The organism is Collinsella sp. An7, assembly GCF_002159335.1.
Taxonomy (GTDB): domain Bacteria; phylum Actinomycetota; class Coriobacteriia; order Coriobacteriales; family Coriobacteriaceae; genus Coprousia.
The window spans coordinates 172,176-283,673 of the sequence record NZ_NFHP01000001.1 but is presented as its reverse complement, the minus strand read 5'-3'; the positions used below and the strand labels follow the sequence as shown (position 1 = coordinate 283,673).

Annotated in this window: 108 protein-coding genes, 5 tRNA genes and 1 pseudogene (2 of these 114 running past the window's edge); 37 read left to right on the top strand and 77 right to left on the bottom strand. The window is 67.5% G+C overall.

The window, feature by feature from the left end; genetic code table 11:
• Nucleotides 1–1,078, top strand: partial view of an MBOAT family O-acyltransferase gene (locus B5G20_RS01280; RefSeq protein ID WP_239286815.1) — the 3' portion only. The gene continues 533 nt to the left of window position 1, outside the view; the window shows 1,078 of its 1,611 coding nt (coding positions 534–1,611); the start codon falls outside the window, past its left edge; the stop codon is at nt 1,076–1,078.
• 64 nt (nt 1,079–1,142) lie between these two features.
• Entirely contained in the window at nt 1,143–2,096 is a 954-nt protein-coding gene (locus B5G20_RS01275; protein WP_087354230.1) for a hypothetical protein, read from the top strand.
• Between the two features lie 339 nt (nt 2,097–2,435).
• Here B5G20_RS01275 and rplA read toward each other — a convergent pair whose 3' ends face one another.
• The 11 genes from rplA to B5G20_RS01220 all read right to left on the bottom strand — a co-directional run bounded on the left by rplA (nt 2,436) and on the right by B5G20_RS01220 (nt 7,636).
• Nucleotides 2,436–3,143 carry a 50S ribosomal protein L1 gene (gene rplA / locus B5G20_RS01270; RefSeq protein ID WP_087354227.1) on the bottom strand — a complete coding sequence of 236 codons (708 nt, stop codon included), beginning with the start codon at nt 3,141–3,143 and terminating at the stop codon, nt 2,436–2,438.
• A gap of 102 nt (nt 3,144–3,245) precedes the next feature.
• The gene (gene rplK / locus B5G20_RS01265) at nt 3,246–3,674 is read right to left on the bottom strand and encodes a 50S ribosomal protein L11 (RefSeq protein ID WP_087354224.1); all 429 of its coding nucleotides are present in this window, start codon (nt 3,672–3,674) and stop codon (nt 3,246–3,248) included.
• A 117-nt stretch (nt 3,675–3,791) separates the two neighbouring features.
• On the bottom strand, nt 3,792–4,328 hold the full coding sequence (gene nusG / locus B5G20_RS01260; RefSeq protein WP_087354221.1) for a transcription termination/antitermination protein NusG: 537 nt from the start codon (nt 4,326–4,328) through the stop codon (nt 3,792–3,794).
• 3 nt (nt 4,329–4,331) lie between these two features.
• Complete coding sequence (gene secE, locus B5G20_RS01255; protein ID WP_087354218.1) at nt 4,332–4,715, bottom strand: preprotein translocase subunit SecE; 384 nt, start codon at nt 4,713–4,715, stop codon at nt 4,332–4,334.
• A gap of 78 nt (nt 4,716–4,793) precedes the next feature.
• Nucleotides 4,794–4,869: transfer RNA gene (locus B5G20_RS01250), tRNA-Trp, on the bottom strand.
• A gap of 12 nt (nt 4,870–4,881) precedes the next feature.
• Complete coding sequence (rpmG, locus tag B5G20_RS01245; protein WP_019127809.1) at nt 4,882–5,031, bottom strand: 50S ribosomal protein L33; 150 nt, start codon at nt 5,029–5,031, stop codon at nt 4,882–4,884.
• A 203-nt stretch (nt 5,032–5,234) separates the two neighbouring features.
• The gene (gene tuf / locus B5G20_RS01240) at nt 5,235–6,425 is read right to left on the bottom strand and encodes an elongation factor Tu (RefSeq protein WP_087354215.1); all 1,191 of its coding nucleotides are present in this window, start codon (nt 6,423–6,425) and stop codon (nt 5,235–5,237) included.
• 93 nt (nt 6,426–6,518) lie between these two features.
• Nucleotides 6,519–6,595, bottom strand: a tRNA-Met gene (locus tag B5G20_RS01235).
• Nucleotides 6,596–6,599: 4 nt separating this feature from the next.
• A tRNA-Thr gene (locus tag B5G20_RS01230) sits at nt 6,600–6,675 on the bottom strand.
• Between the two features lie 6 nt (nt 6,676–6,681).
• Nucleotides 6,682–6,766 (bottom strand) — tRNA-Tyr (locus B5G20_RS01225).
• A gap of 327 nt (nt 6,767–7,093) precedes the next feature.
• Nucleotides 7,094–7,636, bottom strand: a complete 543-nt coding sequence (locus B5G20_RS01220; RefSeq protein ID WP_087354211.1) for a hypothetical protein — start codon at nt 7,634–7,636, stop codon at nt 7,094–7,096.
• 351 nt (nt 7,637–7,987) lie between these two features.
• On the opposite strand from B5G20_RS01220, the gene B5G20_RS01215 reads away from it, so the two are divergent.
• Entirely contained in the window at nt 7,988–10,936 is a 2,949-nt protein-coding gene (locus B5G20_RS01215; protein WP_087354207.1) for a glycoside hydrolase family 2 TIM barrel-domain containing protein, read from the top strand.
• Nucleotides 10,937–11,025: 89 nt separating this feature from the next.
• Here the strand turns inward: B5G20_RS01215 and B5G20_RS01210 are convergent.
• From B5G20_RS01210 to B5G20_RS01195, 4 genes are all read right to left on the bottom strand, one after another.
• A tRNA-Thr gene (locus tag B5G20_RS01210) sits at nt 11,026–11,100 on the bottom strand.
• Between the two features lie 69 nt (nt 11,101–11,169).
• Complete coding sequence (locus B5G20_RS01205; RefSeq protein ID WP_087354205.1) at nt 11,170–11,856, bottom strand: NYN domain-containing protein; 687 nt, start codon at nt 11,854–11,856, stop codon at nt 11,170–11,172.
• A 104-nt stretch (nt 11,857–11,960) separates the two neighbouring features.
• Complete coding sequence (rlmB, locus tag B5G20_RS01200) at nt 11,961–12,830, bottom strand: 23S rRNA (guanosine(2251)-2'-O)-methyltransferase RlmB (protein WP_087354202.1); 870 nt, start codon at nt 12,828–12,830, stop codon at nt 11,961–11,963.
• Between the two features lie 134 nt (nt 12,831–12,964).
• Nucleotides 12,965–13,306: an arsenate reductase family protein gene (locus B5G20_RS01195; protein ID WP_087354201.1), complete on the bottom strand. Its 342-nt coding sequence runs from the start codon at nt 13,304–13,306 to the stop codon at nt 12,965–12,967.
• A 523-nt stretch (nt 13,307–13,829) separates the two neighbouring features.
• Here B5G20_RS01195 and B5G20_RS10655 point away from each other — a divergent pair.
• Both B5G20_RS10655 and B5G20_RS01185 read left to right on the top strand, forming a co-directional pair.
• On the top strand, nt 13,830–14,606 hold the full coding sequence (locus B5G20_RS10655) for a rubredoxin-like domain-containing protein (protein ID WP_087354198.1): 777 nt from the start codon (nt 13,830–13,832) through the stop codon (nt 14,604–14,606).
• Complete coding sequence (locus B5G20_RS01185) at nt 14,603–15,265, top strand: 4Fe-4S binding protein (RefSeq protein ID WP_087354194.1); 663 nt, start codon at nt 14,603–14,605, stop codon at nt 15,263–15,265. The genes B5G20_RS10655 and B5G20_RS01185 overlap by 4 nt, the downstream gene beginning before the upstream one ends.
• A 77-nt stretch (nt 15,266–15,342) precedes the next feature.
• Here the strand turns inward: B5G20_RS01185 and B5G20_RS01180 are convergent, their stop codons facing one another.
• The 5 genes from B5G20_RS01180 to B5G20_RS01160 form a co-directional block, all read right to left on the bottom strand.
• Nucleotides 15,343–17,037, bottom strand: a complete 1,695-nt coding sequence (locus tag B5G20_RS01180) for an MFS transporter (RefSeq protein WP_087354191.1) — start codon at nt 17,035–17,037, stop codon at nt 15,343–15,345.
• A 49-nt stretch (nt 17,038–17,086) separates the two neighbouring features.
• Nucleotides 17,087–18,091: a linear amide C-N hydrolase gene (locus tag B5G20_RS01175; protein ID WP_087354188.1), complete on the bottom strand. Its 1,005-nt coding sequence runs from the start codon at nt 18,089–18,091 to the stop codon at nt 17,087–17,089.
• Nucleotides 18,092–18,310: 219 nt separating this feature from the next.
• On the bottom strand, nt 18,311–20,476 hold the full coding sequence (locus tag B5G20_RS01170) for a Tex family protein (protein ID WP_087354186.1): 2,166 nt from the start codon (nt 20,474–20,476) through the stop codon (nt 18,311–18,313).
• A 161-nt stretch (nt 20,477–20,637) separates the two neighbouring features.
• Nucleotides 20,638–21,816: an MFS transporter gene (locus B5G20_RS01165; RefSeq protein WP_239286814.1), complete on the bottom strand. Its 1,179-nt coding sequence runs from the start codon at nt 21,814–21,816 to the stop codon at nt 20,638–20,640.
• Nucleotides 21,817–21,986: 170 nt separating this feature from the next.
• Nucleotides 21,987–22,211, bottom strand: a complete 225-nt coding sequence (locus B5G20_RS01160; RefSeq protein ID WP_087354183.1) for a helix-turn-helix transcriptional regulator — start codon at nt 22,209–22,211, stop codon at nt 21,987–21,989.
• Between the two features lie 336 nt (nt 22,212–22,547).
• Between B5G20_RS01160 and B5G20_RS01155 the strand changes: the two genes are divergently transcribed.
• Nucleotides 22,548–23,930, top strand: coding sequence for a hypothetical protein (locus B5G20_RS01155; protein ID WP_239286813.1), 1,383 nt, complete (start codon nt 22,548–22,550; stop codon nt 23,928–23,930).
• A gap of 88 nt (nt 23,931–24,018) precedes the next feature.
• Here the strand turns inward: B5G20_RS01155 and B5G20_RS01150 are convergent, their stop codons facing one another.
• The 4 genes and pseudogenes from B5G20_RS01150 to B5G20_RS01135 form a co-directional block, all read right to left on the bottom strand.
• The gene (locus B5G20_RS01150; protein ID WP_239286812.1) at nt 24,019–24,261 is read right to left on the bottom strand and encodes a hypothetical protein; all 243 of its coding nucleotides are present in this window, start codon (nt 24,259–24,261) and stop codon (nt 24,019–24,021) included.
• A gap of 119 nt (nt 24,262–24,380) precedes the next feature.
• Complete coding sequence (locus B5G20_RS01145; protein ID WP_087354177.1) at nt 24,381–24,986, bottom strand: helix-turn-helix domain-containing protein; 606 nt, start codon at nt 24,984–24,986, stop codon at nt 24,381–24,383.
• Between the two features lie 112 nt (nt 24,987–25,098).
• Nucleotides 25,099–25,230, bottom strand: a complete 132-nt coding sequence (locus B5G20_RS01140) for an ArsC/Spx/MgsR family protein (RefSeq protein ID WP_087354176.1) — start codon at nt 25,228–25,230, stop codon at nt 25,099–25,101.
• A gap of 47 nt (nt 25,231–25,277) precedes the next feature.
• Nucleotides 25,278–26,048 (bottom strand): annotated as a pseudogene (locus tag B5G20_RS01135) (IS3 family transposase); the annotation flags it as partial.
• A gap of 480 nt (nt 26,049–26,528) precedes the next feature.
• Here B5G20_RS01135 and B5G20_RS01125 point away from each other — a divergent pair.
• On the top strand, nt 26,529–26,807 hold the full coding sequence (locus tag B5G20_RS01125; protein WP_087354171.1) for a helix-turn-helix domain-containing protein: 279 nt from the start codon (nt 26,529–26,531) through the stop codon (nt 26,805–26,807).
• Nucleotides 26,808–27,073: 266 nt separating this feature from the next.
• Nucleotides 27,074–27,820: a 2,3-diphosphoglycerate-dependent phosphoglycerate mutase gene (gpmA, locus tag B5G20_RS01120; RefSeq protein ID WP_087354168.1), complete on the top strand. Its 747-nt coding sequence runs from the start codon at nt 27,074–27,076 to the stop codon at nt 27,818–27,820.
• Nucleotides 27,821–27,972: 152 nt separating this feature from the next.
• Here the strand turns inward: gpmA and B5G20_RS01115 are convergent, their stop codons facing one another.
• Nucleotides 27,973–28,260: a transposase gene (locus tag B5G20_RS01115; protein WP_087354165.1), complete on the bottom strand. Its 288-nt coding sequence runs from the start codon at nt 28,258–28,260 to the stop codon at nt 27,973–27,975.
• 553 nt (nt 28,261–28,813) lie between these two features.
• On the opposite strand from B5G20_RS01115, the gene B5G20_RS01105 reads away from it, so the two are divergent.
• The 5 genes from B5G20_RS01105 to B5G20_RS01085 all read left to right on the top strand — a co-directional run bounded on the left by B5G20_RS01105 (nt 28,814) and on the right by B5G20_RS01085 (nt 33,411).
• Complete coding sequence (locus tag B5G20_RS01105; protein WP_087354159.1) at nt 28,814–29,188, top strand: heavy metal-associated domain-containing protein; 375 nt, start codon at nt 28,814–28,816, stop codon at nt 29,186–29,188.
• A 12-nt stretch (nt 29,189–29,200) separates the two neighbouring features.
• Nucleotides 29,201–29,833 (top strand): DUF6796 family protein, encoded by a 633-nt coding sequence (locus B5G20_RS01100; protein WP_087354156.1) that lies wholly within the window; start codon nt 29,201–29,203, stop codon nt 29,831–29,833.
• A gap of 264 nt (nt 29,834–30,097) precedes the next feature.
• Nucleotides 30,098–30,397, top strand: a complete 300-nt coding sequence (locus B5G20_RS01095; protein ID WP_204207611.1) for a DUF6110 family protein — start codon at nt 30,098–30,100, stop codon at nt 30,395–30,397.
• Between the two features lie 8 nt (nt 30,398–30,405).
• Nucleotides 30,406–32,481, top strand: a complete 2,076-nt coding sequence (locus B5G20_RS01090; protein ID WP_087354152.1) for a heavy metal translocating P-type ATPase — start codon at nt 30,406–30,408, stop codon at nt 32,479–32,481.
• Nucleotides 32,482–32,529: 48 nt separating this feature from the next.
• Complete coding sequence (locus B5G20_RS01085) at nt 32,530–33,411, top strand: acyl-CoA thioester hydrolase/BAAT C-terminal domain-containing protein (RefSeq protein ID WP_087354149.1); 882 nt, start codon at nt 32,530–32,532, stop codon at nt 33,409–33,411.
• 78 nt (nt 33,412–33,489) lie between these two features.
• On the opposite strand, the gene B5G20_RS01080 is transcribed toward B5G20_RS01085, so the two are convergent.
• From B5G20_RS01080 to B5G20_RS01050, 7 genes are all read right to left on the bottom strand, one after another.
• Entirely contained in the window at nt 33,490–35,397 is a 1,908-nt protein-coding gene (locus tag B5G20_RS01080) for a cation-translocating P-type ATPase (protein ID WP_087354147.1), read from the bottom strand.
• 106 nt (nt 35,398–35,503) lie between these two features.
• Nucleotides 35,504–35,779 (bottom strand): metal-sensing transcriptional repressor, encoded by a 276-nt coding sequence (locus B5G20_RS01075; protein ID WP_087216948.1) that lies wholly within the window; start codon nt 35,777–35,779, stop codon nt 35,504–35,506.
• Between the two features lie 377 nt (nt 35,780–36,156).
• On the bottom strand, nt 36,157–36,444 hold the full coding sequence (locus B5G20_RS01070) for a TipAS antibiotic-recognition domain-containing protein (protein ID WP_158094355.1): 288 nt from the start codon (nt 36,442–36,444) through the stop codon (nt 36,157–36,159).
• Between the two features lie 9 nt (nt 36,445–36,453).
• On the bottom strand, nt 36,454–36,759 hold the full coding sequence (locus B5G20_RS01065) for a zinc ribbon domain-containing protein (protein ID WP_087354141.1): 306 nt from the start codon (nt 36,757–36,759) through the stop codon (nt 36,454–36,456).
• Nucleotides 36,760–36,795: 36 nt separating this feature from the next.
• Nucleotides 36,796–37,203 (bottom strand): ParB/RepB/Spo0J family partition protein, encoded by a 408-nt coding sequence (locus tag B5G20_RS01060; RefSeq protein WP_087354137.1) that lies wholly within the window; start codon nt 37,201–37,203, stop codon nt 36,796–36,798.
• Nucleotides 37,157–37,981, bottom strand: coding sequence for a ParA family protein (locus B5G20_RS01055; RefSeq protein WP_087354134.1), 825 nt, complete (start codon nt 37,979–37,981; stop codon nt 37,157–37,159). The genes B5G20_RS01060 and B5G20_RS01055 overlap by 47 nt, the downstream gene beginning before the upstream one ends.
• A 742-nt stretch (nt 37,982–38,723) precedes the next feature.
• The gene (locus tag B5G20_RS01050) at nt 38,724–39,152 is read right to left on the bottom strand and encodes a helix-turn-helix transcriptional regulator (RefSeq protein WP_087354131.1); all 429 of its coding nucleotides are present in this window, start codon (nt 39,150–39,152) and stop codon (nt 38,724–38,726) included.
• 152 nt (nt 39,153–39,304) lie between these two features.
• Between B5G20_RS01050 and B5G20_RS01045 the strand changes: the two genes are divergently transcribed.
• From B5G20_RS01045 to B5G20_RS01030, 4 genes are all read left to right on the top strand, one after another.
• A complete protein-coding gene (locus B5G20_RS01045; protein ID WP_006720085.1) occupies nt 39,305–39,508 on the top strand; it encodes a hypothetical protein in 204 nt (67 codons plus the stop codon).
• Nucleotides 39,489–40,562: a site-specific integrase gene (locus B5G20_RS01040; protein WP_087354129.1), complete on the top strand. Its 1,074-nt coding sequence runs from the start codon at nt 39,489–39,491 to the stop codon at nt 40,560–40,562. The genes B5G20_RS01045 and B5G20_RS01040 overlap by 20 nt, the downstream gene beginning before the upstream one ends.
• 1 nt (nt 40,563) lies before the next feature.
• Nucleotides 40,564–40,932 carry a hypothetical protein gene (locus B5G20_RS01035; protein ID WP_087354126.1) on the top strand — a complete coding sequence of 123 codons (369 nt, stop codon included), beginning with the start codon at nt 40,564–40,566 and terminating at the stop codon, nt 40,930–40,932.
• Nucleotides 40,933–41,153: 221 nt separating this feature from the next.
• Nucleotides 41,154–42,299: an Abi family protein gene (locus tag B5G20_RS01030; RefSeq protein ID WP_087354123.1), complete on the top strand. Its 1,146-nt coding sequence runs from the start codon at nt 41,154–41,156 to the stop codon at nt 42,297–42,299.
• Nucleotides 42,300–42,324: 25 nt separating this feature from the next.
• On the opposite strand, the gene B5G20_RS01025 is transcribed toward B5G20_RS01030, so the two are convergent.
• The 3 genes from B5G20_RS01025 to B5G20_RS01015 all read right to left on the bottom strand — a co-directional run bounded on the left by B5G20_RS01025 (nt 42,325) and on the right by B5G20_RS01015 (nt 46,431).
• A complete protein-coding gene (locus B5G20_RS01025; protein ID WP_087354119.1) occupies nt 42,325–44,142 on the bottom strand; it encodes an ATP-dependent helicase in 1,818 nt (605 codons plus the stop codon).
• Entirely contained in the window at nt 44,142–45,866 is a 1,725-nt protein-coding gene (locus B5G20_RS01020) for an AAA family ATPase (RefSeq protein ID WP_087354116.1), read from the bottom strand. The genes B5G20_RS01025 and B5G20_RS01020 overlap by 1 nt, the downstream gene beginning before the upstream one ends.
• Before the next feature lie 373 nt (nt 45,867–46,239).
• The gene (locus tag B5G20_RS01015; RefSeq protein WP_143750185.1) at nt 46,240–46,431 is read right to left on the bottom strand and encodes a hypothetical protein; all 192 of its coding nucleotides are present in this window, start codon (nt 46,429–46,431) and stop codon (nt 46,240–46,242) included.
• A gap of 241 nt (nt 46,432–46,672) precedes the next feature.
• Between B5G20_RS01015 and B5G20_RS01010 the strand changes: the two genes are divergently transcribed.
• Nucleotides 46,673–47,956, top strand: a complete 1,284-nt coding sequence (locus B5G20_RS01010; RefSeq protein ID WP_087354109.1) for a hypothetical protein — start codon at nt 46,673–46,675, stop codon at nt 47,954–47,956.
• A 1-nt stretch (nt 47,957) separates the two neighbouring features.
• Nucleotides 47,958–48,728: a hypothetical protein gene (locus B5G20_RS01005; RefSeq protein ID WP_087354107.1), complete on the top strand. Its 771-nt coding sequence runs from the start codon at nt 47,958–47,960 to the stop codon at nt 48,726–48,728.
• A 131-nt stretch (nt 48,729–48,859) separates the two neighbouring features.
• Here B5G20_RS01005 and B5G20_RS01000 read toward each other — a convergent pair whose 3' ends face one another.
• Nucleotides 48,860–50,236, bottom strand: coding sequence for an MFS transporter (locus tag B5G20_RS01000; protein WP_239286811.1), 1,377 nt, complete (start codon nt 50,234–50,236; stop codon nt 48,860–48,862).
• Nucleotides 50,237–50,314: 78 nt separating this feature from the next.
• Nucleotides 50,315–51,172 (bottom strand): helix-turn-helix domain-containing protein, encoded by an 858-nt coding sequence (locus tag B5G20_RS00995; protein ID WP_239286810.1) that lies wholly within the window; start codon nt 51,170–51,172, stop codon nt 50,315–50,317.
• A 535-nt stretch (nt 51,173–51,707) separates the two neighbouring features.
• On the opposite strand from B5G20_RS00995, the gene B5G20_RS00990 reads away from it, so the two are divergent.
• From B5G20_RS00990 to B5G20_RS00980, 3 genes are read left to right on the top strand one after another with little or no spacing between them, the layout of a single operon-like run.
• Nucleotides 51,708–52,139 carry a hypothetical protein gene (locus B5G20_RS00990; protein ID WP_087354101.1) on the top strand — a complete coding sequence of 144 codons (432 nt, stop codon included), beginning with the start codon at nt 51,708–51,710 and terminating at the stop codon, nt 52,137–52,139.
• A gap of 58 nt (nt 52,140–52,197) precedes the next feature.
• Complete coding sequence (locus B5G20_RS00985) at nt 52,198–53,331, top strand: relaxase/mobilization nuclease domain-containing protein (RefSeq protein WP_158094352.1); 1,134 nt, start codon at nt 52,198–52,200, stop codon at nt 53,329–53,331.
• A complete protein-coding gene (locus B5G20_RS00980; RefSeq protein WP_087354095.1) occupies nt 53,328–53,843 on the top strand; it encodes a hypothetical protein in 516 nt (171 codons plus the stop codon). The genes B5G20_RS00985 and B5G20_RS00980 overlap by 4 nt, the downstream gene beginning before the upstream one ends.
• A gap of 168 nt (nt 53,844–54,011) precedes the next feature.
• Here B5G20_RS00980 and B5G20_RS00975 read toward each other — a convergent pair whose 3' ends face one another.
• The 4 genes from B5G20_RS00975 to B5G20_RS00960 all read right to left on the bottom strand — a co-directional run bounded on the left by B5G20_RS00975 (nt 54,012) and on the right by B5G20_RS00960 (nt 58,304).
• Nucleotides 54,012–54,683, bottom strand: a complete 672-nt coding sequence (locus tag B5G20_RS00975) for an ATP-binding cassette domain-containing protein (protein WP_087354092.1) — start codon at nt 54,681–54,683, stop codon at nt 54,012–54,014.
• Nucleotides 54,684–54,694: 11 nt separating this feature from the next.
• Nucleotides 54,695–56,164 carry an FtsX-like permease family protein gene (locus tag B5G20_RS00970; protein WP_087354091.1) on the bottom strand — a complete coding sequence of 490 codons (1,470 nt, stop codon included), beginning with the start codon at nt 56,162–56,164 and terminating at the stop codon, nt 54,695–54,697.
• Between the two features lie 90 nt (nt 56,165–56,254).
• Complete coding sequence (locus B5G20_RS00965; protein ID WP_087354088.1) at nt 56,255–57,628, bottom strand: HAMP domain-containing sensor histidine kinase; 1,374 nt, start codon at nt 57,626–57,628, stop codon at nt 56,255–56,257.
• Nucleotides 57,606–58,304, bottom strand: a complete 699-nt coding sequence (locus tag B5G20_RS00960; RefSeq protein WP_158094351.1) for a response regulator transcription factor — start codon at nt 58,302–58,304, stop codon at nt 57,606–57,608. Before B5G20_RS00960 ends, B5G20_RS00965 begins: the two co-directional genes overlap by 23 nt.
• A 289-nt stretch (nt 58,305–58,593) precedes the next feature.
• Here B5G20_RS00960 and B5G20_RS00955 point away from each other — a divergent pair, with 289 nt between their 5' ends.
• The 4 genes from B5G20_RS00955 (at nt 58,594) to B5G20_RS10415 (ending at nt 61,059) form a co-directional block, all read left to right on the top strand.
• Nucleotides 58,594–58,962 (top strand): GntR family transcriptional regulator, encoded by a 369-nt coding sequence (locus B5G20_RS00955; protein WP_087354082.1) that lies wholly within the window; start codon nt 58,594–58,596, stop codon nt 58,960–58,962.
• A 37-nt stretch (nt 58,963–58,999) separates the two neighbouring features.
• Nucleotides 59,000–59,902 carry an ABC transporter ATP-binding protein gene (locus tag B5G20_RS00950; RefSeq protein ID WP_087354079.1) on the top strand — a complete coding sequence of 301 codons (903 nt, stop codon included), beginning with the start codon at nt 59,000–59,002 and terminating at the stop codon, nt 59,900–59,902.
• Nucleotides 59,902–60,627, top strand: coding sequence for an ABC-2 transporter permease (locus B5G20_RS00945; protein WP_087354076.1), 726 nt, complete (start codon nt 59,902–59,904; stop codon nt 60,625–60,627). The genes B5G20_RS00950 and B5G20_RS00945 overlap by 1 nt, the downstream gene beginning before the upstream one ends.
• 231 nt (nt 60,628–60,858) lie before the next feature.
• Entirely contained in the window at nt 60,859–61,059 is a 201-nt protein-coding gene (locus tag B5G20_RS10415) for a response regulator transcription factor (RefSeq protein WP_162607364.1), read from the top strand.
• Between the two features lie 91 nt (nt 61,060–61,150).
• Here the strand turns inward: B5G20_RS10415 and B5G20_RS00935 are convergent, their stop codons facing one another.
• Nucleotides 61,151–61,861 (bottom strand): GyrI-like domain-containing protein, encoded by a 711-nt coding sequence (locus tag B5G20_RS00935; protein WP_087354071.1) that lies wholly within the window; start codon nt 61,859–61,861, stop codon nt 61,151–61,153.
• 71 nt (nt 61,862–61,932) lie between these two features.
• On the opposite strand from B5G20_RS00935, the gene B5G20_RS00930 reads away from it, so the two are divergent.
• Together B5G20_RS00930 and B5G20_RS00925 are read left to right on the top strand one after the other, a co-directional pair.
• Nucleotides 61,933–62,319 carry a DUF3795 domain-containing protein gene (locus B5G20_RS00930; protein ID WP_087354068.1) on the top strand — a complete coding sequence of 129 codons (387 nt, stop codon included), beginning with the start codon at nt 61,933–61,935 and terminating at the stop codon, nt 62,317–62,319.
• Nucleotides 62,320–62,455: 136 nt separating this feature from the next.
• Nucleotides 62,456–62,842: a helix-turn-helix transcriptional regulator gene (locus tag B5G20_RS00925; protein WP_087354064.1), complete on the top strand. Its 387-nt coding sequence runs from the start codon at nt 62,456–62,458 to the stop codon at nt 62,840–62,842.
• 70 nt (nt 62,843–62,912) lie between these two features.
• On the opposite strand, the gene B5G20_RS00920 is transcribed toward B5G20_RS00925, so the two are convergent.
• Genes B5G20_RS00920 through B5G20_RS00910 form a run of 3 tightly spaced genes read right to left on the bottom strand, consistent with a single transcriptional unit; the run spans nt 62,913 to nt 65,671 of the window.
• Nucleotides 62,913–64,580, bottom strand: a complete 1,668-nt coding sequence (locus tag B5G20_RS00920; protein WP_143750184.1) for a hypothetical protein — start codon at nt 64,578–64,580, stop codon at nt 62,913–62,915.
• A 5-nt stretch (nt 64,581–64,585) separates the two neighbouring features.
• Nucleotides 64,586–64,894, bottom strand: a complete 309-nt coding sequence (locus B5G20_RS00915) for a DUF1648 domain-containing protein (RefSeq protein WP_087354057.1) — start codon at nt 64,892–64,894, stop codon at nt 64,586–64,588.
• Nucleotides 64,895–64,924: 30 nt separating this feature from the next.
• Nucleotides 64,925–65,671 carry an ABC transporter ATP-binding protein gene (locus tag B5G20_RS00910; protein WP_087354054.1) on the bottom strand — a complete coding sequence of 249 codons (747 nt, stop codon included), beginning with the start codon at nt 65,669–65,671 and terminating at the stop codon, nt 64,925–64,927.
• 126 nt (nt 65,672–65,797) lie between these two features.
• On the opposite strand from B5G20_RS00910, the gene B5G20_RS00905 reads away from it, so the two are divergent.
• From B5G20_RS00905 to B5G20_RS00895, 3 genes are all read left to right on the top strand, one after another.
• Nucleotides 65,798–66,175 carry a GntR family transcriptional regulator gene (locus B5G20_RS00905; RefSeq protein ID WP_087354051.1) on the top strand — a complete coding sequence of 126 codons (378 nt, stop codon included), beginning with the start codon at nt 65,798–65,800 and terminating at the stop codon, nt 66,173–66,175.
• A 9-nt stretch (nt 66,176–66,184) separates the two neighbouring features.
• Entirely contained in the window at nt 66,185–67,297 is a 1,113-nt protein-coding gene (locus B5G20_RS00900; RefSeq protein WP_087354048.1) for a DUF1648 domain-containing protein, read from the top strand.
• Nucleotides 67,298–67,666: 369 nt separating this feature from the next.
• The gene (locus B5G20_RS00895) at nt 67,667–68,098 is read left to right on the top strand and encodes a DUF4313 domain-containing protein (protein WP_087354045.1); all 432 of its coding nucleotides are present in this window, start codon (nt 67,667–67,669) and stop codon (nt 68,096–68,098) included.
• 93 nt (nt 68,099–68,191) lie between these two features.
• Here B5G20_RS00895 and B5G20_RS00890 read toward each other — a convergent pair whose 3' ends face one another.
• Complete coding sequence (locus B5G20_RS00890; protein WP_087354042.1) at nt 68,192–68,824, bottom strand: DUF998 domain-containing protein; 633 nt, start codon at nt 68,822–68,824, stop codon at nt 68,192–68,194.
• Nucleotides 68,824–69,453, bottom strand: a complete 630-nt coding sequence (locus tag B5G20_RS00885; RefSeq protein ID WP_087354039.1) for a PadR family transcriptional regulator — start codon at nt 69,451–69,453, stop codon at nt 68,824–68,826. Before B5G20_RS00885 ends, B5G20_RS00890 begins: the two co-directional genes overlap by 1 nt.
• 127 nt (nt 69,454–69,580) lie before the next feature.
• On the opposite strand from B5G20_RS00885, the gene B5G20_RS00880 reads away from it, so the two are divergent.
• Entirely contained in the window at nt 69,581–70,051 is a 471-nt protein-coding gene (locus tag B5G20_RS00880; RefSeq protein ID WP_087354035.1) for a hypothetical protein, read from the top strand.
• Nucleotides 70,052–70,218: 167 nt separating this feature from the next.
• Here B5G20_RS00880 and B5G20_RS00875 read toward each other — a convergent pair whose 3' ends face one another.
• Together B5G20_RS00875 and B5G20_RS00870 are read right to left on the bottom strand one after the other, a co-directional pair.
• The gene (locus B5G20_RS00875) at nt 70,219–70,509 is read right to left on the bottom strand and encodes a CD3324 family protein (protein ID WP_087354032.1); all 291 of its coding nucleotides are present in this window, start codon (nt 70,507–70,509) and stop codon (nt 70,219–70,221) included.
• Nucleotides 70,506–71,849, bottom strand: a complete 1,344-nt coding sequence (locus tag B5G20_RS00870) for an MATE family efflux transporter (protein WP_087354030.1) — start codon at nt 71,847–71,849, stop codon at nt 70,506–70,508. Before B5G20_RS00870 ends, B5G20_RS00875 begins: the two co-directional genes overlap by 4 nt.
• A gap of 535 nt (nt 71,850–72,384) precedes the next feature.
• On the opposite strand from B5G20_RS00870, the gene B5G20_RS00865 reads away from it, so the two are divergent.
• Nucleotides 72,385–72,681 (top strand): hypothetical protein, encoded by a 297-nt coding sequence (locus tag B5G20_RS00865; RefSeq protein ID WP_204207610.1) that lies wholly within the window; start codon nt 72,385–72,387, stop codon nt 72,679–72,681.
• A gap of 474 nt (nt 72,682–73,155) precedes the next feature.
• On the opposite strand, the gene B5G20_RS00860 is transcribed toward B5G20_RS00865, so the two are convergent.
• The 23 genes from B5G20_RS00860 to guaA all read right to left on the bottom strand — a co-directional run bounded on the left by B5G20_RS00860 (nt 73,156) and on the right by guaA (nt 98,696).
• Entirely contained in the window at nt 73,156–73,518 is a 363-nt protein-coding gene (locus B5G20_RS00860) for a metal-dependent transcriptional regulator (RefSeq protein ID WP_087354025.1), read from the bottom strand.
• Complete coding sequence (locus B5G20_RS00855; protein WP_087354023.1) at nt 73,508–75,310, bottom strand: ABC transporter ATP-binding protein; 1,803 nt, start codon at nt 75,308–75,310, stop codon at nt 73,508–73,510. Before B5G20_RS00855 ends, B5G20_RS00860 begins: the two co-directional genes overlap by 11 nt.
• Nucleotides 75,307–77,103 carry an ABC transporter ATP-binding protein gene (locus B5G20_RS00850; RefSeq protein WP_204207609.1) on the bottom strand — a complete coding sequence of 599 codons (1,797 nt, stop codon included), beginning with the start codon at nt 77,101–77,103 and terminating at the stop codon, nt 75,307–75,309. Before B5G20_RS00850 ends, B5G20_RS00855 begins: the two co-directional genes overlap by 4 nt.
• Nucleotides 77,104–77,233: 130 nt before the next feature.
• Complete coding sequence (locus tag B5G20_RS00845; protein ID WP_087354017.1) at nt 77,234–78,235, bottom strand: AraC family transcriptional regulator; 1,002 nt, start codon at nt 78,233–78,235, stop codon at nt 77,234–77,236.
• Between the two features lie 21 nt (nt 78,236–78,256).
• A complete protein-coding gene (locus B5G20_RS00840; RefSeq protein ID WP_087354014.1) occupies nt 78,257–79,717 on the bottom strand; it encodes an ABC transporter ATP-binding protein in 1,461 nt (486 codons plus the stop codon).
• The gene (locus B5G20_RS00835; protein ID WP_239286809.1) at nt 79,717–80,358 is read right to left on the bottom strand and encodes an energy-coupling factor transporter transmembrane component T; all 642 of its coding nucleotides are present in this window, start codon (nt 80,356–80,358) and stop codon (nt 79,717–79,719) included. The genes B5G20_RS00840 and B5G20_RS00835 overlap by 1 nt, the downstream gene beginning before the upstream one ends.
• Before the next feature lie 83 nt (nt 80,359–80,441).
• A complete protein-coding gene (locus B5G20_RS00830; RefSeq protein ID WP_087354007.1) occupies nt 80,442–81,050 on the bottom strand; it encodes an MptD family putative ECF transporter S component in 609 nt (202 codons plus the stop codon).
• Nucleotides 81,051–81,518: 468 nt separating this feature from the next.
• A complete protein-coding gene (locus tag B5G20_RS10255; RefSeq protein WP_087354004.1) occupies nt 81,519–84,305 on the bottom strand; it encodes a SpaA isopeptide-forming pilin-related protein in 2,787 nt (928 codons plus the stop codon).
• A gap of 8 nt (nt 84,306–84,313) precedes the next feature.
• Nucleotides 84,314–84,814, bottom strand: a complete 501-nt coding sequence (locus tag B5G20_RS00820; RefSeq protein ID WP_087354002.1) for a DNA gyrase — start codon at nt 84,812–84,814, stop codon at nt 84,314–84,316.
• Between the two features lie 82 nt (nt 84,815–84,896).
• Nucleotides 84,897–85,901, bottom strand: a complete 1,005-nt coding sequence (locus B5G20_RS00815) for a conjugal transfer protein TrbL (RefSeq protein ID WP_239286808.1) — start codon at nt 85,899–85,901, stop codon at nt 84,897–84,899.
• Complete coding sequence (locus tag B5G20_RS00810; protein ID WP_087353999.1) at nt 85,886–86,587, bottom strand: hypothetical protein; 702 nt, start codon at nt 86,585–86,587, stop codon at nt 85,886–85,888. The genes B5G20_RS00815 and B5G20_RS00810 overlap by 16 nt, the downstream gene beginning before the upstream one ends.
• Before the next feature lie 14 nt (nt 86,588–86,601).
• Complete coding sequence (locus tag B5G20_RS00805; RefSeq protein WP_204207608.1) at nt 86,602–87,969, bottom strand: glucosaminidase domain-containing protein; 1,368 nt, start codon at nt 87,967–87,969, stop codon at nt 86,602–86,604.
• A 206-nt stretch (nt 87,970–88,175) separates the two neighbouring features.
• Nucleotides 88,176–90,572 carry a DUF87 domain-containing protein gene (locus B5G20_RS00800; RefSeq protein WP_204207607.1) on the bottom strand — a complete coding sequence of 799 codons (2,397 nt, stop codon included), beginning with the start codon at nt 90,570–90,572 and terminating at the stop codon, nt 88,176–88,178.
• 19 nt (nt 90,573–90,591) lie between these two features.
• Nucleotides 90,592–91,020 (bottom strand): PrgI family protein, encoded by a 429-nt coding sequence (locus tag B5G20_RS00795; RefSeq protein WP_087353992.1) that lies wholly within the window; start codon nt 91,018–91,020, stop codon nt 90,592–90,594.
• Nucleotides 91,021–91,029: 9 nt separating this feature from the next.
• A complete protein-coding gene (locus B5G20_RS00790) occupies nt 91,030–91,245 on the bottom strand; it encodes a hypothetical protein (RefSeq protein WP_087353989.1) in 216 nt (71 codons plus the stop codon).
• Between the two features lie 149 nt (nt 91,246–91,394).
• Complete coding sequence (locus B5G20_RS00785; protein ID WP_204207606.1) at nt 91,395–92,798, bottom strand: type IV secretory system conjugative DNA transfer family protein; 1,404 nt, start codon at nt 92,796–92,798, stop codon at nt 91,395–91,397.
• Nucleotides 92,799–93,181: 383 nt separating this feature from the next.
• Nucleotides 93,182–93,706 carry a hypothetical protein gene (locus tag B5G20_RS10250; RefSeq protein WP_087353986.1) on the bottom strand — a complete coding sequence of 175 codons (525 nt, stop codon included), beginning with the start codon at nt 93,704–93,706 and terminating at the stop codon, nt 93,182–93,184.
• A 6-nt stretch (nt 93,707–93,712) separates the two neighbouring features.
• Entirely contained in the window at nt 93,713–94,507 is a 795-nt protein-coding gene (locus B5G20_RS00775; RefSeq protein WP_087353983.1) for a hypothetical protein, read from the bottom strand.
• Between the two features lie 177 nt (nt 94,508–94,684).
• Nucleotides 94,685–95,431, bottom strand: a complete 747-nt coding sequence (locus B5G20_RS00770) for an ATP-binding protein (RefSeq protein ID WP_158094350.1) — start codon at nt 95,429–95,431, stop codon at nt 94,685–94,687.
• Nucleotides 95,432–95,465: 34 nt separating this feature from the next.
• Nucleotides 95,466–95,873: a helix-turn-helix domain-containing protein gene (locus B5G20_RS00765; protein ID WP_087353977.1), complete on the bottom strand. Its 408-nt coding sequence runs from the start codon at nt 95,871–95,873 to the stop codon at nt 95,466–95,468.
• Nucleotides 95,874–95,891: 18 nt separating this feature from the next.
• Nucleotides 95,892–96,146, bottom strand: coding sequence for a helix-turn-helix domain-containing protein (locus B5G20_RS00760; RefSeq protein WP_087353975.1), 255 nt, complete (start codon nt 96,144–96,146; stop codon nt 95,892–95,894).
• A 62-nt stretch (nt 96,147–96,208) separates the two neighbouring features.
• A complete protein-coding gene (locus B5G20_RS00755; RefSeq protein ID WP_087353972.1) occupies nt 96,209–96,472 on the bottom strand; it encodes a helix-turn-helix domain-containing protein in 264 nt (87 codons plus the stop codon).
• A gap of 628 nt (nt 96,473–97,100) precedes the next feature.
• A complete protein-coding gene (guaA, locus tag B5G20_RS00750; protein ID WP_087354592.1) occupies nt 97,101–98,696 on the bottom strand; it encodes a glutamine-hydrolyzing GMP synthase in 1,596 nt (531 codons plus the stop codon).
• A gap of 253 nt (nt 98,697–98,949) precedes the next feature.
• On the opposite strand from guaA, the gene B5G20_RS00745 reads away from it, so the two are divergent.
• Nucleotides 98,950–100,065, top strand: a complete 1,116-nt coding sequence (locus B5G20_RS00745; RefSeq protein ID WP_087353969.1) for an asparaginase — start codon at nt 98,950–98,952, stop codon at nt 100,063–100,065.
• Between the two features lie 92 nt (nt 100,066–100,157).
• Here the strand turns inward: B5G20_RS00745 and B5G20_RS00740 are convergent, their stop codons facing one another.
• The 3 genes from B5G20_RS00740 to B5G20_RS00730 form a co-directional block, all read right to left on the bottom strand.
• Entirely contained in the window at nt 100,158–100,505 is a 348-nt protein-coding gene (locus tag B5G20_RS00740; protein ID WP_143750183.1) for a hypothetical protein, read from the bottom strand.
• 107 nt (nt 100,506–100,612) lie between these two features.
• On the bottom strand, nt 100,613–101,689 hold the full coding sequence (gene ychF / locus B5G20_RS00735) for a redox-regulated ATPase YchF (protein ID WP_087353963.1): 1,077 nt from the start codon (nt 101,687–101,689) through the stop codon (nt 100,613–100,615).
• A 319-nt stretch (nt 101,690–102,008) separates the two neighbouring features.
• Nucleotides 102,009–103,373, bottom strand: coding sequence for a PFL family protein (locus B5G20_RS00730; RefSeq protein ID WP_087353961.1), 1,365 nt, complete (start codon nt 103,371–103,373; stop codon nt 102,009–102,011).
• Between the two features lie 584 nt (nt 103,374–103,957).
• Here B5G20_RS00730 and B5G20_RS00725 point away from each other — a divergent pair.
• From B5G20_RS00725 to B5G20_RS10245, 3 genes are all read left to right on the top strand, one after another.
• The gene (locus B5G20_RS00725; protein WP_087353958.1) at nt 103,958–104,938 is read left to right on the top strand and encodes a methyltransferase domain-containing protein; all 981 of its coding nucleotides are present in this window, start codon (nt 103,958–103,960) and stop codon (nt 104,936–104,938) included.
• A gap of 199 nt (nt 104,939–105,137) precedes the next feature.
• On the top strand, nt 105,138–105,950 hold the full coding sequence (locus B5G20_RS00720; protein ID WP_087353955.1) for a hypothetical protein: 813 nt from the start codon (nt 105,138–105,140) through the stop codon (nt 105,948–105,950).
• Between the two features lie 149 nt (nt 105,951–106,099).
• Complete coding sequence (locus B5G20_RS10245) at nt 106,100–106,255, top strand: hypothetical protein (RefSeq protein ID WP_158094349.1); 156 nt, start codon at nt 106,100–106,102, stop codon at nt 106,253–106,255.
• A 661-nt stretch (nt 106,256–106,916) separates the two neighbouring features.
• Here B5G20_RS10245 and B5G20_RS00715 read toward each other — a convergent pair.
• Both B5G20_RS00715 and B5G20_RS00710 read right to left on the bottom strand, forming a co-directional pair.
• Entirely contained in the window at nt 106,917–110,078 is a 3,162-nt protein-coding gene (locus B5G20_RS00715; protein WP_087353952.1) for a vitamin B12-dependent ribonucleotide reductase, read from the bottom strand.
• Nucleotides 110,079–110,537: 459 nt separating this feature from the next.
• On the bottom strand, nt 110,538–111,498 hold the 3' portion of the coding sequence (locus B5G20_RS00710) for a hypothetical protein (protein WP_087353950.1). Its footprint extends 458 nt past the window's final position; only the last 961 of its 1,419 coding nucleotides appear in the window; its start codon lies beyond the right edge, outside the window; it ends in the stop codon at nt 110,538–110,540.

Sequence of the window (111,498 nt, the reverse complement as noted above, 5' to 3'; positions counted from 1 at the left end):
CCCCATGCGCCTCGCCCTGTTCATGGGGTTCTTCCCCCAGCTCATGGAAGGCCCCATCTGCCGCTATGGGGAGACCGCCGACCAGCTTGCAGCTGGCGAGCCGATTCGCACGGACAACCTCGTAAACGGCCTCGTGCGCATCGCATGGGGCGTCGCCAAGACCATCATCGTGGCGGACCGCCTGAACCTCTACGTCAAGCCGGTGTTCGCCGATTACACCGCGTGGAGCGGCACGGTGATCGCCCTCGGCGCGGTCCTCTACACCTTCCAGCTGTACTGCGATTTCTCCGGTACGATCGACATCGTGATCGGCGTGGGACGCATCTTCGGCGTACGCCTGCCCGAGAACTTCCGTCAACCGTTCTTCTCCCGCACCGCCTCCGAGTTCTGGCAGCGCTGGCACATCACGCTCGGCGCATGGCTGCGCGACTACGTGTTCTACCCCGTCTCCCTCTCGTCTCCCGTTAAGCGATTCGCCCGCGGGGCGCGCAAGGTCTTCGGCACCCGTACCGGATCGGTACTGTCTGGCGGCGTTGCCCTCTTCTGCGTCTGGATCCTTAACGGCCTCTGGCACGGTTCGGGCTGGCAATACCTGTTCTTCGGCATGTACTACTTCGTCACCATTCTGGCCTCGGGCCTGCTCGAGCCCCTCTTCAGCGGCATGAGGCGCGCACTGAAGATCGACCCCTCCGCGCGGCCCTGGATCGTTTTCCAGGTGCTCCGGACCTGGACCATCGTGTTCGTCGGCGAGCTCATCTTCCGCGCCGAGGGAGTGCGCGCGGGAATCGGGATGCTCGGGCGTATCGCCAGCGGATTCTCTCCCGCGGCGCTGATCGACGGATCGGTCCTCGCCCCCGGCATGGATGCGGCGGATTTCGCCGTGGTGGCGCTTTTCGCGGTAGCGATGCTCTTCTTCGGCCTCTGGCGCGAGCTCGGCTGCCGCACCCCACGCCCCGCGCTACAGCACCGCATCGGCATCAGCTGCGCCGCCCTCGCCGCAATCTGCGTCGTCATCATCGTCTTCGGGGCCTACGGCCAGGGATATGTCCCACTCGACCCTATCTACGCACAGTTCTAGCCCCTCCGCCGGCGCCCGGCCCCGCACCTCATGGGCGCCGGCACTCGATTGAAAGCGAAACAACATGAAGCGATTCCACCTTCCGCCCCTTGCGTGCATCGGGCTATCCGCCGTAGCGGTGCTTGTTGCCTGCCTCGCGTTATCATCCCTGTTCGTCCCCAAGAACAATCAGGCCTCCTTCGGACAGATCGACGAGGCGGCCTTCGGTGTTCTCGGCGAGCCCTCAGACTCCCTCGACGTGCTCTTCGTTGGGGATTCCGAGGTCTACACCTCGCTCTCTCCCTTGCAGATGTGGAACGAGCAGGGCTTCACCTCCTACGATATCGCCACTAGTGGACAGCCCCTTTGCTACAGCAAGACGATCCTCTCCCATGCGCTCGAGAAGCAGAATCCCCGGGTCGTGGTCTTCGAGACCAACATGATCTTCCGCAAGATGAAAGCCGACCAGATTCTCTGGCGCGAGGCGGCAAACCTCTTCCCCATCATCGAGTACCACAACCGCTGGAAGCATCTCACCCCTGCGGACCTGACCGCTCAACCCAAGACCACTTGGACGCACCCAGCAAAAGGATTTCGCCCCAACGAGCAGGTCGTCCCCTCGAAGATTCGCGACCACATGAAACCGACCACCGATCGCGAGCGCATCTCACCGTTGAATGAGTGGTATCTGACCTCGATGATCGACATGTGCCGCGACCGCGGTATCAAGGTGGTGCTTCTCAGTACTCCCAGCACGAAGAACTGGAGCACGCAGCGCCACAACGCAGTGCAGGCGTTTCTGGATAGCAAGGGATACGGGTCCGATGTCAGCTACCTCGATTTGAACTTCGATGGCACCGAGGTGCCGATCGACTGGCAGGTGGAAACCTCTGATGCCGGCGACCACCTCAACATCAAGGGCGCCCGGAAGGTCTCTCACTATGTGGGTGACTGGCTCAGAACGAATTACCGCCTGACCGATCACCGTGGGGAGAGCGCTTATCGCCAGTGGACCCAGGCATCGGCGAACCTCGGTTAAGAGGCCGCGGGCCGCGCGGCTCCACCGCCCCCCCGCGGCCCTCTTGGGACCCATCATAAGGCTTAGACGGACCGAATCAGGCCAACATCGTCCAAAGGTGCGCGTTGGTAGGGCACTTTTCCCGAACGACCACGATACCCAGTGGGAGCGTAGTGGGATTTCCCCTGGTAGCGGACGGAAGGTGACGGCGCCACATCCGGCATCAGGGCAAAGGTGCCCTACTACGCAGCTTTTTCGGCGCCGTGCGAATGAGACTCGAGGCAATACAGGAAAAGCCCCGGATCGCAGCTGCGATCCGGGGCTTCCTTACCTCGCTGTATCCTATGCGAAGCTACAGGGCTACTCAGCCATGAAGTCGCGCTGAACGGTCGAGTCGACCTTAACGCCGGGGCCCATCGTCGAGGAGATGGAGATGCTCTTGACGTAGCGGCCCTTAGCGGAGGACGGCTTCACGCGCAGCAGCTCGGTGTAGAGCGCAGCGTAGTTCTCCACGAGCTTCTGGTCATCGAAGGACACGCGGCCCAGCGGCACGTGGCAGATGCCGTAACGGTCGGCGCGGTACTCCACGCGGCCGGCCTTGAGCTCGCCGACCATCTTGGCCACGTCCATGGTCACGGTGCCGAGCTTCGGGTTCGGCATGAGGCCACGGGGGCCGAGGATCTTACCGATGCGGCCGACCTTCGCCATCATGTTGGGGGTGGCGATGGCAGCGTCAAAGTTGATCTCGCCGGCCTGAATCTGAGCCACGAGGTCATCGGAACCCACAATATCGGCGCCGGCCTCCTCGGCCTCGCGCGCCTTCTCGCCCTCGGCAAAGACAGCCACGCGGACGGTCTTGCCGGTGCCGTGCGGCAGCGAGATGGAGCCGCGGACGTTTTGATCGGCCTTACGGGTGTCGATGCCCAGACGGAAGTGGGCCTCGACGGTCTCGTCAAACTTGGCCGGAGCGACCTCCTTGACGAGCTTCACCGCCGCGAGCGGGGTGTAGAGCTTCTGGCTGTCGACCTTGGCGGCCGCAGCGCGGAAATTCTTTCCATGCTTTGCCATTGTTTACCTCCTGTGGTCAACGGGCGTGCGCCCTCCCACATCGTTATGCGCCCTCAGGCGCGCGGAGCGGCCGCCTCAAGACGGCCACGGGATACCAACGTGCTACTCGGCGATGGTCACGCCCATAGAACGGGCGGTGCCGGCAACGATCTTCTTGGCGGCCTCGATGTCGTTGGCATTGAGGTCCGGCATCTTGATCTCGGCGATCTTGGTGAGCTGCTCCTGGGTGAGCTGGCCAACCTTGTCGCGCTGGGGCACAGCGGAGCCGCTCTTGAGCTTGAGCTCCTTCTTGATAAGGTGAGCCGCCGGCGGGGTCTTGGTCACAAAGTCAAACGAGCGATCCTCGTAAACGGTGATCTCGACCGGGATGATGTCGCCCATCTTGTCCTGCGTGGCGGCATTGAACGCCTGGCAGAACTGCATGATGTTGACCTGAGCGGCACCGAGCGCCGGGCCAACGGGAGGAGCGGGGTTGGCCTGACCGGCCTGGATCTGCAACTTGATGACGGTTGCAACCTTCTTCTCAGCCATGGTGGAAACCTTCCTTACAGCTGGTTTGATACGTGCTATATCGTAGACACGCCTGTGCTAGAAGCACCCTCCGCGTTGAGCGGACGCGGCGGGAACACCGACGCGAGAACGAACGAACTAAGAGATGATGGCCACCTGGTCAAAGCCAAGCTCCACCGGGGTCTCGCGGCCAAAAATGACAAGCGTTACCTTGACCTTGCCGGACTCGGCGTTGACCTCGGCAACCTGACCGTCAAAGTCGGCCAGCGGGCCCGACGTCACGCGCACCGACGTGCCGACCTCAAGGCCGACAGCCGTGCGCTTGGGAGCATCGCCCTTCTTGGAGCGGCGCATCATCTTGTTGTACTCGTCGCGCGAAAGCGGCGACGGTTTACCGTTGGCGCCCAGAAAGCCCGTGACGCCCGGCGTATTGCGAACACAGGTCCACGCGTCGTCGTCCATCTCCATGCGGACGAGCACGTAGCCCGGGAAGATCTTGACGTCCTTGGTCTCGCGCTTACCGCCCTCTTTGATCTCGGTCACGCTCTCGGTCGGAATCTCGATATCAAAGATGCGGTCCTGCATGCCCATGGTCTCGATACGATGCTCGAGATCGGTCTTGACGCTCTTCTCATAACCCGAATAGGTGTGAACCACATACCAGCGCTTAGACATGGCTTACCCCCTCAGGCCCGAGAACAGCACGAGGCCCTCGCTGATGCCAAAGTCGAGCACCGCGATAACGATGCCCACGACAACGAGCGAGATGCACACGGCAACGGAATAGTTGATGAGCTCCTCCTTGGTGGGCCACGTGACGCGCTTCATCTCGGAGCGCACCGCAGAGAAGTACTTCTTGATACGGGTAAAGATGCCGGGTTTGGCAGCCTTGCCGTTCTTGCCCTTGGCCTGAGCCTTGGACTGCTTGGCCTTGGCAGCCTGCTTGGCCTGCTTGGCCTGCTTACCCTTGGCGGTCTGCTTTGGGCTCTCGGCCTTCTTGGCATTAGCCTTGGAAGGGGCGGCAGCAGCCGTATCGCCCTTCTTGGTCTTCATGTTCGCCATGATCGACAACCTCCGGCAAAACCTGCTCTTACATGGTAAAACCGTAAGCCCCGAGAATGGGGCTTACGGATTGGTTACTGGCACGCCAGGAAGGACTCGAACCCTCAACACTCGGTTTTGGAGACCGATGCTCTACCAATTGAACTACTGGCGTATGTTAAGAAGACTAGCGGGTCTCCTTGTGAACCGTATGACGACGGCACCAGGGGCAATACTTCTTGATCTCCATGCGGTCAGGCATGGTGGCCTTGTTCTTGGTCGTCGTGTAGTTGCGACGCTTGCACTCGGTGCATGCAAGGGTGACTAGGGTACGCATGAAACTTATTACCTCCCAATACCGCCCGGACGGGCACGGTGGAATACATTAGCATCTGTCTGATGTGTCTGTCAACAGTATCCTACGCAGCCCGCTTCATCTGCAAAAACGGTACATAACCTGACGACAGTCCTGCACAGAAAACAACCCGGCTCCCGCGAGGGAACCGGGTTGCACAAGCCGTGAATGACCGAATAACGGAGTTACTCGATGATGGTGCTCACGACGCCCGAGCCGACGGTGTGGCCACCCTCGCGGATAGCGAAGCGGAGGCCCTCCTCCATGGCGATCGGGTGAATGAGGTCGCCCTCGATGGTGATGTGGTCACCAGGCATGGCCATCTCGGTGCCCTCGGGGAGCTTGACGGTGCCGGTCACGTCAGTGGTACGGAAGTAGAACTGCGGACGATAACCATCGAAGAACGGGGTGTGACGGCCGCCCTCCTCCTTGGTAAGGACGTAGACCTCGCCGGTGAACTTGGTGTGCGGGTGTACCGAGCCGGGCTTGCAGAGAACCTGACCGCGCTCGATGTCCTCGCGCTTGATACCACGGAGCAGGATGCCGACGTTGTCGCCAGCCTCGCAGAAGTCCATGGTCTTGCGGAACATCTCGATGCCGGTGGCGACGGAGGACTGGGTCTCCTTGATACCGACGATCTCGACCGGCTCGTTGAGCTTGAGCACGCCACGCTCGACACGACCGGTGGCAACGGTACCACGGCCAGAGATGGTCATGGTGTCCTCGACGGCCATCAGGAAGGGCTTGGCGTCGTCGCGCTCGGGGGTCGGGATGTAGTCGTCAACGGCCTGCATGAGCTCGCGGACGGAGTCCATCCACTTCTCCTCGCCGTTGAGGGCGCCGAGAGCAGAGCCGCGGATGACGGGGATGTCGTCTCCCGGGAAGTCGTACTCGGAGAGGAGCTCACGGGTCTCCATCTCAACGAGGTCGATGAGCTCCTCGTCGTCGACCATGTCGCACTTGTTGAGGAACACGACGATGTAGGGCACGCCGACCTGACGGGCGAGCAGGATGTGCTCGCGGGTCTGAGCCATGGGGCCGTCGGTAGCAGCGATGACCAGGATAGCGCCGTCCATCTGGGCAGCACCGGAGATCATGTTCTTGATGTAGTCGGCGTGGCCGGGGCAGTCGACGTGAGCATAGTGGCGGTTGGCCGTCTCGTACTCGACGTGGGCAACGGAGATGGTGATGCCGCGCTCGCGCTCCTCGGGAGCCTTGTCGATGTTCTCGAACGCAGTGAAGTCGGCCTTGCAGCCATCGGTCTCGGAGAGAACCTTGGTGATGGCGGCGGTCAGCGTGGTCTTACCGTGGTCCACGTGGCCGATGGTGCCGATGTTAACATGCGGCTTAGTGCGCTCAAACTTTTCCTTGGCCATTTAGCCCTCCTCCTTAAAGGTCGTCCCCCGATGGGACAATGCCTTCTTTAACTAAGTGGCTCCCCCGCCTATCAGGGAAGCCACCGCGTTACCTGGTAGCGGTGACTGGATTCGAACCAGTGACGCCACGGGTATGAACCGTGTGCTCTAACCAGCTGAGCTACACCGCCGTACTGGAGCCTGCGACCGGACTTGAACCGGTGACCTCCTCGTTACCAACGAGGTGCTCTACCGACTGAGCTACACAGGCACTTGCTGGTGGGAGCGCAAGGATTCGAACCTTGGTAGGCAGAGCCAACGGGTTTACAGCCCGTCCCCATTAACCACTCGGGCACACTCCCACAATGCAAGTCGTCGCTTTGCTGCCGTCCCATAAGGGACCTGCACCTCCGCGAGCAAAAGGATAGTATTACGTGCAACGGCCCCCTGTCAACTGATTTGTCTCAATACACGGCCCCGGGCGTATCTCTACTGCTCTAACCAGCGGTTTTGTTCACTGCCGTTTTGAATATCCTATGAATCCCGAGGTCGGGAGGGCACGGGCAGAACGGCTTATCCCCTATGTAGCGCCGCCACCCCTCTAGGAGGCTCTTCTCGTCACGCGCAAGAGCAGGGAACACGCCCGGACGTTCGGGCGGCAGAGCGCCCGGGCGTGCCCTCAGCATCTCCTAATCGTCGTCGAAGATGCTTTTCACGCCCTTGTAGGTTATGTAGGTCTTAGCGAGCGAGTCGTCATCCTCGCCGTCCCAGACCGACGTCGGGCCGTCGTCCGCCTTCTCACGGTCCCACGTGCCCTTCTCGGTGGGTCCGCCGGGCGAGCGCATCGTCAGGGCAAGGGGAGCAGCCCCGAGCAGTCCCTCGGCGATGAGACTGAGGAGCCACAGGATCAGACCGAAGAACATGACCACGGTATAGAGGATCTGCACGGGCACGGCGATAATCGCGTAGGGACCATACTGCGCGATTCCGCCGATGACCCAAGCTCCGAGCAGAAGCCCATACGCCGGAATCAGCACGGGGAGATACATCTCCTCCACCGCGCTGGAGCCCCAGCCAAGGCCGCAGCTCATGATGGTCACAAAGACCAGAAAGGCCAAAAGGCAGGTCATGACGGTGCAGAAGTCGGACTCAACGCACTTCTTGAGCGAGAAGGCGCGGCGGCGCCGACGGTGGCGCCTCGTGGACGTGCGTGAAGAGTTGGATGCTGCCATAGAAATCGCTCCCCTTCGTGTCGGTGCCCATCGGGCATGTGGAAAACATCTAGAACATGAGCTCCCGAGCACGAATCCGGTGAATGTTTTTCCGAAGCGATTCCTATGCGATTGTTTTGTCTTATCTAACCACGACGGAGGATGACCGGCAAGGCTCGGCCCCGGCACGGGGGCGAACGGCGCCCAACGCGGAGCGAACGGCGTGGAACCGCCGTACCCCGCTCTCCGATGCAACCTGCCATGCGCCGATGACCCGCCCCTCGACACGCGGCCCCGGCATACACTGTAGGCGCGCAGGCCACCGTTACGCACTGTGCCTCGTACCTTCCAACCTCAACCCAAGGAGCTGCCATGCACGCCACCGCCCCTTCCCTCTCCTGGCTTACCGAGCCCGCCGTCTTTGAGGTCAACCGGCTCCCCGCCCACTCCGACCATCATTGGCGCGTTGGGGGGCGGGAGCTCGCGCAGACGCTCGACGGCGCATGGCGCTTTTTCTACAGCCCACGTATCGCCGACCGGCCGTCTGACTTCTGGCGCCCCGACGCTGACCTCTCCGATTTTGGGACCATCACCGTCCCGGGCCATATCGAGCTCCAGGGCTACGGCCAGATCCAGTATGTGAACACGCAGTACCCGTGGGACGGCCTGAGCGCCCTGCGCCCACCCGAGATCGACGCCGACCGCACCGCCGTGGGGTCGTACGTGCGCGACTTCGAGCTCGACCCCGCATGGGCGGACATGCGCACCTGCGTCTCGTTCCAAGGCGTGGAGCGGGCGTTCTACCTGTGGTGCAACGGGTCGTTTGTGGGGTACGCCGAGGACAGCTTCACCCCGTCGGACTTTGACCTCACGCCCTACCTGCACCCTGGGACCAACCGGCTCGCCGTCGAGGTCTATCAGCACGCGAGCGCATCGTGGCTCGAGGACCAAGACATGTTCCGGTTCTTTGGCATCTTTCGCCCGGTGGTGCTCTACGCCAAACCCGCGTGGCATATCGAGGACCTGTGGCTGCGCGCCGAGCTTGACCAGGATAACGCCACAGGCACGCTGCGGCCGCGGCTTGTGATCTCGGCACCGGAAGGCACACCGGCCGACGCGCTGCCCCATGCGCACATTACGGTGGCTGACCCGACGGGCACCGTGGAGCTCGCCCGGAGCTGCGAGCTAGTGGCAGAGGCGAACGACGTCGGGGGAGAAGTGGCGGATGTTGAGGTGGACGAGCTGCCCACACACCCCGGCGCTCGAACGTTCCGCACCGCTGAGGAGCTCCGCATCGAGCCGGTCCAGTGCTGGAGCCACGACGCCCCCGCTCTCTACACCGTCACCCTCGCCCTGTACGATCCGTCCGGCACCGAGGTAGAAAGCGTCTCGTACCGCATTGGCTTTAGGCGGGTCGAGATCATAGACGGCGTGCTCACCCTTAACGGCGATCGGCTCTTCTTCCGCGGGGTCAACCGTCACGAATGGAGCCCGACGGCCGGCCGCGCCATCGGCATCGACGACATGCGGCGCGCGATGGAGACCATAACGCGAAACAACATCAACGCCGTGCGCACGAGCCACTACCCAAACCAGACTCCTTGGTACGACCTCTGCGACGAGCACGGCATCTACCTCATTGACGAGGCGAACCTCGAGACGCACGGCAGCTGGCAAAAGCTCGGGCGCATCGACCCCGCGTGGAACATCCCCGGGAGTGACCCCGCCTGGCTCCCCGCCGTGATCGACCGGGCGCGCTCGATGTTTGAGCGCGACAAGAACCACGCGTCGGTCGTCATGTGGAGTTGCGGCAACGAGTCGTTTGCCGGCGAGGTCATCGCCGCGATGAGCCGGTACTTCCACGCAAGCGACCCCAGCCGCCCAGTGCACTACGAAGGGGTATTCCCCACCCGTGGCCATGAGTCGCACCGCGCGGCGTGGGAGGAGATCTCTGACGTAGAGAGCCGCATGTACGCGTCGCCTGCCGAGGTGCGCGCCTACCTGGAGGGCACGGACGGCACCCCCGGGCCGCGCAAGCCCTTTGTGCTGTGCGAGTACATGCACGATATGGGCAACAGCCTGGGCGGCATGGAGGACTACCTGCGCCTTGGGGCGGAATTCCCGCAGTTTGCCGGCGGTTTTATCTGGGACTTTATGGACCAAGCCTTGTGGCGGCGCGATGCCCTGGACAGGCGCGCGCTGGGTTATGGCGGTGACTTTGGTGAGCGCCCGAGCGACTACGCCTTCAGCGGCGACGGCATCGTCTTTGCCGACGGCACCGAGAAACCGGCGATGCAGGAAGTGCGCTACTGGTATGCCGACGAGCCCACGCGTGCGGCGCACGATGCGCAGCGCGATAGCGCTGCCAAGGAGAACGCACGGCGCTTTGCCGAGTGCGCGGCGGAGCGCCGTACGGCGCGCGACACCGCAGACGATCTTGTTGTGGTAGAAGGCGACGTTAACCTGGGCGTGCGCGACGGAGAGCTCGAGGTGCTCTTCTCGTGGGCGGAGCATGGCCCGGTGAGCATCAAGCTCAACGGAACCGAATGGCTCTACCGCGCACCGCGCCCGGCGTTCTGGCGCGCCGCCACCGAGAACGACCGCGGCTGCGGCTTTGCCGAGCGGGCGAGCGCCTGGCTCGCCGCCGATGCCAATCCGCGCTGCATCGACCAGCAGATTGAGGAGCGCGGCCCGCGGCGGGTCAGCGTTTGCTACCGGTTTGCGAGCGACGCCGTCCCCGGAGCCGAGGCTTCTCTTCGTTACACCGTCGAGGCGGGGTGCGGCATACTCGTGGAGGCGGAGTACCACGGCGCCCCAGGACTCCCCGAGCTCCCCTGCTTTGGCCTGAGACTCGCTACGCCCGCACCGGTGCGCGAAGTCGTCTGGACGGGGCTCTCGGGCGAGACCTACCCCGACCGGTGGCGGGGCGGGCGCTTTGGCCGATGGAGCGAGGAGCCGCATGTTCCGCCCTACCTTGTGCCGCAGGAGTGCGGTTGCCACGTGCGCACACAGGAGCTCGAGCTTGTGGGGATGCCCGGGCCTGAGCGCTGCGACAGGGGCGGTGCGGGCGCAGCAGCGCGGTTGAGGGCGGTCATGGAGGAGGTGCCGTTCTCCTTCTCCGCCCTGCCGGCGAGCGCGCTTGAGCTCGAGACTGCCGACCATCGCGAGGACCTGCCCAAGAGCACACACACCCACGTTACACTCTACGGGGCCATGCGCGGTGTGGGCGGCATCGACAGCTGGGGCTCCGACGTAACCGAACCTTATCGGCTGAGCAGCGCGGCGGACTATCGACTCGCAGTACGCGTGCTGCGCTCGTAGGTGTCAGCTCCGCGCCCTTGCGGGTTCGATTCTTGGCTTTCGCTTACAAAAAGCCCGGAACCGCGAGGGTACCGGGCTTGCCAATCTAATGGAGCCGGTGACAGGAATCGAACCCGCAACCCAGTGATTACAAATCACTTGCTCTACCGTTGAGCCACACCGGCGATGTGAGATGCAAGGGTATCACAACTTGCCGCGCGACGGGACGCCATCCCGCATACCGCGCATGCCCCTTACCGGCCGCGGAGAGATTGCAGCTTGGCAAGCGCCTCAGGCGAGAGGCGGCTGCCGAGCGTGAGCTTGATATCGGGTGCGGCCTCGACCTCCGCCACGTCGGCATCAATCTGCCGGATCTCCTCCACGAGCATGCGCGCCGAGATGCGCGTCACGCCCTTGCCCATCACCGTTGCCTGGATGGTGCCATCACTTGTTACCACCGAGCAAGCCCGGCCCGCCTCACGCGCCTCGGTGCACAGGCGCTGCACCACCGTGTCGGCCGAGACACCTGTGGGCGAAAACTCGATCCGTACACCCGCCTGAGGCAGGTTGGGCCGGTCGGCCGAGACGTTGCCCGCCCCGTCAAAGACGATCACCGCCTCGTAGCGACCCTGCGCAAACGCCGCCACATCGGCGATGAGCGCCGTACGGGCGCGGTCGTACACGTCGTTGGAGTACGGGTCGTCCGAGTGGTCAAAGATGAGATGCTCGTAACGCGGCGTTGCGTGGATGATGTTGTAACCGTCCACCACCAGCAGCTCGCGCTGGCCAGCGCGGTTGGTGCCGCGCGGCGGATTCGCAGGCTCGCCAAACGCAGCGCTGAAGGCGTTACCCACCCCAAAGGTGCTCGCCGAGACGATCGGCTTGGCCGACCCCTCGCCAAACCGCTTGACCTTGACCTTTGCGCGACCCTTCTTGCTCATACTCCCCCTTTACGTGCCGACCGGGCGCGGGCGACCCACCTTGGCACCGGGTGGACAATGCAGCCGCCCGGCGGCAGGACGAACCAACACCGCACCCGTTCCTCTTATTGGTTGCAGCGCAGCCACTCGTAGCAGAGTGCCGTGGCCGCCTGCGCCACGTTGAGGCTCTCGGTCTGCCCGCGCTGCGGCAGGCGAGTGAGGTCGTCGCAGGTATCGAGCACCAAGCGGCTGATCCCCTCGCCCTCCGAGCCCATCACGAGGGCGATGCGCCCCGTGAGCGGCGTTTCCCAGCACGTGCCCTCGGCGTGCTCGCTCGCCCCGATCACCCAAAAGCCGGCGCGCTTGAGCTCCTCGAGAGCGCGAGCGATGTTGGGCACGCGGGCGATCGGCAGGTGCATGACGGCGCCGGCCGACGTCTTGTAGGCGCCGACGTTGACCTCGGCGGCGCGCTTGTTGGCAATGACCACACCCGCCGCGCCCACAACCTCGGCCGAGCGCACGATGGCACCAAAGTTGCCGGCGTCGGTTACGTGGTCGAGCACCACCACGAGGGCAGGGCCCTCGCCCGCGCGGGCGAAAACATCGGTGAGGTCCGTATAGGGAAAGGCGCCGACCTCGAGCATGATGCCCTGGTGGCTGCCATGGCTCGAGCGCGCGTCGAGCTCGGCGCGCGGCACATGGCAGACGGGGATGCCCGCCGCCTGAACAGCATCTACGAGCTGGGCAAGGGTGGCATCGGGCGCGCCCTCCGCCACGAGCGCCCGCTTAACGGGAAAGCCCGTGCGGAGCGCCTCGGCCGCAGCGCGGCGGCCCTCGATGCAGTCCGCCGCGGGGCGCGGGGCGCTCGGCCGCCGCTCGGGACAGCCGGTACGCTGCGGGCGCACCCCATCCCGCTGCTGGCGTGCGGGGCGCTGCGAGGAGCCTTGCTTGCTCCTACGCCGGTCGCCCTCATGGCCCTGCCGCTTCTGCTGCATATCGCTTCCTCTCGTCTATCGTCATCCAAAGTATAGCCAAGGCCGCCGAGGCGCCCGGCGCTCTGCGCGGTGCCGTACACAACCCCGTGCAACGGGCGGCGCCAAAGGCCGCCGACGGATCGCAAAGGACCCCCCTACTCCCAGCCCTTCCAGACCTCGGGCTCGTAACCCACCGTTGCCCGTTGGCCGTTTCGCACGATGGGCTCGCGCAGAACCTGCTGGTTCTCGAGCAGCTTGTCAAACTTCTGGCTCTCGGTGAGGTGCATGATGAGCGCCACGGTGTCCTGGTCCTTGGCCTTGGGGTCCACCGCCGCGTCGATGCCGCCCACCGCGCGCAGCACGCTCTGGAGCTCGCCTTTGCTCATGCCCTTCTCTTTGAGGTCGATGAACTGAAAGGAGATGCGGCGCTCTTTGAAGTAGCGCTGGGCCTTCTTGGTGTCAAAACTCTTCTTGGTACCAAAGATCTGGATGTTCATGCGGGGCTCCCTCTGCCGGGGCGGACGGCGCCGCCCGATACGCTGCCCGTCATGATACGGCCTTTTGCCGCAGCGCAGGCCTGCGGCGGCGCGATTGACTGGCGCGACCGCGAGAACCCCATGGGGCAGACGGGCCGGCCGGTACCGCTTGGGCGCGGAGCCTCCCCACATTTGATGCAAATAGGTCCATGATAGAGCCGGATTCTGCCCCATCATGGTCCTTTTTGCACCAGATGTGCGGAGGGCAGGGGGGGGCAAAAGAACGGGACAGACGCAGGTGGCCGAGGGACAGAACAGGAAGGCACCCATAGCCGCGGCACCAGCCCTGCCACGGCGTTCCCCACTCCGCGCCAACCGGCTACCGAGCCAAGGCCACCGCTCCGCGCCAGATTGCTTGACGCATATCTCCTGAGCTGGTGAGATTAAGAAAAGGCGCAGCTCATCGCATGCGCGCCACGTTGTTTTTTTGCGCTGCGCGCCCCGCTGCGCCAGACCCATGCCGGGCCACGAGAGAGGGGACGCCATGCGATACGTTTGCAGCATCTGCGGCTACGTCTACGACGAAGAGAAGGAGGGGACGCCCTTCCGCGACCTGCCAGAGACGTGGACCTGTCCGCTCTGCGGCGCGGCAAAGTCGATGTTCGAGCCCGAGCGGGGCGCAGACGGGGACGCAGCCACGACCACCAACACCGGGGACGGCGCGCCACCCTCCGCCGGCACCCCATCCGACGGCAATCCCGAGGCTACCTACCCCGTCCCCCAGGCGTCGGGCGAGCTCCGCGAGCTCTCCCCCGGTGTCATTTCCGCCATCTGCTCCAACCTCGCCCGTGGTTGCGAGAAGCAGTACCACGAGGAGGAGGCCGCGCTCTACCGCGAGCTTGCCGACTACTGGGGAGCTCAGGCCAAAAAGGCTAACGCGAGCACCGAAGGATCGGCCGACGGCTCCGCAGCCGAGAGTAGCCCCACGGAATCCACCGGCGCCGACGCGCTCGCCAACCTCGCCGAGCTCCTTGCTGGGGACCTCGCCCAAGCTTATCCCGCCCTCCGCGCCGCCGCGACCGAAGCGGGAGACCGCGGGACCCTGCGCATTTGCACCTGGGGCGAGAAGGTGACCAGCGCGCTTGCCTCGCTCGTGGAGCGATACCGGCGCGAAGGGCCCGCCATGCTCGCGGGCACGCGCATCTGGGTCTGCTCGGTTTGTGGCTTTACCTTCGTGGGCGAACGACCGCCTGAGCTCTGCCCGGTTTGCAAGGTTCCTAGCTGGAAGTTTGACGAGATCACCGGGAGGGTAGACGCATGAAGACACGTGTAGCCGTACGGAATCTCCGCCTGTGCACCAAAGACTGCCTCTGCCTCTACGTGTGTCCGACGGGGGCGACCGACACCGAGAACAGCATCATCGACACTGAGAAATGCCTTGGCTGCGGGGCGTGCGCCGATGCGTGCCCCAGCGGGGCCATCTCGATGATGCCGCTCGACCTTCCGCCGCAGCAACCCAAGACGAGCGCCGTGCTCGCCCGTTCCGACGAACTTGCCGAGCGCAAGGCGCAGGAAGAGCTTGCCGCCCAGCGCCTGAGCGCGCATGCCGAGGACGAGGCGCTCGGACGGCTCGCCGCCGCGGTGGCGCGCGCCGCGCGCCTGGTAAACGAGGACATCATGCGGGAGGCGGGCTATATGCTCCCCCAGAGCGCAAACGCCCGTGCGTTACTCGACGCGCTAGCCACGCAGTCGCTATCGGCTGACGCACCACACGAGGTAGCACGTCAGCTGCTGGAGCGCATCCCCATGAACGAGGGCCAGGCGGCGGAGGGCGGCGACAACGACCCCTCCCCCATCCCCGCCGGTGCGACTGCAACCTACCGCTGCCTCATGTGCGGCGCGGTCTTTGAGGTCCCCGAGGGCGAGGAGCCGGTCTGCCCCGTCTGCGGAGCGCGCGGTAGCAGCCTCGAGAAGATCTAGCCAACCCGGCCCCGCGGTACACGAAAGCCGGCGGCACCCGTACAGGTACCGCCGGCTTTCGGCTGGAAAGGGGGATCTTACTTGGCGGGCCGACCCTTGGCGGCAGGTTGGGCCTTTGCGGCGGCCGGACCCTTGGCCCCGGCGGTACCGCTCCTGCCGATGGCGGGCGTAGTGGCGAGGGCCGCGAGCACGATCACGGCGCCCACTGCATAGGCAACCCGCACCGAGTCGTAGCGAGACTTGGCCTCGATCTTTACCAGCTCGGCACGCTCGGTATCGGTAACGTCAAGCCCGGCGATCTGCTTCTCAAAGGTTGCGCTGCTGCCCAGGTTGATGTTGATCTGGGAGAGCTGCTCCTGCGCATGCTCCGAGATATCGCCGCTCGCGGCAGCACCGCTACGCACCGACCCCGTGATCCCAAAGAGCAGGACCGCGCCGAGAAGTGCGACGCCAAGCGCCTGGCCCACGTTGCGCATGGTGCTCTGGATGCCGCCCGACTGCGCCGCCTCGCGCTCGGGCAGAGCCGCCGCGACGACGTTGCTCGCATGGGATGAGACGGTTCCGGCGCCAACGCCGGCGAGGAACGCACCTAGGTAGACGAGCGGGGCATTTGAACCGCCGGAGGTAACGGAGAGCGCCATGACGCCAAGCGCAGCGGCCATGATCACGTACCCGGTCTGGATCACGCGGCGCGGATGCGCATGCGGCATGAGCTTGGGGATGCCCAGAGAGAGGGCAAATGTGGGCACGCCCGTCACGATGGAGATTGCGCCCACCGCCACCGGCGACCAGTTAGACACGAGCTGCAGATACGGAGCCATGAGGATGGACTGCGCGCCCATGAAGAAGAACGTGACGGCGCAGGCGACCAGACCGGCGCGCACCTGCGGCGTGGTGAGGAAGGCACTCGGCAGCACCGGCGTCTTGCCGGCGTTCTCGACCCGGCGCTCGTAGGCGATGAGCCCCGCGAGCACCACCAGGCCGAGTGCGACGAGCGGCAGGGCGGGCGAGATGCCGAAGAGGGAGAAGGGAGCCCCGGAGAGCGGCTCGATAAGACCCCACGACGAGATGCTCGACATGCCAATGAGCACCATAAAGAGACCAGATGCCGAGAGCGCGACGCCGATCACATCGAACGAGGTGTCGGCCTTGGGCTGCGTGATGGCCGGGAGCGCGAAGGAAAGCGCGAACACGACGACGAAGTACCCGGCGAGCACGAGGAAGGTTACGTGCATGCCGGCGACCTCCATGACGACGCCGAGCGCAAGCGGCAGCAGCGCCGAAAGCCCGGACGCCGCGCCAATGGCGCCAAAGGCGACGACACGATGGGGGCCGTGATAGATGAGCGGGACGAGGCCGAGGACCGACGGGATCATAAAACTCGCCCCGAGGCCCACGAGCACGCGTGCGCCCCAGATGAAGATGTCCATCGTGGGCGCGAGGGCGGCAGCCACCTCGCCCAACGCGCACAGCAGAATGCCGGCGCGGAAGGTGCGCTTCCACCCCAAGATGGTGCCACCAAGGCCGCCGGCGATCATAAAGGCGCCGCCCACGAGCGGGTAGATCATGTTGGCGAGCTGAATCTGCGCCGTGGTGGCGCCGAGGTCGGTCGTAAGCGCCGTGGCCGCCAGCGAAAGAGCGCCGTTATCGCCCGTGGCGCCCATCTGGGCCAAAATGAGGATGATGATGGGAACAACGAGGAACCGCCCGGCGACGCTGCCGGATTGAGCGGTACCGGCAGGCTTCGCGGCCTGCGATGCTACCTGTGACATAGCTGTCCTTTCCGCTATAGGCTGTGCAGTGCGAGATGCGGGCTCGCCCTTACGCGGCCTCCTGGGCAACGAAGGGCTCGGTAGCCGTCAGGTCGCAACCGGCGAGCGGATAGGCGCGAATCTGCGGGTCGTCGTAGGTGGCGTGGTAGTAGGTGCACGTCGCGGCGGAGAAGCAACTCGTGTAGAGCGTGATCTCCGAGGAGCCGTCCGGCATGCACGCCGCGCCGCGCGGCACGGCAACGGAGCCGAGCGTGCGGAAGAGCCTCGTGACGTTATCGGCCTCGGACTCCTGCACCGGGTAATGGCTGTTGACAAAGGCGGCCTTCACGAAGCGCGCGGGACCGCTGTAATCGCCAGGGATACCTTGCATGCCCATGCCCGTGCCAAAGGGCGCGAGCTTGGCGCGGTCCCACGTGGCGTCCTTGGGCTCGGCGTCGGTCAGGGTGAGGTAGTTGCGCAGGTTGGTGCGGTGCCAGCCAAAGTCGGGCTCGTTGGTGAGCGCATCGACGTCGTTCTCCCACACGCGCAGGCCGTCCTCGAGGCACTCTGCCACGATGCTACCCGTGGCATCGCCGATGAGCCAGTGGAGCTTGGCTACCGGGAGCTGGGGCGACACGGGCTTGGCCACCACGACGGTGCGGGCGAGCGCCGCGCGCACCTCGTCGAGCGTGGCAAAGTTGCGGGCGACCCAGAAGGGGAACTCATAGGCGGCGACGTAGATGGTCGAGGTGCCATCGCCCGAAGCCGCGGGCGTTGCAGGGACTGTCGACGGGTCGGCGTACCGCGCGCTCTGCGGGAAGTTGAGACCCGCGGCCGCAAGGCCGGCGTCGTTGCCGCAGTCGAAGTAAAGCGGGATGGGCCCAGCCGTGATGCCCATGCCGATCACCGTGTGGGCGTGGGCAGCGTCAAGATCGTCGGGACGCTCAAACGCCGTCGGCGGCGTCGCGGCGGCAGGGGTAACCACCACCTTCTCACCGTAACCCTGCGTCCAATCGAGATTGCGACCGAAATACATCGAGCCGGTCGCGCCATTAAAGCGGATACCCGTGCACATAGGGCCCGCCCCCTTCCCTACCCGGGCAAACCCCCGGGTCGACGTGGTAGATTTTTTACTTCTGCCCGTGCACGGCAATTAATACGCTTAAAAACTGGTTAATTTGAACGGCGAAATGCTTAAGCAGGACGGCAGACGCGAATGCCGCCGTCTTGCGATCCCCCGCGCGCCCCGCGGCCCGGAGTTGCTTCCGGGGTGCGGGGCGCCTGCGGGGCGCGGCTACTTTCCCGGCACCATGGTGAGCGAGATCTTGCCGCGGTCACGGTCGACCTTCTCGACCCAGACCTTGACCGTGTCGCCCACGGCCACCACGTCGCTCGGATGCTTAACGAAGTGCCGCGCCAGCTTGGAGATGTGCACCAGACCGTCCTGATGCACGCCCACGTCTACAAAGGCGCCAAAGTCGACCACGTTGCGCACGGTCCCCGTGAGCTCCATGCCCGGCTCGAGGTCGTCGATGGAAAGCGCCGCGCGGCTAAAGACCACCTCGGGCGCATCGTCGCGCGGGTCGCGACCCGGCTTCTCGAGTTCACCCAAGATATCGATGAGCGTGAGGATACCGCAGCCCAGCTCGCCCGCGAGCAGGGCAACGCTCCCCACGCGCTGCTGGATGTCGGGGATGCCGCCGCACGCCGCCAGGTCATCGGCCGTCACGCCGGCACGCTCGAGCACCTCGCGCGCCACCTGGTAGCTCTCGGGGTGCACGCTCGTGGCGTCGAGCGGGTTTGCGCCGCCCGCGATGCGCAGAAAGCCCGCGCACTGCTCAAACGCCTTGGGGCCGAGCTTGGGCACGTCCCTGAGCTGCCGGCGGTCGGTAAACGCCCCGTGCTCCTCGCGATAGGCCACGATGTTTCTCGCCACCGTCGGCGTGATGCCCGAGACGTACCCGAGCAGGCTCGCGCTCGCCGTGTTGACGTCCACGCCCACGCGGTTGACCACGTCCTCCACCACGTGCCCGAGCGTGCGCGCAAGCTCAGCCTGGTCGAGGTCGTGCTGGTACTGCCCCACGCCAATGGATTGGGGCGGAATCTTTACGAGCTCCGCCAGCGGGTCTTGGAGACGTCGACCGAGGCTCATGGCCCCGCGCGTGGTCACGTCGAGGTCCGGGTACTCCCGGCTCGCCAGCTCGCTTGCCGAGTAGACTGAGGCGCCCGCCTCGTTGACGATGGTGTAGCGGAGCTCCGGCGCCTCGTCGGCGATAAAGCCCGAGACAACCTCCTCGGTCTCGCGGCTCGCCGTGCCGTTGCCGATGACGATGGTGTTGATGTGATAGGTGCGCGCAAGCCGTGCGAGCGTGCGGCGGGTGCCCGCCACATCGCGGCGCGGCGGGGTGGGATAAACGACCCCATGGTCGAGCAACTTGCCCGTCTCGTCGAGCACCGCCACCTTGCATCCGGTGCGGTACCCCGGGTCGAGCGCGATCACACGCGCGCCGCGCACCGGGCGGGCCGAGAGCAGGCTCTCGAGGTTCTTGGCGAAGACCTTGATGGCATCGGTCTGGGCGCGCACCGTGAGCTTGGCGCGGAGCTCGCGGTCGAGCGAGGGGGCCATGAGGCGCTTGTAGCCGTCGGCGATGGCGGCGTCGAGCACCGGCGCAAAGATGCCCTGACGACGCGGCCAGCGGCGGCCCAGGCGCGCAACCGCCGCCTCGCCATCGACGCGCACGTGCACGCGGAGCTTGCCCTCGCGCTCACCGCGGTCGATGGCGAGCACACGATGGTTGGGAATCTTGCGCGCGGGCTCCGCAAAGTCGTAGTAAGGCTCGTAGGGAGTCTTCTCGTCGGCATCCGTCGCCACGGTCACGATCTCGCCCGTACCCTCGGTAAAGGAGCGCAGGTCGGCAACGTTCTCGGCATCCTCGGCCACCGTCTCGGCCACGATATCCGCGGCACCGGCGAGCGCCTTCTCGGGCGTGTCGTAGCCGGCCTCGGCGGCCTCGGGCGTGACAAAGCGCGCAGCGGCATCCTCAGGCGTGGCCGTGCCCTTGGGCGAGACCTGCATGATGATCATGTTGGCAAGCGGCTCGAGCCCGGCCTCGCGGGCCTTCTGCGCGCGCGTCTGGCGCTTCTTGCGGTAGGGCTTGTAGAGGTCCTCGACGCGCTGGAGCTGCGTGGCCGCGCGGATTTCGGCCTCGAGCTCGGGGGTGAGCTTGCCCTGGGCGCCAATGAGAACGATGACGTCCTCCTTGCGTTGCTCGAGATTGCGCAGGTAGGTGAGGCGCTCCTCGAGCGAGCGAAGGGCGACGTCGTCCATGCCGCCCGTCGCCTCCTTGCGGTAGCGCGCGATGAAGGGGATGGCGTTGCCCTCGTCGATAAGGGCAACGGCCGCCTCCACGGCGGTGCGCTTGAGGCCGAGCTCCTCGGCAAGTGCGGCGATGATATCCATACGGGCTCCCGGGTCGTCGTTAGTTTGGGAGAAACAGGATACCCGCCCGTGCGGACAGCCGCAAACGACATGGTTGAGGCGGCTTGGGCAGACCCGATGGGCTGCACGGCAGGCGGCCAGTGCGGCAGGCGAGTCGGACGCCGCCGCCACAGCGGGAATACCTAGCGCAAGCGCCGCGCCAAGCGAAGCGTCACCGCGACCAAGCCAAACGCCACAACCGAGCACACTGTGCCGACGGCCCCGACCCACGGCAGACCAAGCCCCGTTACGACCGCACCGCCGAGCGCCGTGCCGGCGGCGATGCCGATGTTGAACGACATGGGCTCAAGCGAGCTCGCCAGCGTGAGGGCCTTGGGATGGCGGCGCGCGGCCGTCTCCATAAAGAGCGAGATGCAGGGCACCGACACGAAGTACATGGTAAAGCCAATGGCCATAACCAGAACGAGCGCGAGCGGCATGGCGCTCCCCGCCCAGAACAGGCTGGCGAGCAGCAGCGCCTGCACCGGGAAGGTCACCAGCAGGGCGCGCATGCCAAACCGCGCGTCGAGCCAACCCGAGATGAGGTTGGACGCAAAGCACATCACGCCGTAGACCATGAGCGCGCCCGAGGTTGCGAGCGCATCCATGCCCAGTACCTCCTCTAGGTACGGCGTCACATAGCCGTAGAACACGTACACCGAGCCCACGCCAAAGACAAAGATGGCCATGCAGGTGAGCACCTGCGGCTCCGCAAGCAGACCCGCCTGCTCGCGGAACGTGGCCGGCGCGTCGGTTGCGCCGGAGCGCGGCAGCACGAGCACGAGCGCGACGCTCACCACCACGGCGAGCAGACACGCCGCAACCATGATGGCGCGCCACGAGGCCATCTCGGCAACGAGCTTGCCCATGGAGGTGATGACGACCATCGCCACCGAGAACGCTGCGTACACGACCGAGATCGCCATCGAGACGCGCTCTCTGGCCACCAGCTCGGGCAGATAGGTCACCCCGAGGGCAAGCAGCGCTCCGGACACGCCGCCGATGAGCACGCGGCTCGCCAGTAGCATCTCAAAACTCGGCGCAAGCGCCTGGAGCAGGTTTGCCAGGCAGAAGACGATCGAGTAGACCACAAGCAGCTGAAACCGCCGGAAGCGCCCCGTTGTGAGCGCGAGCACTGGCGTGAGCACCGCGTAGGCAACGGCAAAGAGGCTGATGAGCTCGCCAACGCGCGCAAGCGACACGCTGTAGCTCGCGGCGATGTCCGCCTCCACGCCGATGACCACAAACTCCGAGCACCCGAGCGCAAACCCGAGCACCACGATGAGCGCCACGCAAAGCAGCGCGCGAGGATTCCTCTCCACCGTTCGTCTCCCCTCCCCGTGCGTTTCGTCCGCTAGACACTCTATCGTAGAGGCGGGTAAATGGGCGCGCAGATTAGGCGCCCGCTGAAAGGGCCGGCTGGAGCCGTGGGTTTCGTCCGCGCACTACGCGACACGCGCGGCCCTGGTGATTCGGCTATTGTGGGATTGCCCTATTCCTCAGACGCCGGCCTGATGAGATAGGTGACGGGGATATCAAAACCCTTGGCGATCTGCTCAAGAACCTTGATGGTGGGGTTTGCTACGCCTTTTTCGATTTTGTTGAGATAGGGTCTGCTGAGGTTGATCATTAAGCAGAAATCGGTCTTGGTGAGGTTCTGCTCCTCACGAAGACTGCGCACGCGCCTGCCAATTCTCTGTTCGATGGTCTCCTCCATAGAGTCGACTTTGCATGGCCATCGCGTCAGTGGGTTAAACTATAGTTTACGTTTTGACGAATGCGCAGGTTCTGGGGATAAGTCTGCACAATTTGGCCACAGGATTGCGGCAGGCTTGCGCAGCGGTCGAGGCCAATCCCCGGCCATCGCGCCGGCTCGCACGCCGACTCGGGTGAGTGTCGCCGGGCGCCCCCCTTGACTCTCGCGCGTCCGCCGATTCGCGCGCCAGCCACCCCCTGCGCCCGACTGCCTTGGGCTAGGCTATACCCGTGGCGGTACCGTTTGTTCGGTGCCGCCGGCAAGCAACCCAAGCCCGCTGAGGGGAGGCGCCCCACCATGTCCCTTCTTGCCGCACCAGCCATCCGCCGTCCCGTCGAAGTGCGCGTTGTGGCGCGGCGCTACCTCCCGATGCGTCTCGGGTTTGGCATCGTTCTTATCGTGATGCTCGTGCTCGGCCTCTCCGGCTGCTCGGACCTCGGTGCCTTTGACGAAGACGCCGTCGCACGCCAAGCGGAAGACTATTACGCAGCAAAGTACGGCGAGCACGTTGCCGTGACCGACGTCTGGGAGGACCGCGGCTATTCGCTCTTCTCCTACTATTCGCTCAACCGCGCCTTCTGCACCATGGAGGACGGCTCCTACGTGCTCGTCGATTTTGAGGAGGGGCCGCTCGGCGACACCCGGCAGGAGGCCGAGATCACCGCGGCGTACGAAAAACGCTTCCGCGCTGCCGTCGTCGAGGGCAAACGGCTGCTGCAAGACGCCGGCTACACCGTCTCCCTCGTCCTTATCAACGGCTACGACCTGACCGAGAAGGGCTTCTTTACCGGCTGCATCTCGCCCTATGACTGGGATGACAGCGAAGGGGGCGGCAATCGATCCGGGTCGTTTTTCTACACGCGCTACACGGGGGACGAGCGCTTTTTTAAGGAGGAGGCCGCCCGCATCACCATCCGAACACCCCAGATCACGTTCGAGATCGCCGGCGCAGACGCCGCGTACGCGAACGGGTTTCCCACCGGCGTGCCCGACGTTCCCGGCTGGACCCATCCCATCGACGCGATGTGCCGCGAGCTCCTCCCCCTCACTGCGGGAAACCCCCAAACAGAGGTGCGCGTCTATCAGGAGGGCTTTTACGAGATCGCCACGAACGATAACGGCGAGAGCGGCCTCCTAGGCGAGCTCTCCCCCTTCGACTACACACGCGACGTGGGCGATTGGCTCATCGTCGACTGGATCGGGCTCGGCCACGGCGTCTACCTGACCTCCAACGAGCACGGGGTGCGCCTGCATCCCGGCGACGTAACGCTTGAGGAGACGACGGCCACCTATACGTTTGACGACCTCGTAGAGAAGAGCAACCTCACCAACAACGACGTGCGCGCCCATGACCCCGCGGTCTTCGAAACCTATGAGCTCGCACCCGCCGACGGCCTGTTTGCCGCATTGCCGACAAGCGTGCAGGACAAGGGCTGGTTCAGCATCCGCATCGCGTATGACAACACCGATCCGGAAGCGGGGCTCGCCGACCTCGGCGTCACGCCCGGCACCCTCACGCCCTCCCTTTATTCGGTGGAGGAAAACCCTGCCATCGAGGATTTTCCCGAGGGGCCCGAGCTTACCATCGGCTGGATGCGCGAGACACCGCTTGCCAACGGCTATCAGCATCGGGACGGCACGCTCTACCGCGACGAACCGGTGCGCTTGGTGCGCCTCTGAGGTAGCGCCGTCAAGCGGGTCCCCGGCGCCCTCGTCTCACCGTGCGATCCGGACGGCCGCGCATGGCGGCGCCGGCAACGCGTCCTGCCTACACGCGCTCCGCCACCGCCTTGACGAGCTTCTTCTTGGATCCGCGGGCAACGATGGCGCCGTCGTACTTCACGTACGCCTTGCCCTCGAGCTCCTTGTGCTTTTTGGCACAATGGCCAAAGCAGCCGGTGCGGATATCGCCCTTGGCGACAACGCCCTTGAAATCCTCGGGCGAGACGCCGGAGCATTTCTTGCAGAGCTTGAGGCAGGCACCCATCGTGGTTACTCCCAATAACGGCATGCGGGCGGCGACGCCCGTCGGTAATATGCTATCTGGTTTATACCATATCTTTCCGCTCCGGGTATCGCACGGTGGCGCGTCCTGCAAAACGAGCCGGAAAGCCGCCCGGCGCCGCCGCCTTACGCCCGTGCGACGCGCCGCGGCGTGCGGGCGCTCACGAGCCCATGGCGGTTGCAATAGGCAACAATGATGCCCGATTGACCGCACCGGAACCGTGCGGCGGCCTCTTGCTCGGGATAGAGCTTCTTGATCGTTACGCCATCGGTGGTGACATAGGCGATAAAGCTGATGTAGTGGTCCTTGCGCATGGGGTGATCGAGCGTCACGTACCATTCGTCCTCGATGCTCTCGACCACGAGCGCATGGCCCTCATCGGGCTCCTCGGCCTCGGCGGGCGCAAGCGCGACGCCGCAGCACGAGTACGAGCCCTCCCCCAGCGCATACAGCACGTTGCCGCACACCGGGCACACGTAGAAGTGCGACCGCAGCAGGTTACCTGCGCGATTGGCGTTTTGACGGACGTCACCGGTCAGAAGCTCCGCCACCGACACGCCGAGCGCGGCGGCAAGTGGCTCCACCAGCGAGATATCGGGCAGCCCGCGCCCCAATTCCCACTTGGAAACAGCCTTGTCGGTCACGCCCACCGCCTCGGCGAGGGCGCGTTGGGTGAGCTTGCGCCCCTCGCGGAGCGTCTTGATGGTATCGGCAGTCAGGTATCCGGCCATGAGGGTCCTCTTTCTCAAAAGCGCCGTCGCGGGCGCATGTCACAACGGGACCAGTATCTCCCGCACCACCGTGCAAGGCTACCTACGGACCGTAGAGCGCACGGGACACGCCCTATGACCAGCCCTTCCACGTATCGGGCGCGTACCCCACCGTCGCCTGGCGCCCATTGCGCACGATGGGCTCGCGCAGGACCTGCTGGTTCTCGAGCAGCATCTCAAAGCGCTGCACCTCGGCGATGTGCATGACGAGCGCGGCGGCATCTTGAATCTACCCCGATTCCGTTTACACCCTTACGCCGCCATCTTGACGGCGCCCTCCATATTCCCCGCCTCGAACTCCTCGGGGCTGAGGCTCCCCAGCGCGGAGTGTATCCGCACCCTGTTGCAGGAGCACTCGATGTACTCGAAGATCTCCAGCGCCGCCTGCTCGCGCGTCTCGAACGTGCGGGCGTGCACGCACTCGGCCTTGATGAGCCCCATGAGCGACTCCATGGCCGCGTTGTCCCACGGCGACGATATCGAGCCCATCGAGGGCGCGATCCCCACGCCCCGCATGGTCCTGCCGAGCTGCGGCGACACGTACTGCGAGCCGTGGTCGGAATGGTGGATGCAGCCCCTCGGCGGGCGCCTGCGGGCTATCGCCATCTTGAGCGCGTCGTCGGCGAGCTCGGCCGTCATGCGCGCGGACATCGACCATCCGACGATCCTGCGGGACCATATGTCCATGACCACGGCGAGGTAGAGCCACCCCTGGTGCGTGCGGACGCAGGTGATGCCGGCGAACCGCGCCTCGTCGGGGCCGTCCGCGCTGAAGTCGCGCTTCACCGGGTCCGGTGCGGCGTTCGCCTGCGGCGCGGCCGGCTTCTCCCCGCCCTTCGGCCTCCTGGCGCAGCCGCGCGCGGTGCCGGACAGGCCGTTCTCGCGCATGATGCGCGCCACGAGCCTGCGCGAGGTGCGCACGCCGTACCGCCTGAGCTCGGCGAAGACCTTCGGGGCGCCGCAGGTGCCGCGGCCGGCGGCGTGGATCCCCGTGATCCTCGACGCCAGCTCGGCGTCCCTCTCGTCGCGCGCTGGGGCCGCGGGATCGCCACGCGTAGCAGCCCTGCCGGGTCACCTTGAGCGCCGAGCACATCTCGGAGACCGTCCAGGCAGGCCCCCTCGTTGGCCTTGACGAACGCGAACTTCGCCCCCTCCGCCCGCGAGCCTACGGCTGCCTGCCGGCGAAGAGGGCGCCCGCTTTCAAAAGCATCTCGTTCTCCCCCTTCAGCCGCTCGTTCCCGCGCCTCGGCCCGCGGAGGTCCCCCGCCGTCTGGAAGGGGTTGTCCCCTGCCGGCGCCTGCGCGGCGCCGGCCCTCCCGACCCGGTCCGACGGGCTCCCCGGGTCGACGCCGGGCTCGCGGGCGGTCTCCGCGCAGGCACCGCCCCGCTCCCTGTGCAGCCTCGCCGCCTGCTGCCTGAACCCTGCCGAGTACTCGGGCGGCGGATGCCCCGTCCCATGCCCCCTTTCCCCGTTCACGGCATCATGCCGAAACGGAACTCGATGTGTCAACGGAAACGGGGGAGATTCAGATTCAGATTCAGATTCAGCGGATGCACGCGGCGCGGGCGCTGCTCGCGTCCGGATGGACGGTCGCCGCGACGGCGCGGGAGACCGGGTACCGCTCCTCCACGAGCTTCTCGGCCGCGTTCGCACGAGCGTTCGGAACGTCGCCGCAGCAGTTCAAGCGCGAGGCCGGCGCGAAGGTCGTCGAGGTAGCGCGGGAAACGGCGCGGGGGTCGCCCGCCCAGCCGCCCTACGCTGGCTCTTCGACGACCTCGTAGCCGGCGGTGCGCCTCCTTCGCAGCCGCACCCGCCGCCGTGCCCGATGCGCATCATCTGACGAGCGAGGATGAACACCGCAAGCGCGAGAGCGGCGCCCACGATAAGGTAGTCGAGCATGACCACCTCCTTGATACCGGAACCGAAGCTGTGAGAGGTTTCCCTTAAAAGTTAGTTAAGGCTAACACTACACACGCAACGCGCTAGAATCGAAGAAAGTTATCCATATCTATCTTTTGGAGGAACCATGCCCGACTCACCTAGATCCATGCAACTCGTGCTTATCCGCCACGGGGAGAGCGAATGGAACCGCCTTAACCTCTTCACCGGCTGGACGGACGTCGACCTCTCCAAAGCGGGCCGCTCTGAGGCGGCCGAGGGCGGACGGGCCCTCGCGCGCGAGGGCTTCGACTTCGACATCTGCTACACGAGCCGGCTCAAACGCGCCATCCACACCCTCGACATCGTGCTCGACGAGCTAGACCGCGCATGGCTGCCCGTCGTGAAGGCATGGGAGCTCAACGAGCGGCACTACGGGGCGCTCCAAGGCCTCGACAAGGCCGAGACCGCAGCGAGATACGGTGAGGAGCAGGTGAGGATCTGGCGGCGCAGCTTCGACGTGGAGCCGCCCGCGCTTGAGGCCGGGGATGCGCGCGACCCGCACGGCCAGGCGATGTACCGCGACGTGCCGGCTGCGTGCCTTCCGCTCACCGAATGCCTGGCGACCACCGTCGAGCGCGCCTGGCCGTACTTCGCACGCGAGATCCTGCCCCAGCTGCACGCGGGGAAGCGCGTGCTCATCGCCGCGCACGGCAACAGCCTGCGGGCGCTCGTCATGAAGCTCGAGCGGCTCACGCCCGAGGAGATCCTCGAGGTCAACATCCCCACCGGCGTGCCGCTGGCCTACACGCTCGACGCCGACCTCAACGTGCGCAGCAAACGCTACCTCGGCGACCCGGACGCCGTCGCCGCCAAGATGGCGGCAGTGGCCAACCAGGGCAAGGCGCGGGGTTGAGCTGCGCCCCGCCTCGTCCCCACACCCTGACCGCCCGCGTCGGTCCGGCATCGCCCCGGGCCGACGTGCTATGAGGCCAGGATGCCGGCCACGCACTCCAACAGGGCCCGTCAGCGCCGTTATCCTGAAGAGGCAGGTCTTCACGTTGACCGTCACTTTCGTGCGAATAGCAGCGCCGCTTGTTTTAGGACATCGACCTCCACCCTGCGGCGGGCGTTCTCCAGCCCCAACTCGACGAGGCGGTTCTGCTCGGGCGTCCGGTTGTCGGCCGCGGCGGTGGAGCCGCACGCGTGGACGAGGCGGATCCAGCGGTCGAGGGTCGACTTGCCGAAATCGTACTCGCGCATCACCTCAGCGTGCGGCTTGCCGGAGTCAACCAGCGCGACTATCTGCCTTCTGAACTCCTCGGAGAACTGCCTGGGGTGCTTCGGATCCCGCATGGGGCCTCCCTTCCTCGAGGGACCCTCAGACTCTCATCGATGTGTCCAACTATGTATGCATTTCGGACTACCTCTTGGACGTCCGCATGAGCCGGGCAGAGGAGCTGATCAAACACGGTGACTCGCCGGTGGCCGACATCGCGCACGCCGTGGGTTACGCGAACGTGAGCAAGTTCTGTGAGGTATTCAGGCGGAAATTCGGCATGACGCCGTTGAAATACCGTTTTCAAACTAGAAGCGCTGCGCACGCGTAATCTCGGCAAAACCGGCGGGCTCCGCGCACCTGTGACATGACCGTAGCCTGCGACGGCCGGCTCGCACTCCACCCGCGCAACGTTCGCGTCCGTCGCCTAAGGCAGCCTGGCTCTCGCACGGGCAGTGCCTCCGCTCGTGCGGCTGTTATTTGCGAAGCCGACCGAACTTTGCGCGCGCTACACCCTTCTGCTCGAAATTCTTCTTTCGAACGTGCGGTTCCAAGCTCTCCGAGAGTATACTAAGGTTAACATTTTATACAAGAGCGAGCCGTCTCGTTCGAATGGAAGGAGGGAGTATCATGGCAGATTTCATCATCGTCGCAGCCGCCATCGTCCTGGTCGCCGTAATCGCCGTGCGCTATGTGCGTCGAGTTGGCTCCGGCGGTTGCGCCTGCGGCTGCAGCGACAGCGAGCGCGCACCCAAACCAAAGCGGGTCGAAGTCGCGGACACCGACGAGGCGCACTATCCGTATGCCGCGGAGCTCATTATTGGGGGCATGAGCTGCGAGGGGTGCGCGCGCAACGTCGAGAACGCGCTCAACGCGCTCGAGGGCACCTGGGCGCGTGTCGATCTTGGCCGCAATACAGCGCACATTCTGTCGAAGACGCCCATTGACCGCGAAGTCTGCGCACTGGCTGTCCGAGACGCCGGCTATTCTGTGCGCGACCTGTAGGATGGGAGAACCATGCCACTCGTCCTCACATTCATTGCCCTCGGCCTTCTCGGATCGCTGCTCATGTTCGCCGGCGACATGCTGCTCTACTTCACGCCCGGCGCCTACGACATGGACGGCACGCTCAAGCCCTATATGCACGTCATGAGAGACATTCCCGCCGCGCGCGTGCGCGTGGGAGGGGCGCTGGGACCCGTCGCCGCCTTCCTCTACGTGCTCGGTTTTCTGGCGCTTCCCCTTACGGCGCGCAGCGACCTCGCCTGGCTTGTCTGGCTTGCGGCAGCGCTCCTTACCTTCGCACTCATCTGCGGCGGCGCCTACCACGCGCAGTACGCCTACCTCTCCATCATCGCCAAGGCGGGGCACGAGGATCTCTACGAGGAAGTCTCCGCCAACATCATGCTTCTCATGCGCCTGGCAACGACCCCCATGTACGCCGGGTTCATCCTGTTCGCCATCGCCATCGTGCTCGGGCAGACCGTCTTCCCCGTCTGGTTTGTCGTCTTCACGCCCATCGTGACGAGCTTTTTTGGGCTCGTGTGGATGCGCGTGCCGCAGCCAGCGCGGTGCATTCTCTTCGGCGGGTGGAGCAATCTCGTGTTCACGATCATGTTCACCGCGATGCTCATCTACCTGCTCACCTAATCACCACCGAACCTATACTATATGCAGACCGTCACAATCGTCTGCGGATCGCTTGTCGGCGGTCCTCCCTCGCCGCATCGAACGCCAGCCGCCCGCCGGGAAAGCGCTCCGCCATGGATGCGACCAGCCGTCGCATTCTTTCGAATTCTTGACAGCAAGTTCTTCCCAATTCGCAAATCACACCACTCCCCTCCTCAGAGTGAGCTACAGTTAACTTGTAATTGTTTACCAAGGCGTACTGTTGTGCGCGGAGAGGAGTTTCGCATGAGTGCTCTGGGCTTTCTCAAGGGGACGCACGGTCTGCTTCTGGGCGCGGGCGTACTGATCGGGTCTGTTGGCGCCAAGGTGCTTACGAGCGACGGGGCGAAACGCGTCTACGTCGAAGCCGTCGCGGCTGGGCTGCGCGCGAAGCAGGCCTGTGAAGATACCGTCGAACGCGCGCGAGCCGAGATGGACGACATCGTCGCCGAAGCCGCGTATCTCAATGAAAGCGTCTACGGCGTCGAGGACGAAGAAGACGGCGCGTCGGATACCGCCGCAGAGACCGTCCCCGCTAAAGCGTAGGCGCGCCCGTGCGATACGTCATCGAACACGAGGTGCCGGGGCGGCTGCGTCTTACGTTTGCCGATCACCTTGACGCGTCCGACGCCCTCGCCCTCGAGGCCTCGCTCTCTTCGTGGACAGGCGTCGAGCGCGTGCGCTCCTACCCGCGCATTCGCTCGGTCGCCATCTGGTACCGCGACGCCCTTGCAAGAACCGCCCTGCTCGATCGGCTGAACGAGCTCAGCCGCGTCCAGCTCGATGCGGTGCGCGCCCAGGCGCCCACGGCGCTCGCGCCCGCGGTCCCGTCCGCCGCGCGCAGCATCATCCGCCTAGTGGGCAACCATCTCATCCGCCGCTGGCTCCTCCCACCCGCACTGAGGGCGGTATGGGCCGGCCTTCACTACCTCGGTTTTCTGCGCGCCGGCCTCACCTCGCTCATGCGGCACCGCCTCGATGTGCCGGTACTCGACGCCACGGCCATCGGCCTGTCGTTTGTCAAGCGCGACCCCAAAACCGCGGCGAGCACCATGTTCCTCCTCGACCTGGGAGAGGTCCTCGAGGACGCCACCCGTGAGCGCTCAGAGCACGAACTCATCCGCTCCCTCATGGCCATTCCCCAAAACGCCCGGCGCCTCGAGGACGGCGAGGAGGTCACCGTGCCCACCCAGAGTCTCCGCGCAGGCGACCTCGTCGTGGCGCGCACCGGCATGCCCGTGTGCGTCGACGGCGTGGTGGTATGCGGTGCGGCCATGGTCAACCAGGCGGCACTCACCGGCGAGCCGCTTGCCGTCGAGCGCATGGCCGGCGACGACGTCTTCGCCGGCACCGCGGTCGAAGAGGGCGAGATCGTCATCCGCGTGGGCGCCGAGCCCGCATCGACCAAGCTCCGCTCCATCGTGAATCTCGTTGAAGCCTCCGAGCAGCTCAAAAGCGAGGTCCAGACGCGCCGCGAGCACCTCGCGGACCGCTTCGTGCCGTGGAACTTCCTGCTTGCGGGGCTTGTGGCGGCGACCACGAAAAGCCTTGCCAAGACATCGGCCGCCCTCATGGTCGACTACTCCTGCGCCCTCAGGCTCACGTCGTCCATCAGCGTGCTCTCCGCCATGAGCCAGAGCGCGCACGAGGGCATGGCTGTCAAGGGTGCCAAGCATTTCGAGGCCATCGCCGCCGCCGACACCATCGTGTTCGATAAGACAGGAACGCTCACCGAGGCGACGCCCCGGGTCGCGCGCGTGCTCGCCCTCGTGCCCGATTGGACCGAGGACGAGGTGCTGCGCACCTCGGCCTGCCTGGAGGAGCATTTCCCGCATCCCGTGGCGCGCGCCGTGGTGGCGGCCGCCGCCGCGCGCGGCCTCGAGCATCGCGAGCGCCATGCCGAGGTCGCCTATATCGTGGCGCACGGCATCGCATCGGCGCTCGATGGCAAGCGCATCGTCATCGGTAGTCGCCACTTCGTGATGGAGGACGAGCACGTCGAAGTCGCCCCCGAGGCAGAGGCGCGCATCGACGGCGACCTCGAAGGCCTCTCACCGCTCTACCTCGCCCAAGACGGAAAGCTGGTGGGCGTGCTCGGCATCGAGGATCCCTTAAAGGCAGGAGTGCCCGAGGCAATTGCGGCGCTTCGCTCACAGGGCATCGACCACATCATCATGCTCACCGGCGATAACGAGCGCACCGCCGCACGCATCGCCACCGAGGCGGGCATCACCGAGTACCGGGCCGACCTGCTCCCCGAGGAAAAGCATGCCTACGTGGAGGCGCTCGTGGCTCGCGGACAACGCGTCGTCATGGTGGGTGACGGCGTTAACGACGCGCCGGCGCTCTCCGCCGCCGATGTGGGCATCGCCATGGGCACGGGCACCGCCATCGCGCAGGAGGTCGCCGACGTCACGCTCGCCGCGGGCGGGCTCGACGCCATCGTGCGCCTGCACGCGCTCAGCCGCTCCCTCATGGGGCGCCTCGACCGCTCGTTCACCGCGGTTATGGGCATCAACTCGGCTCTTCTCGCTGCGGGAATCGTCGGCATCATCCGACCCCAGACCTCGGCGCTCCTGCACAACGGCACCACCATCGCGCTGGCCGCAGAAAGCGCTCGACGTCTCTAGGAAGCACCAATCGGTCCGCTGTGGGGCCTGTCGTTGGGAAGTGGAGGCATGGAACGGTTCACCGTCGAGCAAGACGGCTTCTTCGGATTCCTCCACTTGCCGGAGCGGCACGTCGAAGCGTACTCCGGCAAGGCGCTCATCGTGCTCGGCGGCAGCGAGGGCAACGAGAACATCCCGCGCAACCTCGGTGCGCGTTTCGCACGGGGGGGCATCGCCGCGCTCGGCCTGTGCTACTGGAACGTGCCGGGACTCCCCGACGGGCTCATCGAGGTGTCGATCGAGCCAATCGAGCGTGCCGTCGCCCATCTCCGCCAGCGTGGCTTTGACCGCGTGGGGATCTACGGCATCTCCAAGGGCGGCGAGCTTGCGCTTCTCGCCGCCTCGCTCATGCCTCAGATCACCTGCGCCGTCGCCATCTCCCCGCTCGCCTGCGCCATGCCGGGCATCACCGGCAACAAAAGCCTTGCCGGCAAGGGTCTGAGCGACCGCTCGAGCTGGACCTGGCGCGGCGAGCCCGTGCCCTGCGCGCGGGGCGGCGGGAGGCTCCCCTACCTCGGCATCATCCGTCGTATCGTCACCGAGCGCCAGCTCGACATGCGCTTCGTCTACGAGCGGATCGTCGAGCGCGCACCCAAGGAGGCCTGGATTGCCGTGGAGCGCATCAACGGGCCCGTCCTTCTCGCCAGCCCCTCGCATGACGCCATGTGGCCGAGCGACGAGGCCTGTCGGATCGTCGAGCAGCGCCTCGCCAAGCACGACCATCCCTTCGAGATCACGCGACGCTCCTACGAGTACGCGAGCCACATCCTCGTGCCCATGGAGACACCCTCGCTCAGGCTCTTCCGCGTCGAGCGCGCCAACCCCGAAGCATGCCGGCAAAGCCGCGAGGACGCCTTCGCCCAGACGCTCGCATTTCTCGCCCGGTGGTAACGGATGCTTCTACAGCGACGCCTCGTAAGCGTCAATCATCAAGCTCGCCGCTAGGCCGAATACCGCCCCCTAGCAGCCTTACCGAACGCGCGGCTTCCATCCCAGTAGAAGCGCGGAGTTGACGATAACGAGCACCGAGCCCGCGTTGTGCACGAGGGCGCCCACCACAGGGTTCAGGACGCCCGAGATGGCGAGCGCGATCGCGATGAAGTTGAGCGTCATCGAGAACGTGAGGTTGATCTTGATGGTCGTCATCATGCGGCGGGAGAGGCGCAGGAGGTGCGGCAGCTCGGCGATGTCATCGTTCACGAGCGCGATGTCCGCCGCGTCAACGGCGATATCGCTGCCGACGCCTCCCATGGCGATGCCCACAAGCGCGCGCTTGAGCGCAGGCGCGTCGTTGACGCCGTCGCCGACCATACAAACGCCCTTGCCCGCGCGCTCCGAGTCATCGATGAAGGAGAGCTTGTCCTCGGGCAGGCAGGCGGCCTTGTAGGTGGTGATGCCGAGTTCGGCAGCCACGTGGGCGGCCGCCGCCTCGTGGTCCCCCGTGAGGAGCACCGGCTCCACGCCCGTCTCCCACACTGCCGAAAGCGTAGCGGTGGCGTTCTCGCGCACGCGGTCGGCGAGTGCGATGAACCCCGCTGCCGTGTCGCCCCAGCCGAGATAGGTGATCGTTGCCCCCTCGGCGCGCGTAGCGTCCACGCGCCTCCCCAGTGCGTCCGGTATAGTCAGACCGTGCTCCGCCAGCAGCGCAGCGCTGCCGGCGTACACCGTGCGCCCGCCCACCTCGGCCACTACGCCGCGACCGGGCACCATGGCAAAGGACGTTGGGTCCTTCGGCGCCGCTCCGGCGTGCTCCGTGGCCGCGGCCACGATGGCGCGCCCGAGGGGGTGCTCGGATCGCTTCTCGGCCGCGCCGGCAACCGCGAGCAACGCGTCCTCGCTCACGTCCTTCTCGCCCGCGCACACGGCAACCACGTGCGGCTCCCCCGTGGTGAGCGTGCCCGTCTTGTCAAAGCACACGCGCCTGACCTGCGCCAGGCGCTCGAGCGCGTCCCCCTCACGCACCAGAAAGCCGTGCCTGGTGGCGTTGCCGATCGCCGCCATGATGGCCGTGGGTGTGGCGAGCACGAGCGCACACGGGCAAAAGACGACGAGGATGGTGACCGAGCGGATGATCTCGCCCGTCACGAGATAGGTGAGAACTGCTGCCACAAGGGCGATGACGACGATCCACACCGCCCAGCGGTCGGCGAGGTTCACGATCTTGGCCTTGTCGGCGTCTGCCGACTGCACGAGGCGAATCATCCGCTGGATGGACGAGTCCTCGCCTACGCGCGTCGCGGCCATGTCGAACGAGCCGAACTGGTTGACCGTGCCGGACGACACCTCGTCCCCCGGGCCCTTGTCCACCGGCAGGCTCTCGCCGGTCATGACCGCCTGGTTCACCGAGGTCTGACCGGAGACGATGACGCCGTCTACGGGCACGGCCTCCCCGGGCAGCACGCGTAGGATGTCGCCCACCTGAACGGCTTCCGCCGCGATGGTCTCCTCCGCCACGGGGCGCGGCTCCCCGCCCTCGGCCGTTGCGCGAGCGATGCGCCGTGCCGTGCGCGGCGTCAGATGGACGAGCCGTTCGATGCCGGCGCGGGCGCGCGCCACGGTGAGCTCCTCGAGCAGCCCGCCGAGCTGCATGATGAAGGCGACCTCGCCCGCGGCGAAGTCCTCGCCGATGAAGACGCTCGCGATGAGGGCGAGCGAGACGAGCACGTCGGCCGTGATGTCGAACTCCGTCACGAGGCCGATGACGGCCTCCAGGATGATGGGCACGCCGCACAGGATGATGGCGACCCACGCGATCGAGAACGGAAACGGCTCAACGCCAGCGAGCGAGAGCGCGAGCGCCGCGCCCGAGATGGCGAGAAACGCGATGTCGCGCTTAGCGCCGCCCCACTCCAGCAGCTTCTCGAGACCTTCGACCATGGGCTCCCCCGTCCTTCTCGCCGGCGCGTTTTGATACCTATACCCCTATGGGTATAATGCTTTGAGGAAGAGGAGTCAAGCCGAAGTTCTTTTTTCAGCTGAGGTACTAAATCATGTTGGCGAAACGCTCGACGGCCTTGGTGAAGTCGGCAACGGTCTTGTCCGCGTCCCCGTGCTCGATACCGTCGCGCACACAGTGTTGGATGTGCCCCTCGAGCACAACCTGGCCGCATCGGTGCAGGGCGCTCTTCGCTGCGTTGATTTGCGAGAGGATGTCCTCGCACGGCACGTCTTCGTCAATCATGCGATCGATGGCCTGCACCTGGCCGATGATCTTGTGCAGACGCCTGTGAAGGTTCGCCGCATCCATGCACTGCCTCATCGCATCCCCTCTCCGCGCCGCGCGCGATTACCAAAACCTTTCCGCCATCATAGCGCGCCGGGCCGGACAGCGCATCGCAGATGGTCTTCGTCCTGCTACGGCCCCCTTTTGACGACCCTGAACACACGCCATGTCCCGCCTATACCCGATAGGTGGAGCATTCACATTCGAGGATGCCCGGAAAGGCGTTGACGACGTAGAGCGGAACGTTTACCAGCCAATCCTGTTGCTTCAACCCGCGCAGCGGGAAGCGCACCGCCATCGTGGCAAGGCCCGCGACGAGCTCATCTGCGGCGATCGCTCAAAGTGTGATCAGATACTAACCGTTTCCCACATGTACTGATACAGGCAACCCTAAAGACAGCCACGCAAGACGATCACGCGCACGCACGGATCGCGTCGCGCAGGAACTGCGCCGCCCCCGGCGCAACCTTTCCGTAATAGGCTTGGAACCGCTCGTCGGCAACATAGCCGTCCGCCAGACCCTTGTGCGCCTCGGGTGTGTAGGTACCCTCCGGCCAGTACATGCGCAGCCAGCGGGCGCGCATCGCCACGAGTTTTCGTGCCTCGGAGCCCGCCGGGTCGCCCGCCTCCATCGCACGGCGCAGCTGCTCGTTGATGGCGACCGCCAGCTCTTCTGCCTGCAGGTGCGCCGCCTCGCCCACCTCCAGGTATTACTTGTTTGAGGCATCCACCACCTCGTCGCCGTAGGCCGCGCGGGTCTCCTCGCCGTAGGCCTTCTCGTTCTCGGCGACCTCACGCCAGCGGCGAAGCGTCGACAGCACCGCGCCCAGAAGCGACGCCGCCTCGTCCACAGTCCAACCCATCACCTCGGCCATGCGCGGCGCGCAGTCTTCGATCATCTCATCCATCGAGATCTCGTACGTGTAGACACCGTTCTCGTAGCACCAGCGACAGAAATCCTCGGCCTCGGAACCGTCCGCCTCATGACCGTGCTGACCGGGAGCGGTGAACATCATGCTGAATCTGAATCTACCCCGATTCCGTTTACACCCCTACGCCGCCTTCTCGCTCGGGAGCACCAGCTCCCGCTGCATGTTCGCGTCCACCATGGCGACGACCGCCTCGTCCTCGCTCATATTCCGTATTATGGCGGGAACCTCCGAGAGCCCCGCGAGCTCCGCCGCGCGCTTGCGGCGGTGGCCGCTCACGAGCTCGTATCGGCCGTCCCCCTTCGTGCGCACCACGACGGGCGTGAGCACGCCGCGCTCGGCGACGCTGGAGGCCAGGTCGGCCATCTCCTCGTCGCCGCGAACCCGGAACGGATGGTCGGGGAACGGGTCTATGGCGCCGAGGGGGAGCTCGGAGACCTTCTCGCGCGCCGCCTCGTCCCGCTCCTCCTGCGTGGTGAACAGGTCATCGACCGACGAGAGGCTGATGGGAATCTCTCGACTTCGGGCCAACCCCGCTCACCTCCCTCGCGAGGCGTGCGTAGGCCCACGCGACCTTTCCCGAGGCGTCGTAGGCGAACACGCTCTTCCCGTGCGCGCTGCTCTCGGCGGCCTTTACGGCGACGGGGACGGTTGCCTCGTACACGCGCAGGGCCTCCCCGTACGAGCCCCGGATGCTCCTCTCGACCTGGCGGGCGAGGTTGGTGCGCGCGTCGACGAGCGTGAGCACGATTCCTTCGATGCGCAGGCCTGGGTTGATGTGCCTCCGCACGCGGCCCACGGTCTTGACGAGCTGGGTCATCCCCTTCGCCGGGAGGTACTGGGCCTGCACCGGGACGACCACCCCGTCCGCCGCCGTGAGCGCGTTGATGGTCATCATCCCGAGCGACGGCGGGCAGTCGATGATCGCGAAGTCGTACCCGCGCTTCGCACGGTCGAGCCACGAGCGCATGGCGTGCTCGCGGCTCATGGCGTTCACGAGCGCCACCTCCGTCCCCGAAAGCTCGATGTTGGCGGGCATCAGGTCCACGCCCACCGCATGGCTCAGGATGCCCGCGCGGCAGGGGAACGGCTCGTCGAGGACCGCTCGCTCGAGATGGGTGGCGAGCGTCACCTCGAGCTCGTCCGGGTTCCACCCGAGCGATGTGGTGAGGTCCCCCTGCGGGTCCGCGTCGACGAGCAGGACGCGCCTGCCGCGCATCGCGAGGGCGACGCCCAGGCTCGCCGCCGTCGTGGTCTTGCCCGTCCCTCCCTTCTGGTTCGCTATCGCCAGGACCTTGCACGGGCACATGGTTCCCATGCTCCTTCCGATTGTCTTTGGACTCAGATACGGCAACGCCCTCCGAGCGAGGAGGCCGAGGCCCCCGACCGCCCGGTGCAGCGGGGAACGGGCGCATCCCCTCGCCGTCCGCACCGCCCGTTCCCCCGGCAGAGGGGGCGCGCGGCGCCTCTGCCGCGCCAACCGCACGCGAGGGGTCGCCGACGGCCCTGCCGCCCGGCGCGCTCTCTCCATACGCCCCATCGATCTAGCCTCCTCGGTCGCGCAAAAACAAAGGAGCCCCGGCGACCGCTCGCCGGGGCTCCCCCTGATACATATGAGACGCAATCGGACGCGCGGCATCGTTTTGTCATCACCGCGCCGTGTGTCGAGATGAAAACAGGCTATCTACCTGCCGTTTCTTTCCCTGTGTTATCCATATTCTCCTATTCCCACTCAGTAATCAAAATGTGCACTCTCATCACCGTTCGTCTACGTGGTGTACCGTCGTCTTCCAATTAACCGAAATGAACCGCATTTCGCATCTCCGAGTTGAACTCAAATTGAACTCAACGCCGTTCTATCGGCCGGGGGCTTCCAGGCAGAAATATGCAAAAAAGCCGACACCACAAGGAAACGCCCATTAGGGATTTTATCAAAAGGGGGGGTCAAGCCGGCGCCGCGGGACCGATCGCGCACCCAGCCGTCGAAAAAACTTCGTTAAGGGGGCATCTGCTCGCGTTCCGGCAAAGAATGCCCCTTTAACCGCCGAAATCTACCTTCCGGTGAACCCGCGCTTCCAGTCGAGGTACTCCTCCTCGGAGATCTCCCCGGAGTCCCGCCTCGCGCGCATCGCGGCCCACGCCCTGACCGCCGCGTCGAGCTTCTGGGCGCCGGGCGCCGCGGGGTCCACGGCGACCCGCGCGCCGTCTGCGTCCGCCTCGGGCCTCGCGCCGAAGCTCTCCTCGAGCCGGAACAGGACCTCGATCGCGTCGCGCGCCGTCTCGACCCCGTAGTCGGCGAGCGCGGCGGGGGCGACCCCGAGCGCCCTCGCGAGGGCCTCCAGGTGCTGCGGCCGGGGCGTCCTGAGCCCGAGCTCGTAGTTGCGCACCGCGGACTCGGTCACGCCAGCCATCTCGGCGAGCTCGCGCTGCAGGAGGCCGCGCCTCGTCCGGAGCTCGCGTATCCTGCTGCCGTCCGCCATGTCTCCCCTGTCTCTCTCGTATATCTGGTGTACCTGCTTATCTCAGGATAACGCATCAGGATATGAAGGATTGTCATGTTGACCGTTCGATTTCGTGCTGCTAGTATCCGAACTGACAGCACGTTTTCGTGCTGTCGCGAGATTGGAGAGAGATGGAGAGCAGAACCATCGGCGCGGACGAGGTCGCCGAGGCCCTCGGCATGTCGCGCGCCTACGCCTACAAGCTCATCCGCCGGCTCAACAAGGAGATGGAGGAGCGGGGGTGCATCACCGTGCCCGGGCGGGTCAGCCGCGCGTACTTCGAGAAGCGCCTGTTCGAGGGCGAGGGGGATTCCGATGTCGGTGACAAGGGATAAGCGGAACGGCACCTGGTACGTCCAGGCCTGGTACAAGACCTACGACGGCAAGCGCGCCCACAAGGTGAAGCGGGGCTTCAAGACCAAGCCCGAGGCGCTCTCGTGGGAGCGCGACTTCTACGCCGTGCAGGCGGGCGACATGGACATGAAGCTCGTCGACTTCCTCGAGCTCTACAAGAAGGACATGGGGCCGCGCCTGCGCCTGAACACCTGGAAGACCAAGGAGTCCATCATCACGAAGCGCATCCTCCCCTACCTGGGCGAGAAGCGCATGAACCAGATCGCCCCGGTCGACATCGTGAGGTGGCAGAACGAGCTGATGGCCCTCGAGAAGCCGAGCGGGGGCGGGTTCTCCGCGACCTACCTCAAGACCGTCAACAACCAGCTCTGCGCACTCTTCAACCACGCCGTGCGCTTCTACGGCCTCTCGTCGAACCCGTGCCGCAGGGCCGAATCCATGGGCTCGAAGTCCGCCGGCGAGATGAGGTTCTGGACCAAGGACCAGTACCTCAGGTTCTCGGACGAGATCATGGACAAGCCGCTCTCCTTCCACGCCTTCGAGACGCTCTACTGGTGCGGCGTGCGCGAGGGGGAGCTGCTCGCCCTGAAGCCGCGGAGGTTCGACTTCGAGCGGGGGACCCTCACCGTCGCGGAGTCCTACCAGCGCATCGACGGGCAGGACGTCCTCACCGACCCGAAGACCCCGAAGTCGAAGCGCGTCATCGCCATGCCGCACTTCTACGCGGAGGAGATGGAGGCGTTCCTCTCCGGGCGCGGCCTCGACCCCGACGAGCGGATCTTCCCCGTGACCAAGTACTTCCTCAGCCACGAGATGGCGCGCGGGAGCAAGGCGGCCGGCCTCGAGCCCATCCGCATCCACGACCTCAGGCACAGCCACGTGTCGCTGCTCATCGACATGGGCTTCACCGCGCTCGCCATCGCGGACCGCATGGGCCACGAGGCGGCCGACATCACCTACCGCTACGCCCACCTGTTCCCCAGCGTCCAGGCCGACATGGCCCGCGCCCTGGACGGGGCGAGAAGGGAGAACTGACATGCCCTGCCCCAACTCCGCCCGCGAGAGGAGCGTCACCATCGGCTTCCGCGTCACGCCCGAGCAGGCGAGGCGCATCGACCTCATGGCGCGCGCCTCGGGCATGACCAAGCAGGACTACCTTTACAAGCGAGCCCTCGAGGAGGAGGTCGTCGTCAAGCCCGACGTGCGCGTCTACAAGATGCTCCGGGACGAGATGGCGCGCGTGTACCGGGAGCTCAGGCGCATACGGTCCGCCGACGAGGTCGACGAGGGGCTCGCCTGGACGGTCGACTTCCTCGCGCGGGAGTTCTCCGCCATGCGCGGCGAGGCGGAGCCCTCGGACGTCGAGCGGGAGGACGCCCTCATCTTCGGCATGTCCCGGAGGTGAGGACACGTTCCCCGCCCCAGTCGACGCCAGCGCCTCCGCCGCGCGCAGACCCTCTGTGCCGAGATTATGGAGCCCTTCCGATGGATGGCCCACACTTCCCGAGCGCTTCCCCCGTTCGCCTCAATCGGGTATACTTCAGTCATTGTGAAAAGCCCTAGGGCTTTTAGCGGCTGCGGGTACCTGTACCTTCAGCCGCATTTTTCTTATCTTTTGGAGCCGATATGGAAGATCCCGGCACCGCGACAACAAAGGAACGGCCGCTCATCGACGCCGCCCAGCAGGTCCGCCACCTCAAGGAGCGAGGGGTCCGCTTCGAGCTGACGGACGAGCGGGAGGCCGAGCGATTCCTGCGGGAGAGCAACTTCTTCTTCAAGGTGAAGGCGTTCGCGAAGTGCTTCTCCCGCTACACCAACCCCGGCTCGGAGCGCTTCGGCTCCTACATCAACCTCGATTTCGCCCACCTCGCCGAGCTCACGAGGCTCGACCACCACCTCCGCGAGACGGTCCTCTCCCTCACGCTCGACATCGAGCACTACATGAAGGTCGAGCTCAACAGGATGATCATGGACGCGGGAGACGACCCCTACGAGCTCATGGCGTCCTTCTTCGACTCCGAGCGCGAGAGGAAGGTCAGGGTGCTCGAGAAGAGGGTCGACCTTTGCTCCATTCGGTCGAAGGCCCCGGTGGTCAGAAGCCTGTCCGGAGACCTGGCGACATCGGACGCCAGATCCGTCATCTCCGCCCTCGCCTCCCTGCTGCACCTGGCATCGGACGCGCTCGGCGGGATAGACCCCGACCACACCGAGAGGAGCCTTGCCGGGCTGGGCGGGTCCTCCTACACCCGTGGGCTCGTCGAGAAGTACGGGGACCCCGGGCACATGGCGGTCTGGAGCTACCTCGAGCTCGCGTCCTTCGGGGGCGTCATCTCGCTCTACAAGTACTACGTCTTCGAGCGGCGAGCGATGAAGGACGAGGAGGAGGTAAAGGGCCTGCTCTTCCCGACGAAGGCGCTGAGGAACGCCGCCGCCCACAACGGGAACATGCTCAGCACGCTCAGCTCGAAGCTGAGGAAGCCTGTCGGCTCCATCTCGAGGATGGCGGTCGAGGAGCTGGGAATCGACCGCGAGCTCGTGTCGCTCACCAAGAGGGCGCCCATCATCCACGACTTCACCGCCCTCGCCCTCTGCTACATGCACCTGGTCAAGAGCGAGGACGCGAGAGGGGACGCCGCGGAGAAGCTCCGAGCCCTGCGCAGGCGATTCACGGCGCACAGGGACTACTTCTCCAAGCAGGGCGAGCTGAAGAACGGCCTAGCCATGCTCAGCGAGGTCATGGACAGGGCGGCCGGCCGGCTCTCGCTCCCATAGCGGACACGCCTCGTAGCATCAGAAGTCAGCTCTCCGCATCCATCGCCGCCCAGCTCACAGGCGCAATACCCGGAAGAGACATCAGACAAGAGGGACAGGTGGGCTGATAGTCCCCGGATTTTGTCCTGCGTTGCATCGAGGCGGAGACGTACACCGCCTTTCGAGCGCGAGTGACGCCGACGTACAGCAGGCCGATTTCTTCGATAAGCCCGTCTGGCATTCTCCTCATATCGACAATCCGGCAACTTTGCGCGGAACGTGAGCACATACCAGCCCTGTCGCACTGAATGCACATTCCTCCGGGCCAATCTAAACGCGTGACGCCCGGGATGAAAACGCTGTCCCACTCGAGCCCCTTGGCGGAATGAACGGTCATCATCGAGACGCCGGCATCGAGGTAATCCGAGAAGCGCCGCAGGGAGCCCTCGGAGAAGATGCTCAAGATATAGTCGCGCCGCTCCGAAGGGCTCATCGCCGCGCAATCTGCCGCAAGGTGTTTCCTCAACGCTCCGAGAAGCATGGCGTAGGACCGCCCGTACTCGAATCCCTTGGAGCCGGAAAGGAGCTCTTCGGAAACGGACTCGATGATTCTGTTCGCAGCGGACCGACTGACGCCTTTTTCACCAGGTGCTGCATCGGCAATCTTGGAGAGGGCAAGCGCGTTGAACGCCATGAATTCCGAGCTTGTATCCGAGAAGAGTCCGTTGAAGTACGAGACGCCCTCTTCGTCTAGCCCGTCCATGATGAGGTCGGCAAGGGGGCCGCGTTTGCGAACGAGAATTGCGGTTCTCCCTCCCTCGCCTTGCGCAAGCTCTGCGACTTTGGAAACGATGGCAGCCGCTTCGCCTTGCTGCGTGGAGCTGATGAGGACGGGCAGTCGGGGTGTTCCGCCGACAGGGCCTCCCTTCATGTTGGAGCGAATCGCGGCACCGAGCTCTCCGATGATAGATCCTTCGGAAAACCTATGGTTATGCTCGAGTTCAAGCGGCAAGAGGCGTAGGTCGGTAGATGCCTTTTCCTTTAGTCCCGTCATCGCGCCAATAAAGCCGTAGACGCGCTGGATGGGATCGCCGAACATGCAGATTCCCGACTCTTCTGAAAGCAGACCGTTTAGGAAGATATAGCACAGGGCATTTGTGTCCTGCGCCTCGTCGACAAGCACGACAGGATAAGCTGCCGACAGATAGGACCTCAGCTTCGGACAGAGGGCAAGCAATTCGATTGCAAGGGAGATCATCGCGGAGTATGGCAAGATGCCATTCGGCACGAATCTATCCCTGATGACTTTATTAAAGGGGCAAATCAAGCGCCTCAAGTCTTCGTCTCGACCGCGTCTCATGGAGCTGAGAAAGCTGTCGACGACATTCTTTTCATCGTAAGTCATGCCGCCGCCTCGCGAAATCAGCTCGCCGACGGAACCGTTGTCATCAAGCATGGAAAGCTCGTCGACGCAGGCTGGCAGAGAGAGCGATCTCCAGTACCTTCGCAGCAGAGCCCATGCGAGGCCGTGGAAGTTGGTTGTCATGACTCTGCCCTCGAAGCGCCGTGCCGCGGGACCGGGAAGCGCCGACAAAGCGGCGCTCATGTCCGCTCGCATCCTCCGCGCCGCGGCGACGCTAAAGGTCAGGGCCATGACCCTTTTTGGTGGTGGGACTTCACCGGATGCCAGCAGCCAGCATGCCCGTCCGGTCATCGCCGTCGTCTTCCCATAGCCCGCCGGCGCTTCCACGAAGACCCTCCTCGATCGCGTGAGGATCGCCAAGAGCTGCGATTCGTCCCCACCGCAGCGCCCCTCGATTACGACCCTAACGCTATCCCTCAAGTCGCCTTGGCTCCCCGGCATCAGAGTCCCGCCGCCCTGCGAATGATGTTCTCATAGCATGCGGGAATGCCGTCGACACCGAGCGCCTCCGCCAGGGCAACGTCAAATCTGACGCCTTTGTTCGACGAGAGCCAGGCATACATGAGAGCTCGCGATCTGGGCGTGTCCGCGAACTCCCCCTCGAACTCCTCTCCCTGAAAATCGTACTCAGAATCCATTAGGCTTACGTTGTAAGTCGCACATGCCTTTTTCAGAGCTCTGCTGTTACCTTTGATAACCACGGCCCTCTTCCGGCGCTCTTCTGATTCGAGGAATGTTATGAACGTACTCTGGCTGCCTTTGGCGAAGAGAGCGTCGATGACCTCGGACTCGAAATCCCAATCCGTTGTCGTTATGTGATCTCCTGAAGCGATTGGCTCCCCGTCGTCTCTGTCGACAATGGAATAGTTTGGTATCTCAAACTCATCTAGAAGCTCGCAGAGCGGTCCCACGTTTTCTTTCCCTCCGGCCCTGATTGCCACAACTCCACAATCGTCCAAATCCATCCCAAGGCTGCGCGCGAAGACCGGAATGGCGCCGGACTCCGCCTCCCCTTCAAAGGCCAGGACAGACCGGGCGAAAAAGGCCTCCCGTATCGAATCAAAGCCCAACATGAGGTGCTTTTCCGCCTTTCTGGGCAAGGTGATCTCCGTTCCGCACTTGACCGTCGGGGAACCTTCGCCCTGTCCAAATCGCACGATGTTCTTGTAGCCGCGAGCCAGAATGTTTGGGGAATGCGTCACCATTATGAGCTGGGCCCTGATTGAATCGATTCCGAAATAGGCCTTAAGAAGGGCGTTGAACTTGTTGTCCTTCCCCTCGCAAATCCTGTGCAGGCTCTTCGAGAGTCGCCTCTGCATATACGGGTGGAGGTGGGCCTCGGGCTCGTCGTATGCCAGCACGGCATGCAGCACAAGCTTGCCGTTGGCACCCAAGCAGAGGCTCTCTGAAAGGCGTGTTGGCGAGAGGCGCATAATGCTCTCGACTATCGAGAGAGAGGCGATGGCGAGGTACTGCAGGCCTACCCCCGCCTTTTTGAAATGGACGCCTCTTTTATCCAGCAAGGTAACCAAGCTTCCAAGCGATCCGCCATCCGACGCATCGACGCCCGTCTTCACCCCATACGACGACAAGATGGGGACGTCGTCGACGATTGCATTGAGCTCTGTAGCAAGACCCTCAAGCTCCTCTTCGTCGAGAAAGTCGGAAACTCCCTTACCCTCTTTTTCAAGATAAAGCGCGATGCCCTTGGTGAGAACCTTACCGACACCTCGGGTACCGTCAAACGCCAGGTCTCCCCTGTTGAATGATGCCGTCGAATACCTGAACATGTGAACGGACCTCATCAGTGAAGGAGGGATCTTTTCCCCGCTTCCCTCGAGTTCGAATTCTATTCGGGAATCCGGGTCGTCGGCAAAGGCGCGCACGGTAATGGTGTCTCCGGTCATGGGGTCGACGTCGAGCCCCGTCGTTCCGAGCTCGTCCTCGTCCATCTTTAGAGTGACTACAGCCCCTGACCGCTTTCCGACGTCAGCGAAATCCTCTTCGCTGAGCATTGCTTGATTGAAGATTGTATTGAGCAGGTCGAGCACGTTCGATTTGCCGAGGTTGTTCTCCCCGACGATATAGTTTACGTCCTCGTCAAACTTTATCGACACGCCATCGAGGTTCCGGTAGTTCTCGATCTTCAATTCGACAATCCTCATGTGGCCTCCGACCTTTATGGTTCCGTAGCTTCCATCAGTCTGACACGTTGCTTGTTGTGCTGAGCCGAATCCGGCGGATGCCGGTTATTCCTCGTGCGCGCAGCCTGTCACGGGCCCCGCTTTCCCCGCAAGGGCCGCGATGCTTTTCCGGCTTCTTTCGAGCTCGGCCGCCCCCGCTCAGAGCGGTGCCGGCGAAGCTCGCCCGAAACAACCGGTCGGCGGCGCCTCCCTGCCGGAAAACCAGCGGCTCCGCCTTCGCTTCCCCCCTTGCGGCGCGCGGGATCCCGCGCGCCCTCCGCTCCCGCTCCGGGCGGTCGGCAGCTAACGAGGCATAGCCGGTTACGGAAGGAGCGTGAGGACGATGAGGGAGAGCCTAGAGGTCGGCCGTGTTCTCCACGAGGCCGAAGCGGGCCCCGAGCGTCACGAGCGCGTCCCCGTCGAGGTACCGCAGGGGCCCGCCGGAGGGAACGCCCCTCGCCTCGTCCACGTCGGTGACCGAAGCGTTCCAGTCGCACCCCGGGCAGTAGAACGCAATCTCCCCCGGGCGGCGGGAGTACCGGAACATGCGGAGCTCCCCGCCGCACGCGGGACAGCGCCGGTAGGGACGGTCGCCGGGATGCTCCCTGAAATGCTCGAAGACGCCCATCTCGTCCCCCTTCCGAGGCCGCCGCCAAACTCCTGTTCCCAGCATTCTACCCCGCCGAGGGGACGCGCACCTTGACAGCAGCATACGACCGCAAAGGACATGCGCCCGGCAGCGCGCCGGGCGCGGGACCGCCGCCAAGCGCGGCGGGAAGGAGGAAACTATGCCAAGGAGAAGATTCACGCCCCCATCCGACATCGAGCCCCTTTTCCACTTCTGTCGTCACTGCGGCGGCGACTACACGCCTCAGGAGGACGGCATCGAGGGGGTCTGCCCGGAGTGCGCGCAGCGCCTCTACACGCGCTGCGACGAGTGCGGCGCGACCGTGCCGGCGGCGGACGCGCGCCGCCCGTCGTCGGGCCGGACCCTCTGCCGCGAGTGCGCCGAACGCCTCTGCTACACCTGCCGCGAGTGCGGAGAGCTGCACGAGCGGTCCTCGACCGACTTCCTCGTGGACGCCTACGGCAGGACCATCTGCTCGTCGTGCTGGGACGACTGGGATGCGTGCTCGGAGTGCGGGGAGTACTTCCCCGCAGACGACCTCGAAGAGGGAGAAGACGCGGACGAGCGCCTCTGCCGGAGGTGCGCCGCGAGACGAGGGAGCAGGCTCATCCACCCCTACTCGTACAAGCCGGAGCCGATATTCCATCGTGCCGAGGGGGAGGAAGCGAACGCGCTCGCATTGGGAATCGAACTGGAGATGGACGGGGGCTCGCCGGAACGGGCGGCGAGGGGCATCCTCGCGCTCGCAGGGAGCGACTACCTCTACTTCAAGCGGGACTCGAGCCTCGAGGACGGTGCCGAACTCGTCACGCACCCGGTGAGCCCGACCGTGCTCCTGTCGCCGGAGGGCAAGGAGCTCTGGCGCTCGATATGCAGGACGGCCGAGGCCGCGGGCATGAGGAGCCACGACACGAGGACGTGCGGCCTGCACGTGCACGTGAGCCGGGCGTACTTCGGACAGAGCCCGACCGCGCAGGCGCTCGCCGAGTACAAGATGCTCGCCCTCGTCGACCGGCTGTTCGAACCGCTCGCGATTTTCAGCCGGAGGAGGCGCGAGCAGCTGAACCGATGGGCGAGGCGCCCGGACGCACCGGTGGGCAACGATGGGTGGATAGAGACCGCGCGCCTCGTCCACAGGACGGCCCGCCACGACCGCTATCAGGCGGTGAACATCCAGAACGAGGCGACCATCGAGCTGAGAATGTTCCGGGGGACGCTCAGGCCGGAGACGCTGTTCGCGACGTTCGCGCTCGTCGCGGGGATGTGCGCCGTGGTGAGGGAGCTCACCCCCGGCCAGCTCGACCGGCTCACGTGGTACGCGCTGTGCGACGAAATACTGGAGAGGTGCCCGGATGGGGCGGGCGAGCTGGCGGCGTACCTCGCCGACAGGGGGCTCGCCAACGCCGCCCCGCCGTCGGGCACCGCGACCGCGATGGGAGCCTAGCATGTGCATCATCGTCTACAAGCCGGAGGGCGCGACAATGCCCTCGACCGACACCCTGCGCCGCTGCTTCGAGGAGAACCCGGACGGCGCGGGCTTCATGTGGCCCGAGAGGGGCCGCGTCCAGCTCCGAAAGGGGTTCATGGGGTGGGGCGACCTCGAGTCGGCGCTCTCAAGCGAGCTCCCGCGCGACGCGCGGGGGCTCCCCGTCGCCCTGCACTTCCGCATCGCTACGCACGGAAGGGTCAAGCCCGGGTGCTGTCACCCGTTCGCCGTGTGCAAGGACTACAGGGCCATGCGCGCGGAATCCGCCAGCGCCGCCGCGGGGTTCATGCACAACGGGACGCTGGCCGGGCTCGACACCTCGCCGGACGTGTCCGACAGCATGGCGTACGCCCGCAACGTCCTCGCCCCGCTCAAGGGGATGCGCGGCGGCCTCTCGGGCGCGGCCCAGCGACGCATCGTCGAGGCAACCGCACAGGGCTCGCGCTTCCTGCTCATGTCCGGGGACGCGCGCGTCCTCACGTTCGGGCGCTGGGTCGCCGACGGGGGCTGCCTCTACTCGAACGAGAGCTTCCGAGGGCGCGGGCGGACGGGACGCCGGGGCGCTCAGGCGTCGCTATTCGACGCTCCGGGATGGCTGGCGGCGGGAGCATGGCCCCCGGGGCCGTTCCCGGCGTGCGGCGGCTGCCCGCTCGCGGGAGAGTGCTCCGACCTCGGGCCGTGGTGCGGGGACGCCGAGGAGGCCGAGGAGGTGTCGGGCATGACGTCCTGACAGGGGGGATGGCCCGGCGGCGACGCCGGGCCGCCCTCGGCGACCGGGGCTCCCCGCCCCGGCCCCGGGCAAGGGGGCCCGCCCCCTTGCATCCCCATCCCGATTGCGAAAGAGCCTAGAAGAGGCCGCGCCTACGAGGCGATCTCCCTCGGGATGAACCGCGACGCGACCAGGCCGGCGACGGCCGCCACGCACACCGCGCCGAACACCGCCGACGTGCCCGCAGCGGTCGCGGCGGGGGCGAGCATGCCGCACGCCGCAGTCGAGACGGTGCCGCCGAAGCCTCTGAAGAACATGGCCATGGAGGTGGCGCGCCCGGCGTCGGCCGGGTCGGCGCCCGTCTGGGCGGCGAGGTTGGACACGGGCATGCCGATGCCGACGCCGAGGCCCAGCGCCGCCGCGACGGCGGCGCAGGAGGCGACCGCCAGCATCGGGGACATCACTGAGAACGCTGCCGCCGCTGAGAGGACGACGACGGACGACACCGCTGCGATGGCGCGGAGCCGCTCGGTCGCGCGGAACGCCGCGCCGGATGTGTTGCTGCCGACCATGAGGGCGAGCGTCATGGGGATGAGAACCGCGCCGGACGAGGCCGCGGCCATGCCCAGCCCCTCCTGGAGGAGCCGCGGCAGGTAGGTCACGCCCGCCATGAGGGCGAACTGGACGCAGAAGCCGGAGGCGAACCCCGCCACGACCTGCCCGCGTCGGAACAGGCCCGTGGGCACGGTCGGGGCGACCTTGCCCCTCTCCACGCGGGCGAGCGCGGCCGCGAAGACGAGGAACAGCGCGACGAGGGCCGCGAACTGCGGCGAGGCCATGGGGAAGGCGCTGCCCGCCAGGCTGAAGGCGAGGACGAGGCTCAGGACGCACAGCGAGGCGACGACGCTCCCCGAGACGTCGAAGCCAACCGCAGGGGCCCCGGGAGCCCTGCCGGGCAGGCAGCGCCCCGACAGGAGCAGGGCGACGATCGAGATGGGGAGGTTGACGACGAAGATGACGTGCCAGGAAAGCCCCTGGGCGACGGCACCGCCGATGACGGGTCCCACGACACTCGCGATCCCGTACATGGCCGAAGCCGCCCCGAGATACGGCCCCCTGTCCCTCGGCGCGAGCATCATCGCCGCGGCGATGAACACACCTGCCTCGAGCACGCCGCCACCAACGCCCTGGAGCAGGCGGAACGCCGCCAGCGCCTCTATCGTCGGCGCGAGGGCGCACAGGACGGACGAAGCGGCGAAGAGCGCGAGCCCTGCCACGTACACCCTCCTGAGGCCGAACGAGAACGCCAGCCCGCCGCACAGGAGGGTGGACACGGTGCTCGCCACGAGGTAGGCGGTCATCGGCCAGGCGTAGTGGGCCTCCCCTCCGAGCGCCGCGGCGACCGTCGGCATGGCGGTGGCCACCACGGTCGAGTCGAGCGCCGCGACGAACAGGGCGAGCATGAGGCCCACCACGGTCGACTTACCGACCGCCCCTGGCACGGGAGCGGCCATCGGTTTTTCCTGCATGTTTCTTCCTCTCTCCTCAGCGCCCGCCCGCGCGGGCGCCGCGGGGCATCCCCCGCGTCGGACAAAAGGAAGGACGGATCACCCCTTGGGCCTCCTCGCCACGGGCATCCAGATCTCGCTGCGGTACCCTCTCGACGAGAAGTCGCCGCGCGGGTACACCTCGAGGCTGACGTCCCCGGCGAGCTCGTAGCCCGAGGACGGGAGCCACTCGGAGAAGATCCTGCGGTAGTGCTCGGCGGTCGCGACGTCGCACGGCCCGGTGCAGTCGAACACGGCCCACGTGCCGGCAGGAACGTGGATCTCATCCGCCCAGCCGGGAGCCTCCCCCGAGGACGCCACCGCTATCCGGTAGCTCGACTCCCCGCCCTCGGACACGTTGACCCCGAGGACCCCCTCGGGACCCGAGCCGTCGGCGAGGGCGAGCAGGGCCTCGATGCTCCCGGAGCGCGAGGCACCTCCCCAGAACCTCCCGAGCTCCCTCCTCCCCTCGTCGCCCATCTGGGCGAGGACGCCCGCCTCGGACGGCCCGCACGGGAGGGACACCCCGACGAGGCGCATGCCGCCCCGCGGGACGACCCTCCACGACAGGGGCTCGGCGCCCGTGACGGTGAGGGAGAACGAGAGCCGCGGGAAGAGGGAGAGGCGGGCGCCGGGGCGCTTCGCCTCGCTGGGCGAGACGCCGAGGGCGTCCCGGAACGCGCGGGTGAACGCCGTCGGCGACCCGTAGCCGTACCGCACCGCGACGTCCACAACGCGCTCGCCCCTCGAGAGGTCGAGGGCCGCGCAGGAGATGCGGCGGCGGCGCACGTACTCCCCGAGACCGATGCCTGCGACGTAGGAGAACATCCTGCGGAACTGCCCCTCTGTGCAGGCGGCGAGGCGCGCCGCGCAGGCGACGTCGAGGTCCCCCTCGAGGTTCCTCTCTATGTAGTCCATCGCGTCGTTGAGACCCTCGATCCAGCCCATGGGGTCACCGTCCTTCCGAGATGAAGAGCATGGGGCAACACAGTAGCGCAGTCCTCGCTTGTGCGGGTCGGATTGTGCGAGATTTTGATGAACGGGCGGTCGCGGCCACACCCGCGCGATGGTAGACTGTCGCCACGCGGATCCGACCCGCGCAAACGCCCCGGATGGGCCGGGGCGACCTGACGCTAAGGAGAACGCCATGAAGGAGGACGCCCGCCGCGCCGTGATGCGCGCGGCACACCCACGACGCGACAGCTGAAATCGAAAGCCAGGGAGGGACGTTAGCCACTGGGTTAGCAAGTAGCCTGTTCCGTGCGCACAGCGCCAGGAACAGCGGCCCGCGGCCCTCCCTCGGCGCCCGCCCGGGCACCGAGCCGGGCGCTCGCCCGGACCCGCGGGAGCCCCGCCGGCAGCCGCGCCCCGCGGGCGCGCCGGCTGGGCTGCGGGGGATCCCCCGCTCCCCTCAGGGGTCGGCTGCGCCGGCCGCCGTCGAGAACGAAGGGGCGTGAGCGACGTGGAACGGTATCCCGAGAGGCTCTTCGTCCGCATCGCCCCCGAGGACAAGACGGGGGCACAAGAGGTCGCCGACGCGCTCAGCATCAGCCTCTCCGACCTCGTCCGTTCCCTCGTGCGCCTCGCCGCGGCGGAGCCCGACGACGCGGCGAGGGCGGTCGCGGCGTCCCGCCCCATCCTGCTCGACACCGGGTGCGCCCTGCGCATGGCCAGGGAGCTGAGGAAGTGGGGCGTCCACTACAACCAGGGCATCCACGCGCTCAACACCGTCGCGCTCCGCATACGCCACGGGGACCGCGACTTCACGGACATGCTGGAGGCGGTCGAGCGGGCGGCCGCGCTCCTCGAGGAGACCGAGGCCGCCGCCCGGGGCATGCGATCCGACATGGCGACGCTCACCGGTCGCCCCGCCCTCTTCCTGTAGGGGGTGACGGATGGGAATCGTCAAAGCGATAAGCGGGCACACCGGGGCCCGCGGGGTCATGCGCTACCTCGAGAGGGACGGCAGGGCGCTCGCCCGCGACTTCCTGAACATCGGGGCGCCCATAGAGGGCTGGGAGGGCGATCTCCCGCGCTACGGCGCCTGCGACTGGGCCGCGGAGATGGACTCGGTGAGGGAGGCCGCCGGAAACGGGAGGGCGTGGCGCGGGCGGGCCGCGAGGACGTGGAAGCACTACGTCCTCTCCCCCGACCCCGGCTCCCGCGTCGACCTTGCCACCCTGAGGGGGCTCGCCGTCGAGTGGGCGTCGGAGCACTTCCCCGACCACCAGGTCGCCATCGTCTACCACGACGACAACGGGGGGCGCATCCCCCACGCGCACGTCGTGGTCAACAACACCTCGCTCGAGACGGGGAGGCGGCTCCAGGTCCCCGACCCCCTCGAGCTCAATCGCTCCTTCCAGCGGCTCGAGGCGGAGCGCGGCCTCCCCCACCTCTCGAACGAGCCCCTCGCCCGGCCCACGGCGCGGGCCAGACGGAGCCGCGGCGAGCGCGCGGCGGAGGCGCGGGGAGAGAGGTCGTGGGTCGCCGACATCCGGGCGAGGGCCGACGTCGCGAGGGCCCTCGCCGCATCCCCTGCGGAGTACCGCTCGCTCCTCGCGGCCATGGGGGTCGAGCTCGCCGACGCCGCCAGGAGAGGGCCCAGGAGGGACTGGGTGTACTCCCTCGCCGACAGCCCCTCGCGGCGCATCCGCGGGGAGCGCCTCGGCCTCGACTACGGAAGGGCGTCCGTCTGCGCCGCCGTCATCGGCGGAGCCCCTCCCATCGACCGCGGCGCGGCGATCCGCGCGGCGAGGGAGGCGGTCGCCGTGGGCGGCCGCGCGGAGCTCGACCGGCTCGCCGACGCCGCCTCCACCATATGGAGGCGCAGGGCGCGCAGCCTGGCGGCGCTCGACGGCATGGCCGCCGCCGCGGAGAGGGCGGGGCGCTACGGGGAGGCGGAGGCGCTCAGGCGCGCCCGCGAGTTCGCCGCCGAGAAGGGCCTCCTCCCCCAGAGGTCAGAGCGGTCGCGGAGGAGCCCCGCCCGCGGCGGGGGCGAGGCGGGCGCCCCGTGCCGGCAGACGACACGGGGCAGGGACCCCGAGCGGAATCGAGACGAAGGGAGGAGGCAGCGTTGATCGTCGAGATCGTCTACCGCGACAAGCCCCACAGCGTGTTCGAGGTGCAGCCTCCGGGACATGCGGATGCGTGCATCGCAACCGAGACCAGGCTGTCGCTCGAGCCCGACGGGCTGTGGATCGAGGCGGACCGCTACGAGATGGGCGCCGCGGGGGACGGGACCGCGCCGGTGGCGGTGCGGCGGCGCTGGTGGCGCCTCCTCGCCGCGAGCGCCGAGGAGCTCTCCTCTGCGGAGGCGGTGATCCGCGACGGGAGGGCGGCATGGTGGAGGCTCGGCGACGGCTTCGTCGACGACAGGCTCCTCGAGGCGGCGGACCGCAAGTGGCTCGAGCACGGGGGCGGGAGCGCCATCGGCAGGGTCCTCAAGGTCGACGCGCTCCTCGAGCGGGCGAACCCGTCCGCGCCCCTGGAGGAGCGGTGCGCCGCCATGGGGGTGACGCCCGAGATGAGGGACGCCGCGGCGCTCGCCGCCGAGGCGCTCGGGGAGGAGGACTATGAGGATCTTGCTTAGGGCGGCGCGCTGGCTGTTCCGCGCAGTATTTCGCTGGATGTAGTGAACGCGCCTGCGCCACGGTATGATTGGCTGGTGGGAGGGGCCGTCCGTGGGGATTGATCGGTTGGGCGGCTCCTCCCATACTTGAGACGGCATCCGACGCTCTTTGCCTGGGCTGCAGTCGCTCTACCGCTCGCGGACGAGCCTTCCGCGCTTGAGGCGGAGCACCCGGTCCGCGCGGCGGGCGAGGTCGCGCGAGTGCGTGACCGCGACCACGCAGCGCCCCTCCTCGTGGGCGGCCCGCACGAGCAGGTCCGCGATCTCCTCCGCGGTGTCCTCGTCGAGGCTACCCGTGGGCTCGTCGCACAGCAGCGCCCGCGCGTCGCTGCCCAGCGCCCGGGCGATGGCCACGCGCTGCTGCTGGCCGCCCGAGAGCGCGAGCACGCTGCGCCGCGCGTCCTCGGCGGAGATCCCCACCTTCTCGAGGAGCGGCAGCGCGGGCAGGCGCGTGGCGAGCGCCACGTTCTCCGCGGGCGTCAGGTAGTCGACGAGGTTGTAGCCCTGGAACACGAAGGCGACGTTCTCGCGTCGGTGCCGGGCGAGCCCGCCCCGCCCGAGCGGCGCGCCGGCAGCCGCGACCTCGCCGGACACGGGCACGTCGAGGCCGCCCAGGAGCGAGAGCAGCGTGGACTTGCCGCAGCCCGACGGGCCCACGACCGCGTACATCACCCCCTCCTCGAACGAGGCGCTGACGCCGTTCAGTATCTTGAGCCGCGGGCGCGAGGCGTAGGCGTAGGTCACGTCGCGCAGCTCGAGCGCGGGGGCGCCGCCCCCGCGGGTCGCAGGGTTCTTCTCCATGGTCTTTCTCCTTAGCTGAGCGTGGACAGGATCTCTCGGGGGCCCATGCGCCTGAGCGGCAGGCTCGCGAGCAGCACCGCGGCGGCCGAGACGGCGAGCCCCACGCCGAAGAGCGCCGCGACGGACTCGGGGCCCACCTCGACCTCGATGTCGGTGAACGAGGCGCCGTCGACCTCGAAGGTCGGGGCGAAGGGGTCGCCCGAGACGGTGGACACGCCGTCTGCGGTGCTGACCCCTCCGTCGCCGCCGCCCGTCTGGACGCTCTCGGACGCCGAGCCGAGCAGGGCGCCCCCCATCGTGCGCGCCGCGAGCGAGCTCGCCGGCACGGCGAGGGCGAAGGCGACCGCGGCCACGAGCAGCACCTCGCAGAGGTACTGCCCCACCACCGATGCCCGCGTGAGGCCGAGCGAGAGCAGCACGCCGCTCTCGTGCAGACGGTCGCGGACGCGGCCGGAGAGCACGAGGTAGAGGACCACGGCGCCCACGGCCACCGCCGCGGCGGCGAGCGCGGTCACGAGGCGGTCCATGTTCTCGAGCGGGGCGCTCACGGCGTCCACGTCGGAGGTGTCCGCCGAGACGCGGTAGCCCTTGCCCGCGAGGGCGTCGAGCCCCTCCACCTCCCTCACGATGCGATCCAGCTCGGCGGGGTCGTCGACCTGGAAGGTCACGCGGTCGTAGCCCTGCTCGGCGGTGCCCTCGCGGGCGTGGTCGAGCGTGGAGATGGTGCCGAAGATGGCGTTGTCCATGGACCAGCTGGCGAGGTCGGCCTGGGACTTGGCCGTGGGCTCGAAGATGCCGGCCACCCTAACCTGCGTGCGGGTGTCCTCCACGTCGATGCCCGCCATCTGCGCGTGGACGGTCGCGCGGCGCACGCTGAACTCGTCGCCGACGGCAAGTCCGTTCCTCTCGGCGAAGTCCCGACTCACAAGCACCCCGTCGCCGGAGTCCTCGGTGACGGGGTCGCCCTCGACGAGGCGCAGGTAGCCGTTGGCGAAGTAGGAGTCGAAGGCGCTGTCGCTCACGGCGTAGAACTGCACCGTGCGCCCGAAGTCGTCGCCCGCGTAGGCCGCGGCGAGCGAGGAGTCCCCGTCGGCGCCCTCCACGAGCTCGAGCGCCGCCGAGCCGTCCGTGGTCTCGGGGATGAGGACGTTGGACACGCTGCCGGAGCCTCCGCGCACGCCGTCGACCCCCTCCACGACCTCGCTCACGAAGTCGGCCGTGAGCGGGTCGCCCTGGAACGTTATCTGCGAGCCCGAGCCCACGCTCGAGCTGCCCCAGTTGGACATGTTGGAGGAGTCGGGCTCTACGGTGAACGTGCCGCCGAGCGCCTGCCGGACGTTCAGCTGCGCCGTCTGGGCGGCGCCGCGAATCGACCAGCTCGTGAGGGCGAGGGCTGCGACGACGAAGAGCAGTGCGAGTAGCGTGAGGGTCTTGCCCCTCTTGCGCGCGAGGTAGAGGAGCGCGCGTCTGGGAAACGGCATGGTGCCACCTTTCCGTCGGGTTCGGCGGCCGGGGCCGCCCGTGCGACCCCGATGGTGGCTCGCGCCCGTTCGCGCGCGGTCCTCGTTCGGTTAGTCTTCCGTTCGCGCGGGCGCCGCGAGGCCGGAGAGGTCGGCCTCGAAGGCGAAGGCCCCTCCCTCGCAGGAGACCGAGAGCGGCGCCCCCAGGCGGTCGAGGGCCCGCGCTGCGAGGTGGAGACCCAGCCCGGAGCCCCCGCCGTCGCGCGAGCGCGAGGCGTCCGCGCGGAAGAAGGGCTCGGTGAGCCGGGCCGCGGCCTCGGGCGGCAGCGGCTCGCAGCGGTTCTCCACGCGCAGGCGCCCGCCCTCGAGCGAGACGGTCGCGCGGGTCCCGGGCAGGGCGTGGCGGGCGGCGTTGGAGACGGCGTTGGAGACGGCCAGCTCGAGCTGCGCGCGCTCGGCCACCACCGGGCAGGGCGCGCCGGGGAGCAGCGCGAGCTCCACGCCGCGCGAGGAGGCGAGCTCCCGCGACGCCGCCACCGCCGAGGCCGCGACCTCGCGGGCGTCGAGGGCCTCGGGGGCCGCGGCGGGGGCGGACTCGGCCCGCGCCGCCGCGAGCATCTCGCGCACGAGGGCGTCCATGCGGTCGAGGGCCGCGAGCGCCCGGGGCAGGTGGGCGCCGTGGTCGGCGAAGTCGCCGATGCCGAGCATCATGCCCTCCACCTGCGCCCGCGCCGCGGCGAGCGGGGTCTTGAGCTCGTGGGACGCCGCCGCCAGGAAGTCGCGGCGCTCCCGCTCCCGGGCGGCGGCCTCCTCGGCCTCTGAGCGCAGGCGCTCGTTCGCGCCCCTGAGCTCGCCGATGGTGCGCTCGAGGCGCGCCGCCATGACGTTGAGGCTGCGCGCGAGCACGCCCACCTCGTCCGCGCGGCGCTCGTCGCAGGACCACGTCATGTCGAGGCGCGACAGGCGCTCGGAGACGTCCGCGATCTCGACGACGGGGCGCGCCACGAGGCGGGCGCAGACCCACGCGCCGGCGGCGGAGACCGCGAGGATGAGGGCCGCGGCGGCCGGGAAGAGGCGCAGGAGCGCGTCGGCGATGATCCCGAGCGACCCCGAGGAGTCGGTGATGGTGACGAGCTCGCTCGACCCGTCGGCGAGCTCGACGGCGACGGAGACGGTGTAGGCGGAGCCCTCCGGCGCCCCCTCCCCGGCGGACGCGGCGCCGGGCTCGCCGGAGAGCGTCACCGCCGCCCCGTTCTCCGCGGCGAAGCGCTCGACGATGTCGGAGGCCTCCCCCGCGTCGGCCCCGGAGAGCTCGGCGGCGAGCGCGGCGGCCGCCTCCTCGGCTCGGGCGGCGGAGAGGGCGCGGTAGCCGCCCGGCAGCGCGAGGGCCACGGCGACGTAGAGGGCGAGGCACCCGACGGCGAGAAGCGCCGCCGTGAGCAGGAACACCTTCGCGGAGAGGCTACGAGCGATCGCGCGGCACACGGTAGCCCACCCCCCTCACGGTCTCGACGACGTCGGCGCCGAGCTTGCGGCGGATGTTCATGACGTGGAGCTTCACCGCCGACTCGCCGGCGGTGGGGTCGGCGGGGTCGGCCTGCCCGCCGGCGGAGGCGAGCTCGGCGCGGGAGAGCACCCGGCCCGGCCGGGCCATGAGGGCGAGGAGGACGTCGAACTCGGTCCTGGTGAGCCCCACGGGCGCGCCGGCCCGCACGGCCTCGCGCGAGGCGGGGTCGAGGACGACGTCGCGCCAGGCGACGACCCCCGCCTCCCCGCCGCGCCCGGGGGCGGACCTCCTCAGCAGCGCGCGCACCCGCTCGAGGACCACGGGCAGCGAGAAGGGCTTGGGGACGAAGTCGTCGGCGAGCAGGGAGAAGGCGCGGAGCTGGTCGTCCTCCCCGTCGAGGGCGGTGAGGACCATGACGGGGACGTCGGAGGAGGACCTGATCGCCTCGCAGAGCGTGAAGCCGTCGATCTTGGGCATCATGACGTCCAGCATGACGAGGTCGAAGGGCTCAGCCCCGAGCGCCGCCTGGAACGCGCGGAGGCCCGCGAGCCCGTCCGCCTCCCCGCGCGCCTCGTAGCCCGCGTGCGCGAGCAGCTGCACGAGCGCGTCCAGAACGTCTGGCTCGTCCTCGACCACGAGCACCCTCTCCGCCATGGCCGCCACCCCTCTCTCGTCCGACCCCGCGGGAACCATACCGCGCGGGCGTTAGCTTACGGTTAGCTTCCCAGCTGAGGGCCGTCCCGGGGCCGCGATTCGAAAAAGTCGGAAATTTCCCTTGCACTGTGTATAGGTGAGTATATACTGTAGCTATCGGGTATATACGGTATATACCCGACGGGGAGGCGCGAAGACGTCCGCCGCCGCCCCGCGCCGCCGAGGGGGACGCCCCGCGGCGGCAACCCCCCGAGGGGACGCCCGAGGGGCGAGCAGGAAGGATCGGAACTTGGACATCATCATCTCGAACTCGAGCGGCAAGCCCATCTACGAGCAGATCACGGAACAGATCAAGGCCGCGATCGTCAAGGGCGAGCTGGCCGAGGGCGAGCAGCTCCCCTCGATCAGGGCGCTGGCCAACAGCCTGCGCGTGAGCGCCATAACCACCAAGCGCGCCTACGCGGACCTGGAGGCAACGGGGCTCATCGAGACGGTGCAGGGCAAGGGGAGCTTCGTCGCCGGCGGGAACGCCGAGCTCATCCGCGAGGAGCAGATGAGGGAGGTCGAGGGCCTCATGGCGAGGGCGGTCGAGAAGGGCCGCTCGGTCGGCCTCACCGACGACGAGCTCACCGAGATGCTCGCCCTGGTACTGGAGTAGCGCCCGCGACGGGCGCGCAAGAAGGGACGTGAATATCATGACCAAAGGCTCGAGCGCGGCTCTCATCGAGGCCCGCGGGCTCACCAAGCACTACGACGGCTTCTCCCTCGAGGGGGTGAACCTCGCCGTGAACGAGGGCGAGGTAGTGGGGTTCGTCGGCCAGAACGGCGCCGGCAAGTCCACCACCATCAAGGCTCTCCTCGGCCTCATCCGGGTCGACGGCGGCGAGGGGAGCGTCCTCGGCACCCCGAGCGACGAGCTCACCCGCGCATCGGGCGCGGCGACGAAGGAGCGCGTCGGCGTCGTCTTCGACACCGTCTCGCTGCCCGGGCACCTCAGGGTGGCAGACGTCGGGCGCATCTATGCGAGCGCCTTCGCCTCCTGGGACGCGCACCGCTTCTCACAGCTCACCCACGACCTCGGGCTCGACCCCAAGAAGGCCGTGAAGGACCTCTCGCGCGGCATGGGCATGAAGCTCAGCCTCGCCTGCGCGCTCGCGCACGACCCGCAGGTCCTCATCCTCGACGAGGCCACCGCGGGGCTCGACCCGATGGCGCGCGACGAGGCGCTCGAGCGCCTGCGCGACTTCGTGGCCCAGCCGGGGCATGCCATCCTCATGAGCAGCCATATCACGAGCGACCTCGAGCGCATCGCGGACCGCATCGTCTGCATCGACGCCGGCCGCATCGTCTTCGACCTCGAGAAGGACGCCATAACCGACTCGGCTGGCGTCGCCCGGTGCCGCGTGGCCGACCTCGAGAGGATTGCCTCCTCCGGCATGATTCCCGACTCCGAGCTCCGCTACCTCCGCCACGACTACGGCATCGACGTGCTCGTTCCCGACCGCTTCGCCTTCGCCGAGATGTTCCCCGACATCCCGTGCGACCACATGACCATAGACGACTACATGTCTCTCACCCTGAAGGGCGGTGTCCGATAATGAAGCGCGCATACCTCATCGAGCTCACCATCTTCCGCGACTACGGCAGGCAGCTCCTGGCCCTCGGGTTCCTCGTGGCGGTGCTCGTGGGCTGCGGGATGCAGACTGTCCTCGCCGCCCCCTCGATCATCACCTGCATGTTCTTCATGATGGGCGCGATGGGCGCGGCCGCCTACGACGAGCAGAACGACTGGGGCCGCTTCCGCCTGACGCTGCCGCTCTCCCGCCGCGACGTGGTGCTCGGCCGCTACGGCGCCATCGTGACGCTGGGCCTGGGCGGCATGGCGGTCGGCCTGCTCGCCGCGTTCGCGATCAGCGCCGTGGCCTCCGCGGTGGAGCTCCCCGGCGAGCTCTCCCAGGCCCTCGCCCTTGACGCCGACACGCTCTCAGCAATGGCCTTCGCCACGACGTTCTGCCTGCTCATCGGCGTCGTTGTGGCCTCCGTCGTGACGCCGATCTACTTCCGCCTCGGCCAGACCAAGGCCACCCAGCTCCTGCCCACGATCATCGTCATGATCTTCGTGCTGCCCGTGGTCTTCCTCGGCAACAGCGGGCTTCTCGACGGGGCGCTTCCGGGCCTCGAGCAGATCTCGGCGTTCCTCGCCTACATCGAGACCCCCGAGGGCCTGGCCGTGGGCTGCGCGGGCATGGTGGCGGCCGCCGTCGCAATCCTCGCCGCGTCCGCCGCGATCTCCCTCAAGCTCTACGAGACGCGCGAGCTTTAGGGGGACGGGATGGACCTCACGGTGCTCTTCGTAATCGGACTGATTATCGTGGCAGTGCTGGTGCGCAACTACCTCATCCGGCGCTGGCAGGATAGGGATTGACGCCGAGCTCCTTCTCAGGGGGGCTCCTGAGGGGGCGGGTCCCGCGGGGTCCGCCCCCGTTTTGAGTTGAGGGCTTCTTGACCTTGTCTGGGCAACATTGACGGGTTCCGGGCTGGATAGAAGGGAGCCATGGACGTGACGCTCGACGGGAACAGGGGCGCGCCCCTCGCCCTCATTGTGGACGACGAGGCTGACATCGCCGACATACTCGAGTCGCACTTCAGGCTCGAGGGCTACCGCACGCTCGTGGCGCGCGACGCCGCGGGCATGGTCGAGGCGTCGGGCGAGACGATGAACTCGCAGGCGAACTGCCTGCCGCCGACCCAGTAGACCATCCAGCCCCACTTCTCGTGGAGGGCCTTCGTGGCGCCGGGGCGCGAGAGCAGGCGGGCGTCTATGCGCGAGAGGTCCATGGTCGTCCCTAAGCGACCGGGTGCCGGATGACGGTCCTGAGGTTCTCGGGCTTCGTGCGCCTGGGGTCGCCCAGGTAGATCTCGTGGTGGAGGCGGACGGAGGGGACGCCGCCGTCGCAGTCGAGCGCGCCGAGGACGTCGCTCGGGCGCGAGCCTCCCGCCTCGCCGATGTCGAGGCGAAGGCCCTGCGCACCGACGAAGGCGGCGAGCTTCGAGATCGTGGCACCCTCCTCGTCGTAGGGGCCCCTGTGCATGGACTGCGCGCAGCGCCCCTCCGAGAACCGCACGAGGCGGAGCTCGCCCGACTCGAGGGCGCCCGCCAGGTCGGGCTTCTTCTCGGCAGCCATCTCGCGAATCGCGGGGAGGGTCCCGGGCGTCACGAAGTCGGGCTGGCGGATGAGCGACACCCACGAGAGGGCCGCCTTGTCGGCGACGCCCGTCCCGTCGAACGCGCCCCCTCCGCCCCACCACAGGCCCTCGAGCGGCGGCACCACGTAGTCGAAGTAGCCCTCGGGCTGCCAGTCGCCCATCTTCGACATCTTGACCGTGTAGGAGAAGGCGTACAGGAGCTCGAGGGCACGCCTGTAGGCGCCCCCCTCCTCGTTGGGGTCCCCCGCGCCGGCGACGGCGGCGAAGGTCATCGCCGGAACGTCGACGAGCGCCGGGGCCGTCTTGGGCTGGTACAGGTCGCGGAACTCCCTCTTGAAGTCGTATGCCATCGTGGCCTCCGTCCTCGCTCGTGGTAGCATCATGATACAGGAACATACGTTCGTTAACAAGGGGGGTTCTCATGAGGAGAGAGCTGGGGATCGCGCGGTGCGGGCTCGCCTGCTGCCTGTGCTCGGAGAACGACGGGTGCGACGGCTGCGAGTCCGAGTCCTGCCCGGACGCCGCCACCTGCGAGGTGAGGTCGTGCTCGACGGGGCGGGGGCTCGCCCACTGCTACGAGTGCCCGAGCGCCTGCGACGCCATGGCGGGCGCCCAGCTCAAGGCGCGCGCCTTCGGCGAGTTCGCGCGCAGGTTCGGCGAGGGGCGCCTCCTGGACTGCCTCGAGCGGAACGAGGCTGCGGGGGTCGTCTACCACCGCGAGGGCATCACGGGCGACTACGACGACTTCGACGACCTCGAGGAGCTGATCGCGTTCATCGAGACCGGGCGCCCTGTGTCCGCGCCCTAGCCGCCGCAACCTCGCCCAATGCCGCCTTTGGTTGACGGATCGCCAACCGTCGTTGGTGGCGCCAGGGCCCGCCGCACGGTTCCATGGTCTCGCACCCAGGCGGTGCGGACCGCAGGACCGACCGAAAGGAACGACCATGAACTTCAACGACAGGCTCGCCGACCTCAGGAGGAAGAGGGGGCTCTCGCAGGAGCAGCTGGGATACGAGCTCGGCGTCTCGAGGCAAACGGTGTCAAAGTGGGAGCTCGGGCAGTCATATCCCGACTTCCAGAGGCTCGTCCTGCTGTCCGACTACTACGAGATGAGCCTCGACGAGCTCGTGAGGGGCGTCGACGTGGGCGACGTGCGCGCGCTCAACGAGTCCGAGAAGCAGATCTCCTCGATCTACTCGGACGTCGAGCGGGGCAAGGAGGCGGCGCTCAGGGCCTGGCGGGCGTTCCTCGTCGTCGGGTGCGTAGTCCTGGCGCTCTTCGCCCTGGTGGTTGCCTACGGGGTTCTCAGCGGGGGCCTCTTCGTGAGGTAGGAGCCGGCGGCGGGAGGCGACGGGGAGGGGCCGCCGTGGGGACTTCTCGTGGCGGCCCCTCCAACCGGCGTCACTCGCCCCAGCCCGGGCCCGGGAGACCGCGGCGGGCGACCGCACGGAGTGCGGCCAGGCCGGCGAGCGCGCAGGCGGCGGGGGCGGCGAGGTTGATCGCGGCCGACGCGGCGGGCCCGAGGGAGCCGGCGGCGGTCGCCGAGAGGAGCCCGAGGCCGAGCGAGGCGAGGGCCCCGCAGAGCGCCCCGACCATCATGGGCAGGCCGCGCTTGACGACCTCGGCGGGCGTGGTCCAGGAGAGGTTGGGGCGCGAGGCGTCGATGGCGAGCGCGAGCGCCGCGAAGCCCGTGAGCATGCCGGCAGCCGTCACGACGCACTGGAGCACCAGGAGCGGGGCGGCGCCGCCCGCCAGCAGCGCGACGGCGGAGGCCGCAATCGCCACCCCGCCGAGCACGAGGTTGGCGAGGAGCTTGGAGCCGAGCACCGTCCCTGCGCCCACCGGTGCCGTGAGCATGAGCCAGCTCGCGCGCGCCTCGAGCGAGACCGAGGGGGCGGCGGTGAGCGACATCGCGCCGCAGAACCCGAAGACCCACGGCAGCGCGGCGTCGATCTGGCCGCGCAGGGCCGCGACAGCCCGCGCGTCGAGCTGCACGCCGTTGATGATTCCCGAGGCGAGGAGCGCATCCGCGCCGAAGAGCGCGACCGCGCCCGCGGCCACGACCATGAAGATGAGCCCCGCGCAGCAGTTCAGCGCGTAGAAGGGCATGGAGCCGATGCGGCGGAGCTCCTTGACCGTGAGGGCGCGCAGCGGGCTCGCAGCCGAACGAGATGCCTCAGCCGCATGCGCACGGCGGTGCGGCCCGGAGGTCGCCACGGCGTTCGCGTGCGGATAGCACGCCGCGAGGGCCCCAGTGACAAGCGCCGGAAGCGCAAGCGAGAGCACCACGAAGGCGGCAAAGCCCGCAACCGAGCCCTCGCCCACCGCCGAGGCAGCCCACGCTGCCGGCGGGTAGGCAGAGGCCACTGCTGTGGAGAGCACGCCCGCGACGTCGCCCATCGCGGCGAGGGCGGCGGCGTCATCCGCCCCCGAAGAGGCGCCGCCGAGCGCGAACGACCCGACGACGACGCCCGTCACCACGAGCACCGAGAGCACGAACTGCACCGCCCCCGCATGCCGGAACCGCACCGCGACCGACGTGAGCGCAAGCGACACGAGCGTGGCCACCGCCGCCGGCGCGAGCGGCGCCAGCACGGACACGACGACCGCCGTCGCGACCGCTCCCGGGGTCGGAGACACCGCCGAGAAGTACGCGACGTAGAGCGGCGCCGACAGCAGCGCGGAGAGCGCGGCGCCGAACCCGTATAGGGGTGCCGTCCGCGCGAGCACCACCGTGCGCACGGGGACCGGCAGCGCCGCCACGAGGTCGTAGTCCCGGCATCCGAAGACCGTGCCCGGGGCCTTCACGAACACGAGCGCGACCGCGGCCAGCGAGCCCGCAAGCGCGGCGAGCGCCGGGATCGCCTCGGCCGCGCCGACGGCGACCATGCTACCCCCGAGCACCCACATGTAGGCCGCCGCCATGCCGGCGAGCAGGACGACGAGCGCCGCGGCGCCGAGCAGCCGCGCGCGGCCCCTCCCGCCCCGGAAGCCGAGGCCGTAGAGGAGCGAGCGCGCCTGCAGCGAGAGCAGCGGGCGGAGCGCATGACCAGGACGAAGGGCGGGCATCGCCATCACCTCGTCCCCAGGAACACGATGGCGGCGGTCGCGAGGAGCGCGACGGCGGGGGCTATGTAGTACATGGCGGCGCGCCCCTCGCCCCTGCCCGCGAGCCTCGCCGAGGCGAGGAGGCCGATCGCGACGCAGGCGGCGGGCACGCCGAACACCACGGCGTCCCGCGGCCAGAACGAGCTCGCCTCGCCCGTGAGGCCCCACTGCATGGGGACCTGCTCGGGCAGGGCGCCGCGGGCGGCGAGGGTCACGGCGAGGGTGAGCGCGCACAGGACGGTGCTGGCGACGACGTGGGTCTTAGCGGACTTCATGGCTGTTCCTCCTTGGTCTCGGGAGCGGGTCTAGCGGCGCGACGGGATGGCGGCGTCCTTCTCGTCCACGAGCTCGAGGAACACGTCCTCGAGCGAGGCCGAGCCGCGCACCTCGTCGGTGGGGCCGGAGACCACGAGCTCGCCGCGGCGGATCACCGCCACGGTGTCGCAGAGCCGCTCCACGACCTCGAGCACGTGGGACGAGAAGAACACCGCGCCGCCGGCCGCCGCGCGCTCGCGCAGGATGGCCTTGAGCTCGTGGGAGGCGCTCGGGTCGAGCCCCACGAAGGGCTCGTCGAGCACGAGGAGCGTCGGGTCGTGCAGGAGCGCGCCTGTGAGCACGAGCTTCTGGCGCATGCCGTGGGAGTAGGCGGAGACGGGGTCGCCGAGGGCGTCCGCGAGCTCCAGGCGCGCGGCGAGCTCGCTCACGCGCTTGCGGCGCATCGCCGCGTCCACGCCGAACACGTCGGCGACGAGGTCCAGGTACTGCATGCCCGTGAGGAAGTCGTACACGTCGGGGTTGTCCGGCACGTAGGCCATGAGGCGCTTGGCCGCCACGGGCTCGCGCCACACGTCGCGGCCGCAGACGCGGACCGTGCCCGACGTGGGCGGCTGCGCGCCCACCACCGAGCGGATGAGCGTGGTCTTGCCGGCTCCGTTGTGGCCGATGAAGCCGCAGATCTCGCCGGGCGCCACCGCGAGCGAGAGGTCGCGCACGGCGACCTTGCCGCGATACTCCTTCCGGTAGTGGCTCACCTCGAGGACGGGGGTCTCCATGGCCCCTCCTTTCGTTCGGTTTGTTAGTTCTGCTATAGGGCAGCTATAACAGTTGACGGCATGCTACCACTCATCTGATCCATTTGCTATAGTTCATATAGAACAATTTTCGGAAACGGTCACGCTATGGTCATCACCGTCGACAAGCTATCGGATACCCCGCTCTACCTGCAGCTGCGCGACGCCGTCATCGCAGGCATCGCCTCAGGCGAGCTACGCCCCGGCGACGCCCTGCCCTCCGTGCGCTCGCTCGCCGAGGACCTGGGCATCAACCTGCACACCGTCAACAAGGCCTATGCGACGCTGCGCGACGAGGGCTACGTCATCATGCTCGGCCGACGCGGCGCCTACGTGGCGGACGTTCCCGCCAACCCCGCCGCCGGCATGGACGAAACCGCGCTCGAAGCGGCCCTCGCCAAGCTCGCCACCGAATTCAAGGCGTCCGGCGGCACCCGGCACGCATTTCTCGCGGCTGCCAAACGCGCCGCACAGAACCTGGACTAAGGAACGCACATGTCCCCTGACCTCATAGCACTCATCACCAACGCGTCGATGGCGCTCATCACCTTCCTCTCCGGCTGCCTCATCGCCGCGACGCCCTGGCTCACCCGCGGGCGCGAGGCCTTCGCGGTGAGCGTGCCGGAAACCGCGCAGGCAGACCCGCGCATCCATCGCATGCGCTGGATCTTTCTCGCCAGCGTCCTCGCCATCTCGGCCGCATCCGCCGTCGCCACGCTGGCGCTTTCCTCCACGTTTCCGCTCGCGATGGCGGCAGTGGTGTGCGTGCCGGTCGCGACGGGCTTCGCGCTCATGCTCGTCTTCCGCGCCCGCGTGCAGGCCATCAAGCGCGCCGAGGGCTGGGAGACGCACGCAGCCCGGCTTTCCGCTGTCGTCGGTATTGCCGAGGCGAACGCACCCCGTCCGCTTCCGCTTACGTGGGATCTCCTCTATGTGCCCGTGATCTTGGCAACGCTCGCCCTCTCGCTCGCGCTCTATCCCGCCATGCCCGACCCCGTGCCCGTGCACTTCAACACTGCAGGCATCGCCGACGACTACATGGCCAAGGGCTGGCAGATCATCGCCATGCCGCTCGCCATCCAAGCGTTCATGGCACTCTGCCTCACCATGTCGCATTGGCAGATCTTGAGGAGCCGCCGGCCGGCCTCGCCCGAGCACCCCGTCGCCTCCGCCATCGCCTACGGCGCGTTCGCCCGCGCCCAGAGCACGGCGCTCCTCGTCACGGGCTTGGTAATCACCATGTCGATTGCGATCATGCCACTCGCCTTCGCCGGTGTGATCAGCTCGGACCAGTCCATCGTGGCGCTCGTCGCGATCATCATCGGCGCGATCCTCCCCAACCTCGCCGTCTCGCTCGTCTACGGGCAGGCGGGCTCGCGCCTCCTGCGGCGCATGACCGCATCGAACGCGCTCGACTACGATGACGACGAACGGTGGCACCTCGGCGTCTTCTACGTGAGCCGCGAGGACCCCTCCGTCGTGGTGCCCCGGCGCTTCGGCGTGGGCTGGGCGATGAACTGGGGCAACCCCAAGTCGTGGGGGATCGTCGCCCTGCTCGTCGCGGCGGTCGCGGCGTTCGTCGCGGTGGTCGAGGTCCTGCTCAGGTAGGGCGTGCGGCCAGCTCGTCACCGCAGGAGGCCTGACCCCCCAGGCGCCCGCGCCCCGGACGAACCGCCGGGGCGCGGGCGCCCTCATGCCCGGCCGGCGGCCGGAGCGGCGGTCGGCCCGTCGCCGACCGGGTGGCGCCCTCGCTTCGCAGCCTCAAGGGCGCATGCAAAACCTCGCACAAACCTCCGCGCGGCTCCGGTTGGTGGAGGTTGCGGGCGCCCGGCGCCCTTTGCAGACGCCCTTGACCCCGCTCCGCTCCGGCGCGGCTCCTCGGGGAGCAAAGCCGACGACGACGCGCGGCGTCGCCATTCGGCTTTGCCCGCAGGGGGCGAGACGCTTGGGGCCTGAGGGCCCGGAAAGGGGGCTGGCATGGAGGAGCTCATCACGAAGGGCGCGGTGACGGTCGGGTACGAGACCAGCTGGGGGGAGCGCGTGAGGCTCGCGGTGTGCGCCGACCGCTACGAGCGGGGCGGCGCGTTCGCCCTGCTCGCGCTCGACGCGACCGACCCGGGCGACGAGGACGAGTTCCTGGAGCTCTGGTGCTCCCTCACCGTGAACCTCCCGGGCGACCCCGTCGCCTCGGCGTGGTGCTCGGAGGAGGGTCACGTGGTCCTGGACGCCAACAACGTCCCGGCGGTGCTCGTGGAGGCGCTCGTCGGCGCGGGCGTCGTCGAGCTCGCGGGCCGCTCGGTCCGCTCCGGCTTCTGCTCGTACCCCCTCGCCGGCGTCCCGCAGGACGTGCTCGAGAGGCTCCGCGGCTACGAGGAGACCGTGCGGGCGCTCGCCTCCCGTGCGGGGTGAGGGAGCGGGCGTCCGCGGTATGATTGGCTGGTGGGAGGGGCTGTCCGTGGGGATTGATCGGTTGGGCGGCCCCTCCCATGTGTAAAGCTCTGGTCAAGCTTCCAAGACCCTCGCCGCCGAGAGGACTGCGACGGGGAGGTATGCGCACGCCAGGCACGCGCGCTCCCACCATCCGCCCCATGAGACCCAGGTTCCCGCGAACGCGGCCTTGTCGGCCATGACAAATAGGACGAAGAAGGCCGTGGAAGCGGTGAAGCATACCAAGGACAGGAGGGAAAAGGCCGGCTCCTGCGTCTTGAACGCGATCCCGAGCAGCATGGGGACCGCGACAAGCGCCATGAAGCCCAGGGCCGAGCCTGCGCCATGAAGCGTCGCCGGCAGGCGGCCCGACCCCGAGCCGGGGAAGGCGCCCGCAACGACCCCGGCCCCTGTTCCGAACGCGACCAGGCACGCGGCCGACGCCGCCGCGAGGGGCGGGCTCGAGGACGCCCGGAGCACCTCGCCGTGGACGAGGAGGGCCCCGACGGCGAAGGCCGGGCCCAGCCACACGAGCCAGGCGCGGTACCAGAGCCGGACGGGGCTGTCGCCGGCGCCGAGGGCGCTCATCGCCTGGAGCCTCGGGTCGTACCCGGGGACGCCCCTCTCGAGGACGGCGCAGACCGCAAACTCCCCGACGATGGTGAGCAGAAGGGCTCCCCACAGGGCCCGAGCCGGGATGCCGCCCATCAGGCGCCACCTCCGAGGGCCGTCCAGTCGAACGTCGAGAAGGGAGCCTCGTCGGGGGTCGACGGGGACCCGTCCGCGCCCAGGACCCAACCGCGCACGCCCTCGGGCGCGGCGTAGAAGTCCCGCTCGAAGCGCTCGACCCAGCCTGCCACCAGCCGGTAGGTCCCCAGCCTGAGCTCCATGTTCGCCTTGGCCTCCAGGCGGGCCACCTTTGGCAGGACCCTCTCGAGCCTCTCCGCGCCCTCGAGGTAGCGCTCCTTAATCTTCCCGAGCAGCTCGCGGCCCTCGTCCTCGCCCATGACGTAGAGGTTCGCGATGACCGGGGTGAAGTCGAAGTCGACCCGGGCGTCGAGTCCGGCGAGCTCGTCGGCGAGCTCCCCGAAGCGCGCCTCCCCCGTCTCCGTGATGGCGTACACGGTCCTCGGCGGGGCGGCCTCCCCCTTCTCCTCCCTCCCGTCGACGAGGCCCTCCTCGCGGAGCCTGAGCAGGTTCCGGTAAATCGAGGGGGCGCTGACGCGCACCCATCGCCGCACCGCGCGCGCCTCGAACAGCCGGTCCATCTCGTACGCGCTCATGGGACGCTCCTTGAGCGCCCCGAGGATCATCAGGTCGATGCTCGGCTTCGCCATAGTGCCTCCCCTGTACTATCTCTGATAGTACCTATATACTATCAGAGATAGTATCCAGTTGCACAGTTGGTTTCTTCACGCCATCTCTACGCGGAACCTCTGTGCCGAAACGCAGGGGAGGCGGACGATGCCCCAACTGAACAAAGGCGGGAAGTACGTGTTCGGGTGGTCGTTGATAAGGGCGGGCGGGACGGTCCGGTTTCCGCCGGAGGCGATGGCGGAGTACGGCTTGCCTGACGACCGGAGCGTGATCATCTTCACGGGAAGCAGGTCGACAGGGGGGTTCTGCGTCACGAGCCAGAGACTGCTATCGCCCTCGAAGCTCGGGCACATCTTAGAAGCCCTGCCGGAGCTGACGGAAGGGCGCCCGGCTGACCTCGGGCGGCTCCTCCCCTACAAGGGGAGGAGCTATGCCTGGCTCCCCTTGTCGAGGGAGGGGAGCGTGCGATTCCCGCAACACACCCTGGAGACCCTCGGGCTGAGGGTGGGAGACAGGCTGATGTCCATTCGGAGCAGCGACATCGCCTTCACGATGGGGGCGAGGGGCCCGCTCATCGAAAAAGGGAACGGATACCCTGGCCAGATTGAAGTTTTCTAATCTTCGCCCAGCCCCAGCAACAGCCTCGCGACGACTATTGCTACCGGCCGACAGAGAGGGACCGCCCGTGGGGACTGATCTGTTGGGCGGCCCTGCGGCGCAATCGTATCGCCGCGCCGCGCGACGGCCCGGGTAACGATTCCGACAGAACGGATTCGTAGCAGCGGTCATGCGCCCGCGGAGGGGTCGCCGCCCCGTGGGCGGTAGACGATCTTCTTGATGGCATGGACGCTCAGCCCGTGCCGGTCCGCCAAGTCCGCGATCGACGCGCCCTCGGAGCGCTCCTCGCGGATCAGCCGGTTCCTCCTCTCGAGCTCGTCCCTGTATCCGCTCGCCTCGCCCCACCTCCTCTTGCTGCCCTCGTCCCTCGGGACGTATAGGCAGCCTCCCGGAACGAGCTTCTGAAGCTCCCTGACCAGCGGCTCCGGGAGCACCTCGCGTGCGTTCACGTATCTCACGAGGCCGCCCTCTCGCCGGCGCCCGTCCCGGGCCTCGCCCCGCGGGCGTACCGTCGCAGGTACGCCGCGCCCACAGCGCATGGCAGCACCGGGGAGAGAGCCTGCGCGGCAAGGACGCCCGGGTAGCCGAGGGCGGGCACGAGAAGGACGGCGAGCCCCACGCGGACCACCACGGCGTCGAGCAGGGCGTTCGCCGCCGCGAGCCTCGGCGCGCCCGTCGCCTGGGCGAAGGAGTCGAGCGAGTACATGGCGGCGTAGGCGAGGCTGTTGGCGGAGCAGCAGGCGCGCAGGTAGAGCACGCCCGCGGCCTTCGCGTCCGGGTCGTCGGCGAAGAGCCCGATGACCTGTGGGGCAGACGCTTGGACGAGAAGGACCACGAGCGCCGTGGCCCCCACCGAGACGGCGAGGCCGGCCTGGGCGTAGGCGAGCGCGCGCCGCCGGTCGCCGGCCCCCTCGCAGCGCGCCGCGGCGGCTGACACCGCCTGTCCCGCCGACCACACGGGCATCCCCGCGAGCGTGTTCGCCTTGGTAGCCGCCCCCGCGCCGGCGACGACCGCGGTGCCGAAGGCGTTGGTCATGGAGGTGATCGCGAGGTACGAGAGGTTCACGACGACCTGCTGGAAGGCCGCCGGCGCGGCGACGCGGGCGAGCGCCGCGAGGTCTCGGGCGCGGGGGCGCGCCGGAAGCGCCGAGCCGCGCCTCCCGGCGAGCACCGCCAGGGAGAGCGCCGCGGCGAGCGAGGAGGCCGCCGTCGAGGACCACGCCGTGCCGGCGACGCCGAGCGCGGGCACGAGCGCGACGCCGCCCGTGCAGTTCACCGCGGCGACGGCGACGGCGAGCCACATCGGGGTGCGGGCGTCGCCGCGGGCGCGCATGACGGCGCCGGCCGCGGAGAGCAGGAACGCTCCGGGCAGCCCCGCCGCCCAGACCCGCGTGTACGCCGCTGCGTCCGCGAGCGCGTCGGCCGGCACCCCGAGCGCGCCGTAGAGCGGGCCGGTGAGGAGCGCGCAGGGCAGCGCGACGGCGGCAGAGAGCGCGAGCGCCGCGAGGAGCGCCGCCCCCTCCGCACGGGAGGCGCCGCGGGGGTCGCCCGCCCCGACGCGGCGCGAGACGAGCACCGTGGCGCCCACGGAAAGGCCGAGCGAGAGCGAGTTGGCGACGAAGCCGACCATCGTGGCGTTGGCGAGCGCGGCGAGCCCCCGCTCCCCGACGAACGCCCCCACGACGAGCATGTCCACGACCTGGTCGGCGGACTGCAGGAGGTTGGCGCCGAGCGCCGGCAGCGCGAAGCGCGCGAGGTTCGCGGCCGGGCGGCCGCGGAGGAAGTCTATTTCCCTCATTGGGTTTTCCTTTGCACGATCGAGACGAAAAGGGCCGCGGCAGCGAAGCCGCGGCCCCTGGGCTCGAACCGTGCACGCGCGAACACATCGGCCAGCGGAGACTGGTCGTCAGCGTGCGCAGGTTGTACCGTCAGCTCCTCGCGACTTCCTGCCAAGCATCACGGGGAGCGGTTCCAATCTGGAACTCGCCGATCTCGAGGTACAAGGGAGATTCCCTCCATCAGTGGGACACGCGTGCATTCTACCCTCACGCCCAGCTGATGACAACGGGGCGCCGGCGGGGCGGCGCGGTGAAACGTAATCGCGCAACCACAGTATTCAGATGTGCGCTCGATTCTAGATGGGAACGGTTCGGTCTGCGCGCCTGCAGCAAAATGAAATGGCCAAATCATGCGAAAGGACAAGTATGAACATTCCAACTCGACAGGCGCTTCCACCCGAAAGCTACCTAATCCTTCTTGGCGCGTCACTCTGCGTCTTCAACTCTAACAACGCCTTCGTCATCGAGAACATCCTCAGAACAGACAGGTCAACCTTGGCCTGGCACGACCTCATCGACCTCGAGTCCGGTCAGTTAAAGCCCCACGTCGCACGCACCATCACGAAGGAGTCTGGCGACAGCGCCGTAGCGGACCTCTTCAACGAGGTCGTCTCCATGCGAAACCGTATCATCCACAGCTTCCAGATAACCGCAGAGGATAGCACGCAGATGCTCGCCACCAAGGTCAAAAAGACGCACGAGCAGTTCCGCATCACAGAGGACTATCTCGTGTCGTTCCTCGAGAAGAACGAACGGCTTTCGAGCCTGCTGCACGAATACAGGGGATTCTAGCCTTGTAGCGAGCCCCAGCTTTCACGGCGGGCGGAATACCGCTTCGGGCCGCGGGCCAAAAACAGGAGTCGCGCTCGCTTTCCGCCCGCCGTGTCCCACGGGACAATAAAGGCGAGCTCAGGAAGGCAGAAGCGGCGCGCCGCCGGGTAACGGAAGATTGGAGCCGATATGGTCACGCTCGACATGGCCGAGAAGATCCGCGGGCGCTCGCCTCCCGTGCGGGGTGAGGGAGCGGAGCACCCGCGGCGCCCGCGGTATGATTGGCTGGTGGAAGGGGCCGTCCGTGGGGATTAATCGGCGGGACGGCCCCTCCCGACCGCCGGCCGCGCGTGCGCTTCGTCGACGGTCGGGAGGGGGCTCGGGAGAGCCCCCTCCCACCGGGACTCTTCATCCCGTTTGAAATGTTGCCTGCGCCGCCCGGAAAAAGAGCCGCCCTGAAAACCACCCGTTGGGAGACTCGCTCGCCTATGTTGCTCAGCCCTCTGGCGCCAGGCGGTCGGCGAGCTTGCGGAACGAGTCCTCCGACAGGCAGTGCTCCATGCGGCAGGCCTCCGCCGAGGCGGTCTTCGCGTCCACGCCGGACTCGACGAGCAGCCGCTCGAAGAAGCGGTGCCGCTCGAGCGTCGCCGACGCGGCGCGCTCGCCCTCCTCGGTGAGGAGCACGTCGCGCCCGGACATCCGGACGAGGCCGGCCGCGGCGAGGTTCGAGAGCGCCTTCGTCACGCTCGGCTTGGAGCGCCCGAGGCGCCCGGCGATGTCAACGTTGCGGCACGACCCGCGCAGGCGGCGGATCACGAGGATGGCCTCGAGGTAGTCTTCTCCCGACTCATGAAGCATCGATCGCCTCCCCGCTCACGCCGGCGACGGTCTCCTCGCCTATGCGCCAGCCCTCCGCGCGGCTGCGAATCTCGACGAAGCGGCGATACGTCCCTTCCTGACCGAGTAGCTCCTCGTGCGTGCCGCGCTGCACGATTCTGCCGCCCTCGACGACGAGGATCTGGTCGGCATGCTCGATGGTCGCGAGCCTGTGCGCGATGACGACCACCGTCTTCCCCCGCGTGAGCTCGGAGAGAGCCTCCTGTATGAGGGACTCGTTCTCTGGGTCGATGCTCGCCGTCGCCTCGTCGAGGATGACGATCGGGGCGTCCTTGAGCAGCGCCCTGGCGATGGAGATGCGCTGCTTTTGGCCACCGGAGAGGGCGCTTCCGGCCTCGCCCACCAAGGTTTCGTAGCCATCCGGAAGCTCGCGGACGAACTCGTCGACCCGCGCCCTGCGCGCCGCCTCGACGACCTCTTCGCGCGTGGCGCCCGGGCGCCCGAAGCGAATGTTGTTCTCGATGGTGTCGTTGAACAGGTAGACGTTCTGGAACACCGCCGAGAAGTTCCTCAGAAGGCTGTCGCAGGTCAGCTCTCGCACGTCATGCCCCCCGACGAGGACCGAGCCCTCGTCGACATCCCAGAAGCGCATCATGAGGTTGGCGATCGTTGTCTTGCCCGATCCGCTCGGGCCCACGATGGCGCACGTCGTCTTCTCCGGAATGTCGCACGACACGTCCGACAGTACCTTCGCGCCCGATTCGCGACCGTACGAGAACGATACGCCTCGCAGCTCGATACCGTGCTCAGTAAGGGGGACGTCTCGGCCGTCGGAATCGATGTAGGGGGCGTTCTCTATGGCGTCGATACGGTTCATGATGTCATCGAGATCGCCGAGCATGTGGGCGGAATCGTTCACGCGCTCGACGCCGGAGAACACGGTGAACGAGAATGCGCAGAGGGCAAGGAGCATCCAGAGCTCGATGTCGCCGTTCGCATATCCCCACACGGCAGACGCCACGACGCCGACGCTCGCCAACTTGAACGCAATGAGGTGGACGAGATTGCGAGGCGTGAAGCCGAACTCGATCGCGATGCGCGCCTCCTTCAGCCTCCTTATCGTTGCCAGGATGGGTCGCATCGCGGCCCCTCCATGGCCGTACGACTTCGCCGTTCCGAGCCCCCGGACGTACTCGACGATATCCCCGGCGAGCTGTTCGGTCTCCGTATGCGCCCTCGGCGTCAGGCGCTTCGAGACCCTATTCACCGCCGTGAGCGCGAGGCAGGATACGACGGTGCCGGCGAGGGCGGCAAATCCGGCCATCGGCTCGAGGATGAAGAGGAACGCCACAACTGCGGCAAGGTTTACGTAGCCGTTGATCACTGCGTCGACCATCTTCATGCCCTGAAGCTCCAAGATGCCCAGTTCCGTGGTCGCCGTCGCCAGTATGTCGCCCGTCTTGACCTCGTCGAAATAGCCGAGTGGGACGCGCTTCAAGACGTTGCCAATCTTGATGCGATCCTCAGGCGCCACCTCGTATCCGATTGACTCCTGCAACCGGTTCTTCCCGTATGTCAGGATGAAGCGCAAGCCTATGCAGGCGATGAGCGCCAGAAGCGACCACCAGACCCACGACGGGTCGAGCTCCTGGGTGCCGCGCGCATCCTCCGCGACGCAGGCGAGCAGCCAGGCCGCGAGCATCACGGGCGCGGCCGTTGCCCACGTCATGAAGAACGAGCAGACGCAGCCAAGGATGAGTCTTTTCTTGTGAGGGCCGGTCCAGCGGACGATTCTCATGAGAGCCTTGATCATCGGGAGCCCCCTTTCTGGCCACTCGATCCAGCCGCCCAGTCCCTCGCCCCGATGTGCGCCCTCCACATGCGCCCGTAGAGCGGGCATTTTGCGAGAAGGTCGTCATGGGTCCCTTGGTCGACGATCGAGCCCTTGTCGATAACGACGATGTTGTCCGCAGCCGTGATCGTCGAGAGCCGATGGGCTATGACCACAAGCGTCTTTCCGGCCGAGAGTCTCGCGATAGAGCGCTGGATCTTGTCCTCGTTCTCTGGGTCGGTGAACGCGGTGGCCTCGTCGAGGAGGACGATCGGCGCGTCTTTGAGGATCGCGCGGGCTATCGAGATGCGCTGGCGCTCCCCGCCGGAAAGGGCGCCGCCGGCCGCACCGGCTTGTGTGTCATAGCCTTGCGGGAGCTTCGACACGAACTCGTCGCAGCAAGCGGCCCTGGCGGCCTCGGCGACCTCCTCGTCCGTCGCCTGCGGCCGGCCGAGACGGATGTTCTCCCGGATCGTGGCATCGAAGAGGTAGTTGTCCTGGGCGACGAAGCTCACGAGTTCGGACAGCTGGTCGAGGGGCATCTCGCGGACGTCCACGCCGCCAACGGAGACCGATCCGCCGCACACGTCCCAATGGCGCGCGACAAGGCGGGCGATGGTCGACTTGCCCGAGCCGGAAGGGCCCACCAGAGCGGTGAACGAGCCCTGCGGAATCGCGAGGGACACCCCATGGAGGACATCGTCGCCCTCGTCGTAGGCGAACCTCACATCCTTCATCTCGATCGACGCGTCGAGCGGCAGCGCCCGCTCGGCGGGATCGGAGAGCTCGGGCAGGTCGAGGAACTCTCTCGTGTCCGCGACGGCGTACTCCATGGACTTCATCTCGTTGACGAACGAGGTGAACCTCATGATCGGGTCAACGACGGCAAGCGCCAAAATCACGCACATCGCGAATTGCGACGGGCCGAGCGCTCCCGCGAAGTACATCCAGAGTCCGACGGGCAGCACGCCCAGGAGCGTCGTCGGCATGATGCTTGCCATGAGGTTCATGCCGACCCACGTCGAGCGGAACCATCCCATCGTGTAGTCCTTGAAGCTTCGCACCGCATCCGCGTACTTCCGATACGAGTCGCTCGCCTGGTTGAACGCCTTGACCACCTGGATGCCCTCGATGTACTCGACGATCACGCTGTTCACGTGGTTGCTCTCGGCCATGTACGCCGCGTACCTGGCGTTGAACTCCTTCAGGCTCGACGCGAATATGCCAAGCCCTATGGGCACGGACACGAGGCAGGCAGCCGCCATGCGCCAGTCGATGGCCACGAGCCACGCCGCGAGCCCCAGGGCGAGGAGCGTCGACCCGGAAAGCTCGGGAATCATATGGGCGAGCGGGACCTCGATCCCCTCGATCCTGTCGAGGAAGACGTTCTTTATCTGACCGATGCTCTTCCCCTGCACGGTGCCGAGCGACGCCCTCATCAGCTTTTCGATGAAGTCCCGGCGTAGCGTCTCAAGGATGGTGTAGGCGGAGACGTGGGACAGGAGCGTCGAAATGCCGAAGAGCGCCTTGCTTGCGACATACGATCCCGCGGCCAGGCAGAGCCAGGGGGCTGCGATCTCGAACGTGAGCCGCCCCTCCATGGCCGCCTCTACGATGCGGAACACCGCATAGAAGGGAACGAATCCCGTCCCGACGCTCGCTATCGACGCGGCGAGCGATAGCGCCATCTTTCCTTTGCATCTCCCGGAGTACGAGAGGAGCGTCCCCAGCCAGGAACGCCCCCCTTCGCCCCTGTGCCTGCCGGTTCCAGCCATAGCATCACATCCCCGTCCTGCCCGTATGACCGGGCAATAGAAGTTAACTAAGGCTTATTATTGGGCAGAGCGGGAGGGGGTTCAGCTCCATCTGGGCGACGCTCGCCCAGATGGTCGGAAACGGCGGCGCCTACCGCAATGAGCGGCGATAGCCGGCGGGAGAGACGCCCCACGCTGACTTGAAGGCGGCGGAGAACTTGGACGGGCTGTCGTAGCCTACCGCGGCCCCGATGTCTGCCACCTTCATCTCGGACTCCCTGAGGAGTTGAGCCGCGAGATCCATCTTGAGGCGCCGAAAGTACGCGGCGGGGGAGGACCCGTACACACCCTTGAAGCACGCCTTGAACGTCGTGAGCGGCATGTGCGCGAGGCTTGCCGCCTCCTCGACGGTCACCGTCGAGGATAGGTCGCGCGCGATGCTGTCCCTCACTTGCTTGACCCGAGCAACCTGCGATTTCGGGAAGTACGCCATGCCGTTTGCCGGGAGCGGGTCGAGCACGTGGAGCAGCAGCAGGAGCTCGAGCGCCTTGATCTGGCAGTAGCTCTTCCGGATTCTTTCCGGGGTCACGCTGAGCTCCGAGAATATGTGCGCGGCTCCTTCGCAGCGGTGGAGCAGGAACGGGGTCCCGTCGAGGCAGTATCTGCGACGAAGCCTGCGCAGGTCGACGGGAAACCCCTCGAACGCCCGGAGGATCGACCTCTGGGCGCGCTCGACCTCGTAGGTGACCGTGACGCCTCGGTATCTTCCCGTGGGAAGCAGGAACTCCCCGGAATGGTTCGACCTGTCGTCGACCTTGATGTCCCCGGCTGCGACGTAGGCGCACGACCCGCCCGCCATGGGCTGCTCGAGGCGCCCCTCCTCGCACCAGTCGACGCAAAGGACCTCTGCCGAGGTGGAGAACCCTGAGACGCAGCGCTCCATATGGAAGTCGTTGAACGAGATCATTATCCCGGGAAGCGGCTCGACGAGCGACATCGAGCCGGCACCCGACTCGGTCTCGATCTCGAGCAGGCCCGAGTCCCCATTGATGTCGATCCGAACCTCGCCCTCGATGGCGCGCTCCGGCGCATCCCCGAGCACCCTCGCAGGCAGCAGCCCCCTGCTAGAAAAAATGTCCGACGGAATGTCCACGATCCACCTCCTCACACCATCCTACCCGGCGCGCGTGAGCTCCAGCGCGCTGTCGCAGCAGCGGTTCAGGAATTCTCGGTCGTGGGTGACGAGGACTACGGTCGCCCCCTTAGCCGACAGGTCGCGCACCAGGCTCGCCACCTGCTTCATGTGGTCGAGGTCAAGCCCGCTCGTGGGCTCGTCCAGAAGGATCAGCCTTCTCCCAGAAAGGAGCGCGCACGCCACGGCGAGGCGCTGCTTCTGCCCACCGGACAGGGCCATGGGGTGCACGTCCCGCGCACCGAGAAGGTCAAGCGAGGCAAGCGTCGCCTCTGCCCTCTCCTTGGCTTCCCCCTCCTCTCTGCCGCCCAGCGAGAGCATGCACTCGTTCCAGACGCTGTCGCTGAAGAGCTGGTTGTTGACGTCCTGCATCACGAGCGAGACGAGACGCCTCCGAGCGCGGCGCGCGACCTGCTTCCCTCCGACGAGGACGCGGCCCGCGTCCTTGCGCTCGAGGCCGGCGATCCCCCGGAGCAGCGTGCTCTTCCCCGTGCCGTTCTCGCCCAGGACGCCCAGCACACCGCCGGCAGGAACCGTCACGCTCAGCGGAGCGAACACCGCCCCGTCCCCCCGAACCACGGTGTAGTCGTCCAGCGCGAGGCCAGCCTCCGTCCGGTTGTCCATCGCCGCGCGCGGCACGCACACGTCGAGAGCGTCACCCGCGCCGACGGCGCGGAGCCCCATCCCCTCCCGCTCCTCCGAGGAGAGCCCGAGGAGCTCTTCCGGCGAGAACTCGCGGACTATGCGGCCTTTCTCGACGAGAATGGCGCGGTCGATGAGGTCCGAGGCGAAATAAAGCCGGTGCTCGGCGATGATGACAGTCCCGCCCTCCGCGATGACGGAGCGCGCCTCGTCATGCAGCCTCTGCACGGCGGTCGTGTCGAGGTTCGCGGTGGGCTCGTCGAGCACGTACACGTCGGGCCTCGCCACGTCGACGGAGGCGAAGACGAGGCTCTGGCGCTCTCCGCCGCTCATCTCGGTGACGTTGCGCCCCAGCAGCCTGCGGGCGTCCAGGGCTTCCACGGTGGTTCTTATCCGTGCCTCGATCTCCGATACGGGAATCCCGCGCGACTCGAGCCCGAAAGCGAGCTCGTCGTTGGACGTGAGGTTGAAGAACTGGCTCTTCGGGTTCTGGAACACGCTCCCGACGCGTTCGGCGAGCTCGTACATCTCGCAGCGACCGGGATCGAGCCCGCAGACGGAGACCGAGCCGGTCATCTCGATGCCCGGCTCGAACGACGGGATCAGGCCGTTGATGCATTTCGTGATGGTCGTCTTGCCCGATCCCGAGCGTCCGACGAGCATCAGACATTCGCCCCTTCGGACCTCGAGGTCGATTCCGTCCAGAATCTTCCTGCCCCCTGCTGCCTCGCAGGAGACGTTCTCGAGCCTCACGACGGGCTCGCCGAGCGGTCTTCGGGGCGCATGCGAAACCCTCTCCATCAGACAGCACCTCCCCACAAGGCAACCGCGGCCACCGCCGCCGCTGCCGCCGAGAGGATCGCCCAGTCCGACGCGCGCATGGAAAGCCTCTCCGTGTCCGTGGACGGGGTCGGGTTTTCAATCCCCCGGCACGTCGCGGCGCGAGAGAGCTCCTCGGCCGTGGAGGTCGCTGACATGACGAGGGGCACCGCGAAGCATTCGAGGCGACTTGCCGCCGGGATGTCGCGGAGCGCCATGGCGTCCCGGATGTGAGCCGCCTCCTCCTTAAGCGTTGGGAAGTAGCGCATCGTGACGGTCAGGGGGATGAGGACCGTCTGGGGCACGCGCAGCTTCGCGAGGGCCGAGGCGATGCGGTGGACGGTGTTGTCCCTCACGAGCAGGGTGCCCACCATGAGGCAGAGGTAGATCTTGCGCGCGAACGTGAGGCTGATGGTGAACATCGTCGCCGCCACCCCGCCGACGCCGGGAAGCACGACGTTGAGCACCGCCCACAGCGCGGCATACAGGACCGCGAAGCCGACCGCCATGCGAACATGGCCGCAGAGCGCCTGCAGGACGGAGGCCGTGAGGACGAGCAGGAGCTCGGATTCGATGGATTTGCCCATGAAGGCCGTTACCGACACGGCGACGAGCACCCCCATGAGCGTGCGCGGGTCTGGATCTATGAGACCCTTCCCCTTGCGAACACCAAGGATGCGACGGGCATCAGTTTCGGACGTCCGCATTACGCCAGGCCAGCTTTCACGAAGTGCTTCTTGAACATCCCGCGGGCGATGTAGGCGCCGATGAGCCCCGCGACGAAAGTCGCTGCGAACATGGCAACGAGCATGCCCGGGTTTGCCGCCGTCTCGAGCGTCGTGAGGTAATCGGCCCCCATGCCCTGCCCGGCGATCTGCGCGACGAACGAGTCGTGGAAGGCCCACAGGGGCAGCGGGCTTCCGCACATGCCGAAACCGAACACGGCGTAGGCGACGGCGTTGCCCGCGAAGCTCTCATAGCGCGTCGCGGCACGGATGATCTCGGCGACGACGCACGAAGCGAGCATGAGGCCGAGAATGAGGGGCGTGAACATCCCGGTGATGAAGTAGATGAGCGAGGGAACCATTCCGATGATGAGGACGGTCCCGAACTTCGGCACCTTCGCGCAGGCGAGCATGAACGGGATGCCGGCGAACAGGGCGTCGATGGCGGGCATGAACACCCATAGATAGGGGTGCAGGCCGCTGAGCAGCATGAAAAGGAAGTTGATGACGAAGTAGAGCGCGGTGAAGATGCCGACGGTGATGAGGTCGCGGCCTTTGAGGCCGCGGGAGGCAGAATGGGTTTCTGACATGGCTCGCTCCTTTGTTAGAGTAGGTTTACTCTCTGCGAGTATGATGCGCTTCTCGGCTACCCTCTAGCCCATTTGGTCAGGTATGTCCCGTTTGGTCAAGAAAAGATAGAGTTAACTAACTTTTGGAAGGCTGTGGTCGCAGCGAGAGCTTTGGCAAGATCCACTGTACGCTCCAGTACGGCGCCCCGTTCCTGAGTTTCGGCGCGCCACCGACTCCGCAGCCCCCCGGAGCAGCCGGGCAGGGACCCAACCGACAACCCCCCCCCACGGACACCGGTCCGCCGTGACATAAAGGGGGCCCCACCGAGGCAGCTTCGCCTCGACGGGGCTCCCTGCCATGACAAGCTGTCATGGCCGCAGCCTACTCGCCTCCCTCCTCCCTCCGGTCCGCGTTGCCCGCCGCCACGCAGCATGCGTAGGCGACGAGCGTGACCGTCGAGGAGACGACCGCGGTGACGGCGCAGGCGATCACGGTCTCCATCGCTTGCCTCCCTTCGCGCTGGCCTTGGCGCCGAGCCGGAATCCGGGAGCGGCCGGGGCCGCCTTGGCGCGGCGGCGGGAGCCGAGCGCGATGGCGCCGCCGACGCAGGCGGCGGCCCCGGCGGCGCACGCGGCGGGCACGGCCCAGGACCAGTCGCCCGTCTGGGGCAGGCCGCCGGGCGACGTCCCCGGGGCGGTCCCCGGCAGGGTCTCGTCGGCCATGGTCACGGCCTGGGCGTCGGCCGTCCCCTCCACGGTGAAGGGGACGTCCTCGGCGAGCGCGTACCCCTCGGGAGCCTCGGTCTCGCGGAGGAGGTAGTCGCCCGGGGCGAGCGCCTCGATGAGGTGGGGCTCGCCGTCGGAGACCCACTCCTCGACGACCTCCCCCTCGGCGTCCACGACCTGCATGGTCGCGCCCGCGAGCGGCTCGCCCGTGGCCGCGTCGACCTTCCCGGCCTCCACCCTGGTGGGCTCGTCGACCATCTCGACCTGCGTCACGGGGACGCCCTCGGCGACCTCGAATCTCACGTCGGAGGCGACGAGGTAGCCCTCGGGCGCCGCCTCCTCGTGGAGCGTGTAGGTGCCCGGGAGCAGCGTGAGCTCGTGGGGCTCCTCGCCGGAGACCCACTCCTCCACGAGCTCGCCGTCCGAGTCGTACACGCGCAGCGTCGCGCCGGGCAGCTCGTCCTCGCCCGTCACCGACTTCTTCGAGACCACGGTGCGGGGCAGGTCGTCGTTCGTGAGCGTGCCCAGGCCCACGGTGACGGCGTCGCGGTAGACCCTCACCTCGATGGGGCCGAGGAGCTCCTTGCCCTCGTTCGCCGAGCAGGGGAGCTCGGTAAGCTCGTAGGTGTCGTAGGGCAGCGCCCCCTTGGAGTCGTCGGGCTCCGACGTCCCGAACCACACGCCGGCCGAGGCGTCCCAGGAGCCGTCGGCCGCCTGGTCGTTGGCGTTGGTCGACGCGGTGTGCGGGTTCCACGAGGCCGCCGTGCTGGCGTACCCGTTGGCGTCGGTCACGACGACGTGGGACTCCCCGGTGGTCGCGCTGGTGATGCGGAACGGCACGCCCGCCATGCGGGAGAGGTCGCCGTCGGAGACCTTCACGAGCTCGAGGTCGCCGCGCTTGACCTGGTTGGCCACCGCGCGCTCCCCGGTGAGCTCGACGACCTCGCCGTCCTTCTCGATGGAGAACGGGAGCTCGGCGTCGGTGCCGAGGTAGCCCTCGGGCGCCTCGACCTCGCGCACGAGGTAGTCGCCGTAGGGCAGGGCGTCGGGCTCGGACTCCGCGGCCCCGCCCTCGGTCTCGAGCGTGAGCGCTACCTCCCCGGGCGCGACCTCCTCCCCGCCCACGAGCACGGGGTTCGCGGACGCGTTCACGACCTCGAAGACCGCGCCGTCCACCGACGCCCCGCCCTGGGGCGCGTTCTCGCCGGTCTCGAGGTCGTTCTTCTCAATCCGCACCCCGCCGCGGGCGACGTCCTCGGCGAAGTCGGCCTCGTTGGAGACCTCCACGGTCGCGTTATCCTCGGACGACACCTTGAGCAGGAACTCCTCGCCGGAGGCGAGGTAGCCCTCCGGGGCCTTCCGCTCCGTCACGAGCAGGACGCCGAGCGGCACGCCCGGCACCTCGGTCCCGTCGGCCGCCGCCATGGAGGAGACCTCAGCGCGGCCGTCCTCGCCGGTGACCGCCACGGCGCTCATGTCGGGTTTCAGCCCCTCGAGGTCCCCCGGGCCGTCCACCGCGCCGGGGTCCACGGCGTAGTGCTCGACGAGGAGCTCCGCGCCGGCGAGCGAGGCGCCGCCCTGGGGCGAGCCCTCCCCGGTCTCGGAGTCGTGCTTGCGCACCTCGACGGAGGCTGCCATGAGCGGCGCCTCGGGGTCGGGGGTCACGAGGACCTCGCGGCTCTCGTCCCACGTGCCGCTCCCGAGCTCGACCGTGTAGGTGCCCGGGTCGAGCGAGAAGCCCTCGGGCGCCTTGGTCTCCCTCACCGTGTAGGTGCCGCTGGGCAGGTCGCCCGTGGGGCCGGCCGCGCCCGCCTCGTCGGTGACGAGCGTGGCCACCTGCGAGCCGGCGTCGTCGTAGACCGCGTACTCCGCGCCGGCGAGGCTGTAGCTCGGGTTGCCTTCCGTGGCGGCGGGCAGCGCGGAGGACTTCTGGAGCCGGATCCGCCCCGCGTCCTCGAGCCCGCGGTACACGTCGAAGCTCGCGTAGACCTTGCCGTGGCCGCCGTTCACGCCCCACACCTCGTCGAAGCGCTTCTGGCAGGTGCCGTAGTACTCGCTCCAAGCGTGGTAGATCGTCTGGTCCTCCCCCGCGATCGCCGAGTGGACGGTCGAGCCGGAGGCGTTGTAGAACACGATGATGTCGCCGGGGCGCACCGTGCCGGCGTCGAACGCCGCGTTGTAGCCCTCGGCCGAGTCGCCGTGGAAGACCCACGAGTCCTCGACGTACGACTTGATCGCCGAGACGCCGCAGTAGCCGGGCGAGCCGCCGGGCCACTCGGTCCCGTAGACGTGGACCATCACCCAGCCGACGAACCCCGAGCAGTCCCACCCCGAGTCGTCCTTGCCGCCCCACACGTAGGGCGTGCCCAGGTACGACTCGATCTTCGGCTTCGCCTCCTCCCAGCTGACCTGGGAGACCGCGGGCACCTGCTCCGCCGCCTGCGCTCGGAGCGGCGAGACGAGCGCCTGCGCCAGCATCGCGAGGGCGAGCGCCGCCACAAGCGCCGCTCGTACAGCCCGATCCGGGACGCCGATTTCCTTCTCAACCATTTCGCCCCCTATCTCGTCTGGGTTCCGCGCGCGGGCGGGGCCGTCCTGGCGGCGCCGGCGGCGGCGCGCGCGGCCTCGGCACGGCCGCCCAGCCCGTCGGCCTCCCTCATCCGCTCGACGTACGCGCGCCTTGCGGCGATGAGGGCGTCCTTCACCTGCTCGGGCATGACCTTTACGAGGTCCCGTTCGGGCCTGCCGTCCGCGCCGAGGACGGGGTTGCCCTCCTCGTCGAGCACCGACTTTCTGAGCCAGAGCTCGCGGTCCGCGATGAGGGGGATGTCCCTCCAGTGCTCCCCCCGGTACTTCGACGGGTTGACGAAGAGCGGGCTGAACTCGTAGCCCCCTACGTCGACCCCGTCGACGATCGTGCCGGCGGGGAGCCTGACCTGGTTGAAGGTCCGCTCCTCACCGGTCGCCCGGTCGGTGTACGCGATGTTCTCCCTCACGAAGTTCTCGTGGAGGGAGAGGTAGACGGTCTTTCTCGAGGCCGTCCCGGTGGATTCCTCCATGTGTGCATCTCCTTAGCGGTCGGATTCGGATTTCCTTTCTGCGGGCCTCGCGGCGGGCCTCGGCTAAGCGCGCCCACGCCCGTCACCCGCCCACGATGTCGCGGGCCCAGGCCCCGCTCTTCACGAGCGCGAGGATGAGCAGCACGCACATGGCGAGGTACTGGAGGGCGTAGGAGAGGCCGCCCACCACCGAGTCGACGGGCGTGCCGGTCCCGGCGAAGGCGGCGTTGAGGCCGCCGAGCACGATGGGGAACGACACCAGGACGACCAGGATGATGAGGCCCGCCAGGCACACCGCGGCGAAGTTGCGCAGGTACCCGACGCCCACCTGGCGACCCTCCTCGAGGGCCATCACCGAGAGCGGTATCGGCGCCGCGGCTGCCATGACGTAGATCTGCAGGGCGCGCGCCCACGACACCACGAGCGCGACGACGTAGGCGGCGATGACGACGACCCAGCTCACGAGCGCGACGACCACCATGGCGAGGAGCGACGCGACGTCGTCCTCCGTGGTCACGATGCTCACCTCGGAGAGGTCGAGCGAGCCGCCCGCGCCGAACAGGTCCGTGACGCGGCGGATCGCGAGCCTGACCACCTCGTAGACCGAGCCCATGAGGTCGAAGCTGTTGCGCACGAGGAACAGGAACACCGCGAAGAACACGAGCAGGAACACCACCTCGCGCACGCCCGGGACGCGGGCGTCGCCCTCCATGCGCTGGGAGATGTGTATGAGCTGCACCGTGAACGACAGCGACAGCACGCCGCACCCTATGGGGAGTATCGCCGCCTCCCAGACGCCCCGCGCGACGTCGTACATGGTGACGTCGCCCGCCGTGCCCAGCATGGAGTCGAAGGCGCTCGAGAGCACCCCGTCGTAGCCGATCCCCGACAGCACGTCCACCTGCGCGGAGAAGATCCAGTTGCACAGGTCGCGCAGGAGGCCGCAGAGCCACGAGTTGATGTCGCCCGCGATGTCCGCGTAGGCGGGCCTCGGCAGGAGGAGGCAGAGGGCGAGCGCGAGGACCCCGGCCGCCAGGGCGCCCCTCCGGCGGGCACGGGCAGCCGGCGCCCTCACCCGATACCCCACACGGAGAAGGCCGACCCGTCGTAGGAGACCGTCACCTCGGTCGCCGCGGGGTCGCTGCAGGTGAAGGTCGCCGTGACCTGTCCGCTCGCGTAGTCGATGTACGCCTCTCTGTCGAACGACGCCCCGGTTGCGCCCGGCGCGTTCCCGCGCGCCCATTCCGCCACCGCGGCCTCGAGGGCGCTCCGGTCTCCGCCCACGAGCTCGACGAACCCGGGGTCGAGCTCGGAGAGCGCGAACCCTTGCGCGGGGTCCTCCGTGAAGGGGGATCCGTCCAGGGCGTCGCAGTCGAGCCTGCGGGAGCCCTCCTCCCCCTCGAGGATGAAGGAGGCGTCGGCCCAGGCTCCCCCGAGGAACACCCTTGCGGAGAGAACCGTGGCGTTTTGCGCCTCGTACTCGCCGAGGACCTCGTAGGGCACGTCGGACGTCCCGGAGGGGGATTCGATTCGCACGGACGACTCCCCGAAGGTCAAGGACGCCTCGCCCGACCCTGAGGACCAGCTCGTCCCCGCGAGGGGCCCCGCGCCCTCCGACTCGGCGCCCTCCTCGCCGGGGTCCGTCGACTCCTCCCCCGCCACCTCGTGGGCGGGCTCCTCCCCTCGGAACGCGCAGCGCGCGACACCGGATCCAAGGGCGATCGCGAGCGCGCCGACGGCGATGGCCGCGACGACCCTGTTCCCCCTTCTCATGTTCCTCTCCTCTCTCATCGGTACCTGACGGCGCAGGTGAAGTAGCTGATACCGGTCGCCTCGCGGACCACGTCTCCCGGCTTGGGCGCGTGGATGTAGGAGTCCCCTCCCGTGTAGATGGCCACGTGACCGGGGCGCCACAGGATGTCGCCCGGGACGGCGGACGAGAGGGGCACAACCTCCCCGCCCGCCATCTGCGCGTTTGCCGTGCGGGGTATCGAGATGCCCGCCTGCGCGTAGCACCACTGCGTGAGCCCCGAGCAGTCCAGGCCGACTCCCGGGGTCGTCCCTCCCCACACGTAGGGGACCCCGAGCTGCGTGCGCGCCGCCGCGACGATCGACCCCGCCCCGAGGCCGCCGTCCTCGAGGTCAACCACGGTCATCCCGTCAAGCGCGCGCAGGCCCCACTGGTCCATGGCCGCCTTGAGCTTCTCGACGTACGCCGAGTCGGTGGCGTACCCGGCGTCCTTCAGCCCCTCGGCCATGAGGTCGGAGTCCCTCTCCGCGATGGCCTCCCGGATGATCGCGTTCCCCGCGTACCGCTCGTTCTGCAGGAGCACGCGCGAGCGGAACACGATGCAGTCGCGATGGCTCCTGAACCTCGTGAACCGCGCCGTCGTCTGGACGCTCTCGCCGGAGACCTCCTCGGTCGTCCCCCACTCGGAGCTGCCCTTGACCTCGGGGCAGCCGGCGAACGAGACCGACCACTTGATGCCGAACAGGTTGTTGTCCTGCTCGGCGAGGCCGGAGAGGTGGTCCCCGACGCCCGACTCGCAGATGATCTGAGCGATGGTGCACCCGGCGGGGTGCCCGTACTCCTCCTGGCACTCGAGCGCGGCCTCCACCATCTCGTAGGTGATGTAGGGCGGCAGGCCCTCGAGGGACCTTTTGGAGTCCTCGTTCGTCCAGAACCCGAAGATGGCCGAGACGAGTTGCGAGACGGCGAGCACGACGAGGACGAACGCGAGGACCGTCCCCGCCGCCCAGGCGACGGGGGCCGCGGCCGGGGCGAGGGCCGCGACGAGCTTCGCCCCGGCTCCCTTCGCCGCTCCGGACCCGGCCGCGCGGACGGCGCCCCCTTCGGCCGCGGCGGCCTTCGCCTTGAGCGCCGCGGCGGCCTTCCGCTGCCCCCTGGCGGGGGCGCGCGTGAAGGCGCCGGCCCCCCGACGACCCCCTGCCGCCGACGGCGCGCCCCTGCGGGGGCCGCCGGGCCGGGCCGCGCGCGCCGTGGCGCGCGGTCGGCGGGACCTTGAGCGGTACGCTCGGTCCGCGGCGGAGAGGGCGCGGTCCCTCGCGGCCCGGTCCGTCTCCCGCTCGTCGGTCGCGTACGCGGGAGATGCAGCCGAGACGGCGCCCGCGGAGGAGAGGGCGGAGAGCTTCACCCGGCGGCGGAGGTCGGTGCGCGCCTGCGCGCCCCCGTCGCCCCGCCGGCCCCGCCGCGGGCCCCGGCGACGGGGGCGCGGCCGGGGCCGAGCCCGGCCCGCACGGTCGGCGGACCCCCGGACGATGCCCGCGCGGTTCGCGTCGGTCCGTCCCGCCCGCGCGACGTCGGAGGCCTCCACCCGCCGCCGGGCGCCGCCCGCCGCGCTCATCGGCCCCCCGTCAGCGCGGCCCGCTTCCTCTCGGCGACCTCGGCGGGCTTCGTGTTGAACAGGTCGTAGAGCATGCCCCTGGGGAAGTCGTCCTTGATGGGTACGCGCACCGCCCCGGCGATGAGCAGCCCCTCCCCAGGCTTCACGGACTCGTCGATGAGGGCCTCCTCCTGCTCCGATAGGTCCAGGAGCTCTGCCCACTTCCTCCGGTCGACGGGCGACTGCTTGTGGAGCAGGACGAAGTCGGAGTTGAGCACGAGGTTGCGCGCCTCCTCGTGCTCGAGCATGTAGACGGAGTTCTGGGTCATGCCCGTGCAGATGAGGTTGAACTTGCGCCCCTCCGCCCAGAAGCGGGAGAAGTACTCGATGACGGCGGGGCTCGAGAAGAGGGACTGGACCTCGTCTATGTAGAGCCACGTGGTCACGCCGCGCTCGAAGTTGCGGTACATGAGGTTTCTTGCCGCCTCGAGCGCGCACAGCATCCCGAAGGTGCGCATGCTGCCGCCGAGCTCCCTCAGGTCGACGCTCGTCACGCGCGCCGAGAGGTCGGCGTCGCTCTGGCCGTCCAGGAACGACATCGCGCCCGTCACGTAGCGCTCGAACCTCAGGGCCATGTCCCGCGCCTCGGGCTCCGGCTGCGCCGCGAGCTCCCGCTGGAAGTCCCCGAGCGTGGGCGTGGCGCCGCGGGCGCGGGCGTAGGACGCCTCGACGCAGCGCGCGATGATCGACCTGTCCGCCTCGGTCAGCCCCTCCGCGCCCTCCGCCATCGTCGCGGACGCCATGGCGGTCACGGCGTCTATCTTCGACGCCATGCGCGCGGCGGGCGCGAGGTGGCCCACGTCCGACATGTCGAACGGGTTGATGCGGGAGCGCGAGCCGGGGGCGAGGCGGACCACGCGCCCGCCGTTCGCCTCAACCAGCAGCGAGTACTCGCCCGCGGGGTCGAAGACGAGCACCTGGTCCTCGGGATGGGCGAGCACCGTGTTCTCGATCTCGCGCTTCACCGAGAACGACTTGCCGCTGCCGGGCTTGCCTGCGACGTAGCCCATGGGGCTCGCGAGCCTCTTGCGGTCGCAGAGCACGAGGTTGCCGGAGTGCTTGTTCTGCCCGTAGTACCCGCCGCCCTCGTCGAAGAGCTCCTGGGTGGCGAACGGGATCTGGACCGCGACCTGAGCCGTCGTCAGCATCCTCGTGGGCCCAACGTGGTCGTTGCCGAGGGGGAGCGCGGTGTTGAGGCCCTGGAGCTGTCGGTACGACAGGGGCTCGAGGTCGATGGAGTTGCGCCGGGCCGTCGAGGCGACCTGGACGGCCCGGTCCTCGAGCTCCTCCCGCGTGCGCGCGTACACGACGACGACCCCCGTGTACCGGTAGAGCCTCTGGTTCTTGTTCTGGAGGTGGTCGAGGAGGTCGGCCGCCTCGTCCTTGCTGTACTTCAGCTCCGAGGGCAGGATCTCGTAGTCGTAGCCCTTCTTCACCGCGCGCATCTGCTCGTCGATGATCTCCTTGTCCATCCACGCGATGCGCTGCTTCACGTAGGCGACCGCGCGCGCCTTGTCGATGGGCGCCGCGTGGATGGAGAGGGCGAGCGGGACCGGCAGGTCCACCACGTCCGCTATGCAGCGGTCGGTGAGCTCGCTCCCGAACCTCCGCATGAGAAGGGCCTGGGCCCAGACCCCGTCGATGAGCATGCACGAGGCGGAGCCCGAGGGCTTGAGGTCGATCGAGGCGGGGGCGATGACGTCCTTCGTGCAGAGCCCCGTCTGAGGGGCGACCATCCCCCACTCGAAGGGGACGCGCCGCCCGGGGCGAAGCAGGGAGGACACCGCGGCGAGCCGCTCGGCCCCGTCCATCTGCCGCGCCTCGCAGCGTATCCGGGCGAGCGTCTGCTGCGCGTCGCCCCGCATGCGCGCGAGCTTGGGCGCGGCCTCGGCGGCCGAGGCCGCGGGGGCGCTGAAGGTGAGGGTCCTGGTCCGGACGAGGTTCGAGACGCCCTCGCGCATCTTGTCGTTGAGGATGCGGTTGTACTCCCGGACGAGCGGCGACGCCGCTCCCCCGGGGTCGCGGAAGAACTCGCGGCTGCCCACCTCGTCCGCCGGCAGGGGGACGTTGGCAATCGTGAGCTCGACCGACGAGCCGGCGCCGAAGTAGTCCCAGAGCTGGCAGTAGGCCGAGAACATCGCACGCTGCGTCTCCTCGCGCGCCGACTGGTAGCCGACGTCCGAGAGGACGAGGCTCATCGAGAAGATCCCCGGTTCCACCTCGCACAGCCCGTCGGGGAACATCGCCTCGTACCCGATCGCCGTGCGGGTGTCGCGCGCGGCGGCCCGGATGCGGCGCCGCTCCTCGGAGCTCTCCGCGAGCTCCCTCTCGCGGCGCCTCAGGCGCCGCTCCATGGACCCCTTCGCGGAGCCCCTACCGGCGTCGCGCGCCGCGTGAGCCCCTCGGGGCCTTCTCATAGCCACGGGCCTCCGCCCCCTTCCTCTTCATCCTCTTCCTGTACGCCCTGTCCTCCGGGACCGGGCTAAATCCCCCTGGGATGCTCGGAGGGCGGTAGGTCACCGGCCCCTCAGCAAGGGCCCACCTCGCCCAGAGCGGCACGAAGCGCTCGGGGGCCATGCCGCACGGCCGCCAGAACCCCATGAGCCAGAACGGCACGGAGCAGGCGACCACGGGGAGCGACGCGTCGGAGGGGGCGACGCCCGCGGCGAGGTTCAGCGCCGCCGCGACGGCGACCGACGCGCCGAGGCCGAGCGCGACGCACGCCAGCGTCCTCGCGCTCAGCTTCCCGACGATCTTTTCCTGGTATTCGGAGATGTCCTTGTGGACCGCGACGCTCAGCACCGGGGCGCCTCACGCGGGGAGCCAGCTCGTGTCGAGCATCCCGAAGTAGACCGCCGCCGCGATGATGATCGCGCCGCCCGCGATGGTGGATATGGCGCTCGCAATCTGGGAGCCTCCCTGCTGCTCCCGTATCGCGAGCCCGAGCGACACCGCGCCCCACACGACCAGGAAGCCCCCGAGGAAGGTGACGCACCCGGAAACGAGTCCGATGATTTCTTGGAGCATCCGGCTCCTCCCCTCCCGCGGGGTCCGGGGCCCCGCGTGATAGAATCCGGTCGAGCGCCCCGGCGCTCCTTAGCGAACGCGCGGCCGCAGCCCGGAGGGGGTCGGATCCCGCCGGGCCCAGGCGCCTCGGGCGCGGCGGCCGCGCCCCGTCACTCGGCCTCGCGGCCGAGCTCCACCATGCGCCGGTAGCTTGGGTGCATGGTCTTGTCGTACTTCTCGTCGAGGAACGGGTCGGCGCCCGCGATGAGCACGATCGCCTTGCGGCGGTCGAGCCTGCCCACCTCGGCTGCCTGGATGAGGTCGCGCTCCGACGCCTGCCTGCTCGAGCTCCACCCCGGCGACGCGCCGCGCGTGTCGCTCTCCGACACGGCGGTCACCGTCTCCTTGCCGACCGACTCGGCGATCTCCTTGTTCGTCTCGGTCGACTTCCCCCCGAGGAACAGAACCGTGTCGCAGCAGTCGACGATCGTCTGGGCGTCGTCCCCGTACGCACCCTTGAGCTGCGCGACGGACTGCAGAACGGGCGAGATCGAGATGTTGCGGCTGCGGACGACGGCCATGGACTTCTCCACGTCGGGCATGCGGCCGATGTTGGCGAACTCGTCGAGGATGAAGCTCACCGGGGTCGGCAGGCTCCCGCCGTGCTCCGACAGGGCGCGGTCGCAGAGCAGGTCGAGGGCCTGCCACATGAGCACCGCGTGCAGGAACGAGTAGGTGCGGTTGGTGTCCGACATGACCGCGAACAGGGCGCGGCGCTCCCCCCTTTCCCCCATCCTGTCGATGGAGAGGTCGTCGGCCGAGAGGAGGCGCCTCGCCTCCTCGACCGCCAGGGGCGCGAGGCGCGCGTTGCACGAGACGATGATCGACTTGAGGGTCTTGCCCGCCGCCGTTCGGAAGGCCCGGTACCTGCCGAGCGCGAAGTCCTCCTCGGGGGAGCGAGGGTCCGAGACCCTCACCCACCGGACCCCTCCCCCCTCGTCGTAGGCGCGCGGGTCGCCTCCCGGCGCCGTCGGGGCGCTGATGCACCGCATCCCCGTCTCTATCTCGTCGAAGAGCAGGTCGAGCGGGCTTCTGAACGACTCGTCGTCGTCCCGCGCCTCCGCGAGCCCGAGCAGCGTCAGCATCCCGGGGATCGTCCGGTCCCTCTCGGGGCAGTGGTACACGAGGTACGCCACGAGCGCCGTGTAGAGCAGCTTCTCCGCTGCCTCCCAGAACGGGTCGTTGGAGCGGGCCTTGGGGTCGGTGGTGTTGAGCACGAGGCAGTCGGCGAACCGGATGATGTCCGACTCGCTCCTGAGGTACGAGATCGGGTTGTAGCGGTCGCTGCGGGAGGGGTCGATGGTGTCGAAGACGCGGACCTCGTAGCCGCCGTCCTCGAGCAGCCCCCTCACGTGCACCGCGACCGTCCCCTTCGGGTCGGTGACGAAGTAGGACGCGTTCATCTGCATGAGGTTGGGCTCGACGAAGCCGCGGGACTTGCCCGACCCCGGGCCCCCGATGACGAGGACGTTGCGGGTGCGCTCGAAGCGCCTGTCGTGGTCCTGCCTGCTCATCGCGAGCGAGCACCTCCTCGTCAGGATGATGTTCTGCCTGGGGTCTGACTGGTCGGCGAACCGGGAGATCTCCCCTGCCGTCGCCCACCGCGAGCTTCCGTGCTCCTCGCCCCTCCGGTAGTTCCCGGCCCGCGCCGCCCTCCAGGCCCACGCCGCCCACACGCCGCAGGCGCAGGTGACGCCGACGGAGAGGGGGAGCGGAGAGAGGTCGGGGGCCAGGGCGCGCGACAAGGCGAACGCCGGGAGGGCGCGCGCCGCCTGGGAGAGGGCGGAGACAGGGTCCCCTCCCATGGTGGCGGCGCACGAGGCGAAGAGGTCGCCGGCGAGGAACGCCGCGGCGGACAGCAACGCCGCGGACGCGATTCCCCGCACGGCAGGCGCGCTCACCGGGCCGCTCGCCCGGGCCGCGCCGTGAGCCGCGTCGGTTCCGCGGCCACCCTCTCCGCCGCCCTCCCGGCGCCCGCCTCGAGCGCGCGGGAGGCCTCGCGCGCCTTCTCGGCGCGCAGGTCGAGCGGACGCTCGTCGCCGCCCAGAGAGGCCTCCTCGGCGACGGAGGAGGCCTCGTCGAGCGCCGCCGCGACGCGGTCCGCGTCGGACACCTTGAAGAGAAGGGCGCGGGAGCCGTCGAGGTCGACGGCGATGCTCTCGACGCCCGCCTCGCGGAGCCTTGAGACGAGCGCCGGCTCGAGCTCCGCGGGGTCGTCGGCCACCGTGGCGAGGTCGAGCCTCGCCCACTCCCGCATCCCGGGCCCGGCCGAGGTGCCGTGGGGGCGCTCGCGCACCTCCGCCGCCGATCCCCCGAGCCTCCCCGCCGCCTCGATGAGGGCGCGGGCGCCGCCGCGCTCGCCGACGCGCACCGCCCAGCGGAGCATCGCCTCCCCGGAGTCGTCCCCGAAGTCGCTCGACACGGGCGCCTACCTCCCCTCTGCGGTTCGCGCCGGCGCGGCCGTCCGCTGGGGCAGCGAGTCGCTGCAGCCCCGGGCGGAGCGAACCGCGTCGGACAGGCCCCTCGATCCGGGGGCGGCCGCCGCGGGCAGCACGCGCTCGCAGAGGGCTGCGGCTCCGAGGGGCCGCTTCACCCCCTCCTGGCAAAGCAGGAGGGCGGGAGGGTCCGTCCGGCGGACCTCCATGCAGAACCCGGGGAGCCCGGGGCGCTCGAAGACGCGGCCCTCGTACCCTTCGGCCGTCTTCGCCACGAACGCGCGGCACGGCACGACCTCCCCCGTGGGAGCGATGCCCTCCGTCCGAACGAGCCTCCAGTCCAGGGGAGACTCCGTCTCCGGGAGCATGTAGTCGAGTCGGAGACACTCCTCCGGCGTCGCCATCTGCATGGAGGCGACGGCGCGCTCGAATTCCGTGCCGCGCTCGAGGATCCCCCCGAACGTCCAGCTCTCGAACGCCTCCCACCCGTCGGGCGCTTTCTTGAGGGTCCACCACTCATCTCCTCCGTTCACCTGCTGGATGAACGCGAGGTCGTCGTAGACGATGCCCGTCCGGATGGCCCAGTTCCCGCACCCGAGGAAGCCCCTCAGCGCCGAGACGTCCTCCGCCTCGACGAACTCGTAGGGGTACTCCTCGAGCCAGGGGTCGTCCTGCCAGTCGTAGCCGCCCCGCTTGAGCCAGCCGTTCTCCTGGCACTTGGCGACAAGCGCCTCGTGCAGCCCCCTGTCGACCGGGCGCGTGCGCTCCCTCCAGTCAATCGTCCCCATGCGACCTCCCGTGACTCCTTCCGGGCGCGGCGGCGTTATCGGCCCGGTTCACCAAGGTCAGCTTTTGACCGCCGTGCCGCCGCGCCCCCTCGGCTGAGTTATACGCGGGACGCCGGGGCGGGGGCGCGAGGCGCGAGGGCGGCGTCACGGGAGGTCCCGCCAGGTGGAGCATTCACGCTATCCGCACCTTCTGCGGTCCCGGTGGGTCAGGGGAACCGGCTCGCACATCTCCGCGAGCCGCGACGCGATCGCGGCGGCAGTCTCCGCCTCGCCCCCTCGCGCGAGGCGCCGCTCGATTGACTGCGGGGGATACTGGGAGGTGACGATGACCGGGAGCATCGCGTTGTAGCGGGCGTCCACGATCTGGTAGAGCGTCGTTCCCGCCCAGCCGCTCGCCCCCTCCTTGCCAAGGTCGTCGAGAATCAGCACGTCGCACGTCGAGTACCTGGAGAGCCCGGCGGCGCGCTCGGAGTCCGACCGGTATGACGCGTAGACCGAGTCGAGCATCCTCAGGGTCCCCGTCATCACCACCGTGTAGCCCGCCTCCACGAAGCGTGCCGCGAGGGCGCTCGCCTCGTGGGTCTTCCCACTCCCCACGGGACCGTAGATGTAAAGGCCGCCGCCGCGCGAGTCGGCGAAGCCCGCGAGGTAGTCGGCGCAGCTTCGCACGCTGACCTGCGCGTCGAGATAGCGCCTCCCTATGCCGGCCCTCGTCAGCCTGCCCAGCAGCTCCCGCCTCCGTTCGCGGCGCTCCTCGGCCTCCCGCCGTTCGCGAACCGCCCGCTCCCCCTCGCAGCCGCAGTCGCGGTGGGAGACCCAGTACGCCCTCCCGTCCAGCTCGACTGCGAGCGGCTCGAGCGGGGCCCCGCAGTAGGGGCACTCCGGACTCGGGGGCTCCTCCGCGTCGAGCCCGAGGGATTCCACGTCCGAGGCGGTAAGCAGGCGCCCCGGCCCCGCGTTAGCTCTCATAGTGTTTGTTCTCCGATTTCCTTATTGGGTGACAGGCCGTCTCTCCCCGCCATGGCACCTTGTCATGCGATCCGCCGCCATGGGGTGACGGGCCGTCATGGGCGGAGAGCGCGCGCTCGGTGAGCGCGTACCGCTTCGTCGCACCGCTGCGGGCGCGGCGGGTCCCGATCTCCTCGATGAGCCCCCTTGCGAGCAGCTCAGAGATCGCCCTGAACACCGTCCTCTCGCTGATGCCGAGGAAGGCGGCGGTGTTTGGCTTGCTCTCGTAGAACTCGCCTCCCCCGGAGCAGAACCCGTAGATGCGGGCGAAGACGAGAAGGGTCGTCCCCGAGAGCCCCAGCCGTCCCCACATGAAGCGATGCACGACCAGGAAGGAATCGGCAGGGGCTTTCCCCATCTCGCCAGCTCCTCTCCCCTATCCCCGGCGCTCCCTCACGAGCACCGTGTTGCGCGACACCCATTCGCGCAGCTCCTCGCGCGAGGCGAACGACCCTCTCCATCCGGTCGGGAAGCAGCGAAGGGGCAGCGGGTCCTCGCGCTCCTTCGCGAGGTCGTACACGCGGTTTCTGCTGATCCTCAGCAGGGCGGCCACCTCGTCGACGCTGTAGTAGTCCTGAACCGGAATGGGAACCTTCTCCCTGCGTGCGATGCGTGCGTTCGAATCAGCCATCTCGAGCAACTCCTTCGAGTCGATTCGAAGCGCAATCCCCACGGCTCCCGAGAGGTGCCTCGTTACTCCCCGGCGCCACCGAAACGCTCCCGGCGCGATTCCGCGCCCTCAGCCTTCTTGGACCTGCCCGCTATGTAGTCGTCCAGCGCCGAGCGCCTCACGCGCACGAGCCTTCCGACCCTCACCGAGGCGATGACCCCATCGCTCACGAGCTTGTACGCCATGGTCCTCGAGACGTCCAGCACCCGCTGGACGTCTCGGACCCGCAGCAGCTCGTCAGCGCTTGAGACCTTCTCGGACCGGGCCCCTGCGTCGATCTCGCCCATGCGTCCTCCTTCCCGGCGGCGTCTGGCCGTGTCGCCACGTCACCGCGGATGCCGTGGCGTGCCGCCTAGTGCCAGATGATGCCGCTCGGGGGGAGGGGCGTGGTCGAGGCCGTCGCGACGCGTCACGGCAAGTCCCCGGTGGTCGAGGTTTCACCGAACGGACACGTGGGCGCGCGTGACCCGGCTGCGTCAGCTCCGAATTCGATTGTATGGGGGCGGGGAATAATCGTCTGTACTATTTACCTGCGTGTATGGCGAGATTTGAGTTCATTTTTCTCGTTGAGTTCAAATTGAGTTCCAACTCTCGCGCCAGAGCTCCCGCGCGCGGCCCGCTCGGTAATGCACGTTGTCCCGCGCGTCCCGGAGCCCTCCCATGGCGTCCGCGCCGTCGCGCCGCGTCGCGCCCCGTGCCGCCGCGTATCGTGTCGTTTTCTTCTGATTTGGCGCTCTACCAGCGCATATATAGGACAAAGGGCCCTCCATCGCGCTTGATGGAAGGCCCTTCTCCGCGGTTTTCTGAGTTCCGATGTGCCGGTGGCTTGCTCGTTACCGGTGGACGGAATGATACAGAATGGTACGAGTTTTAATCATACGGACAGTCCAAAAATACGAACATCTGTACGATGATTTACTCCCACTCAATCGTCGCGGGGGGCTTGCTCGTAATGTCGTACGCCACGCGGTTGACGCCCGGGACCTCTGCCACGATGCGGCTCGAGATCTTCGCCAACACGTCGTAGGGCAGCTTCGCCCAGTCCGCCGTCATGGCGTCGCTCGACTCCACCGCGCGCAGGATCACCGGGCGCGCGTAGGTGCGCTCGTCGCCCATCACGCCCACGCTCTTGATATCCGGCAGCACCGCAAAGTACTGCCAGCAGCTGTGTTCGCTGTTGCGCTCGCCGGTCTCCTCAAACAGCCGCTGGTTGTACGCATCGAGCTCCTCGCGCACGATGGCGTCGGCGTTCTTTAGGATCTCAAGCTTCTCGGGGCTCACCGCGCCGATGATGCGGATCGCCAGACCCGGGCCCGGGAACGGCTGACGGTACACGATGTGCTCGGGCAACCCCAGAGCCAGGCCCAGCTCGCGCACCTCATCCTTAAAGAAATGGTCGAGCGGCTCGATAAGGTCGAAATGCACGCCCTCGGGGAACGGGATCAGGTTGTGATGGCTCTTGATCGTAGCCGTCTTGCCACCCGTCTTGCGCGCGCCGCTCTCGATGATATCGGGGTAGATGGTGCCCTGCGCGAGGTAGGTCACCGGGCGCCCGCCCTCCTCGAGCTGCTGCGCCACGGCAAAGAACTCCTCCCAGAACTGCGTGCCGATAATGCGGCGCTTCTCCTCGGGCTCGGTCACCCCGTCGAGCAGCTTGGCGTAGCGCTCCTCGGCGTGAACATGGATAAAGTCCACGTCGAACTGCTTGGTAAAGACCTCCTCCACCTGCTCGGGCTCGCCCTTGCGGAGCAAACCGTGGTTCACAAACACGCAGGTCAGCTGCTTGCCGATGGCCCGCGAGCACAGCGCCGCCACCACGCTCGAGTCCACGCCGCCCGAGAGCGCCAAGATCACGCGGTCGCCGCCGACCTTCTCGCGGATCTCTGCGGTCATGGTCTCAACGAGGTTGTCCATGGTCCAGTCCTGTGCAAGACCGCACACGCCAAAGAGGAAGTTCTTGAGGATCTGCTGGCCGTACTCGGTGTGTCGCACTTCGGGGTGGAACTGCGTGGAGTAGAGCTTACGCTCCGGGCACTCCATGGCCGCCACCGGGCAGACCTCGGTCCGCGCCGTAACGTGGAAGCCCTCGGGCACGCGGTCGACGGCGTCGCGGTGGCTCATCCACACGGTCTGCTCCATCGGCGTGCCCTCAAAGAGCGCCGAGCCGTTGTCGCAGGCGAGCGTTGCAGGGCCGTACTCGCCCACCTCACTGTGCGCGACCTCGCCGCCGAGCGTGACCGCCATGATCTGGTGTCCGTAGCAAAAGCCGAGCACCGGCAACCCCAGGTCAAAGATCGCCGGGTCGATGGAGGGCGCATCCTCGGCGTACACGCTCGCCGGACCGCCCGAGAGGATGAGCGCCGACGGCTCCATCGCGCGGACCTCGTCGGCCGAGATGTCGCACGGGACGATCTCGGAGTATACGTGCAGATCGCGCACGCGGCGGGCGATGAGCTGGCCGTACTGCGCGCCAAAGTCGAAAACGAGCACCTTCTGGGTGGTCTGCGCCATGGAATACCTCTCCTCGTACTCAACGATGCAGCCGACCGCAATCCCCCGCGGCCAGGCCATCGGTCCAGATGCCCCTATCATACACGAGGCCACACGCCCAGGCGCCCTGCCGGTGCATCGGCGCAAGACAACCATCCGAGGGCGGACGCGGCGGGCGACCCCGCGCCGCAGCCGCACCCCGCCCCGCCGATTCACTCCACCGCACCGCTCCCCTACAATAAGGGACCACGCGCAACTAACCGAAAGAGGCCCCATGAAACGCATCCTGCTCATCGCCACCGGCGGCACCATCGCCTCCATGGAGGAGGGCAGCGGCCTCTCCCCCGCGCTCACCGGCTCCGAGCTTGCCGCCTGCGTGCCCGAGATCGAGGGCCTCTGCGAGCTCACCGTCGTGCAGCCCATGAACATCGACTCCACCAACATGCGTCCGGCCGACTGGCTCCGCATCCGCGACGTCATCATGGACGCCTACGACGACCACGACGGCTTTCTCATCCTGCACGGTACCGACACGATGTCCTACACTGCAGCGGCGCTCTCCTACCTCATTCAGCAGAGCCCCAAGCCCATCGTCCTCACCGGTTCGCAGCGCCCCATGATGAGCCCCTTTACCGACGCCAAGCTCAACCTCTACCAGAGCCTGCTGTGGGCGGTTGACGACCGCGCGCGCGACGTCGCCATTGTCTTTGGCGGCCTTGTGATCGCCGGCACCCGCGCGCGCAAGCAGCGCACCATGAGCGCTAATGCCTTTACCAGCGTAAACTTTCCGCCGCTCGCCTACATCCGCCACGATCGCATCCTCCGCGGCGGCGCGGCGCTCCCCGGCTGGACCATCGACGATCGCATGCTCGAGGCCGCGGCCGCGGCAACCGAGACCGAGGCCGGCGCGCGCATGCTCGTCAACGCCCTGCGCACCGCCCGCGCCGCACGGCAGCAGACGCCCGTGAGCACCCGCACGCTCAACAGCCGCGTGACCGTGCTCAAGCTCACGCCCGGCTTTAACCCTCGCGTCTTTGAGCTGCTCAAACCCGAGTACGACGCGGTGATCCTCGAGACGTACGGCCTTGGGGGCGTCCCCGATTACGGCCCGGGGGCGGCCTCTTTTAAGCAGGCGATCTATGACTGGGTCGACTCCGGGCGCATCGCCGTCATGACCACGCAGGTGCCCGAAGAGGGCCTCGACCTCGGCGTGTACGAGGTCGGACGCGCCTATGCCGACCACCCGGGCATCCTCCGCGGCGACGACATGACCACCGAGGCGCTCGTTGCCAAGACCATGTGGGTACTCGGCCAGACGCACGACCCGCATGAGGTGGCCCGCCTCTTCTACCGGGTCGTCAACCACGACCGCACCCCGGCGGGCATCTAACGCAAACCGAACGCACAAAGCGGGCGGGCCGCAGTCACGACATGATGGTTGCAGCCCGCCCGCTTGCTATGCGTCCCTATCTGGTAGCGCGTCTAGAACGGCAAGATCTGCCCGGTGAGCGCCATCGAGAGCAGGTAGATGTTGGCAAAGTTAAAGATCACCACGGTCACGAGCCCGTTGCGCACATAGCGCCTAAAGGTGAGCGCCGCAACGGCCGCAGACTCACCGTTGCCGCCTGCCCGGTTAAAGCCGCTCAGCAGCGAGGCCGCACCGAGCGCAAGAGAAAGCAGCGGCAGAAGCGCCAAGTACCAGCGGCTCCCCTCGCGCGCCGTCTCCTGCGCGGCGTTAAAGCCGATCACCACGGTGTCCGAGAGCTGCGGAAAGACCACGATGGTCTCGATCAGCGGCACCACGCAGAGCACGGCGAGGGCAATCGCCATATACCCGTTGGCTTTTCCATAGCGAAACATTGCAAAGTCCTCTCACAGGTCGATGGGCGGGCAGCGGCGCAGCAGCAGCCCGGCGCCGGGCCCGTCGCCGCCGCGCGCTACACGTTAAAGCGGAAGTGCACCACGTCGCCGTCGGCCATGACGTAGTCCTTGCCCTCCATGCGGAGCTTGCCAGCCGCACGGGCACCCTGCTCGCCGCCGAGCTCGATGTAGTCGTTGTAGGCGATGACCTCGGCCTTGATAAAGCCGCGCTCAAAGTCGGAGTGAATCACGCCGGCCGCCTGCGGTGCGGTGGCGCCGGTGCGCACCGTCCACGCCTTGACCTCCATCTCGCCGGCGGTAAAGAACGACTGCAGGCCGAGTAGCTTGTAGGCCGCCTGCGCGAGCACCTCCAGGCCGGGGCGTTCGAGCCCGAGCGTCTCCAGGTACTCCGCCGCCTCCTCGGGCTCGAGCTCCGAGAGCTCGGCCTCAACCTTGGCGCAGATGGGAATGGGCGTCACCCCGTCGATAAGCTCGAGCTCCTCGCCGAGCATGTCCTCGTCCACGTTGGCAACATAGAGAATCGGCTTCATGGTGAGGAGGAAGAGCCCCTTGGCGGCGGCGCGCTCCTCGGGCGTCATGTCGAGCGTGGCGGCGCGGTTGCCGTCATTCAGCCATGCCACGAGTCGCTGGGCAACCTCCAGCTTGGGCGCGAGCTCGCGATCGCGCTTGGCCTCCTTCTCGAGCTTGGGGAGCTGCTTCTCAAGCGTCTGCAGGTCGGCCAGGATAAGCTCGGTCATGATGGTCTCGGCATCGCCCGCCGGGTCTACAAACTCGCCCGTACGGCCTGCCTCGCGGAGCACGTTGGGGTCTTTGAAGTAGCGCACGACCTCGCAGATGGCGTCGGTCTCGCGAATGTTGGCGAGAAACTGGTTGCCGAGACCCTCGCCCTCGTTGGCGCCCTTTACCAGACCGGCGATGTCGACAAACTCAACCGTGGCCGGCACGATGCGCCCCGGGTGAACGATGTCGGCGAGCGCCTGGAGACGGTCGTCGGGCACGTTGACGATTCCGACGTTGGGGTCGATCGTGGCAAACGGATAGTTGGCGGCAAGCCCGCCCTTTTTGGTGAGCGCGGTGAAGAGCGTTGACTTGCCCACGTTGGGCAGGCCCACGATACCGATGGAAAGCGACACGGGAATTCCCTCCTGAAACCAAGCCGGCCCGGCCGGCAGCCGGCGGGTGCGCCGGCGCAAATGCACCCTGCTATGGTACACGAACGCGTCGGGTGAGGGGCGGCCGGCAAACCCCCTCACATGCGGCGCTCGTCCCCTTGCCTTGCGTCCGCCCCGTCCCCGCTTCTCGCGCTCACCCCACACACTTGATGCACGTCGGGGCGCGATGAGACCGAATTCGGCACTATCGCGGCCCGAAGTGCATCGAATGCAAAAGACGAGGCTGATTGCTCAGACACGTGGCGGAAGCAGTAGGCAAGACCCTCTAGTCCGCACTCCCCTAGTTCTTGAGCGAGTTGAGCGGCGCGGGGAAGCGTCCGCCACGGTGCGCAAAGACCGTGCCCGCGTACGGGTTGACCGGCATGATCGGCGCGCGGCCGAAAAGCCCGCCATACTCCACCGAGTCGCCCACGCCCTTGCCGATGGCGGGGATGATGCGTACCGCCGTCGTCTTGTTGTTGATGACGCCGATCGCCATCTCGTCGGCGATGATGCCCGCGATGGCCTCCACGCTCGTGTCGCCGGGGATGGCGATCATGTCGAGGCCCACCGAGCACACGCAGGTCATGGCCTCGAGCTTCTCGAGCGTGAGTGCGCCCTTCTCGGCCGCGGCGATCATGCCCGCGTCCTCCGAGACGGGGATGAACGCGCCGGAGAGGCCGCCCACCGAGCTCGTCGCCATGACACCGCCCTTCTTGACGCAGTCGTTGAGGAGGGCGAGCGCCGCCGTGGTCCCCGGACCGCCGCAGGTGCCCACGCCGATGATCTCCAGAATGCGGGCCACCGAGTCGCCGATGGCGGGCGTGGGGGCGAGCGACAGGTCGACGATGCCCTTTGCCACGCCCAGGCGGCGCGCTGCCTCGCGGCTCATGAGCTCGCCCGCGCGGGTGATCTTAAAGGCCGTCTGCTTGATCTGCTCGGCAACCTCCATCATATCGGCCGTCTCGGGCAGCTGCTCGAGCGCCGCAGCCATAACGCCAGGGCCCGAGACGCCCACGTTGATCACCGCGTCTGCCTCGCCGGAGCCGTGGACGGCACCAGCCATAAAGGGCGAGTCCTCCACCATGTTGGCAAAGACCACAAACTTGGACGCGCCTACCGAGTCCTCGTCGGCCGTGAGCTCGGCCGAGCGGCGCACAACCTCGGCGACCTTGAGCACGGCGTCCATGTTGATGCCCGCACGCAGGCTCGCCACGTTAACGCTCGAGCATACGCGCGTGGTGTTGGCGAGCGCCTCGGGGATGCAGTTCATGAGGCGACGGTCGGCGTCGCCCGTGCCCTTGTGTACCAGCGCCGAGAAGCCGCCGAGGTAGTCGATACCGAGCGTCTCGGCTGCGCGGTCGAGCGCGTGCGCGAGCGGGGTGAGGTCCTCGTCGGGACAAGCGGCGGCGATCTGGGCGACCGGCGTTACCGAGACGCGCTTGTTGACGATGGGGATGCCGTACTCGCGCTCGAGGCCCTCGGCCGTCTCGACGAGATGCTCGGCCGTAGTGGTCACGTGGTCGTAGATCTTGGTCGACATGCGGTCGATGTTCTCGTCCGCGCAGCCCATGAGCGAGATGCCCATGGTGATAGTGCGGATGTCGAGGTTCTGCTCCGCGACCATGCCGCGGGTCTCGGCGATTTCTGCCGGCGTGATGGCCATGCGCGCTCCTAACGCTCGGGGTGGGCGGCCCGGGGCAGCCCGTCGGTGGGCCGGCTCGTGGCGGCCCGTTGCTTGTTGGCTATTGTAGCCTGTCGCGCCCGCGCCGCGGTGCCGGGGGTGGGGTGCTCGCGCGTTTCACACGGGTTGCGAGGCGGGTGTCGGGCGGCCAGGCAGACGCATGGCGTAGCGGGCTGCCGGGTGGGCGAACGGCCACCGGACTGCCGGACGGGCGGCGCGAGGTCAGGTTGCCAGGGGCGCGACGCAAAGGCTACACCCCGTGCAAATCCACGCGCTGTGAACCCGGCAATGAACCCGTTGGTGAACCCTCACCAAAAGACCTGGTAGATAACGTCACATCTCCACACGCTGTGAACCCGAAGTGTCAAAGCGCCGCGGTTTACGCACTTCCGGGTTCATCGCGCAAAGAAATGTACCGCGGCTGGGAGACCGGACGGATAGCGAGCGGGCGGATGGGCACCAAACAAGAGGCCGGCCGGGAGACAGGGGCCGCCGTCGGCTGCCGTGGACGCGCCCATCGCCCGACTCCGCGCCAAAAGGAGGACAATGGAGCAAAGGAGGTTCCCATGACCGAACACGCCCCGACCCAAGAACACCTCGCGCCGGCAGCGCCCCCGGCCACCCAGCCGGACGCCTGCGAGCCCGACCTCAACGGCTCACCTGCGGCAACGCTTCTCACCACCGACTGGAACGAGGAGTGGAAGGCGCTCCAGGTGGCACGCCGCTCGCCTGATAACCCCAGCTGGTGGGACGGCCGGGCCAAGCACTTTCGCCCGCGCGAGACCCACCCCTATGCCCGCGGCTTTCTTGAGCTCGCCGAGCTGCGGCCCGACGAGCGCGTGCTCGACATGGGCTGCGGCGCGGGAACGCTCGCCATCCCACTCGCGCGGACAGAGCACCCGGTCCTTGCCTGCGATTTTTCGCCGCGGATGCTCGAGGTGCTGCGCGAGGGCATCGCCTACGAAGAGGCACACGGCACCGTTGCCCCGGGCATGATCGAGACGCGGCGGCTCGCTTGGGATGACGACTGGGAGGCCGAGGGCTTGAGCGAAAACATGGTCGACGTTGCGTTTGCCAGCCGTTCCATCGCCACCCGCGACCTCGCCGCCGCCCTTATGAAGCTCGACCGCGTGGCGCGTCGACGCTGCTGCATCACGCTCGTTACGGGAGCGAGCCCGCGCGTGGACCCGCAGATCATGGGCGCCATCGGCGCAAGCGTGACCGAGAGCCGCGATTACGTGTACGCCTTTAACATCCTGGTCGGGCTCGGGCGCCTCCCCGAGGTGCGCTACATCGCCTCGCCGCGGCGCGACACGTTTGACTCGCTAGAAGATGGTGTGGCGGACTTCTCGCGCATGCTCGAGCGCGGCAATGAGGGGCGCGTGGGCGAGCTGCGGGCATATCTCGCCGAGCACATGGTCGAAAACCCGCACGCGGGCGAGCTGGGGCAGAAGGGCAAGCCACAGGGCCGCTACATGCTCGACCACGAACGCATCGTGCGTTGGGCGTTCATCGCATGGGAGCCGAAGGGCGGCGACACGGCGTAGGCTGTTGGCCGGCTGCGCGGCCGTTGGCCGGACGGCAATATGAGCCGCCCGGGCGCGGCGGCCAGCGAGCTGAGGGACGGCCGGGCAAGCACGCCAGCCGTCCGCCGGAGCCCACGAAGCATTCACATGATGCGCTGCGACGCATGGTACGCTGGGTGCTCCATGGGCGCGTCCGCGCCCGCCGACTCGAGGAGCAACCATGACGCAACCGCAGCACAGCTCCCAGCCCACCCCGCGCCACCGTCAAGCCACGTCGAATGCCGCACCGGCGTCGCATACCGCCGCCCCTGGCCGACATGCCGCTCACGCCGCCAACGGGCAGCGCCGCGCGAGCGGCAGTACCGTTGCAGGAGCCCGCGCCCCCATCAACGCCGCGCAGGCCGCCAAGCGGGCAGCGCACGCCGCACCCGGAGAGACCGTGCGGTATCGGCAAGAGGCGGCCGGCGTTTCGCGCGAGCGGGCTCAGGCCCTCGGCAAGACGGGGCCGCGCAGCCATGGGCCTGTGATTGCGGGGGCGATTGTCGGTATTGCACTCGCCTGCCTGCTCATCTGGTTTGTGGGCGGAGCGGCGCTGCGCGCGTTTATGGATGACGGAACGACCGACGAAGTGATCGTGACGGATTTCGAGAACGCCGATGCCAAAGAAGCACCGAAGGCAGTCGACGCCGACGGCACGCTTGAGGTGATGGGTTTCAATTACACCTTTGCGCCAGCGGACGGCGGAACGTATACCCTTGCTCGTCAGCTTACAGACTCCACCGCCGATCCCGTGCCGCTCTTTACCGTAACGGGCACGCCAGCCGGCATGGCCACGTACGAGGGCTTTATCTATGTGATGTCCAATGGCGAGGGCAGCTACTACATCCAGAGCTACCTGCCGGGCGACGGCTCCCTCCCCAGCGACCTCGCAGACGGCGAAGGCACGATCGTGGATGTTGCGCTCGAGGGCTCCCAGCTGCAGCTCACCGAGGAAGGTGGGCGGGTGTATACGCTGGAGCTCTCGGGGAAGTAAGGGCTGGCCGGAGCGTCGAAGGGCGGCAGCTGATTATCGTGGCACGAGTGACCGTATTCGCACCTTGGTGCGCTGCCGCGGCCGGAGCACTTAGCAATCGCTCCGCCAACAATAAGAACGACCTCAGGCGGAAACGGTAAGGTGGTCGCATGGTTCTTGGATACATGATTATTGCCGTCGTGGTGCTCGTGCTGGTGGTCTTTCCGCTTTTTACCGTGGTACAACTTCTGCGCTATGCGTGGCTCAAGCACAAGGAAAAACAGATCCGTGAGGCCATTTTCGGCAAGGACAAGAAGCGACGCTAACGGCCAGGCCCCCGGGTATGTCCAGGGGGCTTTTTGCCGTCTATGGGCAGCATCAGGCTTGGGGCCATCTTGGTATGCGCGGGGAGCGCGTCGAGCATGCGAATCCTGAGCCTGTAGGCAAATCACAAGGCGCCCTGCTGTCCCCAAGCTCTAATCCGCGTATCTGCAGGAAATCAGCACACGGTCGATGCCGCGCAGATGGAGCGCACCGAATTTCAACCCGCGTACCCGCGAGGGGGTGCGACTTCTTTCAGTTCTAGATTTCCTCCGCGATCTCCATACTTCAATCCACGCACCCGCGAGGGGTGCGACGCGCTCCCGCTCGCGCTCTTGCTCCCCAGGGTACGTTTAGGTGAGTGATGTGCAAAGGCGAGGCGTCGCCTGGGCAGAGGGCGGCAAACGCGGGCAGCGTCACCGCCCCGACCCGCCATCCGGGTTGCCGCAGTGCCCGAGGTTGCCCTGAAAGAGGAGGGCATAGGCCTCAACGCCATGCCCGACGATTGAGGGGCAACTCGAGAGCCGCGGCAACCAACACGGCTACCTCCATCCCGGATGCCCGGTAGGCTGTAGTGCGCCAGATTGCCGCGAAAGAGGAGGGGGCACGCCTTTGCGCGGCGACCGACGATCGAGCGGCAAGATGGCGTGCTACAGCCCGCCGGGATCAGCTGCAGCCGGTCGTGGTGCCGCAGTCCATGCACACCTTGCACGTCCCGTTCTGCACCATGCGCGAGCTGCCGCAGTTAGGGCAGGTGCTCCCGTCGTAGAGGCGCTCGCCGTGGAGAGCGGCGTTGCGGGCGGCCTCGTTCACAAACGCCGCCGTGTAGAAGTCGCCCGTGTCCACGTTACCCGTCTCCTCGCGGAGCTCGTCCTCTTTTGCCGCCACCAGGCGGTCCATCTCCTCGGGCGCAACCACGGGCTCCTCGTCGTCCGCCGCGCCCGCTGCAGAGACGCGCTCCTCAACCGCTGCCACGGCCTCGACCGCAGCCACCGGCTCGGCCGGCGTGGCCCCGGCAATCTGGCTCCAGCCCTCGGGCTTTACCTGCACGCGCGAGTAGTCGCCCAGCTCAATGTCGATCACCTTAGAAATCAGGTCGGAGATGCTCGTCACGTACTTGATGTTGGGGTGGCTCTGCACAAACCCGTAGGGCTCGTACATCTGCCCGCGGAGCATCTTGGAGATGCGCTCGGCGGGAATGCCGTACTGCAGCATCACCGAGATAGTCTTAGAGAGCGAGTTCAGAAGCCCCATGATCGTGGTGCCCTCGCGGTCGGTCGTCACAAAGAGCTCGGCGATCTCGCCCGCCTCGTTACGGTTGACCGTGGTATAGATCTTCACCCCGTCGATCTGCGCCAGATGGGTGCGGCCGTTGCGCACGCCCACGATGCGCCGCCGCTCGGCCGGGTGCGCTCCCGCCGCGAGCTTGGCCTCGGCGTCGCGCGCATAGGCCAAAAGGTCGGCGTACGTGAGGTCGCCCAGGTCGCGCGGGCCGTCCTCCTCGAGCGAGGTGTTGAGCGGCTGGGCGTTCTTGGAGCCGTCGCGGTAGAGCGTGATGCCCTTGCAGCCCGTCTGCCAGGCGAGCATCACCACATCCTTAAAGTCCTGCACCGTGGCCGTGTGCGGCAGGTTGACCGTCTTGGAGATGGCGCCCGAGACGAGCGGCGTGAGCGCCGCCACCATGAGCACGTGCCCGCGCGGGTCGATGTAGCGCTCGCCCGAGCCGCAGGTATTGGCCGTGTCAAACACCGCCAGGTGCTCGGGGCGCAGGTGCGGCGCTCCCTCGATCTTGCCGTCCACGATCATGCCGGCATCGTCGGTCGCCTGCACGTACTCGACGATGTCCGTGATCTCGTCGTCGGTATAGCCCAGCCGGCGCAGCGCGTCGCCGATCACGGGGTTGGCAATTACCATAAAGCCGCCGCCCGAGAGCTTCTTGTAGATCATGTGGCTAAAGAACGGCTCAATGGAGGTGGCCCCGCAGTCCATCGCAAACGAGATGGTGCCCGTCGGCGCGAGCACGCTCACCTGCGCGTTGCGGTAGCCGTAGCGCTCGCCGAGCTCCTCGGCGAAGGTCCAGCTCTCGATGAGCGCCTGGGCAAGCTCGCTCTCACCCGCCGCCACGAGCAGGTCGAAATCCACGATCGGCGGCTCGATGGTAAGCTCCTCAAAGGCATCGTTGCGCGCCCCCGCCACGCGTGCGTGATTGCGGATCACGCGCTCCATGTGGCGCTTGTTGATGGCGTAGCAGTCAAACGGTCCCACCTTGCGCGCCATGATGGCCGACGCCGTGTAGCTGCGCCCGGTGAGCGTGCCCACCAGAGCCGACGCCAGCGCCCGCGCTTCGGGCGAGTCGTAGGGCATGCCCTTGGCCATGAGCAGGCTCGCCAGGTTGGAGAGGCCCAGGCCCGTCGCGCGGAAGCGGTACGTCTTGCGCGCAATGTCTTTGGTGGGGAACTGCCCCCACGCGATGGAGGCCTCGAGGGCGAGCTGGATCAGGTCGATGGCGTGCTCGTAGCCCTCCACGTCAAAGTGGTCGGTCGCCGGGTCGTAAAAGCGGTAGACGTTGATGGAGGCGAGGTTGCAGCTTGAGTCGTCCAAGAAGGCGTACTCGCCGCAGGGGTTCGTCGAGTTGAGGCGGTTGTAGCTCGCGCCCACCACGCCGTCCTCGCCGCCCGGGCAGGTGTGCCATTCGTTAAAGGTGTCCGAGAACTGCGGCGCGGGGTCGGCGCAGCGCCAGGCGCTCTCGTTAAATTCGTCCCAGATGCGCGCGACGCTCACCTCGCGGTCGAGCCGGCTGTCCACGCGCCCGCGCAGCATGTAGGTAGCATCGGGGTCCTCGTCGAGCTTCGCGACCTTGGTCATGAACTCGTTATCGATGCGCAGGCTGTTGTTGGAGTTCTGTCCCGAAACCGTGGCATAGGCCTCGCCGTTAATGTCGCCGTCGTAGCCCATCTTCATAAGGGCGAGCGCCTTATCCTCCTCGCGCGCCTTCCAGGTGATGAACTGCTCGATATCGGGGTGGTCGATGTCGAGGCAGACCATCTTTGCCGCGCGGCGCGTGGTGCCACCGCTCTTGATGGCGTCGGCGTTGCGGTCAAGCCCCTTGAGAAAGCTCATCACCCCGCTCGACACACCGCCGCCCGAGAGCCGCTCGCCCTCGGCGCGCAGCGCACTGAAGTTGGAGCCAGTGCCCGAGCCGCCCTTAAAGAGCTTGGTCTCGGTCACAAACTCGTCCGAGATGGAGTGCTCGCCCAGAAGCTTGTCCTCAACGCTCACGATAAAGCACGCGCTCGCCTGCGTGCGGGTGTACTGGTCGGGCGACTCCACAACCTGGCCGGACTCCGGGTCAACGTAATACATGCCCTGCGGCTCGCCGGAGATGCCGTAGGCGCGCTTGAGCCCGGTGTTGAACCACTGGGGCGAGTTGGGGGCGAAGCGCTGGTCCAAGATCATGTAGACGAGCTCGTCGTAGAGAATCTGCGCCTGCTCGCCCTCCTCTACCAGCCCCTCGTCCACCAGAGCGGCGACCCAGAAGTCGACCATGCGGTGCGCCACCTGCTTGAGCGAGGTCTCGCTCCCCGCGCCGGGCACGCCCGCACGCCGAAAATACTTAGACGCGATGATGTCCACCGCGTTTTGCGAATACCCCACGGGAAACTCAAGCCCCTCCATGTCGCAGAGGGTCTTGCCCGTCTTGTAATCGGCAAGGTGGACCGAGCGCGTGGACCAGTCAAAGAGATCGTAGACGGTCTTGCCGGCGTTCTCGGGCAGGTCGAGCGCGGACGTGAAGCGGCGGGTGATGAGTTCCTCGATGGTGGTTGCCATGGGACCTCGCTTTCTCTGAGCACTGGGCGGGAGCGCGGCGCGTTAATGATGGATACAGCATGTCAGACCGTGCGGACAAAGAATCGGTGCGCGGAGGGCCGGGCTGGCTGCACGCGGGCAGCGGATTTGATTCTACCAACCTCGGATGCTTGATGCACTCTATATATAGGGTTATAGGCGAGTGGCTACACTAGATATAGATTGGCTCCACAAGCTGCCCTTATACATGGCGCGCGATTCTCGGGCTTACAGCGCCGCAGGTTCGCCCCGACCGTTCACCGATTTGCGCCGCGCCCGCAAGGCAGTGGCCCACAAGATGTTGTGCATTCGTGGCGTTGCGTGAGTGCGAGATCACTAAAGACACATCGGACTTATGAGCAACGGGCATGGATCCCTAACGTCGGGGTGCCTGGACTCCTTCCGGGGCGATTCCGACGTTAGGGTATGACCGCGAGCGCGTCATGCCACGTCGAAGAGGTAGTCAAGCTCCATCTCCCACATGGTCTCGTCGATCGTCCAGGTGTCGCCGTCGCGGTCGAGGTAGATGTCCATCGTGTAGCCGTCGTTCATGCCCGCCGTGCGCGCCGCCTCCATAAACATGATGCCGACGCGCTCGTAATCCTCCGCAAGGCTCGACACCTCATATGCCTCAGAGGAGGTGTAGGCCTCCATCATGGCGTTGAACTCGTCGATGACCTCAAAGACGTCGCGGCAGGTAACGGTAGCGCTGACGAGCGCCGTGTCGCCCTCCGCACTCACGTAGACGCTATCGATCGTGTAGGTGAGACCGTCGAGCATGGTGCGCGCGTACTCCTGCGGGTCGACGCCGCACATCTCGAGCGACACAACCTCCATCTGCTCGTAGAAGCCCTCCGAAACGAGGCTACCGATAAGCTCGGTCTCGGAGGCATCGGCCGCGGCAAGCGCATCGAGCCGAGCTGCGACCACGTCGTAGACGGCCTGCTCGTCGGCGGTGAGGTCGCCGGCCGGGGTTCCCGCATCTTCCAGATCGTCAAGGTAGCCTTGGATGTCCTCATCGTCGAGGGGGTTGTCATGGTCGAGCGGGTCGAGCCCGCGGTCGAAAGACTGCGGTTCGGGCTCGGGCAAATCGGGAGCGAGCAGACTCGGCCCTGCAAAGGCAATCGCCACCGCGGCTATCACCACAACTGCGGCGATAACCGCGACGAGCCACCCGGGCATGCCGCGGCGAGAACCGCCGGTGGGTGCAGCCGAGGTGGGAGCACCCGGCGGCGTGACGCCGGAGCCCCCGCCGTAGGAAGCGGGCAGCGGGTCGTTCCAAGGGTTGCGGTCGGGCGCCGCCGCGGATGGCCGGGCCGGCTCAGAAACCGCGGCCGAGTGACCGGCAGCAGGAGCGTCAGCAGCTGAAGCATCCTCCCCCACCGGTGCAGACACGTCCCCG

Bases quoted from the DNA above. Each gene is read 5' to 3' on its own strand.
- B5G20_RS01170 (WP_087354186.1), bottom strand. From the start codon at position 20,476: ATGGATATCATCGCCGCACTTGCCGAGGAGCTCGGCCTCAAGCGCACC.
- B5G20_RS00885 (WP_087354039.1), bottom strand. From the start codon at position 69,453: ATGGCGAAGCCGAGCATCGACCTGATGATCCTCGGGGCGCTCAAGGAG.
- B5G20_RS10415 (WP_162607364.1), top strand. From the start codon at position 60,859: ATGGACGTGACGCTCGACGGGAACAGGGGCGCGCCCCTCGCCCTCATT.
- B5G20_RS01010 (WP_087354109.1), top strand. From the start codon at position 46,673: ATGCCAAGGAGAAGATTCACGCCCCCATCCGACATCGAGCCCCTTTTC.
- B5G20_RS00755 (WP_087353972.1), bottom strand. From the start codon at position 96,472: ATGGGCGAGATCGACGCAGGGGCCCGGTCCGAGAAGGTCTCAAGCGCT.
- B5G20_RS00900 (WP_087354048.1), top strand. From the start codon at position 66,185: ATGTCCCCTGACCTCATAGCACTCATCACCAACGCGTCGATGGCGCTC.
- B5G20_RS00810 (WP_087353999.1), bottom strand. From the start codon at position 86,587: ATGAGAAGGGGGAACAGGGTCGTCGCGGCCATCGCCGTCGGCGCGCTC.
- B5G20_RS00905 (WP_087354051.1), top strand. From the start codon at position 65,798: ATGGTCATCACCGTCGACAAGCTATCGGATACCCCGCTCTACCTGCAG.
- B5G20_RS01220 (WP_087354211.1), bottom strand. From the start codon at position 7,636: ATGGCAGCATCCAACTCTTCACGCACGTCCACGAGGCGCCACCGTCGG.
- B5G20_RS00950 (WP_087354079.1), top strand. From the start codon at position 59,000: ATGACCAAAGGCTCGAGCGCGGCTCTCATCGAGGCCCGCGGGCTCACC.
- B5G20_RS01160 (WP_087354183.1), bottom strand. From the start codon at position 22,211: ATGGAGGAGACCATCGAACAGAGAATTGGCAGGCGCGTGCGCAGTCTT.
- B5G20_RS10655 (WP_087354198.1), top strand. From the start codon at position 13,830: ATGCGATACGTTTGCAGCATCTGCGGCTACGTCTACGACGAAGAGAAG.
- B5G20_RS01035 (WP_087354126.1), top strand. From the start codon at position 40,564: ATGCCCTGCCCCAACTCCGCCCGCGAGAGGAGCGTCACCATCGGCTTC.
- B5G20_RS00740 (WP_143750183.1), bottom strand. From the start codon at position 100,505: ATGGCGATTGCCCTCGCCGTGCTCTGCGTGGTGCCGCTGATCGAGACC.
- B5G20_RS00925 (WP_087354064.1), top strand. From the start codon at position 62,456: ATGAACTTCAACGACAGGCTCGCCGACCTCAGGAGGAAGAGGGGGCTC.
- B5G20_RS00880 (WP_087354035.1), top strand. From the start codon at position 69,581: ATGCCCCAACTGAACAAAGGCGGGAAGTACGTGTTCGGGTGGTCGTTG.
- B5G20_RS01015 (WP_143750185.1), bottom strand. From the start codon at position 46,431: ATGTTCCGGTACTCCCGCCGCCCGGGGGAGATTGCGTTCTACTGCCCG.
- B5G20_RS00725 (WP_087353958.1), top strand. From the start codon at position 103,958: ATGACCGAACACGCCCCGACCCAAGAACACCTCGCGCCGGCAGCGCCC.
- B5G20_RS01155 (WP_239286813.1), top strand. From the start codon at position 22,548: ATGTCCCTTCTTGCCGCACCAGCCATCCGCCGTCCCGTCGAAGTGCGC.
- B5G20_RS10255 (WP_087354004.1), bottom strand. From the start codon at position 84,305: ATGGTTGAGAAGGAAATCGGCGTCCCGGATCGGGCTGTACGAGCGGCG.
- B5G20_RS01275 (WP_087354230.1), top strand. From the start codon at position 1,143: ATGAAGCGATTCCACCTTCCGCCCCTTGCGTGCATCGGGCTATCCGCC.
- B5G20_RS00790 (WP_087353989.1), bottom strand. From the start codon at position 91,245: ATGCTCCAAGAAATCATCGGACTCGTTTCCGGGTGCGTCACCTTCCTC.
- secE (WP_087354218.1), bottom strand. From the start codon at position 4,715: ATGGCGAACATGAAGACCAAGAAGGGCGATACGGCTGCTGCCGCCCCT.
- B5G20_RS01180 (WP_087354191.1), bottom strand. From the start codon at position 17,037: ATGTCACAGGTAGCATCGCAGGCCGCGAAGCCTGCCGGTACCGCTCAA.
- B5G20_RS01185 (WP_087354194.1), top strand. From the start codon at position 14,603: ATGAAGACACGTGTAGCCGTACGGAATCTCCGCCTGTGCACCAAAGAC.
- B5G20_RS00985 (WP_158094352.1), top strand. From the start codon at position 52,198: ATGCGCTACCTCGAGAGGGACGGCAGGGCGCTCGCCCGCGACTTCCTG.
- B5G20_RS00745 (WP_087353969.1), top strand. From the start codon at position 98,950: ATGAAACGCATCCTGCTCATCGCCACCGGCGGCACCATCGCCTCCATG.
- B5G20_RS01205 (WP_087354205.1), bottom strand. From the start codon at position 11,856: ATGAGCAAGAAGGGTCGCGCAAAGGTCAAGGTCAAGCGGTTTGGCGAG.
- B5G20_RS01075 (WP_087216948.1), bottom strand. From the start codon at position 35,779: ATGAGGCAGTGCATGGATGCGGCGAACCTTCACAGGCGTCTGCACAAG.
- B5G20_RS01100 (WP_087354156.1), top strand. From the start codon at position 29,201: ATGCCACTCGTCCTCACATTCATTGCCCTCGGCCTTCTCGGATCGCTG.
- B5G20_RS00930 (WP_087354068.1), top strand. From the start codon at position 61,933: ATGAGGAGAGAGCTGGGGATCGCGCGGTGCGGGCTCGCCTGCTGCCTG.
- B5G20_RS00820 (WP_087354002.1), bottom strand. From the start codon at position 84,814: ATGGAGGAATCCACCGGGACGGCCTCGAGAAAGACCGTCTACCTCTCC.
- gpmA (WP_087354168.1), top strand. From the start codon at position 27,074: ATGCAACTCGTGCTTATCCGCCACGGGGAGAGCGAATGGAACCGCCTT.
- B5G20_RS00895 (WP_087354045.1), top strand. From the start codon at position 67,667: ATGGAGGAGCTCATCACGAAGGGCGCGGTGACGGTCGGGTACGAGACC.
- B5G20_RS01025 (WP_087354119.1), bottom strand. From the start codon at position 44,142: ATGCCGGGGAGCCAAGGCGACTTGAGGGATAGCGTTAGGGTCGTAATC.
- B5G20_RS00775 (WP_087353983.1), bottom strand. From the start codon at position 94,507: ATGGGGACGATTGACTGGAGGGAGCGCACGCGCCCGGTCGACAGGGGG.
- B5G20_RS00830 (WP_087354007.1), bottom strand. From the start codon at position 81,050: ATGTCAGAAACCCATTCTGCCTCCCGCGGCCTCAAAGGCCGCGACCTC.
- B5G20_RS01150 (WP_239286812.1), bottom strand. From the start codon at position 24,261: ATGCCGTTATTGGGAGTAACCACGATGGGTGCCTGCCTCAAGCTCTGC.
- B5G20_RS00765 (WP_087353977.1), bottom strand. From the start codon at position 95,873: ATGGGGAAAGCCCCTGCCGATTCCTTCCTGGTCGTGCATCGCTTCATG.
- B5G20_RS00720 (WP_087353955.1), top strand. From the start codon at position 105,138: ATGACGCAACCGCAGCACAGCTCCCAGCCCACCCCGCGCCACCGTCAA.
- B5G20_RS01215 (WP_087354207.1), top strand. From the start codon at position 7,988: ATGCACGCCACCGCCCCTTCCCTCTCCTGGCTTACCGAGCCCGCCGTC.
- B5G20_RS00730 (WP_087353961.1), bottom strand. From the start codon at position 103,373: ATGGCCATCACGCCGGCAGAAATCGCCGAGACCCGCGGCATGGTCGCG.
- B5G20_RS00835 (WP_239286809.1), bottom strand. From the start codon at position 80,358: ATGGGGGTGCTCGTCGCCGTGTCGGTAACGGCCTTCATGGGCAAATCC.
- B5G20_RS00785 (WP_204207606.1), bottom strand. From the start codon at position 92,798: ATGAGCAGGCAGGACCACGACAGGCGCTTCGAGCGCACCCGCAACGTC.
- rplA (WP_087354227.1), bottom strand. From the start codon at position 3,143: ATGGCAAAGCATGGAAAGAATTTCCGCGCTGCGGCCGCCAAGGTCGAC.
- tuf (WP_087354215.1), bottom strand. From the start codon at position 6,425: ATGGCCAAGGAAAAGTTTGAGCGCACTAAGCCGCATGTTAACATCGGC.
- B5G20_RS01105 (WP_087354159.1), top strand. From the start codon at position 28,814: ATGGCAGATTTCATCATCGTCGCAGCCGCCATCGTCCTGGTCGCCGTA.
- B5G20_RS01095 (WP_204207611.1), top strand. From the start codon at position 30,098: ATGAGTGCTCTGGGCTTTCTCAAGGGGACGCACGGTCTGCTTCTGGGC.
- B5G20_RS00840 (WP_087354014.1), bottom strand. From the start codon at position 79,717: ATGGAGAGGGTTTCGCATGCGCCCCGAAGACCGCTCGGCGAGCCCGTC.
- B5G20_RS01140 (WP_087354176.1), bottom strand. From the start codon at position 25,230: ATGCACATCGCCGAGGTGCAGCGCTTTGAGATGCTGCTCGAGAACCAG.
- B5G20_RS01080 (WP_087354147.1), bottom strand. From the start codon at position 35,397: ATGGTCGAAGGTCTCGAGAAGCTGCTGGAGTGGGGCGGCGCTAAGCGC.
- B5G20_RS00970 (WP_087354091.1), bottom strand. From the start codon at position 56,164: ATGCCGTTTCCCAGACGCGCGCTCCTCTACCTCGCGCGCAAGAGGGGC.
- B5G20_RS00855 (WP_087354023.1), bottom strand. From the start codon at position 75,310: ATGATCAAGGCTCTCATGAGAATCGTCCGCTGGACCGGCCCTCACAAG.
- B5G20_RS01175 (WP_087354188.1), bottom strand. From the start codon at position 18,091: ATGTGCACGGGTATCCGCTTTAATGGCGCGACCGGCTCGATGTATTTC.
- B5G20_RS00850 (WP_204207609.1), bottom strand. From the start codon at position 77,103: ATGGCTGGAACCGGCAGGCACAGGGGCGAAGGGGGGCGTTCCTGGCTG.
- B5G20_RS01020 (WP_087354116.1), bottom strand. From the start codon at position 45,866: ATGAGGATTGTCGAATTGAAGATCGAGAACTACCGGAACCTCGATGGC.
- B5G20_RS00975 (WP_087354092.1), bottom strand. From the start codon at position 54,683: ATGGAGAAGAACCCTGCGACCCGCGGGGGCGGCGCCCCCGCGCTCGAG.
- B5G20_RS01085 (WP_087354149.1), top strand. From the start codon at position 32,530: ATGGAACGGTTCACCGTCGAGCAAGACGGCTTCTTCGGATTCCTCCAC.
- B5G20_RS00800 (WP_204207607.1), bottom strand. From the start codon at position 90,572: ATGGAGCGGCGCCTGAGGCGCCGCGAGAGGGAGCTCGCGGAGAGCTCC.
- B5G20_RS01145 (WP_087354177.1), bottom strand. From the start codon at position 24,986: ATGGCCGGATACCTGACTGCCGATACCATCAAGACGCTCCGCGAGGGG.
- B5G20_RS01115 (WP_087354165.1), bottom strand. From the start codon at position 28,260: ATGCGGGATCCGAAGCACCCCAGGCAGTTCTCCGAGGAGTTCAGAAGG.
- B5G20_RS01050 (WP_087354131.1), bottom strand. From the start codon at position 39,152: ATGGCGGACGGCAGCAGGATACGCGAGCTCCGGACGAGGCGCGGCCTC.
- B5G20_RS01040 (WP_087354129.1), top strand. From the start codon at position 39,489: ATGTCGGTGACAAGGGATAAGCGGAACGGCACCTGGTACGTCCAGGCC.
- B5G20_RS00915 (WP_087354057.1), bottom strand. From the start codon at position 64,894: ATGAAGTCCGCTAAGACCCACGTCGTCGCCAGCACCGTCCTGTGCGCG.
- B5G20_RS00935 (WP_087354071.1), bottom strand. From the start codon at position 61,861: ATGGCATACGACTTCAAGAGGGAGTTCCGCGACCTGTACCAGCCCAAG.
- B5G20_RS01045 (WP_006720085.1), top strand. From the start codon at position 39,305: ATGGAGAGCAGAACCATCGGCGCGGACGAGGTCGCCGAGGCCCTCGGC.
- B5G20_RS01005 (WP_087354107.1), top strand. From the start codon at position 47,958: ATGTGCATCATCGTCTACAAGCCGGAGGGCGCGACAATGCCCTCGACC.
- B5G20_RS00870 (WP_087354030.1), bottom strand. From the start codon at position 71,849: ATGAGGGAAATAGACTTCCTCCGCGGCCGCCCGGCCGCGAACCTCGCG.
- B5G20_RS10245 (WP_158094349.1), top strand. From the start codon at position 106,100: ATGGTTCTTGGATACATGATTATTGCCGTCGTGGTGCTCGTGCTGGTG.
- B5G20_RS00760 (WP_087353975.1), bottom strand. From the start codon at position 96,146: ATGGCTGATTCGAACGCACGCATCGCACGCAGGGAGAAGGTTCCCATT.
- B5G20_RS01000 (WP_239286811.1), bottom strand. From the start codon at position 50,236: ATGCAGGAAAAACCGATGGCCGCTCCCGTGCCAGGGGCGGTCGGTAAG.
- rplK (WP_087354224.1), bottom strand. From the start codon at position 3,674: ATGGCTGAGAAGAAGGTTGCAACCGTCATCAAGTTGCAGATCCAGGCC.
- nusG (WP_087354221.1), bottom strand. From the start codon at position 4,328: ATGTCTAAGCGCTGGTATGTGGTTCACACCTATTCGGGTTATGAGAAG.
- B5G20_RS00715 (WP_087353952.1), bottom strand. From the start codon at position 110,078: ATGGCAACCACCATCGAGGAACTCATCACCCGCCGCTTCACGTCCGCG.
- B5G20_RS00890 (WP_087354042.1), bottom strand. From the start codon at position 68,824: ATGGGCGGCATCCCGGCTCGGGCCCTGTGGGGAGCCCTTCTGCTCACC.
- B5G20_RS00995 (WP_239286810.1), bottom strand. From the start codon at position 51,172: ATGGACTACATAGAGAGGAACCTCGAGGGGGACCTCGACGTCGCCTGC.
- rlmB (WP_087354202.1), bottom strand. From the start codon at position 12,830: ATGCAGCAGAAGCGGCAGGGCCATGAGGGCGACCGGCGTAGGAGCAAG.
- B5G20_RS01195 (WP_087354201.1), bottom strand. From the start codon at position 13,306: ATGAACATCCAGATCTTTGGTACCAAGAAGAGTTTTGACACCAAGAAG.
- guaA (WP_087354592.1), bottom strand. From the start codon at position 98,696: ATGGCGCAGACCACCCAGAAGGTGCTCGTTTTCGACTTTGGCGCGCAG.
- B5G20_RS01030 (WP_087354123.1), top strand. From the start codon at position 41,154: ATGGAAGATCCCGGCACCGCGACAACAAAGGAACGGCCGCTCATCGAC.
- B5G20_RS00920 (WP_143750184.1), bottom strand. From the start codon at position 64,580: ATGCCCGCCCTTCGTCCTGGTCATGCGCTCCGCCCGCTGCTCTCGCTG.
- B5G20_RS00860 (WP_087354025.1), bottom strand. From the start codon at position 73,518: ATGCTTCATGAGTCGGGAGAAGACTACCTCGAGGCCATCCTCGTGATC.
- rpmG (WP_019127809.1), bottom strand. From the start codon at position 5,031: ATGCGTACCCTAGTCACCCTTGCATGCACCGAGTGCAAGCGTCGCAAC.
- B5G20_RS00910 (WP_087354054.1), bottom strand. From the start codon at position 65,671: ATGGAGACCCCCGTCCTCGAGGTGAGCCACTACCGGAAGGAGTATCGC.
- B5G20_RS00960 (WP_158094351.1), bottom strand. From the start codon at position 58,304: ATGGCGGAGAGGGTGCTCGTGGTCGAGGACGAGCCAGACGTTCTGGAC.
- B5G20_RS01065 (WP_087354141.1), bottom strand. From the start codon at position 36,759: ATGATGTTCACCGCTCCCGGTCAGCACGGTCATGAGGCGGACGGTTCC.
- B5G20_RS01055 (WP_087354134.1), bottom strand. From the start codon at position 37,981: ATGTGCCCGTGCAAGGTCCTGGCGATAGCGAACCAGAAGGGAGGGACG.
- B5G20_RS00945 (WP_087354076.1), top strand. From the start codon at position 59,902: ATGAAGCGCGCATACCTCATCGAGCTCACCATCTTCCGCGACTACGGC.